We start from the raw sequence: 115,343 nt of genomic DNA, 5'->3' as shown, positions 1-115,343 counted from the left end.
TACACATTGCTCAATTAAATAGGGCCAGTCTTTAGCATGGGCTAAGCTAAATTCATTTTGAATAGACACCATGCGTGGCAAGTTGTGCTCTTTTGCCAAACTTACAAACTGGCTAATCCCCCAAGGTGTATCATCAGACAGTCCGCAATGTTTAATTTTGCCCGCTTTAACACAGTCGTTAAGGCCTTCTAAAATATCAAGCATGCCAGCTTGGTGAGCTTGTGTATCTACATCACTAAATTTAAGTATTCCTGGCCACTGCCTTGCAAAATGCGGTGTTGAACGATTAGGCCAATGTAATTGGTACAAATCAATATAATCGGTTTGCAAGCGCTTAAGGGAATTATCAACCGCCTCTATAACTGCTTGGCGGGTTATATCGCCACCTTCTCGTACCCACGATAGGCCATTACCCGCTACTTTTGTTGCCAGTACTATGTCGCTTCGTTTTTGTTGATTACGAGAAAGCCAGTCGCCAATAATTTGCTCTGTTTTACCGTAGGTTTCAGGCGAGGGAGGTACGGCATACATTTCAGCTGTATCAATAAAATTTACGCCACGCTCTAATGCATAGGCTATTTGATCGTCTGCGTCGCGTTGAGTGTTTTGAACGCCCCAAGTCATACTGCCTAGACAGACTCTTGAAACGTTAACCCCGCTGCTACCAAGTGGGCTGTATTGCATAGGAATTCCTTATGACTCGTCTTGTGCGTATTTTAGTAAGGCTGATAAAAGTGGTTCTGTAATGGGGGCTTTTGCACCCGTTTTAAAATCAAACATCACTACTTTTGATGTGCCCGTGGTGGTTATCGCACTTTGTGCGTGACTAAATACACTGTAATTCATTACAAACCGGTCGGTTTTAATATCTGAAATAGTGACCCCAACAGTTAGAGTGTCGGGAAAGGTAACGGGGCGCTTATAGCGAATAGTATTTTCACTTATAACAGGGCCAACTCCACCGGGTTTAATGGTGTCGAATAAGTTTAGTTTATTTAAAAAGTCTATTCGGGCTATTTCAAAATAACGCAGGTATACCACGTTGTTAACGTGCTGAAGGGCATCCATGTCGGCCCATGCTACAGTGATGTCGGTATGAATAGGGTGATTATCTTTGAACCTTTGCATGTACTTATAGCTCTTAACTTTAAAGCACTTAGATTATCAATATGAACTAGTGAGCTCAAGGGAATTTATAATTAGGTGGTTTTAAAAAACTTTGTAACCAATTGATTTTGGTATACAGTTAAAAAACACACACAGGAGCACACACATGCAAAATATAATTAATTGGTTATTAGCTAGTTTAGTTTTTATAGCGTCGTTTACCTGTTATGCAATGGGTAACGCCTCTGGTGCTATTATTCTTATTTTGGCGGGGTTCTTTTTTGAAGTTTTGCTTTGGCTACGAAGTATGAAAGAGCAAGAAAGCACTAAACGTCTTTTTTAATTGCCACTGAGCTTGATTATAAATAGGGATTACATAATAATGACTGTATAAATAAACAGTCTTTATTGTGGTGATGAAAAAGTTTATACACATAGATATGGACTGCTTTTATGCGGCGGTAGAAATGCGAGACAACCCAAAGCTCGCAAATTTACCGCTTGCTATTGGCGGCAACAGTCGGCGTGGCGTGTTATCTACCGCTAACTATATAGCCAGAGAGTTCGGCGTGCGCTCTGCGATGTCTAATTACCATGCTAAGCAATTATGTCCCGATTTGGTTATTGTGCCCGGACGTATGGCTGTTTATAAAGAAATATCGAGCCAAATACGCGAAGTATTTAGTCGTTACACCCACCTTGTAGAACCACTTTCTCTTGACGAAGCCTACCTTGATGTTACTGACAGCAAAGCGTGTAAAGGCAGTGCGACACTCATTGCTCAGCAAATAAGAGCTGATATATACAACGCAACAGGGCTAACCGCTTCTGCAGGTGTGGCCCCAGTTAAATTTATTGCCAAAATAGCCAGTGACGAAAATAAGCCAAATGGCCAATTTGTTGTACTGCCTGATGAGATTGACCCATTTTTAGAACAGCTGCCGCTAGGAAAAATTCCCGGTGTGGGTAAAGTCACATTAGAGAGATTAAATCTTAAAGGGCTTTATACAGGGAAAGATGTGCGTGAAAAAGGGGTGAACTGGATGCAGCAACACGTTGGTAATTTTGGTGTGTCGCTTTATCAAAAATGTGCGGGAGAATACATTGGTAGCGTTTCAACCGAGCGAATACGTAAGTCTTTAAGTGTTGAGCATACCTACGAATACAATAAAACCAGTCTGCAAGAATGCTTGGATCAGATCCCTAGCTTAATAGATGAATTAACGCGTAGGCTTGATAAGCAACAATTACAAAATCGTATTAATAAATTAAGTGTAAAAGTGAAGTTTGCTAATTTTGTGGTGACCTCAGCCGATCAGGCTTATCATCAATTAAATACCGAAATTTTTGTTCAGTTACTTACTAAAGCGTATCAACGTGGTTTGCAGCAACCTGTTAGGTTATTAGGCATTGGCGTCGGTATTAAAAGCCAGCCTGAGCATAATTTACAATTGAGTATTTTGGATTGATGCGTGACGCTTTTACAAAGCGTTTTAGATAAATTAAACGCTTATCGCATCTTACTGGTCTTCAATATACAAATCGACGATAATAAAGGTCTATGTTTTTAACAGGATCTGTATTTATGGCATACCCTAAAGCTGTGTTAGCTCAATTAACAAGCGCTAGTCTTGAATGTGCATCACATGACGCACTGATCATCATAAGTGATGACTTTTCTAAATTACCTAATAATTCTCTTCGCGATGCCGTTTTAGCTCAGTCAAAAATTGATTCGCGCATTGGCAAGCAGGTAACCTTACTTGTTATTGAAAATAAGCGTGTAATTTTAGCGCCAACGGGGCCGCTAAATAGAGACTACGACGATGTTCGTCGTTATTTTGATGCCGCTAAACTGGCAATCAATGAAGCCAAGTTATCAGGTAGTGTTAATCCAGCCTTGTTTTTACCAAGTTTGTCCGGCGATAGGCGTTATCAGCATTCATTAGAAGTTTCATTTTTAGGTATGTGCCAAGCACTTTGGCAGCCTTTAGAAGCGCGTGAGTACCACGGCGAAGAGATTGAGCCGATAGCCACTATTGGGTTAATTAATGCCAGTTCACAAACAGTTAAAGCTGTTAATGCTATTGCGGCTGGGCAGTATGCTGCTCGTGATTTATGTGGTACCGAGCCTGAGCGCATGGCGCCACCTCGCTTTGCTGATTATTGTGTTGATTTATTTAAAGGCACAAATATAGCCGTTGATGTAATAGACGATATTACGGCTATTGATAAAAATTACCCTATGTTAAGTACTGTTGCGCGTGCATCTTATGCGGTTGAGCGTCATCATCCACGAGTTGTGAAGCTTGAGTATGTGCCTGAGGGCGAAGTTACCCGCACTCTTATGTTTGTTGGTAAAGGCCTAGTTTACGATACCGGCGGTGCAGATCTAAAAGTGGGTGGTTATATGGCGGGTATGAGCCGTGACAAAGGCGGTGCTGCCTCGGTTGCAGGGTTTATGAAAGCCGTGGCTGACTACCAACCAGAAGGTGTGAAGGTTATTGCTTACCTAGCGGTTGTGCGTAATTCAATTGGGTCTGACTGTTTTGTACCTGATGAGATAATTACAAGCCGTGAAGGTGTGCGCGTACGTATTGGTAACACGGATGCTGAAGGGCGCTTGGCAATGGGTGATCTACTAAGCGAAATGAAAGATTTAGCTAAAACAGAGGTTAACCCTACATTATTTACCGTTGCAACGCTTACAGGTCATGCCGCAAGAGCAATGGGCCCTTATGGTGCCTATGTAGAAAATGGCCCAGCAAGGCTTGCTAAAGTTTCGCGCCAGATTGCTGATTGTGGCGATTTATGGGCTGATGGTGCAGAAGTATCGCGATCGCGCCGTGAAGATTACGACTTTATAAAGCCACGTACGTTGGCGGATGATGTGCTTTCAAGTAACAACGCAGCTTCTGCAGTAACGGCACGTGGTCACCAATTCCCTATGGCGTTTTTAGCTGTTGTTGGCGGGTTAGACAAGCACGGAACAGACTCTACACAGCCGTTGCCATACGTGCATATGGATATTGCCGGTAGTGGTGTTGAAGGTGGTGATTGGCAACATGGCAAACCAACAGCCGCATCTGTTGCTAGTTTATTTGCCTGTTACTGCTTATAAACAGTTAACTACTTAAATGAAAAAGCCCTGTTCAACAGGGCTTTTTTTTTACTTAGTTTAATTTGAATCGATTAACAATAGATGAAAGTTCGGTACTACTTTGTTTGAGCTTGTCACTGGCACTATTGAGCTGCTTGGTATTATCTAACGATTGCTCAGTTGATTGAGATAAATCGTTTATGCGCAGGTTCACCTCATCTGCAGCTTGAGTTTGCTGCTCTGTTGCACGTGCAATTTGGCTGTTCATTTCAGTGATAACAGATACGAGTCGTTCAATTTCATTGAGTGAGTTATTTGCAGAGGATGCCTGTTCAACGGTTGAGACAGAAAGCGTTTGGCTGGCTTTAACTGCGTCTACAGCCGCTCGGGTGCCTTCTTGTAGTTTACTGATCATTGATTGAATTTCGTCAGTGCTTTGTCCTGTTCTACTGGCAAGCGTACGTACTTCATCGGCAACGACTGCAAAGCCTCGACCATGCTCACCAGCACGTGCGGCTTCAATCGCAGCATTAAGCGCGAGTAGGTTTGTTTGTTCAGAAATACTTCTAATTACATCCAGTACAGAGCCTATGTTCTGACTTTCATTTGCTAAGTCTTCTGTTACACGACTTACTGTCTCGATGTTTGCCGAGAGTGTTTCTATGGCGGTTATTGTTTCTGCGACTACGTGTTTACCCGTTGATGCGTTATGTGCCGCATCATTAGCGGCTTGCTCTGCGGCTTCTGCGTTGCTGCTCACATCATGTATTTGATGGGTCATTTGCTCCATTGCCGCTGCAACTTGTGTCGAGCTGTCGTTTTGTAGCTCTATGAATGATTGGCTAGTTTTTGTTGAGTCATCAACGGTATGGGCGTGTTCGTTAACATCGTTTGCGCTTTGCGATACATGTACCAACGATTCACGCATTTTTGAAACAAATAAATTAAATGAATGCGATAGCTTCGAAATTTCATCGTTACCTTCTTCATTTAAAGTGCGGGTTAAGTCGCCTTCACCCTGCGAAATATCTTTCATCATGTTGGCGGCAAGTCGCGTTGGTAGTAATACACTGCGCCCTATAAAGTAACTAAACACAATAACAGCTATGATCATCACTACGGCGTTTAAAATAATAAGGTTACGTTGAGACGAAAAAGCAGCATCTATGGTATCTAAATATACACCTGAGCCAATTATCCACAGCCATTGGTTAAACCCTTTTACAAAGGCAACTTTATCAACGGGTTGTTCTTCACCGGGTTTTGGCCACTTGTAAGGAATAAAGCCTTCGCCATTTTTTTTAGTAATATTAACCATTTCAACAAACAACGCTTTACCGTCTGGATCTTTATTGTTAGTTAAATCTTTACCTTCAAGGGCGGGTTTTATTGGGTGCATTACCATTTCTGGTTGGTAGTTGTTTATCCAAAAATAATTAGTTTTATCGTAGCGAAGGGCACGTATTGCACTTATTGCCTGCGTTTGTGCCTGCTGCTGTGTGAGTGTATTGTTTTGTTCGAGTGTGTAAAAGTGTTCAATAATACTATAAGCGGTTTCCACTACATTTTGTGTTTTTAGGTATTGTTCGTATTTAAGGGCTTTATATTGGTTATTTAAGCTAGAAACACTCAACACAATTAAGCCAAAAATAACAATGCCAACCAACATAGCAAAACGCTGAAAAATACTAAAACGTCGAAGATTAAGCATGTGCGTATCCTTTATTTATTTGCACAAAAAAGTGCATCAAATAAGTTTAGTAAAAATATGCGTTTAATCTAGGGCTAGTTTATATTTCGAGGTTAAATTTAAAGCTGTATTTGAGGCATTTAACTAAGGCTGAGTTTAAGACTCTTTTTAAATAAAAAAGGCTGATTATAAAATCAGCCTTAATAAGTTAGTTACTGTTTGTTATTTAACATCAAAATGACGGTTAAAGAAATTTGTAATAGTTTGGTGTAAATGAGTTTGAACTTGCTTACCGCGCAAGCTATGTTTTGAACCTGGGTAGGTCATCATTTCAAACTGTTTTTCACTGTCTTGTAATTGTTTAAATAGTTTTGTTGCATGAGTAAACAATACATTGTCGTCTGCCATACCGTGATAAATCATTAGTGGTCCCTTAAGACCATCGGTATATGGAAATACTGCGCTAGCTTCATAACCTTTTGCATTTGTATCAGGGTGACCTAAATAACGCTCTGTGTAATGAGTGTCGTATAATGCCCAATCAGTTACCGGAGCTCCTGATACACCGGCAGTAAAGTAGTCACCAGCTTTAAACATGGTCATAAGCGCCATATAGCCACCGTAGCTATGGCCGTAAATACCAATGCGTTTAGCATCTACGTAGTCAAGTGTACGTAAAAATTCCACGCCTTTAATTTGGTCGCTTACTTCAACGTTACCTAGGTTTTTGTATATAGCGTCTTCAAACTTTTTACCACGGTTGTACGAACCACGGTTATCAAGTTGAAAAATTACATAACCTTGCTGCGCCATATATTGAAAGTATAAATTTTTGCTGCGCCAGCTGTTTGTAACGCGTTGAGCATGCGGGCCGCCGTATACGTTAACAATGACTGGGTGCTTTTTACCTGCACTCATATTAGTTGGTTTGAATAAGCGGTAATGCATTATTTGTCCATCGTCGGCTTTTAACGTGCCGTACTCAGGTGTTGCTAAATTGCTCAAATAAGGTGTAAGTGGGTGGCTGTTATCTAGCTTGTTTTCTTCAAGCCAAGTAATAAATTCGCCGTTAACTTTACGCAGTGCTGCCGACTTAGGCTTATTAACAGAAGAACTTGTGTCAATAAAGGTTTTATTATCTTTTGCTAGCACTACGTTGTGGTACTGGCCTTCTTCAGTAATTCGTTTAGAGTCACCTTTTTTAAATAAAGGTGCGCTGTATAAGTGGCTTTCAAGTGGTGTGTCTTTTCTGCCAGCAAAGTACACAATGCCTTTTTTCTCATCAATGCCTTTTAGGCTATCAACAGCCCAGTCACCCGATGTAATTTGACGAACTAATTGTCCATTTGTGCGGTAAAGATAAAGGTGTTTAAACCCATCACGCTCAGAAGCCCACACAAAGTGTTTTTTGTCTTTTAAAAAAACGAGGTCAAAATGTAGGTTGATCCATGTATCGCTGTTTTCGGTTAGGGCTACTTTTTGCTGTTTAGACTCAGAGTCATAAAAGCGAAGTTCGAGTGTTTGTTGCGAACGGTTTTGCCACTGGTAAGAAAGTGTTTTGCTGTCTTTTAACCATTTAGCGCGTGCAATGTAAATATCTTCGTCTTTACCTAAATCAATCCAATCAACATGTTGATTGTTTAATTTAACCACACCGAGTTGAATTTTAACGTTGTCGGTACCGGTAAATGGATAACGTTGATTAAATAGCTTTACTTCGTCAGCGTATATTTCGTTGCGAATAGCTTCTTTAACAGGTGACTCATCAACACGTGTATAAGCAATTTTAGTTTCATCGCCCGACCACCAGTAGCCAGTCATGCGGCTCATTTCTTCTTGCGCTACAAATTCGGCCATACCATTTTTAATAACGCCGCCACCGTCTTGGCTTAATTGAATTTCTTCACCTGAATTAAGAGCTAACGCGTATAGGTTTTGTTCGCGTATAAACGATACATAGTTTCCTTTTGGCGAAAAGCGTGCATCGGTTTCAAATGCATCTGTGTTAGTTAGCTTTTTACTTTTAGCTGAGGCTAAGTCGTAGTAGTACAGATCGCCATTAAGCGGAAATAAAAGTGCTTTGCCATCGGTTGACCATGTGTATTCTAGAATACCTTTGCCAAAAATACGTTGGCGTTCGCGGCGTGCTTTTTCTTCGTCTGATAGGTTTTCAGGGCCAGAAAATAATTCGGCTGAATCGACCAATACACGATTAGTGTTATCTTCTAAGTTGTATTCCCACAAATCGTAGCGGTTGTAGTCGTCAGTTTTACCCTGTAGGTAAGTTACACGGCTTCCATCAGGTGAGAATTTAAGTTGAACGGGAGATTTACCTGAAAGGCTTGGGTCATCAAAAATGCGTTCTAGCGATAAAGGTTTTGCTTGAACACTGATAGCGCCCACAATCAGTGGTACAGCGAGTGAGAGGTGTTTTATTTTTTTTAGCACAAGGTTACCTTAGCTCAGTATAAATATTATTTTGAATGGTAAAGCCAAGCGTGTGCAACTGCAACTAAATGCTATAAAGTAGCAATTATTAAAGATTAACAAGGAAAAACACAATGACAGATAGCGACTTTGAACTGGCCGTTGAACTTAAACGAGATTGTATAGAGTTAGCCGATTGGCCTCTGTGCAAGGTGCTTTTATTAAACGATAGCCTGTACCCATGGTTTGTATTAGTGCCAAGGCAAGCTGGTTTAAAAGAAATCATCGACTTATCTGAAGACGATCAAGTAGTGTATTTAAAAGAGTCTGCAAAACTAAGTAAGTTACTTATTGAGGTTTTTAACCCAGATAAATTAAACGTCGCGGCTTTAGGGAATATGGTGCCGCAATTACACATTCATCATATTGCACGATTTAAAACTGATAAAGCGTGGCCTGCGCCAATATGGGGTAAGTTTGCGGCAGTCCCTTACACTGAAGAACAAATAGAAAAAATAAAAGCACGTTTTTAAAAGCGAAAACATTTACACAAGTGAGGAATAATATGAAATTACTTAAAACCCTGAGTACTAGCTTATTTATTATTGCGCTATCGGGCGGTTATGTTACAGCTACTGAGCCGCTAAATAATACTGAGGTTGTAAAAAAGGCAGATATTAAGAACTTTGCTGCTCATAGCAACCTTGTGTATTCGGCTGCGCAGCCTAGTAAAGAGCAATTAAAGCAATTGTCTAAAGCAGATGTGAAGCACGTTATAAATTTACGTGGAGCAAATGAACAAGATTGGGATGAAGGCGAGTTTGTTCAGGCGCTTGGTATGGATTATCACGCATTACCTATTTCTGGCGCGCAAGATATTACAGTAGAAAATGCCCGCAACTTAGCCAGTTTACTTAAAAAGCTAAACGGTGAGCCAGTTTTGGTTCATTGTGCAAGTAGTAATCGGGTCGGTGCTTTAATCGCTATATCAGCCCATGAAGACGGATTAAGCGTTGACGAAGCACTCGATAAAGGAAGACGTTGGGGGATGAAAAGCCTTGAATCTAAAGTGCGTGATGTTATAAGCAAATAAAAATAAAGGCGTTACAAGGTTAACTGTAACGCCTTTTAGTTTTAGTTAAGACCAAGTACGTCTTTACCTTGTTTAAAGGTCACATCTACAGGGATGTTTGCTTGGCTTAGTTTTTCTAAATCTTTGGTGAGAGACCCTTTAATATCACCGTGGGTTGCAATCAGCTGGTCGACTTTTTGGTAATCGCCGTCACCTTGCAAAGTTAAAATTAGACGAGAAAGCTTCGCCATAGCAATACTCATTTTTTCCATATTAACGCGGTAAAAGCCTTCTTCATTTTTAGAAAATGCGCCTTCTTGTGCAAAAAAGTTAAAGCGAATCATATTTGCTTTACCGTGTGCACTTGACGCGCCAAAGCGCACTGAGCGGAAAATACCGGCCATAAAAGTAATGTAGTAATCTTCAATGGTTCCTTCGCTGATTTCGCCTTTATTTAATAATTGCTCAACCATGTATAAACCTAAAATGTCGGCTTTACCTTCTTCAAGTGCGCTTGCGTGCTCTTGTAATGATTGGCGAACCGTTCCTTTACCCGTAATGGTATTTTTAATACCTAAACCATGCGCTACTTCATGGAACATGGTGTTTGCAAAAAAAGCATCAAAGGTAATGTGCTTTCGTTGTTCAGGCACGATTAACTGCTCTGAAATAGGCACTAAAATTTTATCAAATTTAGCGCGCATAGCATTTTTAAGTTGTAGGCGGCGCGTGCCTTTTTCTAACTGTACCAGTTCATCGTTAGGTAAGTTGATTGCAATGGTTTTGCTGCCTGCATTTGAATGACCTGCATAATAAACAACGTCGTAGGCATTTAAGTCAGCATCTGAACCAGGTACTTCGTGTTTGTATTTGTCATCAACAGGTAAACCTTTTTGAAGTTCAGGCAAAAAGGCTGCAAACTTGGCAAGACGTTCGCTCCACTTTAAATCTTTGATTAATACATAAGATTCATAGGCAGTACGGTAGCCAAATAGTTGATCTTCGTAAGTTTCAATTGGTCCAATAACAACATCAATGGGGTTGTTTTTCATGTCCATCCACGCAAAATCAGAAACCTGAAAGTCATCTTTTTGCAGCGCGTCCGCACGAAGATTTAAGTAATTTGCAAACTCTTTATTGTCGGCAAGTTTGCTGGCTTGGCGAAGAAGATCGGCTGCCTTTGCAAGTTCTGTTGCGTACTCTTTTGAGTAAGGCACGCTGTAAAGCTTGCCTTGTTCGTCGCGTTTGATAATTGAGTATAAGCCTGTTTTGTCTTCAACGTCTGCGTTGTTAAGCTCTTCTTTAGTTATATCCGCTGGGTAAAACTGCGCACCTAGTGGCTTTTCTTTATAGCCTGAAAGAAACGTTTCATCGCCATTTAAACGATCCCACGGGCCGTAGTTTATGTCAGCAAATTTGCGAATTTGTTGATCGGTTAGCTTTGCTAAAAATGTCTCTTTATCTTCACCAAATGCTTGTTTCCAAAATAAGGCATCCATTATTTTTGACGCATCTATAAGGATGGCAATCATTGCTTTTTGATTGTCACTCAAGTGTGATAAATCGCTTTGTAAGCTAAAGTCGGTGTATATATTTAAGCGTTGTTCATCAACATTAATAAGCTCAGGCCCCATTACTTTTACGGGTGTTTGCGATGTGGTCTCGGCAGGTGACGAAGGTTTATCTGAACACGCACTCAGAAAAACAACACCAGAGAGTAAAATGGCTTGGCTAATTTTATTTAAGATCATTATTTTGCCTATTTAAAAGTTAATTTAATGATAAGTAGATGCTTGTTGGGAGGCTCGTTGACGGCACGCTACTATATTGTGCCAGCATTAAAGCAAACCTAAACAGTAAATAGCAAGTATTAGGCGGTGTATGGGCAATAGTGTCGTTGAAAATGAGAGACAGAAATAAAGTTATAAAATTTTCTTAACTTTAACGGTAAGTTAGGCAATACTGATTGTAAGTTCATTATTATAAAAATTAACTGTTGTAGCGTGTAGTAATATTACAACTAAAAAGGATGACTGCTTTATGTCTACAGAGAATGCATTATTAACAATATTAGTTGATAGAATAAATAACGATACGCTTGTATTACCTACACTCCCTGAGGTTGCGATTAAAGTTCGCCAAGCTGCAGACGATCCTGAAGTTAATTTGATGCAAATGTCGGAAGTTATTTCACAAGACCCTTCGTTATCTGCTCGTATGATCAAAGTGGCTAATAGTGCAATCATGGGACGTGCGGTTAAGGTATCTACCTTACATCAAGCAGTCACCCGTATTGGATTGCGTCAAATTAAAAATATAGCGACAGCGATGGCAATGGAACAACTATTTGTTTCTAACAACGACCTTATTAAAGGCTATATGGGTAAGGCGTGGCAAAAAACATTAACGGTGGCGAGTCATTCCATTACGTTAATGGAGTTTTATTTACAAAATAATAAACGTACCTCGTTAAACCGCGACTCAATTACCTTAGCTGCCTTAGTTTATAATATTGGTGTGCTGCCTATTTTAACTGAGGCTGAGCGTCACCCTGAAGTGTTTGCAAATCCTAGCTTTTTAGCACATGCCATTCAAAAGCTAAGTGGTAAAATTGGGTCATCAATCATGGATGCGTGGGAATTTCCCGCAGAGTTCTCAGATGTAGCTTTAAGCTGGGCAGATCCAAGCTATAAACCAGAACAAATAAGTTATGTAGATTTTATTCGAATTGGGGCTATTTTAGAGGGGACTTTACAGGTATCTGATAAATCAGCTGCTTTACAAACGTATATAGATAAAGGTGTTATTTCATCTATGCAGTTGTTCTCAAGCGATGAATACAACGAGATGCTTGTAGATGTAAAAGACATGTTTAGCTAATTAAGTCTTAAATTTAGCGCAATAAAAAAGCACGATTTAATCGTGCTTTTTTATTGCCATTAAACTTTCGGTTATGGATTGGCTAAATCATCTGCATCGCCTAAACCTTGGGTTAGCTCTTCTAACAATTGTTTAATTTCTTCTGATGCTAAAATGAAGTCAGCATCAAGTTTTACTGCCATATCTTCTTTAGGTATGTCAGCGTTTTCTTCTTTCAGTGTATCTGAATAACTTAGACGTTTAATTGAACCATCATTTTGAAGCATGAATTTAACACGTTCTTGCCAATCGAGGGCAAGCTTGGTAACGCGTTTACCACTTTCAAGATGTGATTTAACTTCATCACATGACAAGTCATGGCCTTTTAATTTAACTTGCGCGCCACTGTCATCAGCTTCTTCAAGCTCAGCGTCAGAACCAATTGCAAAGCCTTCAGGTGTACTGAAGTTAGTTAGCCAATCAGTTAAAAAGACATCAAGGTCATAATTTGCAAATGCAGGCACAACTGGAAGCGTACCTAACGATTTACGTAACAGTGCTAACAGCTCTTCAGCTTTATTAAAGCTTGCACTATTAACCACAACCCAACCGTTTTCTTGGTCAATAAATGCAAATTGTAAGCTCGACTTTTTAAATGCTTGCGGAAGTAGGGTGTGAAGAATATTTTCTTTAAGTTCGTCTTTTTCTTTCTTTTTAACGGGTCGGTTTTCTTCAGCTTCGATTTGGTCAACTTTTTCGGCAACTAATTCGTTGATGACTGATGCCGGTAATACTTTTTCTTCGCGTTTAGCACACACTAAAATACTTTTTTGAGAGAAGTGAGAAAGTGCTTCGCTATGCTTTCCAAATGCTTTCGTCCAGCCAAATGTAGAGAGCTCTTGACCTGTGCAAGGACGAAATAAATCTTGTTCTAATGCTTTATCAAAGTCTTCTTGTGTGTACGAAACATCTTGTTTAAAGCGGTAACAAATAAGGTTACTAAACCACATAGGGGAGATAATCCATCTGAAAAATTTGCTCAATCATAGCAATAAAAGTCGCTCCTCGAAATGACTGATTAACGACTATTTGAATTAGCTTTGATTGAATATAGACAGAGGCTTAGCCATATTTTTAGGAAATTGTATAAAATAGTGCAATCCTTGGCCTGGCTCGCTTGTCGCTTCAATTGAGCCGCTTAGTGTCTGTTTAACTAAATTAAACATTATGTGAGTGCCCAAACCACTACCACCTTCATCGCGTTTGGTGGTGAAAAACGGATTGAATAATTTTTCAAGCTGCTCAGCGGTGACTCCGTTGCCGTTGTCTTTGTAGTTAATGGTTAGGTTGGTTTCGTCACTTGTGATGTTAATGTCCATAACACCATTGTCTTTACCTTCAAAACCATGAATGAGTGAGTTAACAATGAGATTAGTAAATATTTGGCTTATGGCGCCGGCTGGCAAATTTAATACTAGGTCATCAGGGCACTGTAGATTAATAGTGTGCGATGTTTTTTTCAATTTAGGGTGAAGCGATCGTATTACTTCATTTACATAATCTTTAAAGTTTATGGTACGCACAGCCTCACTGGCTTGGTCTACAGCAATTTGCTTAAAACTTGCAATAAGGTCAGAGGCTCTATCTAAGTTTGTTGTAAGCAAGCTTGTGCTTTGCTTCGCTTCGTTAATAAACTCTTCCAACGCCTTAGGGGAAAGTGTTTTTTCAGCATAGGCACTTTCTAACTTATTTAAACGCTCCTCTAAAAATGATACTGCAGTAACGCCGATGCCTATAGGCGTGTTTATGTCGTGTGTAATACCTGCAACGAGGCCGCCTAGTGCCGCCATTTTTTCTGTACCAACGAGTCGCTCTTGAGCCAGTTTTAATTCATCAATATAGCGTTGAGATTCCGCTTGTTTGGTGATCAGTTCTTTTTCGGTACTGCGGCGAAGGTCTACCTCATCTGTTAATACTATTTTTTGTTTTTCTAATTCATATTTTTGCTGTTGTAATTCCATCATTGCTTGACTTAAGTTAGACGTTTTACGAGCAACATCCTGCTCTAATTGTATGTTATGTTGGTCTAACTTCTCGTTGCTAACAATTAATTTATTTTGAGTTCGTTCAAGCTCTTTTCTGTACTGAACCACCTTATCGATTAAGTTATTAAAAGAGTGTTCCATTACCTTAAGCTCATTGTGTTCTTCGGTCTCAATTTCGATGTGCTGTCCCTCTAGCTCATCGAGTTGCAGGTTTTCAATTTGTTCGGTGAGCTGATAAAGCGGGTCGGTAAGTAGCTTTCTAAAGGCCATTAAAAATAAGATAATTAAAAATGTAGTCTTAATCATGGCATTACCAATCAAAAAGTAGATTGATACCATTATTCTGCTTAATACAACTTCTCGACTTGAAAATAACGTAACATCACCGACTTGTGTGGCTCGTCCTGAAAATTCGAATATAAGTGGGAATGTATACCCAAACAAGCCTGATTTAGAGTCTTCTAGCATGGCTTCTTCTTGGACAAGTTGCTGGCTATAGAGTTTATGAATATCTAAAGAGCGACCAAGCTGCGAAATAACTTCACCACTGTCATCACGCACTATGATCCCTTCTATCATGGGGATAGCGAGTAGCCCTTCTGCGGTGGTGATTGTTTGTTTTGTATTAAGCTCCCAAATAGCTCGTGTTAAGCTACGGCTGAAGGTTTTTTGTAAGGTTGCTAATTCATCTTTTATGTAATCTTTAGTGTTTAAATACTCAGCAAGCACCTGCCCGCATGTCACTACAAAGGTAAGCAAAAAATAGACCGATAACACACTGGTCAGTAATCTTTTAGAAAGGCTTTTCTGTAGCATGAGAGGTCAACAATTCCTTGAGATATAATTAAGTATTTACACTACTATTTAAAATTTAGTCAATAAATGCTTAAAAACAAATAATAAATGATTTATTTTATGATAAATAAGGGCTGATTTTTGCTTTTATTTGCCACATACTAACTGCTTAAGAGTGTTTGTATATTATTGATTAACTGGTTTTTGTTTGTTTTTTATACTTTTAAGTAATAATAAACTATCCCTTTTGGCTTGTTAAGTTTATTCAATAATAGATTGTTACAAAATGTGGACAAAAAGCCCAGGTATTATGTTATAAAAATAGGTACTATTACCCGAGATATGAGCTTACCAACGACAGCCGCCCTTAACGACATTAATTATGCTTATTTAGTAGTTTTATAATATGAATTTTTCTATTTTAGTGTGTGATGACTCAACAGTTGCACGAAAACAAGTAATCAGATGTTTGCAACAGTGTATAGATGCAGATATTCAGCAAGCTACAAATGGCGCACAAGCTATTGAATTACTAAAAACTAACCGTTTTGATTTGCTATGTTTGGATTTAACTATGCCTGAGATTGACGGCGTTGGCGTTCTTGAATACATAAAAACAAACAAGATTGAGTGTTTTGTACTTGTGATTTCTGCTGATATACAAGAGAAAATGAAATTACGTGTAGCCCAGTTAGGTGCTATCGATTTTATTAATAAACCAATAGATAAAACAAGAATGGACAATATTTTGCATAAATTTGGCATTCATTAGGTTTTTTTATATCGAAAAAGGCTGTTTTATCTTTTAATTTGCACTTGACAGCATAGCCTTTGTTAAGGCAGTCTTACCCCATGAAAACAATTAATCGCGTACTGACCATTATTATTACAACCACCATTCTTTCTGGATAGTGGCATAGGTCGGTGCAACAAATTTAAAGGCCTGTGTTCACTTAGAGCACAGGCCTTTTTTCGTCTTATGGGATGAGGAACATAAACAATGCGCGTTTTAAAATTTGGTGGATCATCACTTGCCGACTTTGCCTGCCTTGAGCAGGTAGCTCAATTAGTTAAAGCACAATTAAAAGATGAAATGCTTTTGGTATTATCGGCGCCCGGTGGAATGACCGACTCACTAGTTGCTCTAGCGAGTTCGGCAGAACAAGGCCAAGACTTTAGCTCTTTATGGGAGGCTTTAACGAGTCGTTGTAACGAGCTAAAAGCAGCCGTAGAAAAAGGGTATGGCCCAATTGACCACTGGCCAAATTTTGAAGAACTAAAAAATAAGCTTGATGGTGTATCTTTAATTAAGTGCTGCCCCGATCAAGTGCGTGCGTTTGTTATAAGCTTTGGCGAACGAGTGAGTGTGTCGCTTATGCAGCGCTTATTAAACTCACATAAGGCGGTTTATTTAGAGGCGATAAGTTGCGTTGCATCAACAGGTGGTTTTATTGATGCTGAAGTTGATTTAGTTGCAAGTAAAACGCGTTTTCAAGCGGCATTGAAAGAAAAGCCAGCCACGATTTATATTATGCCCGGTTTTACAGCAAGCAACGATAAAGGCGAGCTTACAACACTGGGGCGCAATGGATCTGATTACTCAGCGGCTATTGCAGCGGCGTGTTTAGAGGCAGATGTTTGCCAAATTTGGACTGATGTTGATGGTGTTTACAGCGCAGATCCTCGTTATATCAAAAAAGCCACTAAAGTTGACTTTTTGTCATACAAAGAGGCAATGGAGCTTTCTTACTTTGGCGCTAAAGTACTTCACCCAAAAACTATTTTGCCTTGTGCCAAAGCGGGTGTGCCGTGTGAAATAAAAAATACGCATAACCCTGATGCCCAAGGGTCGCTAATCGGAAATGACTTTTCATCAGACGAGCCTGTAAAAGCAATTTCAAGCCTGCAAGATTTAGCTATGCTGACTGTCTCGGGTCCAGGAATGAAAGGCAAAGTAGGCATGGCCTCTAAAGTTTTTAATGCGCTTGCCCACGATAACGTATCTATAGTGTTGATCACGCAATCGTCGTGTGAATTTAGCATTAGCTTTTGTGTACATGAGAGCGACTTAGCCCTTGCTTTAACTGCTTTACAAACAGCGTTTGAGCTTGAATCTCAAGCAGGTTTAATTGAGCCTGTTCAAGTACAGCGTAATTTAGCCATAGTAACGCTTGTGGGTGATAACATGCGCGCACACCGTGGTTTAGCCGCTAAGTTTTTTGCATCCCTTTCTCAAGCACAAGTAAATATTGTGGCAATTGCACAAGATTCTACTGAAAGTGCTATTTCAGCTGTGATTGACGGTGAGTTATGTAACGACGCAGTGAAAATATGCCATGAGAACTTTTTCACGCATGTGCCTTCAATTGATGTGTTTTTACTAGGGTGTGGCTTAGTAGGGCAAGAACTGATATCTCAATTAGAGCGCCAACAAGCATGGCTTGAAAAGCGTAACATTAAACTTAATTTGTACGGCGTTGCTAACTCTCGTCAGTTACATCTTGATAGCGAGGGTATCGCCTTTAGTGATTGGCAGCAAAAATTAGCAGTATCAGAGCAGTCATTTGACCTAAAACTCGTTGAGCAATTTGTTAAGCAAAACCATTTAGTCAATCCTGTGCTGGTGGATTGTACATCGTCTGATGCACTTGCAGCGCAATATGTTGACTTTTTAAATGCGGGTTTTCATGTTGTTGCAGCCAATAAAAAAGCAACAACCAGCTCATATACGTATTATCAAGATTTAATTGCTGCTACACAAAAAAATAACCGCAAGTTTTTATACGAAACAAACGTAGGTGCAGGCCTTCCTGTTATCGATAATTTGCAGTCTTTATTTGGTGCAGGAGATGAATTATTAGAATTTAGCGGTATTTTATCGGGCTCATTGTCATACATGTTCGGTGCTTTGCAAGATGGTTTATCACTGTCAGAGGCAACCATTAAAGCAAAAGAAAGTGGTTTTACAGAGCCAGACCCTCGTGATGATTTATCGGGAACTGATGTTGCGCGTAAGTTGTTAATTATTGCACGTGAAGCCGGTATGAAATTAGAGCTAACCGACATTGAAGTAGAGTCGGTATTACCACAAGGGTTTGCCGAAGGAGACAGTATTGATGAGTTTATGGCAAAATTACCTAGCTTAGACGCTGACTTTAACGCACGTATTGAGCAAGCGGCAAGTGAAGGGAAAGTTCTTCGTTACGTTGGCACAATTAAAGAAGGCCACTGTAAAGTAGGTATTGAGGCTGTTGATTCATCACATGCGCTTAATGTTATTCGCGATGGTGAAAATGCGCTTGCAATTTTAAGTCAATACTACCAACCACGTCCTTTTGTAATTCGTGGTTACGGCGCTGGCTCTGAAGTAACTGCTGCAGGTGTATTTGCAGACGTTTTAAAAACATTATCGCGCTAGGAGTCGAAAATGATTGAAGTATATGCGCCTGCATCTATTGGTAATTTTGCAGTTGGATTTGATGCGCTAGGTGCTGCTCTTGCGCCAATTGATGGTAGTTTATTGGGGGATGTAGCACTTGTTAGCGCAGCCCCTAGTGATGAGTTTGTTTGTTCAGGCGAATATGCTCATAAATTACCAAGCGATGCGAAAGAAAACTTAGCATATCAGTGTTTAGTGCACTTTAGAGCTCATGTCGCACCAGATATGCCAACGGTAAAGCTAGAGCTTAAAAAAAACCTGCCAATTGGTTCTGGGTTAGGATCGAGCGCTTGTTCGGTGGTTGCTACATTTGCAGCGCTTGATAAGTTTGCAAAAACACAGCTAAGTCAAGTACAGCTAATTGAGTTGATGGCAGATTTTGAAGCAGTTGTAAGTGGCGGACGCCATTACGATAACATTACGCCCTGTTATTTGGGCGGTTTGCAGCTAACTGGCGATTTAATTCCTAATAAATCTATAGAACTACCTGTTGATGAAAACTGGTATTACGTTGCGGCGTTTCCAGGCTTTTCACTTAATACGGCAAAAGCGCGTTCTGTTTTGCCAAAAGATCTTAGCATGCATGCAAGCGTTGAGTTTGCGCAGCGTTTATCATCTTTTAGTAGCTTGTTATTAACAGCACGTTTTGACGATGCATTAAGTATAATGAAAGACGAAATAGCAGAACCTTACCGTGCACCGCTTATTACTGGTTTTAGCGAGGCGAAAGCAAGTTTACCCGCACTTGGAGCTGAGGTAGTTAGTATTTCAGGCGCAGGGCCTACCTTATTTACTGTATGTAAAACACTTGAAGCGGCCGAGCAATGCGCTAAATGGTTAAAAGATAATTATATAAATGAGCAAGGTTTTTGCCATATTTGTAAGTTAGATAACGACGGCACGCGTCAATTAAATGTTTTATAGGATTAGAAGTCATGCAATTACATAATTTAAAAGATAACTCACAAAAAGTGTCGTTTGTTGAAGCAGTAAAAACAGGACTTGGGCGTAACCAAGGTGTGTTTTTTCCTGAGTCGTTAGCGCCTATGGCTGATGTTGACGCATTACTTGATATGGATTTTGTTACGCGCAGTAGCAAAATTTTATCACATTTAATTGGTGATGAGTTGCCAAGTAGCACTGTTGCCGACATGGTTAAAAATGCGTTTAATTTTCCAGTTAAGTTAGTCGAGGTAGAAGAAAATACCTATTGTTTGGAGCTATTTCATGGTCCTACGCTTGCCTTTAAAGATTTTGGTGGGCGCTTTATGGCTGAATGCTTAGCGCAGTTTAACCAAGGTGAAAAAGTAACTATTTTAACAGCAACATCAGGTGATACAGGTGCAGCGGTTGCGCATGCATTTTACAATAAACCAAACATTGATGTGGTTATTCTTTATCCTAAAGGAAAAATTTCACTTGCTCAGCAAAAGCTATTTACTACATTAGGTGGCAATATTCATTGTTACGCGGTTGATGGCAGTTTTGACGATTGCCAAGAACTTGTAAAAAAGTCGTTTTTAGATGAAGAAGTTAAATCTACACTTGGCTTAAATTCAGCAAATTCGATAAACATAAGCCGCTTAGTCGCTCAGGTATGTTATTACTTTGAAGCGATTGCACAACTGCCAAAAGAAAAGCGTGCAACAGCACATATTTCTGTACCAAGCGGTAACTTTGGTAATGTATGCGCCGCAATGATTGGCGCTGTAATAGGGTTGCCAGTTGAAAAGTTAAGTGCAACAACAAACCAAAACGACACAGTTCCTCGTTTTATACTTGATAAAAATTGGTTGCCTAATGCAACGCTTGAATCGCTTTCAAATGCGATGGACGTGAGTAAGCCGAATAACTGGCCACGTGTGCAAACTATGTTGGACAACAACTGGTTTAGTTACGACCACTTTTACTCAATTAGTGTTGACGAAGAAAACACCCAAACGGTGATGAAAAATATTCATCAAACAGGGTATGTTGCAGAGCCACATACAGCAATTGCCTACCAAGGTTTAGTTAATAACCGAGCACCGGGTGCTGCGGGGATCTTTTTAGCAACTGCACATCCAGCTAAATTTAAAGAAAGTGTAGAAGGTATACTAAATATTGAACTTGATATGCCAAAGCCATTGAGCGATGCATTGGCTAAACCATGTCTTGCAAGCGACATAAACGCTGATTACGACGCTTTGCGTACAGAAATACTGGCTAAGTTAGCTTAAATATTAAGTAAACACGAAAGCGGCTATGGCCGCTTTTTTTGCACATTTTAAACCGTGAAATAGCTTTGTTAATTAACTAATTAAATGTAATAAATAAAAAACATTTAAAATAATTATGTAAGTTATTTAAAAATATCATCTTAAAAAGGGTGTGAAATAGTTTCAATCCCTGATTAAATATCCTCAACTTAAGAACGTAGGCAAAGTGCGGTTTTAAGCGTACAATATAGCCTCTAAAAAATACCATACACGTTGCCCAGGAGCCCCCAATGTTAGAACGTAGCATGAATATTTCGGACTTTGATCCAGAGTTATTTGACGCGATGAGTAAAGAAACATCACGTCAAGAAGAGCACATTGAGTTAATTGCATCTGAAAACTACTGTAGCCCACGCGTACTTGAAGCACAGGGTTCTCAACTTACTAACAAATATGCGGAAGGTTATCCTGGCAAGCGTTACTACGGTGGCTGTGAGCACGTAGACGTGGTTGAGCAATTAGCTATTGACCGTGCAAACGAATTGTTTGGTACTGACTACGCAAACGTTCAGCCGCATGCAGGTTCGCAAGCCAATGCCGCTGTTTTCCAAGCCTTATTAAGCCCGCTTGATACCGTACTTGGCATGAGCCTAGCACACGGTGGCCATTTAACTCATGGTTCACACGTAAACTTTTCAGGTAAAACATATAACGCAATTCAGTATGGCCTAAACGAAGAGACTGGCGAAATTGATTACGCACAAGTTGAAGCGTTAGCACTAGAGCACAAGCCAAAAATGATTATCGCAGGTTTTTCTGCTTATTCAGGTATTGTTGATTGGGCTAAGTTTCGCGAAATTGCAGACAAAGTAGATGCTTACTTGTTTGTTGATATGGCGCATGTTGCAGGTTTAATTGCTGCGGGTGTTTACCCAAGCCCAGTACCATTTGCACATGTTGTTACTACAACAACGCATAAAACATTAGCGGGCCCTCGTGGCGGTTTAATTATTTCTGCATGTGGCGACGAAGCAATTTACAAAAAGCTTAACAGTGCTGTATTCCCTGGTGGCCAAGGTGGTCCTTTATGTCACGTTATTGCTGCAAAAGCAGTGGCATTCAAAGAAGCTTTACAACCAGAGTTTAAAGAATACCAAACACAAGTTGTTAAAAATGCGCAAGCAATGGTTAGCGTATTACAAGAGCGTGGCTACAAAGTTGTTTCTGGTAAAACAGACAATCACTTGTTCTTACTTGATTTAATCGATAAAGATATTACGGGTAAAGATGCTGATGCAGCATTAGGTAATGCGAACATTACGGTTAACAAAAACTCAGTTCCTAATGATCCGCGTTCTCCGTTTGTAACGTCTGGCTTACGCATTGGTTCTCCTGCAATCACGCGCCGTGGTTTCAAAGAGGCTGAATCTAAAGAGCTTGCTGGCTGGATTTGTGATGTACTAGACAACATTGCTGATGAGTCTGTTCAAGCGCAAGTCAAAGAAAAAGTGAAAGCAATTTGTGCAAAACTACCTGTTTACGCTTAATAAAGTAAAACGGTAATTTAGATCACATAAGCAATCATGCTATTATAAAAGCCGCTTTTTAGCGGCTTTTTTGTTTTTAAAACGGATACCTTTAGTTATGCATTGCCCATTTTGTACAGCAAAAGACACCAAAGTTATAGATTCCCGCCTTGTTGGCGGTGGCCATCAAGTTCGCCGCCGTCGTGAATGTAACGATTGCCATGAACGTTTCACCACGTTTGAAGGGGCAGAGCTGGTTATGCCGCGTGTTGTAAAACAAGACGGCAGTCGCGAACCATTTAATGAAGATAAGTTACTAAATGGTTTAAATCGTGCGCTTGAGAAGCGCCCCGTCAGTACAGAACAAGTTGATGAAGTAGTAAATATAATAAAGTCGCAATTACGCGCAACGGGTGAGCGAGAAATTTCGAGCCATTTAGTGGGTGAATGCATTATGGAAGCGCTTAAAAAACTAGATAAAGTCGCTTATGTAAGATTTGCGTCAGTATATCGCTCGTTTGAGGATATACGAGAGTTTGGCGAAGAAATTGCCCGTTTAGGGGAATAAGCATGAGCAGCCAATCAGCATTTACCGAGCACGATAAGCTATATATGGCGCGTGCTATTGAGCTTGCTAAAAAAGGTCGATTTACCACAACGCCTAATCCTAATGTTGGCTGTGTACTTGTAAAAGATAATCAAATAATTGGTGAAGGGTTTCATCAGTTAGCAGGGCAAGGACATGCAGAGGTAAATGCACTTGCTGTAGCCGGCGAAAAAGCAAAAGGTGCAACTGCCTATGTAACACTTGAACCTTGTAGCCATTACGGGCGCACGCCCCCCTGTGCTGAAGGACTCAAGGCTGCTGGTATTAAAAAGGTGATTGCAGCCATGGTTGATACCAACCCGCAAGTGGCAGGTAAAGGCCTTAAAATACTGAGTGACGCCGGAATAGAAGTTGCTCATGGGTTGCTTGAACAAGAGGCTCGCGCATTAAACTTTGGTTTTTTTAAGCGTATGGAGCAAGGGCTTCCTTACGTAACTTGTAAATTAGCAGCCAGTATAGACGGTAAAACAGCGCTAAAAAACGGAAAAAGTAAGTGGATCACAGGCCCTGCTGCACGAAAAGATGTGCAGCTATACCGCGCTCAAAGCTGTGCCATTTTGACGGGGGCCGATACGGTTCTTGTTGATAATGCAAAACTTAATGTTCGAGCAAGTGAGTTACCGTATTCATTACCAACCAACTTACCGCTACGTCAGCCGGTGCGTGTTATAATAGACTCGCAAAACAGATTAACACCTGACCTTGCGCTATTTAAAATAGCGCACCCGGTAATTATATTTACTACCAAGGTTGATAATTCAATGCAGTGGCCGCATTTTGTTAGGCACATAGCGGTGCGCGAGCAACAGGGTAAGGTTGATTTAACCGATGTATTACAAACACTAGCAAAGCATCAGTTTAATAATATATGGCTGGAAGCTGGGGCAACCCTTGCGGGGAAAATGACCGAGCTTGATTTAATTGACGAGTATGTTTTTTATATCGCACCAAAACTGATGGGTTATGATGCTAAAAGTTTAGTAAACTTCCCTGAACTGACGAGTATGCAAGATACTATCGATTTATCTTTTAATGAGTGTGTTCGCATTGGTGACGATTTACGTATCAACGCGTTAAAAACGTACGCATTAAAATCATTTAACAAAGAAGAGTAGCGCTATGTTTACTGGGATAATAGAAGCCACAGGCAAAATTGCTTTATTACAAAAAAAACAAGGCGATTTAGCCATTCGTATTCAAAGCGCCGACCTTGATATGAGTGACGTAAAGCTGGGTGACAGTATTGCAACAAATGGCGTGTGTTTAACGGTAGTTGATAAACATGTTGATGGTTTTAGCGCTGATTTATCTAACGAAACAATTCATTTAACTGGTTTTGCACATTATTCAATAGGGCAAACAGTTAACCTTGAAAAAGCGATGCAACCGGTTTCGCGTTTAGGTGGGCATTTAGTGTCTGGCCATGTTGATGGTATTGCAACAATAACGGCGATTACAGCTAATGCAAGAGCTACTGAATATTGGCTGACAACCGATGAAAGTTTAATGAAATACATACCGTACAAAGGGTCGGTATGTATTGATGGTATAAGCCTGACAGTTAACGCTGTTGAAGGTAATAAATTTAAATTAACAATTGTGCCGCACACCAGCGGTCAAACAACGATTGCCGACTTTAAAGTAGGCACTCAAGTTAATTTAGAAGTCGATCAAATTGCACGTTATTTAGAGCGTCTTATCAAAGGCGCAGAGCAGCCAACCGGCGCAGATATATCAATGAGCTTACTCGCAAAAGCGGGCTTTATTAAATAACGAAACTGATAACTTACACGAGCGAATTTATGAATTTACACAGCGCACAAGAAATTATAGATGACATTAAAGCCGGTAAAATGGTTATTTTAATGGACGATGAAGACAGAGAAAATGAAGGTGATCTAATCATTGCTGCGGAACATATTAGCGCAGAAGCAATTAACTTTATGGCTACTCATGGCCGTGGTTTAATTTGTTTAACGATGACACAAGAGCGTTGTGAGCAACTAGACTTGCCTTTAATGGTTAAAAATAATGGCGCTGCGTTTTCAACTAACTTTACTATGTCGATAGAAGCATCAAAAGGCGTAACCACAGGTATATCAGCAGCAGATAGAGCACGCACGGTACAAGCAGCTATCGCTAAAGGTGCTGTTCCTAGCGATATTGTGCAGCCGGGTCATATTTTTCCGATTATGGCACAGCCAGGTGGTGTATTAACACGTGCAGGGCATACAGAAGCCGGTTGTGATTTAGCTCGCTTAGCAGGGCTTGAAGCGTCTTCTGTTATTGTTGAAATTTTAAATGCTGATGGCACCATGGCACGCCGTCCTGATTTAGAAGTTTTTGCTAAAGAGCACGACATTAAAATTGGCACAATTGCTGATTTAATTGAATACCGCAATTTAAACGAAACCACAATCGAAAAAGTGGCTAAGTGTAAGCTGCCAACGGAGCATGGTGAATTTGACTTAGTCACGTACAAAGACACGATTGACGGTCAGTTACACTACGTACTACTCAAGGGTGAAATTAAAGCGCAAGAACCAACCTTGGTGCGTGTGCATTTACAAAGTACATTTAACGATATTTTACTTTCGGATAGAAGCGCAGACAGAAGCTGGGGCTTATCGGATGCAATGGCATACATAGCTAAAAATGACGGTGTGCTAGTCATTTTAGGTAAACAAGAAAGTACTGAAGAGCTTGAAGCAACAGTTAAAGCATTTGCTGCTGCAGACGCTGGTGAAAATGTTACACCGCGTAAATTTCAAGGTACTTCTCGTACTGTTGGTGTAGGCTCACAAATTCTTGCAGATTTAGGAATTGAGCAAATGCGATTAATGAGTCGCCCTAAAAAATACCATGCACTTTCGGGCTTTCATTTAGAAGTTATTGATTACATTGAGCCACAATAGGCAAACGCTTAAACTAGGCTATTTTATTATTATTATGGTATGATGCGCAGCAATTTTTGCGCAATCGCAACCGCTTGAACTTATTTTTAGGGTTATCAAATGAAAATTATTGAAGGTAATAAGTACGCACCGGGCAAAAAATTTGCCATTGTCATTTCTCGTTTTAATGACTTTATTGGTAGCAGCCTACTTGAAGGTGCTGTTGATGAGCTAAAACGTACCGGTGGTGTATCTGATGACGACATTACTGTGATTTATGTACCGGGTGCAGTTGAATTACCTTTAGCGGCAAAACGCGTTGCAGCAAAAAAAGAGTATGATGCAATCATCGCTTTAGGCGTAGTGATAAGAGGTGGAACACCACACTTTGATCTAGTTGCTGGCGAGTCAAACAAAGGTCTTGCGCAAGTATCACTTGAGTATGATATACCGGTTGCATTTGGCGTATTAACCACTGAAAGCATTGAACAAGCTATTGAGCGCGCAGGTACCAAAATGGGTAACAAAGGCGGCGAAGCTGCTTTGGGTGCGCTTGAAATGGTTAATGTGTTAGATAAAATTTAAGTTTAAGGAATTTTTGTGAAACCAGCAGCAAGACGTAAAGCACGTATCTTAGCACTTCAAGCCGTTTATTCTTGGCAATTAAGCGGTAATGCAATTGCCGACATCGAGCAACAAATGTTGATCGAAAACGACGTTACTAAAATTGATGTTGAATACTTTAAAGATTTAGCCTCAGGTGTAGCTGTAAATTATAAGCTACTTGATGAATCAGTATCACCTCATTTAACGCGTCCATTTGATGACTTAGATATGGTTGAGCGAGCAATTTTACGTTTAAGCAGCTACGAACTTAAGTTCCGTGAAGATGTACCTTACAAAGTTGCTATCAACGAAGGTATTGAGCTTGCCAAAATATTTGGCGCAGAAGATAGTCATAAATTTGTAAACGGTGTACTTGATAAAGCTGTAAAGCATTTACGCAAGTAATAGTATTTTTCTCTGACTTTGCTTTCAGAGATTTACTTTATATAACCGTTAAAAGGAGAGCCGGCATAGGTCGGCTTTTTTGTGTATGAAGGAATTTGAATTAATTAACCGCTACTTTAAAGGTCGCGGTATTTCTCGTCGTGATGTTAACCTAGGTATAGGGGATGATTGCGCGCTTGTCACTGTTCCACAAAACTGCCAACTTGCAGTCACAACCGATACTTTGGTTGAAGGCGTGCACTTTTTTGAAGATATTTCTCCTCGCGCATTGGGGCATAGAGCGCTTGCTGTTAATTTAAGTGATTTAGCTGCAATGGGTGCTGAACCTACGTGGGTATCTGTTGCACTAACGTTACCGACAATAGATTCTCAGTGGATTGCAGAATTTACTGAAGGCATGCATGAAATTGCAGAATACTTCAATGTACAAATTATTGGTGGCGATACCACTCAAGGGCCACTTACCATTACTATTTGCGCTAAAGGTACCGTGCCGGAAGGTAAGGCACTACGCAGAAGTGGTGCAAAAGTAGGTGATTGGATTTATGTTACGGGTCCTTTAGGGGACGCGGGTCTTGCTATTGAAGCACGGAAGCAAGGTATTAATATAGATGCTACGCATTTAGAATACTTAAACAATCGATTTGACTACCCAACACCGCGCGTTGCTGCGGGTCAGGTCATCCGTGGGCTTGCAACGTCAGCTATTGACGTATCAGATGGATTACTTGCCGATTTAACACATATTCTTGAAATGTCCCAAGTAAATGCAGAGATTAATGTTGAGAGTATTCCTACATCAGAGGCAATGAAAGCAAGCTTAGATTTTAATAAGCAATTACCGTTTATTCTTAGCTACGGCGATGACTATGAATTAATTTTTACTGTTCCCGATAACAATAAAGGTATGCTTGATTTAAAGCTAAGCCAATATGGTGTGGATATTACCTGTATTGGGCAGATAAAAAGTGGTAACGGTAAGATTGAGCTTTTACAAAATGGTGAAATGTTTAACTTTGAGCAACAGGGCTTTGAGCATTTTACAAAGGAGCAGGTTTGAATAAGAACCGATTATTTAACTTAAAACGCCCACACCAGTTTTTTGGTTTAGGGTTTGGTACTGGCCTTGCACCAAAAGCGCCGGGTACATTTGGCACATTTGCGGCATTGCCATTTATATTTATAACAATGCATTATCCAATCTGGTTACAAATAGTATTTGCAGTTGTGATCAGTGTATTTGGTATTTGGGCATGCGGTAAAACAGCTGATGATCTGGGTGTGCATGACCATCCTGCTATTGTGTGGGATGAAGTCGCTGGCTACTATATCACCATGATAGGTGCAGCATTAAATTGGCAAACTTTATTAGTTGGCTTTTTACTTTTTCGCTTTTTTGATATTGCAAAACCAGGCCCGATTCGTATGTTAGACAAACGCGTACATGGTGGTTTTGGTATTATGGCGGATGACGTGTTAGCGGGTATTTTTTCATTGATTTGTTTGCAAGCATTAATAAAAGCAGGTTTACTACCCTTTTAGTGTTTATATTTGATTAGTTTAACTAGGTGGCAGCGTATGATGCGATTTTTACTGGTGTGTGTACTGATGTTGTGCGCAATGCCAAGTGGGGCTTCAATTACTGACTATGTTGTTAAACAATGGAATATTAAAGACGGGTTACCGTCACAATCATTAAAAAGCGTAGTGCAAGATCAGCAAGGCTACATTTGGCTAGGCACACAGTTTGGTTTGAGCCGTTTTGATGGCACTACGTTCACAAACTACAATACCCAAAATAGCGCTTTTTTACCAAGCAATGGCATTAATAAGCTTTTAATCGATTCGAATGGATTACTTTGGGTTGGTACTAGAAGTGGTTTAGTGGTTATTAATCCAGCGACCTTTGCAGCGCAGGCATTTAACATTAAAGGCCCTGTAAGGGATATTCTAGAAGACTCCAAAGGGGGCACTTGGATAGCCGCAAACGGGTTATATTACGTTGGTCGTGGTCAAGTTAACTTACGCGGTCAATCTAAAGCTATTTTACCAACGGCTAATGCAACCGTTATAACTCAAATAGTGGGTTCAGTGAGTCAAATGGCGCTTTCGCCAGAAGGTATTTGGCTTGTAAACGATCGTCACTTGTTACGCTTAACTAAAAACTCCTCCGATTTTGCCAAACTGCGTTTAGAGCTTACTGCTAAAATATCGTTACCCGAGCGCTTAGCTCAAACGATCGTACATGATCTTGCATTTTTAAATGGGAATTTATATTTAGCTTCAGAGCTAGGCGCTTACTTTTTAGATTTAGACGACGAGTTAAGGCCCTTTCCATTACCCAACGCGAATAACTCTGCTGTGTATAAATTTATGAGTGATAGCGATGGTGGTTTATGGATTTCCACTTATGGGCGCTTGTTATTCAGAGATAAATCCAGCCAATGGCAATGGGTTGAGCCGAGCCAGCTAGATCAAAGTATTTGGTTTGCTGATATTTTTAGAGATGATAAAAATAATATTTGGTTAGCAAGCTTCAGTGAAGGGTTGTGGCTTGCTCACGAAGGGCGAGTAGAAAGGCACGCTGCTGTTTCACAAATGACTGAAGCGGTTATGGCGCTGAGCCAAGCTCCAGATGGTAAATTATGGGTCGCTAATAAAAGTGGTGTTGGTTATTTTGACTTGAATAAAAGTTATATTAACTTAATTCCAAGTAGTCAGTATGGACGTGCCTCAGTACACGATTTACAGTTTGATGGAGAGCGCGTATACATCGCCACAGGGCGAGGGTTGTTCGTATACGAAGACGATAAACTCTTTAGTGTGCCTGGGCGTGCACTGCGTGATAATCCCGTTTTTGCTATAAGTCGCTCTAGTAAAGGCGGGTTTTGGATTGGCACCGGCCGTGGGCTCTACAGGCTCAACTTTGCAGGTTTAACTCCTTTTGCTTATAACGCCTTTTTAGGCAGCAAATTTATAACTTATGTACTAGACAAAGGAAACTTTGGTGTCATAGGTACTAGTAAAGGTGCCTATTACTTTACTGATCGCGGTATCGAAAAGGTCGGGGATCAAACTTCACTTGAAAGTGCTTATATTACAAGTGTTTTGCATATTGATGGCGTAGGTATTTTAATAGGCTCGCTTAATGATGGATTATTTTACCGAAGCACGCAGGGCCAATGGCGACAGCTTGATGCCGCAAATGGGTTACCGTATGGCTCTATATTTAGCTTGGAGTACGACGAAAAATTAAATAACGTGTGGGTTAGCACCATGAAAGGTGTTTACAGAATGCCAGCGGAGCAGTTCAAAACAAACATAGAAAGTTTAAAAGTAGAAGAGGTAATTTCGTCATTCGATCGCCAGCTTGACGGCAAAGCTAACCAGTGTTGTAGTGGTTTAGGCCATGATGCAGTTGTCAATATGGGCAGCTCGATGTGGTATCCGAGCCTACAAGGTGTTGTTGAGATACCTAAAAATGTAGAGCTATTTGGGGTGCTGTCGTTAAAACCAACTATTGAAACAATTACAACTCCTGAGCGTAATTTAACAACGGCTGCGCTAGGTAAAAAGCCGACTTTAGAAACTGACGAGCGAGACATAACACTAACCTATACGGCGATAGACTATTATGCGCCAAACAGTATTGAGTTTAGGTATCAGTTAAGTGGTTTGGACAATGATTGGCGTTATGCAAACACGCGCCGCGAGGCTATTTATACCAACTTACCAGCTGGGGCATTTTTATTTCAGTTAGAGGCAAAACGCCAAGGTGAAGATTGGTCAAAGGCGCAATACGTAGAGTATGAGTTTATTGTGCCAGAGCGGTTTGATGAAACGATTTACTTTAGATTACTGATCACCAGTGGCTTTATTTTACTTCTTTACTTAGTATTTTGGGTGCTTAAAGCGCAAGAGCGCAGAAAACAAGAAGTGCTTGAAGGTTTAATTACAGAGCGTACGTTAGAGCTTCGACAAGCGAATGATAAGCTTGGGCAAGTTAACTCACAACTTAAACTTGTAAGCCACTCTGATGAGCTTACAGGTTTGCGTAGCCGTCGTTTCTTGTTTGATCAATTACCCAAAGATATTGAGCATTTTCAACGTAATTCACAGTCATTACAGGCTCAAGGGAAATCACTTGTACTGGTTATTATTAATTTAGATAACTTTAGCCGTATAAATGATGCCTTTGGTCCAATTGCAGGTGACAGCTGTTTGCAGCAAATGGCTGCGCTATTAAACTCGCGTACGCAGGGCTCTGACTACGTAGCGCGCTGGAGTGGTGATGAATTTTTATTACTTTTACGTGACTTTAAGTGCAATAAAATAGACAGTTACTCTTCAGAGCTTTGTAAAGCGATTGCAGAGTATTCTTTCCAATTACCTAACGGAAATATGACAAATATAACAGCCTCAATTGGTTGGTCTTTCTACCCATTACCCTTACTTGGTGGGCAAGTAATTAGTTGGGAAACCTCTATTAATTTAGCTGACATTTCGCTTCATCAAGTTAAAAAACGCGGTGGAGACGGTGTAGCGCATATTACTTTCGACGAGCAGCTAGATGCATTTGAGTTTGAACAAAACTCTAATGTAGAGCAGCAACTGGGTATGCTACAGAGAAATGGTTTGGCCGATATAAAAGTGTGGATGCGATAATACCTGACCAAAGTGATTGGTCAGGTATGGTGAGGTTAACGCTATTGATTAAGCCAAGCTGGTAATATTGCAACTGACTCAGGTGCCGTAAATGCAGTGCTTGCATCGGCGCTAATGTCGCCTCCGGTAATGCTTAAAATATTATTAAAACGCATAACTACATTATTTGATTTTTCAGCTACGTATAAATCTGTCCCGGTATACATAATATCAACAGGGTTACCCAGTAGGGTATTTGGGCCGCTAATCGTGGTGCTGATGTTTACCAACCCCGATGCCATTGCCACGTTATTTAATACATATACTTTTCCATCGTCAGCAACCGCGGCGCTACCCACATCAGAGAGAATTAACGAGCCACTAAGCGAGTCGTAATCGATGCCATGTATATTGCTTGGCGCTTCTACCGCGGTTCCAGCATTAGCAGGTGTTATAAGCCTATCTTCAACAGCAATATTTGCATTTCCGGCCATAAGCTTGCTTTTGACTTCGTCGAATACAGCAACGGTGCCATTTGTGAGTGCGACAAAAGCACGGTCAGTGTTTGCATCGTAATCAACATCCCAAGGACGCGCACCATTAGCAAAAGTAAGGGTCATTAATGGGCTTGCATCTCCTGTGGTACACGTTGAAAATATTGAGATACTTGGCGTATCTGCGTTATTTTCTGCAACCAAAATCATACCGCTATCAGAAGCTACATCAAGACCTTTAGGAGATATAAGGCCTGTATTTGCTCCAGTAATAATACTGTCTTGGTTTGTATTATACGTTTGTCCATCTCTGTTTATTGCCACCTTATTTGAAATAGCAATACCGCCAATAGAAGTTGTACTGTTGTCGAACGTTGTATAGCTATTACCTGCTTTATCAAAAGTTACACTCTCGATAGTTTGATCCGCATTATAGTTGCCAATCTCTGTGCTAAGTTGTGAACTTAATCGACTAATTTTCCCCGTTGTTTCACCTGTAGTACCCGGATTACTGCTAACAGCAACCCCAAGTAGCGTCATATTAGCGGTATCACTATCTGAAATATCAGCCATTTCATTTTGCATACCCAGTTTGGTAATTGACTCAGGTTTAATAGTTGAAGTGATTAAGTCAGGAGTAATATCGCCGCTTTCACCTGAAAAAATATTGCTAAATACAAGAACAGCATCATTTGATTTTTCGGCTACACGCAAGTCACTCCCTTCAAGGCTAATATCAACCGGGTTACCAAGCATTGTTGCTGGGCCGGCAATACTGCGTGCAACGCTCACTAAGCCGTCTGCGGTTGATGCATTATTGATTACAAATAACGAACCATCGGTTGCATCTGAGGCACTGCCTACATCAGATAAAACAAGTTTATTAGTATTTGAGTCATAAACAATGCCATGAATATTTACAGATATTTGCGTACCATCATTATTACTAGGGGTAATTGTACGACTTGGCATAGCGGCAAATTCACCACCAACAAAATTATCGTAAACGGCTACATCACCATTTGTAAGTGCTACATAAAGACGGTCATTTGTTTCATCATAATCAACATCCCACGGTGCAGCTTCTGTTATGGTTGTGCCTAATGGCGTTGCGTTACCCGCGGCTGTAGCGCCAAAAGTCGTTACCTGCATCGCGCCAAAGTCAGCAATAAAAATAAGGCCACTTTTTTGTGCTAAGGCAATTCCTTTAGGGTTTACGAGCGTAGTATTAGCACCTGTTATTTCGCGATCAGTATTTGCATCATAGCTGCTGCCATCATCACGGTTAGCAAGCTGACAGATAGTTTTAATACTGCCACTTTCGCTGTCGCTTGCTTGTAATAAATTACCTAAGCTATCAAAAGCGACGCCTTCGTTAGCTGTTGTGTTAAAAGTTTTTAATTTAGAAGCGCTTTGGTCAATTAAATCAATGGTACCCGTGTTGGTTTCTCCATTGTTTGCCAAAATAAATGTGGCTGATGCAAAGCCTGGGTTGCCATTTGTTCCATCGGTACCATTTTGTCCGTCGGTGCCTGCAATACCATCTACGCCGTTTTTACCATCGTCTGAGCTACAGCCTGTAATGCCGATTAATACTGCAAGTGTTAACGCTGAAAAACTAAGCGTGTGTTTCAATGTGTTTTTTTGTGCTGTATGAGTTGTTAAATTAGCATTATTCATCATTTTTACCTTTTAAATATTCCATTAAATTTAGGTAAATAAAGGGCTTGCTTATAAAGCACAGACTAAGCAGCACTGATTATTTACATGTTAACCTCACAGCAATAACGGCTTAAAAGTTAAATTGGATGCAAAAAATAATGATAAAAACGAAAAAGGAGCCAACAGGCTCCTTTTTATAAACAGTTAAAATAATTAACTAAGCAGTAAATGACCTTATTGAACTTAAAATACCTTGCTCGCCTAAGTCCATTTCATCGTGCATTTCGTCTTGCGTGCCGTGCTTAATAAACTCATCAGGAATACCTAAGTTAAGTATTTTAACATTGGCCTGCTGGCTGGCTAAGTATTCGTTAACCGCAGAGCCTGCACCACCGGCAATGGCATTATCTTCAAGTGTAACAATGACATCATGATTTTTAATAATGTCGTTTAACAGTGAAGTATCAAGCGGCTTTATAAAGCGCATGTTAACAAGCGTTGCATTAAGTTCATTTGCAGCAAGTTGTGCGTTTTCAAGCAATGTACCAAATGACAAAATGGCAATCTTTGAACCTTCTTTTATTGTATTTGCTTTACCAATTTCGAAAAGTTGCATATCGCTCTGAATATCTGCCGTACCAGCGCTTCCGCGAGGGTAACGAACAGCAACCGGGCAATTAGCTTTGTAACCGGTGTACAACATTTGGCGGCATTCATTTGTATCGCTAGGTGCCATAATAACCATATTAGGTATACAACGCATAAAGCTGAGATCGTATGCGCCTTGATGTGTTTCGCCATCGGCACCAACAATACCTGCTCGGTCAATGGCAAATAATACAGGGAGGTTTTGTAATGCAACATCGTGAATGAGCTGATCGTATGCGCGCTGTAAAAAGCTTGAATAGATAGCAACAACAGGCTTTAAGCCTTCACATGCAAAACCTGCGGCTAGAGTTACGGCATGTTGTTCAGCAATCGCGACGTCAAAATACTTATCAGCATGTTCTTTTGAAAAGCGCACCATGCCCGAGCCTTCACGCATGGCAGGAGTGATAGCCATTAACTTATCATCTTGCTGCGCCATGTCGCATAGCCAGTCGCCAAATACTTTTGAAAATGTAGGGGCGCCCGGTTTTGATTTAGGCAAGCTAGATGTGTTTGGATCAAACTTAGGGACGCCGTGGTAACCAATAGGGTCGGCTTCAGCTGGCTTGTAACCCTTACCTTTTTGCGTTTTTATATGAAGAAGTTGTGGGCCTTTTAAATTACGCATATTACGTAATGTATCAACCAGCATGTTTACATCGTGCCCATCAATTGGGCCAATATAATTTAAGCCAAGTTCTTCAAAAAACGTACCAGGGATAACCATGCCTTTAAGATGCTCTTCCATTCTGCTGGCAAGCTCTTTAACAGGCGGTACGCCAGACAGTAACTTTTTACTTCCTTCGCGAATGTTGGTGTAAAAGCTACCAGATAGAATACGCGCAAAGTGGTTGGTTAATGCGCCAACGTTTTCTGAAATCGACATTTCGTTATCATTTAGAATAATAAGCATGTCTGATTTTACATCGCCTAAATGGTTCATCGCCTCAAATGCCATACCCGCAGTAATAGCGCCATCACCAATAACTGCAACCGTTTTACGCCCTGCGCCTTCTTTATGCGCAGCAATTGACATGCCCAAAGCTGCAGAAATTGAGGTGCTAGAATGGCCAACACTGAATGTGTCGTAGTCACTTTCATCTCTAAATGGGAATGGGTGCAGACCATCCTTTTGGCGAATAGTATGCATTTGGTCGCGGCGACCCGTTAAGATCTTATGCGGGTAGGCTTGATGCCCAACATCCCACACTACACGATCTTCTGGTGTGTTATATACATAATGAAGTGCAACTGTAAGCTCAACTGTGCCTAAACCAGACGCTAAATGACCGCTACTTTGCGATACAGAGTTAAGTAAATACTCACGTAGCTCATTGCTAAACTCGGGAAGTTTATCTTGCGCTAAGTCTCGTAATTGAGCTGGTTTGTCAACCAAGTTAAGTAATGGATACTTGCTACTATCAAGTGTCATGGCTTTTTTATATCCTTCGATCACATTCGCTTTCAAATGGGAGTGAACAACGAATGTTAAGTAATAATGTCAGTGCTATTTGCAATACGCTTAAACTGTGACTAGTGGTCACGTTCAATAAGGTAATTTGCTAGCGACGCAAGAAGCGTAGTATCTGCATCAATAAGTGCTAACGCTTCGTGGGCTTGTGTTATTAAATTTTGCGCCTTTTCTTTAGCGCCTAGCATACCTAATAACGCCGGGTATGTCGCTTTATTCGCTTCTATATCTGAGCCTTGTGGTTTACCTAATATAAAGGTGTCACCTTCCACGTCTAAAATATCGTCGTGTACTTGAAATGCCAGCCCTATAGCATACCCAAAAACGCTCAAGTTTTCTAAAGTTTGTTCATCTGCTTTTTCACTGCACAGTGCACCTAGTGTTATAGCACAGTTAATTAGTGCACCGGTTTTTAACTTATGGATGCGCTCAAGCTCTTGTACAGAAACAACTTTGTCAGTTGCGGCAATGTCTAAACCTTGTCCTGCCACCATTCCTTCAATACCTGATGCATGCGCAAGTGCTGCAATCATTTTTACTTGTGACTGCGCTGAGCAATTAAAGTTATGTGTGGCTATAAGTTCAAAGGCGAGAGTTTGTAATGCATCACCCGCTAAAATGGCTTGCGCTTCGCCATACACAATATGGCAAGTGGGGTAGCCGCGGCGTAAATCGTCATCATCCATAGCTGGTAGGTCGTCATGTACTAATGAATAACTATGAATGCATTCTATGGCTGCAGCCAAAACGTCTAAGTCACTTTTTTTAGCGCCTAGCATTTCACCAACAGCGTACACCAAAAAAGGGCGCAGCCTTTTTCCACCATTAAATAAGCAGTAATGAGTGGCTTCTTTTATTGTTTTATCGCTATCGAGCGGTTGTTCAAAGTAGCTATTGAGTGTAGTAGCTACATCTATTTGAGCACGTTCAATATAGTCTTTTATGCTCACAACTATTCCATATCATTATTAAAGTTTGTAAGTGCTGACTTTTCGCTATTGCCCATTAAAATAGAAACTTTTTGTTCTGCTTGCTGTAGTTTTTCAGATGACGCACCAGCGAGTGCAATACCACGCTCGAACTGCTTTAATGATTGTTCAAGCGATAAATCACCTTGTTCCATTTCACTAACAATTGTTGATAATTCTTCTAGTGCTTTTTCGAAACTTAAGTTTTCAGGTTTTTTAGTCGCCATCTTTATTTCAGCTTACATGATAAATTTAGGAGCCAATTTTAGGGGGAATGCTAAACTAGGTCAAAGGATGATATGAGTTTTTTACATTTAGCACGATTAATCGCGTGTTAATCAGTGTTATTAGTCAGGAAAACTCGATAATTAGGCAGAGCGTCTAACTTGATATAAAATAATAAATATAACTTTTATGTTTATTTTCAAAAATGACTTAAGCAATTCAGTATGTTGCCGATAAGCAGTTAATAATAAAAAGTTTATGATAAGGCATTTAAACATGAAATCTCTGGAGGAAATGTGGATTTAGCAACCATAATAGGGATCCTAGGCGCAATAGGCTTAATTGTCATGTCTATGTTTATGAGTAGTAGCGGTGAAATGGGCATGTTTGCCGATGCGCCTTCAAGTGTAATTGTATTTGGTGGCTCGCTGTTTATTGTTTTATCAAACTTTACTATGTCTCAGTTTTTAGGGATAGGTAAGGTGGTTGGTAAGGCATTCATGTTTAAAATTGAGTCGCCTGAAGAGTTAATAGAAAAAGCAGTAGAGCTTGCGGACTCTGCTCGTAAAGGTGGCTTTTTAGCGCTCGAAGAAGCTGAAATCCCAAACCCATTTATGCGTAAAGGCGTTGACATGCTTGTTGACGGTCATGACGCAGATGTTGTACGCGCCACACTTCAAAAAGATATTTCCCTAACCACCACCCGTCATGAACTAGGTGCTGGCTTATTTAAAGCACTTGCCGACATAGCTCCCGCAATGGGAATGATTGGTACATTGATAGGCCTCGTTGCCATGTTATCAAACATGGACGACCCCAAAGCTATTGGACCTGCAATGGCTGTGGCACTATTGACCACTTTGTATGGTGCATTTTTGGCGAATGTAGTAGCAATTCCGATTCAGGTAAAACTCGAGCTGCGTAAAGACGAAGAAGCGATGAATCAGCGTTTAATTCTTGATGCTATTTTAGGAATTCAAGATGGTCAAAACCCCAAAGTTATTGAAGGTATTTTGAAAAACTACTTGGCTGAGTCTAAACGTAAAGTTGATACCGAGGAGTAACCATGTCTGATGAAGAGTGCAAATGCCCACCCCCCGGTTTGCCTGCTTGGATGGGTACATTTGCTGATTTAATGTCGCTATTAATGTGCTTTTTTGTACTCTTATTGGCATTCTCAGAAATGGATGTACTTAAATTTAAACAAATTGCAGGTTCTATGAAGTTTGCTTTTGGTGTGCAAAATAAAATCGAAGTTAAAGATATCCCAAAAGGGACATCGGTTATCGCTATGGAATTTACTCCAGGTAAGCCAGAGCCTACACCAATTGAAACTATCCAACAGCAAACCGTTGAAATGACCCAGCAAATGCTAGAGTTTCAGGCTGGTGATGAAAGTTCAGCGGGCGGCAGGCAAGAACAGCGAGGCGATAAACGTGGCGGTGAATCTAGAAGTACCTCACAAGAGCAGTCATCAGAACAAGCAATATCCGCTGCAGATCAAGAGCAAACAAATGAGCTAGTTAAAAAAATAGCGCAGCAGTTAGAAAGGCAAATAATAGATGGTGCAATAGAACTTGAATCATTAGGTCAGCAAATTATTATTCGTATTAGAGAAAATGGCTCGTTTCCTTCGGGCAGTGCTTTTTTACAACCTAAGTTTAAACCGATTATTCAAGACATTGGCGAACTTTTAAAAGATGTACCAGGTGAAATTACAGTATCAGGGCATACAGATGATTTTCAGGTATCAAATGAGTTATATGTAAATAACTGGGATTTGTCGTCTAAGCGTGCAGTGGCTGTTGCTAGCGAATTGCAAACAGTTCAAGGGTTTGATAAAACACGAATGATGGTTGTAGGGCGAGCTGAAACTCGGCCGCTTGTGCCTAACGAGACAAATGAAGACCGACGCCGGAATCGCCGAGTTGAAATATCTATATTACAAGGTAAGGCAAAAGAGTCAGACCCTATTGATGTGAGGTAATGCTCAAATTATAAAGCTGGGCTTGATTAGTAGCCCAGCTTTGAGTTTACAAATTATTACCAGTCTCTATTTATTGAACCTGACAATAAATCAAAAACTCTCCCTCTTTAAAATAGTTATGCTAAACTACTGTTTATATAACCAGTTGTAGGCCGGCGCATGAAACTCTACATCGCAGAAAAACCATCACTTGGACGTGCAATTGCAGATGCGCTCCCAAAACCACATAAAAAATACGACGGTTACATTGAAGTCGCCAATGGTGATTGTGTTTCGTGGTGTATTGGCCATTTGTTAGAACAAGCTGAACCTGATGATTACGATGAACGCTATAAAAAATGGCAATTAGAACATCTCCCTATAGTACCTGAGCAATGGCGGTTAAAAGCTAAACCTAAAACTCGTAAGCAATTAACTATTTTAAAAAAGCTAATCAAACAGGCATCAACGTTAGTTCATGCTGGAGATCCCGACCGTGAAGGGCAGTTACTTGTAGATGAAGTGATAGAACAAGCCAAAATAAGCAAAGCTAAAAAGCAAGGTATTCAGCGTCTACTTATAAGCGATTTAAACTTAGCTGCAGTTAAAAAAGCGCTTAGTAGTATGCACTCTAATCGGGAATTTATTCCACTAAGTGTATCAGCACTTGCACGTTCACGAGCTGATTGGCTTTTTGGTATGAACCTCACTCGGGCTTATACTTTAGCGGGACAAAAGGCAGGGTTTGGTAATGTACTCTCAGTTGGGCGCGTACAAACGCCAATTTTGGGCTTAGTGGTAAATCGTGACACAGAAATAGCTAATTTTATATCAAAACCATTTTATGAGGTGCTAGCTAGTTTAGTTACTCCTGAGAAGCAGGTATTTAAAGCAAAGTGGGTACCGAGTAAAGCTTGCGAACCTTATCAAGATGAAGAGGGGCGAGTGCTAAATAAAGCATTGGCCGAAAACGTGGCTTCGCGTATCACTAATCAAACAGGAGAGGTGACATCGCTTGAACAAAAACAAAAAAAGCAAAGTGCACCTCTACCTTATAATCTATCAGCACTGCAAATAGATGCAGCAAAGGCATTTGGTATGGCTGCCCAACAGGTGCTTGATATTTGCCAAACACTTTATGAGCGCCATAAATTAATTACTTATCCTCGCTCAGATAATCGATATTTGCCTAAAGAACATCATTTAGATGCACCTTCAATTTTAAAAGCAATTGCAACTAATGACGGTCAAAAAGTGGAGTTAGTAAATGGTGCAAATAATAAGCAGCGCAGTAAGTGCTTTAATGACTCAAAAGTAGCTGCGCATCACGCTATAGTACCTACGGCAAAGCAATTAAAGTCAGCTAGCTTAGCCAAGGATGAAGCAAAAGTGTATCAGCTTATTTGTAGGCATTATTTGATTCAGTTTTACCCAGACTATATTTATAACGAAACTAAAGCAGAGGTGACAATTGCTGGTGGGTTATTTAAAGCCAACGCTAAACAAGAAGTCAGTTTGGGGTTTAAGGTATTAATGGGTAAATCAGAATTAAAAGAAGAGGCTACTTTACCTTACCTTGAAAAAGGGATGGACCTGGTATGTACACAAGGTGATGTAGTAGAAAAGCTTACTTCACCTCCCGCTCATTTTACTGATGCAACTTTACTAGGTGCTATGACGGGGATTAGCCGTTATGTAAAAGATCCACATATCAAAAAAATATTAAAAGATACTGATGGTTTAGGTACAGAGGCTACTCGTGCAGGCATTATAGAGTTGTTATTTAAACGGCGTTTTTTAAAGCGTGAAGGCAAAACAATCAAAGCCACCGAAACAGGCCTTGCATTAATTAGTGTTTTGCCTGAAGGTTTAGCAAGTCCTGACTTAACAGCAAAGTGGGAGGCGAGTTTAGGCAGCATTGCTCAACAAGCAATGAGCTACCAACAATTTTTACAACCGCTGCTGGTGGAGCTTGAAGGCTTTGTAATGCAAGCAGCTAATTGCGATAGCCATGTATTTTCAAAACTGCCCCAAACACCGCCTAAAAATCGTTTTGCCAAGCGCAGTAAAAAAGCACCATTTAAAAAATCTAATTATAAAAAGAGCTCAACAAAAGTTTAATGGCTGAGCCCTTAAGTGGGATTTATTTTGTATTAAATAATGCAACTGCCGCATTACTCATGGCTTTTATACCAGTAGGTAAAGCTACTTTATAATCTGGTGCAAATTTACTTGAGTGCAATGAAGGAAGTGTTTCGTTATTTTTCATCGCTTTTGCATATTGTTGTTGGTTAACTCCGCCTAACCAAAATAATGTAATTGGGATATTTTCGTCGGTACGGCCATAAAGACCAAAGTCTTCACCTGCCATTACGGCTTGGGTTTCAAGTACGTTTGTGTCGCCTATCGCATTTTTAATAGCACTTCGCACTATATTAGTCTGCGAAGGATTATTATAAGTAGATGGAATTGATTCATCCTCATGGACTATAACAGCAGGGTAATCGCTTTCATCTAGCCCTGCGCTTTGCGCAATACCTGCGGTTATGCGTTTTATTGCAGCAATTTGTGCATTGCGTACATCTGGGTTGTAACTACGCAGTGTAAGTTGCAGTTTCACTTCATCAGAAATAACATTATGTTTAGAGCCGCCATGTATAGAGCCGACTGTTATAACAGATGGTTCTAAAGGTGAAAGTTCGCGACTTGTAATCGTTTGCAAAGCAAGTACTGTGCGCGCAGAAATAACTACCGGGTCAATAGTGGTATGAGGGTACGCGCCATGGCCGCCTTTACCTTTTATATTAATATCAACAGAATCCACACTTGCCATGGTATATTCATTTTTCATAGTTACTTTACCCGCAGGTACACTGGCACTAACATGCAATGCAATAACGTGGTCGGGCTTTGCGTATTTACTAAATAAACCCTCATTTAGCATCGCTTTAGCTCCACCTCCAACCTCTTCTGCAGGTTGTGCAACCATCATTAATGTACCTTTCCATTTATTTTTATGAGTAATGAGTTGCTCGGCAGTGCCTATAAATGAGCTCATATGAATATCATGGCCACAGCCATGCATAACACCAACTTTTGCACCATGCTCGTCAATAACTTTTACAGTTGAAGCGTAGGGTTTACCTGTTTGCTCGGTAATAGGTAAGCCGTCCGTATCTGTGCGTATCATAACTGTTGGGCCATTGCCATTTTTAAAAATACCAACAACACCATACCCACCTACATTTTCTGTAACCTCGAATCCAAGCATATTAAGCTTGTTAGCTATTTTTTTACCTGTCTTTTTTTCGCTGTATGAAAGTTCTGGCGATTGATGTAAATCGAGGTAAAACTTTTCAATACTAGGCATTGTTTTGTTTAGGTCTAGGTCAAGTCCTTTAGCTTGCAAAAGCGGAGCTGCAAATAAAAATGCAGCGCTAAGGTAAGATAGTTTCATGATTTGCCTCATTAATTGATTATGTATGCCGAGTGATTTAGTTATACGACTTGTATTTATTATGTTAATCACCATATAAAACCCTAAATAGATAAGTATGGCAATCAATTCAATGAGTAATATAGTAAGTATTAATGCACAAAATCTTCAGCAGGTCCTTGGGGAAACATCACAACAAAAATTAGTATTACTTAACTTTTTCTCACCTCAAAGTCCTGATTGTATTGGGCAGGCTGCAATTTTAGATAAAATAGCGGCTGAATATACAAGCCATATAGTAATAGCAAATTTAGATTGTGATGCAGAGCAAGCATTAGCTTCACAATTAGCACAACAGGTTGGCTTACAAACGCTGCCTACGCTTGTGCTATTAAAAGACTCTGCCCCTGTCGATTTGCTTGCAGGTACCCAAACTGAGTCACAAATACGGGAAGCCCTATCTAAGCACTTACCTGCTCAACAGGATTTGCTATTAGAACAAGCTAAGCAGGCTCTACTTAAATCAGACCTCAATGCAGCGTTTAATTATGCAAAGCAAGCATACGAAATAGATAATACTAATGTACGTATTAAATTAGTGCTTGCAGATATTTGTATTCAAATTCACAAATTAGATGAAGCTCAAGCATTAATAGAAACGATTGATTCGCAAGATCAAGATGCGTACTTCAATAACATCAAAGCAAAATGCGAAGCTGCTTTAGATGCAAAAGATTCTCCAGAGATACAACAAAAGCAACAGCAAGTAGATAAGTATCCGAACGATTTAGAACTTAAAGAAGAGCTCAGTGCTTTATTAAACGAAGCAGGAAGAAAAGAAGAGGCTTTAGAAGTGCTATTCAAAGTACTACAAAAGGACCTTAACTATAACGAAGCTAAACCAAGCTTTTTAGCTATAATAGCTTCTCTACCAGATGGCGATGCGCTCGCAGCTAAATATCGTAGAAAGCTATACAGTATTTTATATTAAAAGCTGACTATAAGTTCGGCTAAATAAAAGCACCTTTATTAAAGGTGCTTTTTTATTGATAACTCTTAGATGTTAAAGCAGAGAAAATCAGCTTAAAAAGTAAAGTTATACACAGGGTTTTGTGAGTAACTTGTGTTTAGGGTGTGCGCTTGCTTTGGGTGCAATTTAAATCGCTTTTTTAGTTAAAAAAGGCTTGCGTTAAATTCGTGGCTCCCTATAATGCGACCCCACTGAGACGGCAGAGCAGGCAACGCTTAGCGAGGCAAGCAAACCACTTAGTGAGTCGAGTAAAACTTAAGTTTAGATTTTTATAAAACTTAAAATTAAGTGTTGACAAAAATACAGGAAAGCGTAAGATTCGCTTCCCTTGAGTCGCTAAGGCAACTCAAACGTTCTTTAACAATATAAAGCAATCATCTGTGTGGGCACTCGTACAGATTGAGTTCTAACAGCCAAGCTACTTAGGTAGTGAGGCAAACAAATTAGAGTCTCAATTGAAACTGAGTGACCAACAGAATAATTACTTAGGTAGTTATTCAGCACAGTCAATTCAATATCGAAAGATATTAAATAAATTCAGAATTCATTGAGCTGTCGAAAGACACAAAACTTTTTAATTGAAGAGTTTGATCATGGCTCAGATTGAACGCTGGCGGCAGGCCTAACACATGCAAGTCGAGCGGTAACAGAAAGTAGCTTGCTACTTTGCTGACGAGCGGCGGACGGGTGAGTAATGCTTGGGAACATGCCTTGAGGTGGGGGACAACAGTTGGAAACGACTGCTAATACCGCATAATGTCTACGGACCAAAGGGGGCTTCGGCTCTCGCCTTTAGATTGGCCCAAGTGGGATTAGCTAGTTGGTGAGGTAATGGCTCACCAAGGCAACGATCCCTAGCTGGTTTGAGAGGATGATCAGCCACACTGGAACTGAGACACGGTCCAGACTCCTACGGGAGGCAGCAGTGGGGAATATTGCACAATGGGCGAAAGCCTGATGCAGCCATGCCGCGTGTGTGAAGAAGGCCTTCGGGTTGTAAAGCACTTTCAGTCAGGAGGAAAGGGTGTGAGTTAATACCTCATATCTGTGACGTTACTGACAGAAGAAGCACCGGCTAACTCCGTGCCAGCAGCCGCGGTAATACGGAGGGTGCGAGCGTTAATCGGAATTACTGGGCGTAAAGCGTACGCAGGCGGTTTGTTAAGCGAGATGTGAAAGCCCCGGGCTCAACCTGGGAACTGCATTTCGAACTGGCAAACTAGAGTGTGATAGAGGGTGGTAGAATTTCAGGTGTAGCGGTGAAATGCGTAGAGATCTGAAGGAATACCGATGGCGAAGGCAGCCACCTGGGTCAACACTGACGCTCATGTACGAAAGCGTGGGGAGCAAACGGGATTAGATACCCCGGTAGTCCACGCCGTAAACGATGTCTACTAGAAGCTCGGAACCTCGGTTCTGTTTTTCAAAGCTAACGCATTAAGTAGACCGCCTGGGGAGTACGGCCGCAAGGTTAAAACTCAAATGAATTGACGGGGGCCCGCACAAGCGGTGGAGCATGTGGTTTAATTCGATGCAACGCGAAGAACCTTACCTACACTTGACATACAGAGAACTTTCTAGAGATAGATTGGTGCCTTCGGGAACTCTGATACAGGTGCTGCATGGCTGTCGTCAGCTCGTGTTGTGAGATGTTGGGTTAAGTCCCGCAACGAGCGCAACCCCTATCCTTAGTTGCTAGCAGGTAATGCTGAGAACTCTAAGGAGACTGCCGGTGATAAACCGGAGGAAGGTGGGGACGACGTCAAGTCATCATGGCCCTTACGTGTAGGGCTACACACGTGCTACAATGGCGCATACAGAGTGCTGCGAACCTGCGAAGGTAAGCGAATCACTTAAAGTGCGTCGTAGTCCGGATTGGAGTCTGCAACTCGACTCCATGAAGTCGGAATCGCTAGTAATCGCGTATCAGAATGACGCGGTGAATACGTTCCCGGGCCTTGTACACACCGCCCGTCACACCATGGGAGTGGGTTGCTCCAGAAGTAGATAGTCTAACCCTCGGGAGGACGTTTACCACGGAGTGATTCATGACTGGGGTGAAGTCGTAACAAGGTAGCCCTAGGGGAACCTGGGGCTGGATCACCTCCTTATACGATTTAGAACTTATTTGTTCGTAGTGTCCACACAGATGATTGTTAATTAGTTAAGCCACTGGCTTAGTTAATTAATATGCTCTTTAAAAATTTGGAAAAGCTGATAATAAAATTCGTATGAATAACATTGTTATTTGTACAGAGTTTTCAAAAGTAAAAAAGAATGATAGCAGTATCATTCAGTGCCATTTAATCACTCTTATGAGTTGATTGATTGGTATCTACTTTAGTATTCAATATTAACTTCTGGCGAAGTTAAACTGTCACAAAACAAAGACCCGTTTGGGTTGTATGGTTAAGTGACTAAGCGTACACGGTGGATGCCTTGGCAGTTGGAGGCGATGAAGGACGTATTAACTTGCGATAAGCCTAGTCAAGCTAGTAAAAAGCACTTGAGACTAGGATTTCCGAATGGGGAAACCCACCTGCTTGCAGGTATCGTTAACTGAATACATAGGTTAACGAGGCGAACGCGGAGAACTGAAACATCTAAGTACCCGTAGGAAAAGAAATCAACCGAGATTCCGAAAGTAGCGGCGAGCGAAATCGGAACAGCCCTTAAGCTTATTATGTGTTAATGGAAGGCTCTGGAAAGTGCCACGATACAGGGTGATAGTCCCGTACATGAAAAGACATTTTAAGTGAAATCGAGTAGGTCGGAGCACGTGAAACTTTGACTGAATATAGGTGGACCATCATCTAAGGCTAAATACTCCCAACTGACCGATAGTGAACCAGTACCGTGAGGGAAAGGCGAAAAGAACCCCTGTGAGGGGAGTGAAATAGAACCTGAAACCGTGTACGTACAAGCAGTAGGAGCAGACTTGTTCTGTGACTGCGTACCTTTTGTATAATGGGTCAGCGACTTATATTTTGTAGCGAGGTTAACCGATTAGGGTAGCCGTAGGGAAACCGAGTCTTAACTGGGCGAATAGTTGCAAGGTATAGACCCGAAACCCGGTGATCTAGCCATGGGCAGGTTGAAGGTTGAGTAACATCAACTGGAGGACCGAACCCACTAACGTTGAAAAGTTAGGGGATGACCTGTGGCTAGGAGTGAAAGGCTAATCAAACCGGGAGATAGCTGGTTCTCCCCGAAATCTATTTAGGTAGAGCCTCGGACGAATACTTACGGGGGTAGAGCACTGTTAAGGCTAGGGGGTCATCCCGACTTACCAACCCTTTGCAAACTCCGAATACCGTAAAGTAATATCCGGGAGACACACGGCGGGTGCTAACGTCCGTCGTGAAGAGGGAAACAACCCAGACCGCCAGCTAAGGTCCCAAAGTCATAGTTAAGTGGGAAACGATGTGGAAAGGCCCAGACAGCCAGGAGGTTGGCTTAGAAGCAGCCATCCTTTAAAGAAAGCGTAATAGCTCACTGGTCGAGTCGGTCTGCGCGGAAGATGTAACGGGGCTAAACTATGCACCGAAGCTGCGGATTCATCTTAGGATGAGTGGTAGGGGAGCGTTCTGTAAGCGGTTGAAGGTGTACCGGGAGGTATGCTGGACGTATCAGAAGTGCGAATGCTGACATGAGTAACGATAATGCGGGTGAAAAACCCGCACGCCGGAAGACCAAGGGTTCCTATCCCATGTTAATCAGGGTAGGGTAAGTCGACCCCTAAGGCGAGGCCGAAAGGCGTAGTCGATGGGAAACGGATTAATATTTCCGTACTTGGTATAATTGCGATGGGGGGACGGAGAAGGCTAAGCAAGCATGGCGATGGTTGTCCATGTGAAAGTGAGTAGGGCGTTTGTTTAGGTAAATCCGGACGAACACTAAACCTGAGACACGAGACGAGCTACTACGGTAGTGAAGTTGCTGATGCCATACTTCCAGGAAAAGCCTCTAAGCTTCAGATTATACCGAATCGTACCCCAAACCGACACAGGTGGTCAGGTAGAGAATACTAAGGCGCTTGAGAGAACTCGGGTGAAGGAACTAGGCAAAATCGTACCGTAACTTCGGGAGAAGGTACGCTCCTATCTGTGATGAGACTTGCTCTCTAAGCGGACGGGAGCCGCAGTGACCAGGTGGCTGGGACTGTTTATTAAAAACACAGCACTGTGCAAAATCGCAAGATGACGTATACGGTGTGACACCTGCCCGGTGCCGGAAGGTTAATTGATGGGGTTATCTTCGGAGAAGCTCTTGATCGAAGCCCCGGTAAACGGCGGCCGTAACTATAACGGTCCTAAGGTAGCGAAATTCCTTGTCGGGTAAGTTCCGACCTGCACGAATGGTGTAACCATGGCCACGCTGTCTCCACCCGAGACTCAGTGAAATTGAAATCGCAGTGAAGATGCTGTGTACCCGCGGCTAGACGGAAAGACCCCGTGAACCTTTACTACAGCTTGGCACTGAACATTGAACCTACATGTGTAGGATAGGTGGGAGACTTTGAAGATGAGACGCTAGTCTTGTTGGAGTCGTCCTTGAAATACCACCCTTGTAGTTTTGATGTTCTAACGTTGGCCCCTGAATCGGGGTTACGGACAGTGCCTGGTGGGTAGTTTGACTGGGGCGGTCTCCTCCCAAAGAGTAACGGAGGAGCACGAAGGTTGGCTAAGTACGGTCGGACATCGTACGGTTAGTGTAATGGTAGAAGCCAGCTTAACTGCGAGACAGACACGTCGAGCAGGTACGAAAGTAGGTCATAGTGATCCGGTGGTTCTGAATGGAAGGGCCATCGCTCAACGGATAAAAGGTACTCCGGGGATAACAGGCTGATACCGCCCAAGAGTTCATATCGACGGCGGTGTTTGGCACCTCGATGTCGGCTCATCACATCCTGGGGCTGAAGTCGGTCCCAAGGGTATGGCTGTTCGCCATTTAAAGTGGTACGCGAGCTGGGTTTAGAACGTCGTGAGACAGTTCGGTCCCTATCTGCCGTGGGCGTTTGAGAATTGAGAGGGGTTGCTCCTAGTACGAGAGGACCGGAGTGAACGAACCGCTGGTGTTCGGGTTGTCATGCCAATGGCATTGCCCGGTAGCTACGTTCGGAACTGATAAGCGCTGAAAGCATCTAAGCGCGAAGCAGGCCTCGAGATGAGTTCTCACTAGACTTTTAAAGTCTCTGAAGGGCCGTTGAAGACTACAACGTTGATAGGCAAGATGTGGAAGTGGTGTGAGCCATTAAGCTAACTTGTACTAATTACCCGTGAGGCTTAACCATACAACGCCAAACGCGTTTTATGTGACAGTTAAGACAGAAGTTAATGACTAAAGTAGATATTACTGACAGAAAGACTTAAAAAATATTATCAGATATTTTCCAAATTCAGTTAGTACGTAGGAATACGGATTAACAACCAAATTTGCTTGGTGACAATAGCGTTTTGGACCCACCTGACTCCATGCCGAACTCAGTAGTGAAACGAAACAGCGCCGATGATAGTGTAGCATTTGCTATGTGAAAGTAGGACATTACCAGGCTTCAAATTCAGTCGAAGGACTTTAACCTTAATAAAAATAAGAAAATTGAAAAGAATTTTCTTGGTGACAATAGCGTTTTGGACCCACCTGATTCCATGCCGAACTCAGTAGTGAAACGAAACAGCGCCGATGATAGTGTAGCATTTGCTATGTGAAAGTAGGACATTACCAGGATCTAATTAAAGAAACCCGTTACAGCAATGTAACGGGTTTTTTGTTGTCTGGGGTTTAGTAAATTGGCGTTAAGCATACCGAGCTCAGTAACAATACCAATTCTAAAGTGAGCTTATATAAGACCGACCAACACAATGAAAGTATGCTATCAGCGATGTGACTTTTTATCCCTCGGATATTCAAGTGAGTGGTGTAACGACTTTAATTAAGCGAAGCCTGTTGCAGTAAAGTGACGCTTTTTGTATTTTGAAATGAAGTAAATCAATTAAGTTACAATTACAAGGCGAGCTTTACTAATTCGTATAATTAAAGGATCTAGTCTTAAGTAAGGTAATAATATAAACAACAAGGTTATATTATTTATCTCTGTCTAATAACTGATACCTTTAACCCTATTAGCGTCAGCTTTTCTACCTGGGATTGATTAAATATTACTGCTAAAGAGTTTAAGGTTTGGTGAGTAATAGCCTTATGTTTAGGTGATATAAATAGGTTATTAAATTTGCTAATTAGTGGTATTTATTATTAATTGTTTTTTCTTGTTGTTTGACCTCGCTTTAGAATGTTTATTGCGAATATAATTCACAATACAATTAATTTCATCTAACTAAACTAGCTCGTTTAATCTGAGGCATGGTAATATTTTCATTTAGCTAAATCTATTTGAGGTGTTAATTGCCTACTACAGATTACCAACGTGTATTAAATGAAATTACTCAAGAAGTCGCCCCTTTACTGTCTAAAGGGAAAGTAGCCGATTATATCCCTGCACTTGCTGAGGTTGACCCTGAGCAGTTTTCTATTGCCATATACACTACTGAGGGTATAACCATTTGCGCAGGTGATTGTTCTCAGCGATTTACCATTCAGTCAGTATCTAAAGTGATGACATTAACCATGGCGTTACAGCGTTATGGTGATGAACTTTGGAACAGGGTAGGTAAGGAGCCCTCTGGTACAGCGTTTAACTCGCTTACGCAACTTGAATTTGAAAAAGGTGTGCCGCGTAACCCATTCATAAATGCGGGTGCTATTGTTACTTGTGATGCGCTTTATAGCCGATTGTCTGCACCTATGCACTCGATGCTCGAAACATTCAGATTACTATCAGGTAATCGCGGCATTGTGATTGATAAAAAAGTGGCTAATTCTGAGTATGAATTTAGACACCGCAATGCTGCTATGGCGCATTTGATGAAATCGTTTGGTAATTTTGAGAATGACGTTGATGATGTGCTTTGGTCGTATTTCAACTTTTGCTCTATTGAGCTTAATTGTGTTGAACTCGCTAAGGCATATAGTTTTTTGGCAAATAAAGGAGTTGATCAGCTATCTGGTGAGCAGGTTTTAAGTAGTCGTCAAAATAAACAGCTTAATTCACTATTATTTACCAGTGGTTTATATGATGCTGCGGGTGATTTTGGGTATAGGGTCGGTATGCCAGGTAAATCAGGGGTGTCAGGAACTATTCTTGCGGTATTACCTAACAAGTTTACAGTAGCCGTTTATTCCCCAGGGCTTAATTCGTTTGGTAACTCAGTAGCAGGAATAGCAGCATTAGAGCTGCTATCTAAAAAGCTTGATATTTCTATCTTTTAGAGAGATAAAGGGAGCTTATTGCTCCCAATAAACCTGTTCTAAACAATCTTCACGCTCAGGTAAACCACGCGATAAGCGGGGAGAGTGCTGAACAAGTACTTCATAACTTGCTCTGTTTGCATATTTACTAATTTGTGCAAGAGATGAGTATGTAATAGCTTGTTGATCGTGCTTTGCTGAGTTAGCGACATTAAGCTTATGATAAACATTTGCTGATAAGTCATGTAGTACAGCAGCGAGTGCACAATCGCCAGCGCCATTTGTATTTTTGATTGAGTCAGGTCCGCCCATAAAAGGAGCCGTATGGCTGTATGCTCTTATAGGGTTTTCGCAATCTGCTTTACGCATAGCGCGTGAAAATTCATAGCGATTAAAGTCTGCAATAGCACCAGGTAGTAATGGGTATTCGGTTTCACGTTTAAAGCTGTCGTCAACATGGCCTGCCATGAATAGCCCTTTTTCACCTGCAGTGCATATAACAAGATCTACCCAGTCTAGTGCTTTGTCTGCTGCTAAAAGCGGGTCTTCAAACCCTGTAATAGCAAAGCCTTCTTCTTCGTTCATAGCAAGAATATCTACATGCTTTTCAACAAAGTTTGCCCACCAAGCAGGGTCTTGCTCAATTAAGAATTTAGTGCCGAGTGTAAGAACAACAGGCACGCCAGCATCGTTAGCATATTTAACTGCTTGCATAGTCGCATCAGTCATAGTTTCGTCATCTTGTGTTCGCATAAGGTATGCACTAATGACTAAAGCCGATGAGTTTTCTATCAACGATTTATCTATTGATTCTGGACGAAGGTAATTCATTAAACCCGCACTGATTGCAAAGGTGCGTTCGCCCGTTTCGTCAATAAGAGTGAAACAACGGCCTATTGGACCATCAACAGGTTGTAAATAGTCTAAGTCTACACGGCTTGAGGTATTACATAAAAAGCGGTATGCGTAACTGCCAATTTTAATGTTTTCACTCATTACGCCTAATAAAACAGAGCGATCATCTGCAAGTACAGAATAGTTGTGCATTGTGTTACCAATGGTTCCACCTGCAAATTCATAATCAACCATGTCGTTTAATTTTAAGCGGTCGTAAAGAGCATTTGTTATGTCACTGTCTATAACTTGTGACATGCCTCTGCGTAGTTGAAACTCATCAAGGAAAGCTTGATCAACTTTTGCTTCTATATCAACAACTATTTGATCGATACCCGTAATATAGCTACGTTGTAATCTATCTGTTGCGTTAAGTTGATTAGTTAGTGGATCTTTGGCTTCCACTGGAAAATAATGTTTATGCCTGCGGCGTCCAGGAAATTTCATTCGCTACCCGTGTTGTGAGCTAAATAAAAAAAGCGAGAGATTATAACGTAAATCAGCGTCAGTGAGCCATTATTAACAGCTAAATAGTGTTTTATTTTTGCAATAAAGTAATCATTGCCGCGCTTTAGGATGTTAACTAGGTATAATTAAAGCATAAAACGTAATTTAAGAAGAAATAATGAACAAGCCATTTGACGACGCTTATTGGATGGAACAAGCGCTTTTGTATGCAAAACAAGCCGAGCAGCTTAATGAGATCCCAGTAGGTGCTGTTTTAGTAAAAGATAATCAACTTATAGCATCTGGATACAATCGTTCTATAACTGATAATGACCCTTCAGCTCATGCCGAAATGATTGCAGTACGAGAAGCTGGCAAAGCACTCAATAATTATCGCTTAATTGACTGCACGTTATATGTAACACTTGAGCCATGCTCTATGTGTGCAGGATTATTAGTGCATAGCAGAATAAAGCGTTTAGTATTTGGAGCTCCAGATGCAAAAACTGGTTCAGCTGGCTCTATTATGAATTTACTGCAGGAGCCAAGGCTTAACCATCAAGTTGAAGTTATTGGAGGGGTATTAGCCGATAAATGTGGTAACACTATATCTGAATTTTTTAAGCGAAGAAGGGAGCAAATTAAAGCAGCCAAGAAGGCTGCTCGTGGGGCTTAGAAATATTATTAATTGCCCGCTGGTATAGTGTCTTGTGCTTCCATTTGTTGCATAGCAAACATACGGCGACGCCAAATTATTTTTTTGTGTAAACCACGTAACATGATACGACGACGTGTTGCCGTTGAATAAATAACGTTTCTTTTTAATTTTTGTGTGCGTCTACGTTTTAGCATGTGTTCTCCTAATGCGTGAGAGTGAGAAAGGCACAAGATATATCTTTGAAAAAATTGAAATATACAATTACCACACATTAGTGATCATTTAATGACAAGTAAACAGATATTTTAGTTACCCACTACTTTGAAGCCGTAAACTTTCATAATTAATAAATATCGCATCAATCCATAATCCGCTATGGCGATTCATCTTGTTTTATATTGCTGCTTTCATCACGCTCTGTAGTGATATTTTCTTCGGTCATCGCATTATTTTCATCAAGCCATACCAGCGCGTCGTAGTATCTGCGAATATTATCAACATATTTTACAGCCACATCGCCACGGGCATAGCCATAACGTGTATTACGGTAATATCGCTTTTTGATTAATAGCGGTAAGCGTTTTTTTACATCGGCCCATTTATCTGGGCTTGCCCCTTGTTGTTGGGTGATAATCCGCGCGTCGTTCACATGACCCCAGCCAACATTATAAGCAGCCAAAGCAAGCCACATCCTGTCTGGTTGAGGAATTCTATCAGGAATACGGGTTATTAATTTGCTTAGATACTGAGCACCGCCACGAATATTTTGTTCAGGCTCGAGACGATTTGTTACACCAACTTGTTTAGCTGTAATGCGTGTAAGCATCATAATACCGCGAACTCCCGTTGGTGATTTAGCGCGAGGGTTCCACATCGACTCTTGGTAACTTAATGCAGCTAATAAACGCCAATCAAGATCTCCTGCGTATTGTTCAAACCATGGCTGATATGTAGGTAACGTTTCTTTTATTGCCTCTATGTAAGCTAATGTATTTACATAGTTAAACTGGCGTACATGACCAAAATATTTTTCTTCGAGTACATAAAGTTGGTTGTTTTGTTTTACTTCACCAAAAAATGGCACGAGCAGCGCATATAAAGAATCATCTTTTGACTTGCGAAGTATCCACGCAATTGGATCATTATGACTTACTGAGAAGCCAATGCTTAAATTAGGATGATACCGGCGAAATAACGAAAGAGTGTGGGAATCAGCAAGGGTGTAGTCTATTTCACCATCTATAACCGCTTGTAAAAGTTCTTCTTCGTCAAATTCTTCACTTTCATTCCAGCTGAGTGATGGGTTGTTTTTTTGAGCTTTTTGCAGGGTAAGTGAGTGGCTACTTTTTGCTATAACCGTAAAGTTTCCATCTAGATCGTCAAACTTACGAGGACGAACGCGGCCTTGTTTATATACTAATTTTTGACTGATTGTTCTGTAAGTTGGGCCATACCTATATTGCTCCGCACGCGTTTTGTTGTAAGTAAGTCCTGAGGCAATTAAGTCTAAGTCACCACTTTCAAGGCGATCAAACATATCAGATAAATTAAAAAAGGGGACTATTTCAAGTTCAACACCTAAGTAATCAGCAAAAGCCTGAGAAAGCTCATATTCAAAGCCTTGCTCGCCCTGAACTGCTTGATAATAATTGCTCGCACTTGCTAACGTGCCAACACGTATTTTGTTTTGCTCTTTGATGTGGGCAAGTTGAGTTGGCTGTTCCTGCATATTACATGCACATAACAGCATAACTAAAGTGATGATTATTATTAGCTTTTCTTTGAACATTGAGTGCCCCTTTAACACGCTAACACCCGTTATAACAAAACTTAGCCATTTCGTCACTTTCCCTTTTATTTTATTAGCTAAAACGGATTATAAATAAAGCTAAAAAGTTAATTTTATGAAAAGCGCAATTTGGAGTTAAATATGATGGCTAATTGGACTATAATGCGTGCCTAAAATATCGTTCAATCCCTAACCCCGGATGAAATTATCTATGTTGATCCTTCGTGGTGCACCAGCACTGTCAGAGTTCAGAGTTAATAAAATTTTAGCGCGTTGCAAACAATCGCAACTTCCAGTCACCAACGTATATGCCGAGTATGCTCATTTTGCCGATTTAACATCGCCTTTGAGTGTTGATGAGCAAACCAAGCTTGAAAAGCTATTAACTTACGGTCCTACTATTGCCGAGCATACCCCAGCTGGCACACTTATTTTAGTTACACCTCGCCCTGGTACCATTTCTCCTTGGGCATCTAAAGCAACCGATATAGCGCATAACTGTGGCCTTAAACAGGTTCACCGTGTAGAGCGTGGTATTGCTTATTATATAGAAGGTGAACTTAGTGCAGAGCAACTTGCACAAGTAACGGCGTTATTACACGACCGTATGACTGAAGCTACACACACTGAGCTTGAAGCGGCAGCACAGTTGTTCCGTAATGATTCTCCTCGTGAAATGTCATCAGTTGATATTTTAGGTGGTGGTCGCGAAGCGTTAGCTGCAGCAAACGTTGAGCAAGGTTTTGCCCTTGCCGATGACGAAATTGACTACTTAGTAGAAAACTTTAAAAAGCTAGGTCGTAACCCTAACGACATAGAATTGTTTATGTTTGCCCAAGCAAACTCAGAGCATTGTCGTCATAAAATATTTAATGCTGATTGGACAATTGACGGTATTGAGCAGCCAAAATCGCTGTTTAAAATGATTAAAAATACCTTTGAGCACAACCCTGAAAATGTATTGTCGGCTTACAAAGATAACGCGGCAGTAATGAAAGGCTCAAAAGCGGGTCGCTTCTTCCCGAATGCGCAAGGTGAATATGCGTATCATCAAGAAGACATAGAAATATTAATGAAAGTAGAAACGCATAACCATCCAACGGCTATTGCACCGTTTTCGGGTGCGGCTACCGGTTCAGGTGGTGAAATTCGTGACGAAGGTGCAACAGGGCGTGGTTCTAAGCCAAAAGCAGGTTTAGTTGGCTTTACGGTTTCTAACTTACGTATTCCGGGTTACGAGCAACCGTGGGAAAGCGACTTTGGTAAGCCTGGCCGTATCGTTAACGCGCTTGATATTATGATGGATGGCCCACTGGGCGGTGCTGCATTTAATAACGAGTTTGGTCGTCCTAACTTATTGGGTTACTTCCGTACGTATGAAGAAAAAGTAACAAGCCACAATGGTGAAGAGGTACGTGGTTACCACAAACCAATTATGCTTGCCGGTGGTTTAGGTAATATTCGTGCTGATCATGTTCAAAAAGGCGAGATTCCAGTAGGCGCAAAACTAATTGCGCTAGGCGGCCCTGCTATGAACATTGGTTTAGGCGGTGGTGCTGCATCAAGTATGGCGTCGGGCCAATCAAACGAAGACTTAGACTTTGCCTCTGTTCAACGTGAAAACCCAGAAATGGAACGTCGTTGCCAAGAAGTCATCGACAAATGTTGGCAGTTAGGCGATGAAAACCCAATTGCATTTATACATGATGTTGGCGCCGGTGGTTTATCAAATGCGTTTCCTGAACTGGTAAACGATGGTGGCCGTGGTGGTAAATTCCAACTACGTGATATCCCTAACGATGAGCCTGGCATGGCACCACATGAAATTTGGTGTAACGAATCGCAAGAGCGTTATGTGCTGGCTGTAGCGGTTGAAGACTTTGATCGTTTTGAATCCATTTGTAAGCGCGAACGCGCACAGTACGCAGTAATTGGTGAAGCCACAGAAGAGCGCCATTTAACCGTGGCAGACAGCCACTTTGATAACAGCCCTGTTGATTTACCGCTTGATGTTTTATTAGGTAAAGCGCCTAAAATGCACCGCAATGTAACATCTCAGCAAGTAACGGGCACTGCCATTGATGCAAACGATATTAACGTAGCTGATGCCGCGCAGCGTTTGTTACGCTTACCTACAATTGCAGAAAAAACATTCTTAATTACTATTGGTGACCGCTCGGTTACCGGTTTAGTAGCACGTGATCAAATGGTTGGCCCTTGGCAAGTACCTGTTGCTAACTGTGCGGTTACTGCGGCAACGTACGACACTTACCACGGTGAAGCTATGTCTCTGGGTGAGCGCACGCCGGCGGCACTATTAAATTATGGAGCTTCGGCGCGTTTAGCGGTGGCAGAGTCGTTAACTAATATTGCTTGTGCAAACATTGGCAGCCTTGAGAACATTAAGCTATCTGCTAACTGGATGGCTGCAGCGGGTCACCCAGGTGAAGACGCAGGCCTTTACGAAGCCGTAAAAGCGGTAGGCGAAGAGCTTTGCCCAGCACTTGGTTTAACTATACCGGTAGGTAAAGATTCTATGTCGATGAAAACGACATGGAAAAACGAAGACGATAGTGCTGAGCAATCAGTAACGTCGCCGTTATCGCTTATTATTACAGCCTTTGGCCGTGTTGACGATGTACGTAAAACAGTAACGCCACAGTTACGCACTGATAAAGGCGACACTTCGCTTGTTTTAGTTGATTTAGGTGCTGGCAAAAACCGCATGGGTGCATCAAGCCTTGCACAGGTTTATAAACAGCTTGGTGATGTTACACCAGATGTAGACAGCCCTGAGCTACTTAAAGGCTTTTACAATGCCATGCAAGCACTTGTCGCTGATAGCAAGTTACTTGCTTATCATGACCGCTCAGACGGTGGTTTATTTACTACTGTAACTGAAATGGCGTTTGCTGGGCACACCGGTGTGACTGTTGATTTAGCTGGTTTAACCGGGACAGACCTAGAAGCACTTTATAACGAAGAGCTTGGCGCGGTAATTCAAGTGGCTAACAGCGATTTAGATGCCGTAAATGCTGTATTTGAGCAACACGGTGTTGCTGCAATTAGCCACGTGATTGGCTCGCTTAATAGCGACGATAGCATTGTATTTAACCGTGGTGAGCAAACAGTACTTAATCATACTCGTACTGAATTACGTACTATTTGGGCCGAAACAACGTACCAAATGCAAGCACGTCGTGATAACCCTGATTGTGCTAAGCAAGAGTTTGATGCCAAGTTTGATGCAAAAGACCCAGGCTTAAACGTGAAACTTAACTTTGACTTAAACGAAGATATAGCTGCACCATTCATTGCAACGGGTGCTAAACCACAAATGGCTATTTTGCGTGAGCAAGGCGTTAACTCGCACCTAGAAATGGCTGCTGCGTTTAACCGCGCTGGTTTTGCCGCTGTTGATGTACACATGAGCGATATCCTCGAAGGGCGTTTAACCCTTGAGCAGTTTAAAGGCTTAGTGGCATGTGGTGGTTTCTCTTATGGTGACGTATTAGGCGCCGGTGAAGGCTGGGCTAAGTCTATATTGTTTAACGATATGGCACGCGATCAGTTCCAAAACTTCTTCCACCGTGAAGACACCTTTAGCTTAGGTGTGTGTAATGGTTGTCAAATGTTATCAACATTGAAAGAGTTAATTCCGGGTACTGAGAATTGGCCACGTTTTGTAACAAATAAGTCAGAGCGTTTTGAAGCACGCTTTAGCTTAGTTGAAATACAAGAAAACCCGTCTGTGTTTTTTAATGGAATGGCTGGTTCGCGTATGCCAATTGCTGTATCTCATGGTGAAGGCCATGCAGAATTTGCAAACGATGCCGTCATTCAAGCTGCACTTGAAAGCGGCACTGTTGCGGTTAAATTTGTAGATAACTATGGTAACCCGACAACGCAATATCCGGCTAACCCAAATGGTTCACCAGAAGGTATTACGGGTATTACCTCTACTGATGGCCGTGCCACTGTAATGATGCCGCACCCAGAGCGTGTATTCCGCGCTGTTGCTAACTCGTGGCACCCTGATGAGTGGCAAGAAGATAGCCCATGGATGCGCATGTTCCGTAATGCACGTAAAAATGTAGGTTAAAAACAACATATACAAGTTAGATTCATAATCTAGCTGTAAAATAAAAAAGGCTGCACTGTGCAGCCTTTTTTGATTGCGTAGATTTAAAATTACGATAGTTTGTAAGGTATGAATAAAAGCTTATAAGGATAGTATGTTAAAGCGCGTTGGTTTAATTATGGGTGCTGTATTGCTAGGTATAGTTTTGCTTGGCTATGTATTTCGTTTGCCACTATTACAACGGGCTGTAGCCCCCCAGCTTGAAAAAGCAGGTGTTACTTTAAGTTGCTTAGATTTTTCGCTTACGAGCAAGTTAAATGTGTATATACAAAAAGCCTGTTTAAGTTACAAAAATCAAGAGCTTGTTGTTGAAGGCGTTACCGCAAATACTCGCCATGTTGAAATTAAACATGCAGCGCTTAATGTAAATCCACTTCCTCAAAGTAATAAAGTAAGCAGCCCTGCAACAATTTTAGATTTAGCCCTGCCCGAAAAAAGACCAACAATTACAGTTGAACAACTAAGTATAAGCAGTGAGTTTTTAAATCAGCCTTTAATTATAAGCATTAACGAGCCTAAGCTTAACCAGTTTGTCGTAAATGGTGATTTAAGTGCCAGTGCTACGCTTTACAATAATAAGGTACAAGGGCAGCTTAAAGTTAGTGATGAATTGCTTAAACAGTTACTTAAAACAGATAACGAGTTATTAAATGGGCTTAGTTTTAATACAGCGCAGGCATTTAGCTTTAACGGAGTAGAGGCAAGCCTTGCTGGTGATCTACAAGCCCAGTATGACTACAAAATACAAAGCTGTGATATAACAAACAGCTCCAAAGGTTTGCTAAGTGCTACCTATAATTTAAATAGCCAAAACCTTGAGCTTGACCTAAGCAAGCTTAAAAACAATGTGAAACTTAGTAATAACTGCCAATCTCTTATTCCTGAAAGTGCCTACAAGTCATTTGCTATAAAGCAGCTTCCACTTAATTGGCAATGGGCTTTAGCTAAACCAATTAATTTTGCACATAACAACCTAACCTTACCGTTAATAACGCTCAAAAGTGCAGCGCAAGCCAAGCAAAATATAGATATGAGGTTTACAGATACGTTTATAAATACTGCTGCACCGTTACAAAGCGCACGCACGCAGCTAAAGACACAGCTACATACGGATGAAATAGACGCTATAACGCTAAGTACGCAGCTTAAAAACGCTCAACTAAGCGGTAATTACGATATTGCGCTTACCTCTTTGCCTGAATTTTTACCGGCTGAGGTTAATAATATTAAAGCTAAAGGGGACTTTGCAGTTACTCAACTTATTGACTTTAAGCCTGAAGGTAGCGCACGTATTGAGTTTAGTGTTGATAGCGCAGCTGCTTATGGCAGCGCTCTTAACGGCTACACAGGTAACCTTGAAGCAAGTATGAATGAAAAGCTCGATGCAAAAGTAACGCTTAAAAGTAAGCTTAAAAGCATGCAGTACAAAGAGTATAAACTCACCGGTATTAACAACACCCTCAGTGCAAGGGCAAACTTAGGTGTGGGAGAGTTATTTGCTCACTTAAATGCAAACACCCAAATAAATACATTGACAAGCCCAAATGTCGATTTAAATACAATAAACGTAACGTCAACCGGGCTGCAAAGTCGCGCGCTTAAAGCGTCTCATCATGTGTTTGTAAATGGTGTTGAGCTGGTGGCTAATCACCATGTTTCAAAGGTAGCGCATCCGTTTGAAGTGATTATACCGCAGCAAAGTGTGCTTTCGTTAAATTCACTCGTTAGCCAATTTGAACCGTTAGCTCAACTCACTCAAGGCGATTTTAATGGGCGTATTAGTGGCGATGTGAATTTACAAAAAGCAAATTTTACTTTAACGGTGACTGATACCAGTGCACTGTATAGCGACTACTTAGCTAATCAATTTAGTATGCAGCTAGGTGGGCAGTACGATTCAGGGCAGCTTAATGTTGCCCCTACTACCTTTAATCTTAATGAATTACGTGCAGGCGCTGTAGTTAATAATATCAACGGTAAAATAAAAGTGGTTAATAACAGCGCGCAAGCATTTGATATAAGAGGTAATGTGTTTGATGGAGTTTTTGAATTAGATAAATACACGCTTTTAAAATCGCAGCAAACAGCCAATGTTACTTTTAAAGATATTGATGCGAGTAAACTCATTACCCTTGATGATAAGTCGGGAATTACCTTAACGGGCCGATTAAAAGGGTGGCTGCCACTTCATTTTAGTGACAGTGGCGTAGAGGTTACAAACGGCAACTTATTAAACCAAGGTGAAGGTAAGCTTATTATTAGCAATAACACAGCGTTTGACTCTGTTATGCAACAGCAGCAAGAATTACAGCCTGTACTGAGCTTACTTAAAAACCTTGATATACAAAAACTTAATAGTACAGTAGCACTTAACAGTGATGGTTGGTTAAATTTAGGTGTTAATTTACAAGGCTTTAATGAGCCACAACAGCAGCAAGTTAATTTTAATTATAATCACGAAGAAAACGTGTTTACGCTACTAAGAGCGCTAAGATTAAGTGACGAAATAACACAAAAAGTTGAGCAGCAATATTCTCAAAAAGGAAACTAATGATGAAAAATTCGTTAAGCATTAAGGCAATCATAGCCCTTGCTGCTATCAGCGCATTGAGCGCATGTACACACAGAGTAGAAGTAGCAGCTAAAGAGCCAATAACTATCAACCTCAATGTAAAGGTTGATCACGAAATTCGTGTAAAGGTAGATAAAGAACTCGATACCCTGTTCAGTGACGACAGCGAATTATTTTAGGAGCTAAATGATGACTATAAAAAATAAATTAAGTATTGCCACTTTAATTGGTGCAGTGTGTATGTCGTTTTCGGCGTGGGCGATTAGTTTAGATGATGCTAAAAGCCAAGGATTAGTGGGTGAGAACAGTTCGGGTTATTTAGGCTTAGTAGTACAAAGTAGCGAAGCTAAAGCTGTTGTTGAAGAAATTAACGCAAAGCGTAAAGCTCAGTATTTAAAACTAGCTAAAAAAAACAATTTATCGCTCGCCCAAGTAGAAGCACTCGCAGCGGCTAAAACAATCGAAAAAACCCAAAGTGGTCATTATGTTGAAGTAAATGGCAGCTGGGTTAAAAAGTAACATTGAATTTGATACTTAAAAGCCGAGCCGTTATGCGCTCGGTTTTTTTATGCCTTCTAAAAGCTGCTGCCAAAAGTCGATGCCTTTTCGTCTTGCAAGTTTAATGTTGTGCTCAGGAATAGATTCTGGCTCATCGTAGCTTTCAAGCGCTTCGCTCATACTTAATTCGCGAATTAAATGCAATGTAGGGTAGGGAGCTCGGTTTGTGTAATTTGCGGCATCATCTTCATCGCTGTCGGCAAACACGTAATCGGGATGAAAATTAGCAATTTGATATTTACCTTCAAAGCCTTGTGCAACCAGTAGCGCATTGGCTAAATCAACTAAATCTAAAAAGTCTTCAAAATCGCTAAAGCCGTTATCAAACAGTATTAATGTGGTTTCGCGCTCTGGATTTTGATCAAGCTGCACACACTGCTCTAGCATGTCCATTACAGCGTCATCAATTTTTACTGCTGGGCTAAGTACATAATGAATGCAGTTGTTCTCAACTTCTTTGCGGGCAAATGGGCAAAAGTTATATTTTACAATAACAGACGATACCCACTCACGGGTTTGAGTAATAGCTAAATTGGTCATGCTTATGGCTCTAAATACTGATTAATTATGGTTAATGTTTTTTTAATGGCGCCTTGGTTTTTTAATACGCACTGCTGCGCTTTATTCCCTAAAGTTTGGCAAGCTTTAGTGTTTTGGCTTAAGTTAATTAATTGTGTAGCAAGTTCATCGGTGTTTTCAACAGCCACAGCGCCTTTTAATTTTATAAGCTCAGGGTAGATATGATCAAAATTATACGTATATGGGCCAGTTATTACGCCAACTGAAAAAGCTGCAGCTTCAAGTGGGTTATGCCCGCCGCGGCGAATTAAACTGCCGCCTACATAACTGACATTACCAGCCCCATATAAACATTGCAGCTCGCCAAGTGTATCAGCTAATAGTACGTGCTCGTTTTGATAGTTATTGTTGCTACGACGACTAAAGCTAAGCGGGCTTTGAGCTAACGTGTCGGCTACTTTATTAAACTGCTCAGGGTGTCGAGGGGCAATAACTAAAAGCGAATTAGAGTGTTTTTTTAATAGTTGCTGGTGGGCATTTAATATCATTTCGTGCTCAAGTGGGTGAGTAGAACCTGCCACCCATACAAACCGCTCTTGGGTTTTATATTGTGCTTTAAGAACTTCAACTGAGGCTAGCTGCTCATTGCTTGGGCTTATATCAAACTTAATTGAGCCTGTAACATGGCTTTTTGAGGAGGTTAAACCTAGCTCAATAAACCGCTCGGCATCTTTTTTATTGTGACTTGCAAGTACCGTGATTGAACGCATAATTATTTGCGTTAACTTGGCAACCTTTTGATACCCTTGTTGCGATTTTTCGCTCAAGCGAGCATTAAGTACCAGTACCGGAGTATTCTTTTTATGGCTTATTGCCATTAAGTTTGGCCAAAGCTCGGTTTCTAATATGCATAGCGCTTGTGGGTTTATACGTTTTAAAAATCGGGCGGTCGAAAACGGGAAGTCCATAGGTAAATAACTACACGCCACGGTATTTTTAAACTGATTAATTATTTGCTCGCGACCTGTAGGGGTATTGCAGGTAATAAGTATATTAAGCTGTGGGTGTTGTTTTTGCAGCGCTTTAATAAGTGGTGCAGCTGCAAGTACTTCACCTACAGAGGCGCAGTGTACAACTAACGGTTTGCCTTTACTTGTAAATAAGCTTTTGCTCACAAAGCCAAAACGCTCTTTAAAGTGTGCGCGGTAGCCTTTGTTTTTTCTACCTCTTAATACATATAAGTAAAATACAATCAGCGGGCTAATTAAAATTAAAGCGAATGAGTAAAAAATGCGTGCCATACTGAACTTTTATTGAGGTAAGTGCCCTTAGTTTAACGCGAAAGTGATAATTTCTGAACATGTGAAGCACTAAATTATGTTCCAGTTCAGCTATATTCCTATAAAATACACACAACTAAATAAAACTGTGGAATAATGGATTTAATTTTTTCCTGCCATTTCAGTTCCTAGAGGAATTTTTCATGTCAATTATCGATTCTGTGGCAACAAGCTACGTTGAAAGTTTAAACCGTCATCAAGCCTTATTTGAAACGATGGAGGCTTATCATCAAGAGTCTATGCAGTTATTAGAAGTATGCCATAGTGCATTACAAGCTGGTGGTAAGGTTATTTGGTTTGGTAATGGCGGAAGTGCGGCTGATGCTCAGCATTTGGCGGCCGAATTTGTAGTACGTTATAAATTAGAGCGTGGACCGCTTGCGTCTATGGCACTCACAACCGATACGTCAATTCTTACTGCGCACAGTAACGACTACCATTTTGATACCGTGTTTGAACGCCAAGTTCAGGCACTGTGTAAACCAGAAGATTTAGTGATTGGTTTAACAACCTCAGGTACCAGTGCAAATATCAATTTAGCACTTGAAGCGGCTAATAAAATTGGCGCATTTACAGTTGCATTAACAGGCCGTGATGGCGGAAAAGTAAAAGACATTGCCAAGCTGCCAATTATTATCAAAAACGATGAAACAGCACGTATTCAAGAAGCGCATATGTTTATTGGCCACTGGTTATGTGAAGCCATAGATATGGTTGTTGCGGAGCAGCAGTAATGGATTTATCGCTATTAAAAAACTTATCTAAAGCGCGTATTTTAGTGGTGGGCGATGTAATGCTTGATCGCTACTGGTACGGTGACACTGGGCGCATTTCGCCTGAAGCGCCAGTACCTGTTGTTAAGGTAAGTAAGTTTGAAGACAAAGCTGGTGGCGCTGCCAATGTTGCTAAAAACATTGCTAGGCTTGATGCCAAAGTAGGGCTACTTGGCTTAATTGGGGAAGATGAAAGCGGGCAAATTTTAGAAACAATTTTAAAAGGTGAAAAAATAAGTTCACAACTTGTGAGTGTATGTGATTTACCGACTATTTCTAAAATGCGTGTTATTAGCCGCCATCAACAACTTGTACGCCTTGATTTAGAAGAAACCTTTAGCGAGCAGCATAGCCAACTGTTATTAAATCGCTTAGAGCTTGTGCTAGATGAATACGACTTTGTGGTGTTTTCTGATTACAGTAAAGGCTCGCTCAGTTTAATTAAAGAGATGGTGAGTATTGCCAAAGCGGCGGGTAAAACCGTGCTTATAGACCCTAAATCGCCAGACTTACAATTGTACGAGGGCGCAGATTACATTACGCCTAACTTGCATGAGTTTAATTTAGCGGGTGGTAAAACAGGCTCTGAGGACATATTAGCGCAAAGTGCCCGTGAGCTTATTAGTAAAAATGGTATTAAAGCCATGCTACTTACACGCTCAGAGCAAGGTATGTCGTTAATTAATGCCGATGAAAAACACGACTTTGCAGCTCAGCAGCTAGAAGTAAGCGATGTAACTGGCGCAGGTGATACCGTTATTGCAACTTTAGCTGTAATGCTTGGTGCAGGTATGGAGCCTAAAGATGCGGTAGAAATTGCTAATTTAGCTGCGGGCATTGTAGTAAGTAAATTGGGGGCGGCAACGGTTTCACCTGAAGAGCTTAGCCAAAAGCTTGGCCAATACTTACACACTAATGGCGAGCACTACCAAACTCCATTTGACGATGTACTGCAACATATTGATTTTGCTAAGCAAAATGGCGAAACGATAGTGTTTACCAATGGTTGTTTTGATATTTTACATGCAGGGCATGTCCGCTACTTAGCACAAGCTAAAGCGCGCGGAGATAGACTCGTTGTTGGGCTAAATAATGATGATTCAATCACTCGCTTAAAAGGCCCCGAGCGCCCGATAAACCCGCTTGATGAGCGCGCAATGGTATTAAGTGCACTTGCCTCTGTAGATTGGGTTATTCCGTTTGGCAGCGCTGAGGAAAACGATACACCCGCTAAATTAATCGAGCAAATAAGCCCTGATATTTTAGTGAAAGGTGGCGATTATACCGTAGAGCAAATAGCCGGTGCCGATCATGTACTGCGCCATGGCGGCAAAGTAGAAGTGCTGACATTTTTAGATGGCTGTTCAACGTCAAAAGTGATTAGCAAAATAAAGCAATAAGTATATTTTGCGAATAAAAAAGGGATGAAAGTGTTGCTTTCATCCCTTTTTTAAAGCCTAAATATAGTGTATTCAAAATACTGGCTAAAAGTTATATTCGTATTTAGCAAAGGCAGATGTGTCATTTTCTGCATCGTCATTTTGAGATGCAAAAGCACCTAATGTCAAACGCCCACCCATAGTGATTTTTCTATAGCGAAGCTCAAGCTGTTTAGAACTGTAGCCCGTCTTGGTTATTGAATTACCAATGTCAGGATTATTAGGGTAACGGTCGCGATTATCGCTGTTGTAATCCACGCTGCGTAGCTTTACTTGCCAATCATCGCCGTTTGAAAGTTGTCCAAGTATTGTTAATACCACTGATTGCGCATCATTATCAAACGTTGAGCCTATGGTGCGGCCATGGTAACGGTAACCTGATTTATAATCTGAGTGTTCGTAATAACAGTTTTCATTGGTTGATTCTGCTGCGCACGAAACACCCGTATCTATGTATTCTACATTCACTAATACATTTTGATCGTAAATACGTTGGGTCGTTTGCACACCAAATAAGTAAGCTCGGTCAGCAGGTTTAAATTGTGAGCTGGCATCCTCACCTATGGTGCTGGCATAAATGGCGTATGGGTGGCTAAACAATGTGTCAGACCAACGAATATCGAGGCCTGCAAGTTGATTTCCAATTTTAGACTCTAGCTGACTGTCGCAATTTTCATTACCATTGATACAAGTGGTTTGCCCTGTAATGACATCAATAAAATCACCAGCAGAACTTGGCTGACCTTCACCTGCCCACTGCGCCGACCAACTTACTGCAATTTCTAATTGTTGCAGTGGACGTATATTTAAGCGGCTACTCCACAGTAATGCATCAGGAATCACTCTGGTTGATTCAAGCTTTGCCATTTGTGCTGTAAAACTCCATTGGCCTATCCAGCTTAACCAAGGTGTTTCAAAGGCGGTGCTTTGTTCACGCGTAATACTTAAAGCGGGAAGCGGCTTTGCATTGCCAGACATTATAAGGCTATTGTCGATACCAGGTCCCCAAAACTGCTCAACAGCACCGCCTCTAAATATCCAATTACCTAGTCTATAGGCTACGTAACTATCATCAAGTGAGGTATCGTCACAATCAGTTAATGCTTGCTCATCTTTTACAATGTCATCGCTAGTTTTTCCGCTAATGAAGCATTTCTTACCGTCTTTTCTGGAGCTTAGTGCAACTTTGGCGGCAAAATTATCACCTAGGTAGGCATACGCTGCTGAAAGCGCTGATTTTTGAGTGTTGGTCGCGCCAAAGCTCGTTGTACGTATTGGATCTGTGGCTGCATAGGCTGATAATTGCACACTATGTGAACTTGCGTTTTCAGATTTATAACGATGCTTTACTCGCAGTAATGCGTCTTGCAAGCTTGGAGATAATTGCTCGATGGGCATACTGTTAACATCATTAATAAAGCTCTTCCACATTAATGGGTATGTTGTTACCGGCGCTAAAATAATACCGGCGTCGGCTAGCTGTTGTATGTCAGCTTTTAGTCCATAGTCATCTGGTTTAACCCATGGTTCAGCATTAACAGATAAACTGATAGCACTAAATAATGTTGAAAGAATAAAAATTCTGTGTCGCAAAGTTCAGGTCCTTGTGATTAAGATTGCTAGCAAGTTTACCAATCTAAGTATGTTATTGCAGTAAATATTCAAATTTATAGGGTCAATTAAATGTATAAAAATGTAACGTATCTATCGTAACAAAGGCCTGATTGATATACTAAAGATCAAATAGGAAATTGAGAATGCAATGAGCAACAAACGACTTTTATTTATTCCAGTATCGTCACCAGAAGGAATTGGTGAATATATGCGCTCGTTGTTGTTGGCTAATGGGTTGCTCGCTGAGTTTGCTGGGATGCTTGATATTCATTTTATTTTAAACAAGCACACAACTTACGCCGATGTTTGCCCCTTTGATACCACTTTACTTGAGAGCTCAGCAACCAAAGAAGTTGCATTAGTGTGTGACTTTATCACTGCATACAAACCAGACGTTGTTGTTTTTGATTGTGCTGGGCGCGCAGCACATATGAAAGCGGCAAAAGAGGTGGGTGCTAAAGTTGTTTTTATTTCTCAACATGAAAAAAAGCGCGCAAAAGGGTTAAAGCTCAATCGTGCAAATTTAATTGATGCACATTGGGTTGTACAGCCAGACTATTGTATTGCGCCATTAAGTTGGGTAGAAAATACAAAGCTAGATATGTTTCCCCTTGCTCATCCACGTAATGTTGGGCCTTTTGTTGCACACGCTTCAGAGGAGCAAAAAAAGCAAGTGTTGAACAAATATGGCCTTGAAGAAAATAATTACTTATTAGTAAATGCAGGTTCTGGTGGGCATACATTTAATAATTTAAATTGTGCAGATACCTATTTCGATACCGCGCTCAAAGCGGGTAAAAAAACGGGTTTAAAAACAGTGGTCGTGTTTGGTTCTAATTATACAAAAATATTACCAAAAACAAGCGAGATTATTTGTTTAACAAGTTTAGAGGGAACTGATTTTTTAGCATTATTGAGTCAAGCAAAGTTAGCTTTATTGAGTGCTGGTGATACTTTGTTACAGGCTATTGCATTGCAAACTCCTGTTATAGCTTGTGCTATTTCAAAAGACCAACATACCCGCCTAGAAAATTGTGTTAATGCAGGCGTAGCCATCAAAGCAAGCCTTAATCCTGACGATATAGTGTCTAAAATTGAATACGCAATAGATGATAGGCACTATAAGCCTCTCTTGGCTAAATATCGTAAATTAGAAAGCCCTCAAAGCTATAGCGTAATTACGAGTGCGGTAAAAAATATGCTTGCAGGAAGCCGTGCATGAACATTGTGATTGTTATTGACTCCCTTGTTGGCGGTGGTGCAGAAAAAGTAATGCTTACTTTAGCTGAGCAACTTGTTGAACTTGAGCATCACGTTACTTTATTGTCAATTGCAAGCTCCATTGAATATGACACCCCTGAATGCATTAATGTCGATAGTTTATTTCCTGATAGGGCTTCAAAAGTCGATCGCTTTTGGAACATAAATAAAAGCGTTGCGAAGTTAGAAGCCTGGTTTAACAATAAACAAAGAGATATAGGTACTATAGATTTAGTACTTTCAAACCTTGATAGAAGTAATAATTTACTCGTTAAAAGCACGGTTAAAAATGTGCATTTTGTTGTGCATAACTCAGTAAATTCAGAGCTTGCTAGGCAAAAAAAGTTAGGTCCGTTCGCTTATCGTTATCTTAAAAAATCAAAGCAAAACTTAAATGGTAAGTCACTTGTTTGTGTATCTAAAGGTGTAGAGCAAGAAATCACTCAAGGCAATTTAATTACGCCAAGTGCAATAACCACTATTTATAACCCCTTTAATTTAGCCGAAATAAAACGCCAATCTGATGACGTTAATATAGCTATTCCGCAGTCGCCTTATTTGATTCATGTAGGGCGCTTAGCTAAGCAAAAACGCCACGATATTTTATTTTCGGCATTTGCCAAGCTTGATAAAAAATACAAATTGGTTCTTTTATGTAACAAGCCTAGTAAAGCATTTAAGCTTGCAAAAGAGTATGGCATTGAAGAGCAGCTGATTGTCCCTGGGTTTGAACAAAATCCGTATAATTGGATTAAGCAGGCTGAAGCATTGGTGTTGAGTTCTGACTTTGAAGGGTTGCCAACAGTATTAATTGAAGCATTAGCTGTTGGCACGCCGGTAGTAAGTACTAATTGTACGTTTGGGCCTAGCGAAATATTAACAGGCGAGCTGGCTAATTACTTAGTACCTATAGGAAATAGCGAAGAGCTATCGGCTAAAATAAAACACGTTTTAGCAAATAAGCCGAGTGTGGAAAGCGCCGATATTTTGCAAAAAGTGGATGCTAAGCTAGTAGCTCAGCAGTATTTGGCTCTACGCAGATAGTTTTTGGCTATAAAGGGCATTTAACGTTGCCCAATCATTGCTTTGCCAATTAAAGACGCTATTACGGCCTTGCTCTTTTGAGAATGAACGCTTTAAGCGCGCCATATTATTTTGTTGCCATTGCGGGTTAGGTACTTTTAACTCCCCGCGATCAAAGTCGATAATATATACGTCGCCGTCTTCATTAAATAAAATATTATTTATATTTAAATCGGCGTGATACACCCCTTTGTTATGAAATAGCGCAATAGTGTTAGCTATGCTTTCAAGCTCACTACTATTTAAAGGGCGCTCAATTAGAACGTCGAGCAGGCTTTTAGCGCCGCTAACCGCTTGTGTAATTATATCGCCGCGGTAAATCAAACCACTAGTGCTTACTCTGGCTGCAATTGGCTTGGGTACATTTAGACCAAGCTCAATAAGCTTTACCATTAAGCTAAATTCTTTATACACGCGGGTGTTTTTAAGGCCAGGGTAGAGGTATTGATCGCTTAATACCTTACCAACTAAACCGCCACGCCAATAATGCCTAAGTACAGCAGTTAAATCATCGTGTTTAAAAAACCATGCTGTAGCGCGGCCTTTTTTAGCGCCCACTATTTTATTTTGCTTTTGCCAATAAGTTGCATCAAACCAGTTTATATCAACAAGGTTAAAATAATCTGGGTGGCTTAAAATAGTGTGCTTGCCGTGCGTTAGTGTTTTAAACATAGCTCGTTAAAATAATTCAATAATAGGTATATATTAACGTGTTTTATGGCGCAGGATAAGTGCTTGCATTAACGCGAGTATAATTTAAGATCCCAGCATATTATTTAAAGCCTAACGGAATGCGTGACTCAAGTGCCTAACTACTCCTCTATTTGTATTTTAAGACTCTCTGCTATTGGTGATGTATGTCATGCTGTTAGTGCTGTTCAAGCAATTCAAAAAGCGCACCCTAATTCAAAAATAACCTGGGTAATGGGTAAAATAGAGGCTATGTTACTTGCTGATTTACCGGGCGTAGAGCTGGTAATATTTGATAAAAAAGAAGGTAAGGCTGCGCTTAAAAAATTAAAAAACACCTTTAGTGGTAAGCAGTTTGACGTGCTTCTTAATATGCAGGTGGCATTAAGAGCAGGCTTTGTAGCACGCTGTATACCTGCAAAAGTAAAAATAGGCTTTGATTGGGCACGCTCAAAAGAACTACACAGTTTGTTTATAAATAAACGTATAGCCCCACAAAAAGAAGCGCATGTGCTAGAGGGGTTCAAAGGGTTTGCGGGTGCAATTGGTGTAGATGATTACACGCCTACATGGCAAATGCCTTACAACGCACAAGATCAAAACAAAGCAGATGAGTTACTAGGGCAAGAGTATTTAGCCAACAAGCTATTTGTAATTTCGCCAGCGGCTAGTAAAGCTCAGCGAAACTGGTTGCCTGAACGTTATGCCGTACTTGCTGACTACGCGCACGAGCAAGGTTTTAATGTTGCTTTAACCGGCGGACCTACTGAGCTTGAAGTAAATTTAGCGAATAACATTATAAAACATAGCAATAGCCCAATTTTAAATTTAGTTGGTAAAACAAAGCTTAAAGAGCTGCTATGTGTTTTAAAAAGAGCTGATTTAGTTCTTGCCCCCGATACTGGCCCTGCTCATATGGCAGTAACCGTTGGCACACCAGTTGTTGGTTTATATGCTCACTCGAACCCTGCACGCACTGGCCCTTATTTATATCAAGATTATGTGGTAGAGGTTTATCATCAAAATTTACTTGAGCAAACCGGTAAAACTGCGCAGCAAGTCCCCTGGGGTACCCGAGTAAAAGGGGATGATTTAATGAGCCAAATAACGACAGATAGCGTAAAAACAATGTTTGACCATGTTGTGAACAAAGAGGGGCTTGAGTGAGTATGAAACTACATAAAGCGCTTTTTTTAGACCGTGACGGCGTGGTAAATGTAGACCACGGCTATGTATATCAAAATGAAAATTTTGAATTTATTAAAGGCATTTTTAGTACCTGTAAAACATTTTTCGACGCGGGCTATAAAATTATAGTAGTCACAAACCAATCAGGCATTGGGCGAGGTTATTATACTGAGGCTGAATTTAAAGTGCTTACTCAGTGGATGAAAACGCAATTTAGTCACCACGACATTAAAATTGCCGATGTTTATTTTTGCCCGCATCACCCTAAAAAAGCGTTGCCCGAATATTTAAAGCAATGTGATTGTAGAAAGCCAGCCCCAGGCATGTTGCTGCAGGGCATAAAGGAGCATAATATTGATCCTGAGCAGAGTATTATGGTTGGTGATAAGCTCAGTGACATGCAAGCTGCTCAAAAAGCCGGTATTGCAACCCGAGTATTAGTGCGCTCGGGGCAAAGCTTTGACGAAAGCGCAAAGCAACATGCTGATTTAGTGATTGATTCAATAGATGATTTAACTAAACGTTTACCGTTATGAAAACACGCTTTATTTAAGCGTGTAAACTGGCACATATTCCTTACATTGAGCGCGTTTGCGACGAACTGCAAACCGTGCATTTTTCTCGTTAAACTTTTACAATACACACCATCATAAACAGTGGCATAAACGTTGTTGTTTACCCGTTCAATTAAATGGAGACTACAGATGAGAGCATCTGCTTTTTTTAGCCAATTACAAGAGCAAATTGAAGACGTTAAAGCCCAAGGCCTTTATAAAAGCGAGCGTATAATTACCTCGCAGCAACAAGCTCAAATTGAAGTAGCATCTGGCGATAAAGTTATTAACTTTTGTGCTAACAACTACCTTGGTCTAGCAAATAGCCCTGAGTTAATTAAAGCAGCGCAAGGCGGTTTAGACGACCACGGTTTCGGTGTGGCCTCTGTGCGTTTCATCTGTGGTACGCAAGACATTCACAAAACACTTGAGCAAAAAATTAGTGCATTTTTAGAAACCGAAGACACCATTTTATACTCTTCTTGTTTTGATGCTAATACAGGCTTGTTTGAAACTATTTTAGGTGCTGAAGATGCAATTATTTCTGATTCACTTAACCATGCTTCGATTATCGATGGCGTTCGTTTATGTAAAGCTAAGCGTTTTCGCTATGCAAATAACGACATGGCTGACCTAGAAAAGCAATTAATTGCCGCAGACGAAGCTGGCACTAAAACAAAGTTAATTGCCACTGACGGCGTGTTTTCTATGGACGGGGTAATTTGTAATTTAGAAGCCGTGTGCGATTTAGCAGATAAGTACGATGCGCTTGTTATGGTTGATGACTCTCACGCTGTAGGTTTTGTTGGCGAAAACGGTAAGGGTACACCTGAATACTGTAACGTACTTGACCGTGTAGATATAATTACTGGTACATTGGGTAAAGCGCTGGGCGGCGCATCAGGTGGTTACACTTCAGGTAAAAAAGAAATTGTTGAGTGGTTACGTCAGCGTTCTCGCCCATACTTATTCTCAAATTCATTAGCGCCTTCAATTGTAACTGCATCAATTAAAGTACTAGAGATGCTTGAAAATGGTGGCGAACTTCGCGCTAAGCTTTGGTCAAATGCGAAGTACTTCCGTGAGCAAATGGAAGCAGCAGGCTTTACCTGTGCAGGTAAAGATCATGCCATCATTCCTGTAATGCTAGGTGACGCTAAAGTAGCCTCACTTATGGCTGATAAATTACTTGCAGAAGGTATTTATGTGACTGGTTTTTCATTCCCTGTTGTACCAAAAGGCCAAGCACGTATTCGTACGCAAATATCAGCAGCGCACAGTATAGAGCAGCTAGATACAGCTATTGCAGCCTTTACCCGCATTGGCAAAGAAATGGGCGTTATTTAATTTTTTAAAACTAAGAAATGACTTGGTTTTTGTGAGCGTAAATTATGAAAGCATTATCTAAATTAAAAGCAGAACCGGGTATCTGGATGACAGATGCACCTAAGCCTGAAGTGGGCCATAACGATCTGTTAATTAAAATACGTAAAACAGCGATTTGTGGCACCGACGTTCATATTTATAAATGGGACGAGTGGGCGAGTAAAACAATTCCTACACCTATGGTTGTTGGCCATGAATACGTTGGTGAAGTGGTTGATATGGGTCAAGAAGTTCGCGGCTTTTCAGTGGGTGATCGGGTATCTGGCGAAGGTCATATTACCTGTGGGCATTGTCGAAATTGTCGTGCTGGGCGTGTGCATTTATGCCGTAACACCACAGGAGTAGGTGTTAACCGCGAAGGCGCGTTTGCTGAGTACTTGGTGATCCCTGCATTTAATGCATTTAAAATTCCAGACAACATATCTGACGAATTAGCCTCTATTTTTGACCCATTTGGCAATGCTGTACACACAGCACTTTCGTTTGATCTAGTAGGAGAAGATGTACTAATTACTGGTGCCGGTCCTATAGGTATTATGGCTGCAGCTGTTGCAAAACATGTAGGCGCGCGTCATGTAGTAATTACTGATGTTAACGAGTACCGATTAGAGCTTGCCCGCAAAATGGGCGCAACTCGCGCGGTGAATGTTGCAAATGAAAAGCTTGAAGATGTTATGACCGATCTAGGCATGACAGAAGGCTTTGATATTGGTCTTGAAATGTCGGGTGTGCCAAGTGCATTTAATTCAATGCTTAATAATATGAACCATGGTGGCAAAATTGCCATGCTCGGTATTCCACCATCAGACATGGCAGTAGATTGGAACCAAGTTATTTTTAAAGGTTTAGTGATTAAAGGTATTTATGGTCGCGAAATGTTTGAAACCTGGTACAAAATGGCAAGTTTAATACAGTCAGGTCTTAATTTAAGCCCAATCATTACACATCAATATTCTGTAGATGACTTCCAAGCTGGCTTTGATATGATGATTTCAGGTCAGTCAGGAAAAGTAATTTTAAACTGGGATTAATTCCAAAAAAATTGCAAGAAGGGCGGCTATGGCCGCCTTTTTTATTTTATTTATTAAAGAGAGTTCAATGGCATTTAAACATATATCTATTGCGCAAACGCATGAGTTATTAGACAAAGAAGACGTAGTAATTGCAGATATACGCGATCCTAACTCGTATCAAGCAGGCCATATTCCGGGGTCAGAGGCACTATCGAACGCAAACATTGCCCAGTTTATGATGGAAAAAGAGTTTGATCAGCCCATTATTATTGTTTGTTACCACGGCATGAGTTCGCAAGGTGCTGCTAGTTACTTAGTTGAGCAAGGTTTTGAGGATGTATATAGCATGGATGGTGGCTTTACAGCCTGGGAAGCGGCCTACAGCGAGAAAGTTGAACGATGATAGAGCTTGGCAGTTTAAATAACCCGCGTGCCGCACAAGGCTTTATAGATTATTTAAAAAGCCAAGGTTTAGACGGGCAATTACATTCAACTGATGGTAGCCACGTTATTATTAGCGTATCCGAAGAGCATTTTCATCAGGTACAGCCGCTTTGGGCTGAGTTTACTCAAAACCCAGGCCATCCTCGTTACCAGCAAGCTTCTTGGAGTGTAGGTAGTACGCAATCACCTTTAAAATACCAAGGGCAATCGCTTAACCTTAAAGCGCGGTTCAAAGCACTGAGTTGGCTTAATCAATCGGTAAGTGTACTCAGTATTGTTATTTATATTACATTTTTACTGGGTGGTTTCGAGAGCATTTATTCTGCATTACAGTTTAACCCCTCATACCCATTGACGTGGTTTACGCCAGCCTTGGTTCACTTTAGTGCTATACATATTGTGTTTAACTTAATTTGGTGGATATCGCTTGGTGACAATATTGAAAAACAATGCGGAAAATTGAGCTTAATTGGCCTGTTTTTTATTACTGCTTTAATTAGTAGTTGGGCGCAATATTTAATTGTTGGGCCTAATTTTGGTGGGCTAAGTGGCGTGGTATACGGCTTACTGGGGTATTGCTGGATCCATAGCTTTTTAAATCCAGAAAAACCCGCATTGGTGAGTACCTCAATTATAGGTTTTATGCTTGTTTGGTTAGTACTTGGTTTTGCTGATGTGTTGTTTATTGGAATGGCTAATTGGGCACATTTAGGGGGGCTAGTGAGCGGAATGGCGTTTGCCTACACCGCTCAACTGTTTACTAAAAAGCATACAAATAGTTGAATTTAGTGGTACAAATACTTTGTAAATAGTACTTCACGTATAATTTCTTGGCCTGTTTCTTCTTTTAACAGGCTTTTTAATTTTTCTATACATTTTGCGCGAATTTCTTCTCGACCAGTCAATGACTTTATTTTTTCTTCTGGCTCTTTCGAAAAAATCTCTACAATAGCATCTCTTAATAAAGGGGTATGATGTTCAACAATAGCTATGTCTGAATTGTTACTAAGCATTAGGTCAACGGTAACGCGCACGTAACCCATTTTTTTACTTGATGCGCCAATATAATTAGTAATTATGTCAGGTTCAAAACCAAAATAACCAACCGTTGACTCTGCACGGGCACTTAGGCTCACTAAACTCATAATTAATGTAAGAAGACCTACGTATACTATTTTTTTCATATTTAAAGCGTTTCCGAAAACCTGTTGTAAATAGTTTATACTTAATAATAGGTAATAAACAGCGCCAAGCAATTATTTATATTAGTTACTTAGGTTGGTGAATAGGCACTTTTTCAAATGCTTAGGCAATGTTATCATTTGCTTGGATTATATTTTATTGAGTTATTGTGACAACTTTTCCTTTATCTTTATCAGCTAACTGGCTATCGGATATACAAACCGATGACTTAACACCTACAGAGCAAGAATGGCTTTTTGAGCCGCATTCTTTAACCGCTAAGCTAAAAAGTAAAGCAACCTCTTTTAGTGTAAAAGTACTCAGCGAACAGGCGTTTAATTTAAGTCATGAACAACAGCAATTACTAGGCTGTAAAACGTCATCGGCGTTAAACCGAGAGGTGCTTTTGTTGTGCGATAATAACCCCATGGTTTACGCTCAAAGTTGGCTGCCAAATAACCAAACGCACAACTCGCTTCATAATATGGGGGAGCGCCCTTTAGGCGATGTTATTTTTCAACAACCTGAGCTTGTTCGTCAAAATATTGAAATTGCGCGTTTTGATAGCAAACATTCATTACAGAATTTGGTTACCCAGCTAAATTTACCAACTCAAACTCTATTAGGCAGGCGTAGCGTGTTTTCGTTAAATGATTACCAATTTTTGGTGGCGGAAGTATTTTTACCTGGGGCGTACCTTTACTCATGAAATTAGCAGGTTTAAAAGCAAAACATTTTTCTTATTATTTACAGCTTATGCGTGTTGATAAGCCCATAGGTACTTTATTGCTTTTATGGCCAACCTATTGGGCTTTATGGCTCGCAAATAGTGGGATGCCGAGCTTAATTAATTTTATAGTGTTTACTTTGGGGGTTGTAGTAATGCGTAGTGCAGGCTGCGTGATAAATGATTTTGCAGATAGAAAAATAGATGGTTCTGTAAAACGCACAGCCCAACGTCCTCTTGCATCTGGTACTGTCGCAAGCGGCGAAGCGCTAAGTCTATTTTTATTACTGATCACTTTAGCATTTATTTTGGTTTTAATGCTGAGCGTTAACACTATTGTATTGTCTGTTGGTGCACTTGCGCTCGCGTTTTGCTATCCGTTTATGAAGCGATATACCCAGTTGCCACAAGTCGTGTTGGGTGCAGCATTTGGTTGGGCAATTCCTATGGCTTATATGGCATCTATTGATGCACTACCTCTACAGGCTTGGTTGCTGTTTGCTGCAAATGTATGCTGGACGGTTGCGTACGATACCATGTATGCCATGGTCGATAGAGATGATGATGTGAAAATTGGTGTTAAATCGACTGCTATTTTATTTGGTCGCTTTGACCGCCATATCATTTTTATATTAAATGCTCTATTTATCGCACTTGTTGCTTATATTGGGTTTATTAATCAGTTAAACATGGCTTTTTGGGCTGGATTACTTATAGCCACAGCATTACTCGTTTACCAACAAGTATTAATTTTAAAACGTGATAGAGACGCATGCTTTAAAGCTTTTTTAAATAATCATTATGTTGGTATGGCTATTTTTATTGGTCTATTGCTCTCGTACCCCATTAACATTTAGCTATATTAACGAGGTGGATCAACTATTCCGCTAATGGATGCGTTTTTTCTAAACCAGCCAGCAATTGAATACCGATTATCTACTGCTGGTAATACTTCGTGAACAAAGCGTTCGCTTTCAAATAAAACTAATGTCCCCGCTTCTGGCGAAATGCTCACTTCAACCACTTTGCTTTTAGGCTTATAAATAACAAGCTCACCGCCCTCATTGGGCGTGTTTAAGTATAAAACGCTAGTAAATACTCTATTAGATCGTCCTTTAAATGCATCGACATGTTTTTTATAAAAATCACCGTGAGTGTATTTTGCGTAGTGGCATTCGTAATCAAACAGCCCCATAAAAAAAGTGCGATTGAGCGTTGTGCGAATACTTTCCATAACAGCTAGGTAGGTTAATTGTGCTTGGGACGAACCATCAAACCAATAAGTTTTATCTTTTCGAATATTATCGTCAATTTGTAAATGATTTAAGCGACCAATACCTGCATGGCTAAAATGCGGATTTATGCGATAACAATCAGCCATTAAATCAGCTATTAATTCTTTGTTTAAGGCATTGGGAATAACTGTATAACCGCGGCTTTCAATATCGTTATAAAACGGGCCATCGGTTGAAAAGTTGATCATTTAGGAGGTTCTTTTTTTGAAGGTGCGCCAGTTTAGCCGAAAAAGAGTAAAAAGCTATTGTTTTATGTCGCACCTGTCTCAAAAAAGAACGCTGAATTAATTCAGGGTTGTGGCTGCTTTTTTAATAAGTGAAAGCAAATGTGCTAAGTGCTCCGTAACTGTGGTTTGTTGGTTTGTTTGAACAATTAGTTGCTCATGGCTTAAATCTTTATTTGTTTTTAACTGAACAAGGTCGGTGTGTTCTGCAACAGTGTTTGCATGTTCAATGCTGGCGATTGCAAAACTATCGGATTTAATAATGCCAGAGATAACCTGTTCAATACTGCCCATTTTGATAGTTGATGATTTATTTAAAGAATCAATGGCCTCGTTCAGCATGCTTTGAACTTGTTTTGATTGAGAGAAACAACCAAAGGCTGAATAGGAGTCTAGTTGGTGTTTGCTTATGTCATTTTTTTGGGCAAGCGGGTGATGCTTAGATACAAATAAAATAAGCTGATCAGGCAAATGAATATCACTACCAATGCTATTTACAGCTTGAGAATAAACGCTAATGTCTATTTCACCTTCCTGAAGCTTGCGTGTTAACTCATGCTGTTCTTGCAATTGCATTTCGATTTTTACATGTGGGTATTGCGCTAAAAATTGACCGCATGAAATAGGCACAATGTTACTCGCTTTATTAGTGTAACCAATAATGAGTTTTTCATCGGCATTGCCATGAACAGATTGAAACAAGCGTTTTTTGGTGTTTTCTAATTCGCTAAGTGTATTTTTGGCGTAATCTAAAAATAGTTCGCCTTCAGGAGTCAGTTTTACTGAGCGGGTTGAGCGCGTAACTAACTCATAGCCCATTTCATCTTCTAGGGTCTGAATACTGCGGGTAAGTGCAGAAGTACTAATTTTTGTTTTTTCTGCGGCTTGTCTGAAGTGGCGTAACACACCCAGTGCTACAAATTGTTCTAATTGGTCAAATCTCACTTTATAGTCCCTTTTTATAAGTAAGTTGTGATGTACTAATACATCAATTTTCTGTCTGTCTAAGCTATTAATAAATATATGTAAATTTAAAAAAGATAAACTACACAATATATTTGTTTGCACAATAATAAAAGTGTAAAGATGTTAAAAAATATTAACCTTTAGACTAAAGACTAATAATTTTTTATTTACCTAACATCCTTATCTGGCAAAGTTAATACTAAAAAGCAGGTATAAATCTATAAATAAAAATATTAGGTAAATTTATTATGCTAATTAATGAAAAAGTATGCCACAAAGTAGGGCATTGATTAAGCAATAATTAAAATATTTGCACGAATTTTAGTCTTTTAGCTTGTTTTATTATCAAAGTTTTTGTTTGCTCTGTTACTTAATGGTTTGTTTTCAATATTTTGAAGTTCAATTTCTATTGCATCACATGAAATATGAATTTCAAATAAAGACGTTAGTAAAGATAAACTTAAACAGGTTAGGCTTACGCCAAATAAAATAATTCCTGTGGTATTAAACTCAATAAAAAGAGCAAACATAGACAAGGTACATAATAAAAAAGAGCCTACACCGTAAACTTGCATGGTTCTTATGAGCTTTATGCGCTTTCTTAAATTGGTAATTTGCGCAACCACCACAGGGCGAATTGACTCGCCTTCTCTTGCATTTAACTCTCTTATTAATTGCGCAAGTACTAAAAATCGGTTTGTATAAGCAAGAAGTAACAAAGATATAGCTGGAAAAAGTAGACCCGGAGTTGTAAGTGTCATGCTTGCGCCTTTTTGAATATTGTTTAATAAATTTCTCAATACCTTAAGGTATTGTACACACAAAATAATCGAGGTCGATATTGCAAACTTATAAAAACACAACAGATAGTGCTTTTAATTGGATAACAATTTATAAGGCAGCCAACACGTTAGAGGCTAATATTGTTAAGGGGTTAATTCAAGCGGGTGGAATAGAGTGTAAAGTTGTAGGAGAAATGCTTCAAGGTGCACTTGGGGAAATTCCTTTCGATCAGGCGCAAGTGAGTATACAGGTTTATGCGATAAAAGAGCGCCATGCGCGACAAATATTGGTAAACTATCAGCAAGTAAAACAATCCGCTCCAGATTGGGTTTGTCCTAACTGTAATGAGCATAATGGATCAACATTTGATTTTTGTTGGTCATGTGAGACGTTAAAGAATGACTAAAGCAAATAATTTTCAGCGTATTAGAGAGCTAAACTATTTACAAAAAGCGGTATTAGCAAGTGCGCTAATTGAACGTATGTTGCCAAATTATGGCTTGTTTAGTGAGGCTACGGGGTTTGGTGATGAAACGTTACTTCGTAATGCGCTTAATGTTTGTTGGGAAAAAATCTTACTGCCAAAAAGTAAGATTGACTTAGAAAAGCAAGTTGAAAAAGTGGAACCTAATGTTCCAGAACTCGCTGATTTTGATATGTTTGGTACATACCCAGCTATTGATGCGGCAACGTCATTACTGAGCTTGATGCATGGTTTAATGGCACAAGACGATAAAGAGTTTGTAAGTGTTAGTAAAATTTCGCAAGCAACCGTTGCGCGCTTTATTGAATACCAGATGACAGTTGAAGGTGAAATTGCAGACAACACGGCTGTTAGGGAGCACCCTTTAATGCAGTACGAAATTGAAGTGCTAGCCGAGCTTATTGACTTTGTTGAAAGTATGGGGCGTATTACTTCAGAAAGTGTAAAGGCGCTGAAAAAATTTGCTGTTGTTGATGGTCAAACAAATATTGGTTTGGCGTTATAAACAAATTAAGTAACTTGAACTTTGGTTAAGTAGTGATAAAAAAGCAGGAGAAGTACAGTGCGAATTTTAGGCATTGAATCGTCATGTGATGAAACAGGTATAGCAATATATGATGACGAGAAAGGCTTATTAGCTCATCAGTTATATAGCCAAGTAAAAGTACATGCTGACTACGGTGGCGTGGTTCCCGAGCTGGCGTCACGCGATCATGTTCGTAAAACACTTCCGCTTATTGATGCTGCTTTTGCTCAAGCGGGTTGTGGTCCTGAAGACTTAGACGGTATTGCTTATACAGCCGGCCCTGGTTTAGTTGGGGCGCTATTAGTGGGTACTTCAATTGGTCGCTCATTGGCTTACGGATGGGATATCCCTGCTGTTGCGGTTCATCATATGGAGGGGCATCTACTTGCTCCCATGCTTGAAGACAAGGTGCCAGAGTTTCCGTTTATTGCTTTACTCGTTTCTGGTGGCCACACCATGATGGTAAAAGTTGAAGGAATTGGCCAATACGAAGTATTGGGCGAGTCTGTTGATGACGCTGCAGGTGAAGCCTTTGACAAAACAGCTAAATTATTAGGTCTTGATTACCCGGGTGGTCCCCGCTTAGCAAAATTAGCAGAGCAAGGTATTCCAAAGCGATTTATCTTTCCTCGCCCAATGACTGATAAACCCGGGCTTGATTTTAGTTTTAGTGGATTAAAAACCGCGGCGTCGATTACCATACGTGAAAATGACGATGACGAGCAAACTAAAGCAGACATCGCGCATGCATTTCAAACAGCCGTTATTGATACCTTGGTTATTAAATGTAAGCGAGCGCTAAAGCAAACAGGTATCAAGCGTTTAGTGATTGCAGGTGGTGTAAGTGCAAATACCCAGCTTAGGCTTCAGCTTGAAAGAGTCATGCAGGGTATGAAGGGCGAAGTGTATTATCCGCGTACGGAGTTTTGTACTGATAACGGTGCGATGATTGCTTATGCTGGTATGCAACGTTTAAAAGCAGGGCAGTTTGCAACCCTTGATATGAAAACTAAGCCTCGGTGGCCGATAGATAGCCTCGAGCCTATTTAAGTACTTGGTTATGTTGGTTTGTTTTCATCAGTGGGGGCTTTTTTAGCTCCCACTTTTGGTTCTTCACCAGCAAATAGTCTCACTATATTTGTTCGATGGCGAAAAATAATAAGCACCGTAATAAAAACCACTGGCAGCGTATAGAGTGGCTTAATTAACCACGTATAAAGCGGTGCGAGTAAAACGGTGACCAGGGCGGCAAGAGAAGAATAGCGACTCACTGCGACTATAATTAGCCAAGTAGTAATTAATAACCCAGCTAGGGATAAACCTATTGGGAGTAAAGCCCCAAATGCTGTTGCAACGGCTTTACCTCCTTTAAAATTAAAAAATACAGGGTACATGTGGCCTAAACAGGCGCCAACGGCAACTAAGCCAAGTACCAAAGGCTCAAGTTGTAAAAAATAAGCCCCCCACACGGGTATCGTGCCTTTTAAAATATCAAAAACAAGAACTAAAACAGCAGGAAAAGCGCCACCTAAGCGGTAAACATTAGTTGCGCCTGGATTATTTGAGCCATGTGTGCGGGGATCTTGAAGTTTAAATAGACGCGACACTAAGATAGCCGATGAAATCGACCCAAGTAGGTACGCTAAAACAAACATCAAAATAGCTAACACATAGTTCCTTATATTTTTATCGTTATACCCATTACATTTAATGCAATTAACATCGTTTTTGGGCTATTATTGGCGGCAAAATTTATCGTGAAAATTAATATACTTCTACCAAATTTAGCCAAACGCGTTATTTTGCTATTGTAGAAGGAATTTTTACATATTTAAACACTGATTAAAGCATATACAATATTAATTTATAATTAGTTTATGTGGTTAGAACAGTTGTTGGTCTTTTGGAGTATCAATGGATAAGGTATTTATATCTCAATTGCACGTCGACACTATTATTGGAGTGTACGACTTTGAAAAAGAAAGTAAACAGAGCCTTTATTTTGATATTGAAATGCTAAGTGATATTAAACCAGCCGCCGCAAATGATGACATTAATTTAGCACTTGATTACGCAAAAGTAAGCGAGCGTGTTATTGCGCATAGCACAGCTAAACCTGTTGAGTTACTTGAAACACTTGTTGAACAATTGGCAGACATTATTTTAACTGAGTTTAATACAACACAAGTTAAAATAAGAGTGAGTAAACCTGCTGCAGTTGCGCAAGCGCAAACTGTTGGAGTAGAAATAACACGTAATAAGGCAAGCGTTTAAATGGCGCAAATATTTATTAGCCTTGGGTCAAATATCAACAAAGAGCACTATATACAAAGTGCCTTAAAAGCACTTAAAACGCATTTTAAAAATATAGAGCACTCGTCTGTTTTTGAAAGCGAAGCTGTCGGTTTCGTAGGTAATAACTTTTATAATTCGGTCGTTGGGGCAAAAACAGACAAGCCGTTAGCTGAAGTGTGTGCATTACTAAAAAAAATAGAGCGTGATAATGGTCGCACACCGAACGATAAAAAGTTCAGCCCAAGAACCCTTGATTTAGATTTATTGTTTTACGATGATGTTATTTGCGATAGCCCCGCGCAATTACCACGTGACGAAATAACTAAGAATGCATTTGTATTACAACCTCTCAGTGAGGTTGCCCCCGGTTTTTATCACCCTGTAGCTAAGCAAACAATTGCTCAATTATGGAATGCATATAATAACCCTCAACAAAAACTATGGAAGGTGGAGTTTTCTAACCCATGAGTATTTTAGAAATAATAATTTTAGCTTTAATTCAAGGGTTTACTGAGTTTTTACCCATATCTAGTTCGGCACATTTAATTTTACCCTCACAAATATTAGGGTGGGAAGACCAAGGGCTTGCTTTTGATGTTGCAGTGCATGTAGGGACATTAATAGCGGTTGTTATTTATTTTCGTAAAGAGGTGGCTGACATTCTCAGTGCGTGGTTCAAATCGTTTGGCACACAAGGTAAAACAGACGACAGTAAACTCGGCTGGTGGATTATTTTAGGGACAATACCTGCTGCTGTATTTGGTTTGTTACTTAAGGATTTTGTTGAGTTATACCTTCGAAGTGCATGGGTCATTGCAGCTACGACGATTATTTTTGGCCTATTGCTTTGGTACGCTGATGCTAAAGGGAAACAAGTTAAAACAATTTATCAACTTAATTGGAAGTCGGCTTTAATGATTGGCTTAGCGCAAGCCGTTGCTATGATCCCGGGTACCTCTCGTTCAGGTATTACAATGACAGCGGGTTTAATGCTAGGCATGAATAAGGAAAGTGCAGCGCGCTTTTCGTTTTTACTCGCTATTCCTGTAATTTCAATGATGGGGCTTTATTACACAATAGAACTTGCATTGGGTGACCACGTTGTTGATTGGGGTACATTGCTACTAGGTGTGGTACTGTCTTTTTTATCTGCTTATGCGTGTATTTATTTATTTTTAAAAGTGATTGAACGAATGGGAATGTTACCTTTTGTAATTTACCGGTTAGTTTTAGGCTTGGGTTTAATTGTTTTTTTAAGTATGTAGATTAATTTACTTTGCAAAAAGCCTTCTAATTTAGAAGGCTTTTTTGTTTGTAATAATGATTTTAAGCATTAGTAAAATACCTACATATAATGGCAAGTAAGCGCGAAATTTGGCATTATAGCGCCATTAAACTTTGCACAGCTGCAAAGTGAGCAGACGGTTTAAGGAAAGTATATGCATATTCATATTTTGGGCATTTGCGGTACGTTTATGGGCGGTATTGCAGCCATTGCTAAGTCGCTTGGCCATAAAGTAACAGGTTCAGACCAAAACGTTTACCCACCTATGAGCACCCAGCTTGAAGATCTTGGTATTGAGCTCACTCAAGGTTACGACGTATCTCAATTAGAGCCAAAACCCGATATGGTAGTGATTGGTAATGCGATGAGCCGAGGTAATCCTTGTGTTGAATATGTGTTAGACAACAGCTTACCTTATACCTCAGGTCCAGAGTGGTTAAAGCATAACTTATTGCAAAACTCGTGGGTGCTTGCGGTAGCTGGTACGCATGGTAAAACAACCACAGCGAGTATGCTTGCCTGGATATTAGAATATGCTGGTTTAAAACCGGGGTTTTTAATTGGCGGCATAGTGCAAAATTTTGGTGTGTCGGCAAAGGTAGGTGAAACCCCTTTTTTTGTTATTGAGGCAGATGAATACGATACCGCTTTTTTTGATAAGCGCAGCAAGTTTGTCCATTACTTACCGCGTACATTAATTTTGAATAATTTAGAGTTTGATCACGCCGATATTTTTGATGATTTAAACGCAATTAAAAAACAATTTCACCACTTAATGCGTACACTACCTCACAGCGGTAAAGTAATTTGGCCAAAACAAGACAAAGCACTTGAAGACGTTATATCGCAAGGGTTATGGAGTGAAAGTGAAACGGTAGGCATTGATTGGGTTTACGAACTAATTAAACCCGATGGCAGTGAGTTTAAAGTACTTTTGAATAATGAACGGCAAGGTACGGTTAGTTGGGGCGCAATTGGCGAACATAATGTTAAAAATGCGATTATGGCAATTGCTGCAGCGCGCCATGTAGGGATTGCGGTTAGCCACAGTATTGAGGCACTTGCCGAGTTTATAAGTCCGAAAAGGCGAATGGAACTCAAGGCCGACATAAACAGTATTAAGGTTTATGACGATTTTGCTCATCACCCAACAGCGATTAAAACAACCTTGGCGGGTTTACGCGCTAAAGTTGGCGATGAAAAAATTATTGCTATTTTAGAGCCTCGCTCAAACACCATGAAAATGGGTGTACATCAGCATACGCTACTCGCTTCATTAGCTGATGCTGATGACGTACTTTTGTTTGAACCAGATAACTTAGGCTGGTCGCTTAACGAGCAAGCTCAAAAAGCGGGCATGCAGTGCTTTAATAGTACGCAAGCTATTATAAATACGGTGCTTGAAAATGTGCAGCCTGATCAACATATTTTAATTATGAGTAATGGCGGTTTTAACGGCCTTCATCAGCAACTAGTAGATGGTTTGGCTGATAAATTCAGCGGAGAATAATTTGCAATTTAAAGATAAAATCACCTTAGCGTTTAGTGGTGCCTCTGGCGCACCATATGGTTTAAAGCTGCTTGAAGTGTTACTAGAGCAGCAATACCAAGTGTATGTACTTATTTCTAGCGCAGCCCGAGTTGTGCTTGATACTGAGTCAAACATAAAGCTCTCGGCAAATGAAGACAAAGCCACTGAGCAGTTAAATACGCTATTTGATGCACAGCCACAACAATTACAAGTATTTGGTAAAGATAACTGGTTTAGTCCTGTAGCCTCTGGCTCTGCAGCGCCTAAAAAAATGGTTGTGTGTCCATGCAGTGCGGGGTCAGTATCGGCGATTGCTGTAGGCGCATCTGATAATTTACTAGAGCGTGCGGCCGATGTAGTGATTAAAGAACGTGGCCAGCTTATTTTAGTACCGCGTGAAACGCCTTTTAGCGAGATTCATCTAGAGAACATGTTAAAGCTATCGCGTTTGGGCGTTACCATTATGCCTGCAGCGCCGGGCTTTTATCATAAGCCGCAAAGCATAGAAGATTTAGTCGATTTTATGGTGGCTCGCATTTTAGATCATTTAAACATTGAGCATACACTAACAAAACGTTGGGGTTATGGTGAGGGTAAGTAATGAGTAAGCAAAGTATTGCATTAAATATTGAAGGCCTTACCAAGGTATACAAAAACGGCGTAGAGGCTGTTAAAGGTGTTGATTTACAAGTAGACGAGGGCGATTTTTTTGCATTACTTGGGCCAAATGGCGCAGGTAAATCAACAACGATTGGTGTTATTTCGTCTTTGGTCAATAAAACTGAAGGTAAAGTAGAGGTATTTGGTTACGATATAGATACCCATCTTGAAGCTGCCAAGGCGCATTTAGGCTTAGTACCACAAGAATTCAACTTCAGCCAATTTGAAACGTTGACCCAAATATTAGTAAACCAAGCCGGTTATTACGGTGTACCGCGTAGCGAGGCACATAAGCGTGCTGATAAATATTTAGTTCAGCTTGGTTTGCTTGAGAAAAAAGATAAACAAGCGCGTACTTTATCAGGCGGTATGAAGCGTCGTTTAATGATTGCACGCGCACTGATGCACGAGCCAAAGCTACTTATACTTGATGAACCAACAGCGGGTGTAGATATAGAGTTACGACGCTCTATGTGGGAGTTTTTACGCAAAATTAATGAACAAGGCGTAACGATTATTTTAACTACCCATTACTTAGAAGAAGCAGAACTGTTGTGTAAAAACATTGCCATTATCGATACCGGTCGCATTGTTGAAAACACGACGATAAAAGCACTGCTTGCGAAGCTTGATAAAGAAACGTTTGTACTTGATTTAAAAATGCCAGCTAAGCCAGTCACGTTGCAAGGTTATAAATTTACCATGACGGACGATCACACTATTGAGGTTGAAGTGGCTAAATCACAGGGCTTAAATGCAGTGTTTAGTGCGCTTACAGAGCAAGGCAATACTGTATTAAGTATGCGTAACAAGGCCAATCGATTAGAAGAGCTATTTGTAGGATTACTAGAGCAAGGGCGGGGCGAATAAATGTTTAAATATGGCGTAGCGCTAAAAAGTATATGGATTAAAGAGTGTATTCGTTTTCTGCGTATTTGGGTGCAAACTCTAGTACCACCTGCCATAACAATGAGTTTGTATTTTGTTATTTTTGGTAACCTCATAGGTTCGCGCATTGGTGAAATGGGCGGATTTAGTTATATGGAGTTTATTGTACCGGGCTTAATAATGATGTCGGTTATTACAAACTCATATTCTAATGTGGCTTCTAGTTTTTACTCAACTAAATTTCAAAAAAGTATAGAAGAGCTGCTTGTTGCGCCAGTGCCTAATTACATAATTGTACTTGGTTATATGGGCGGTGGTATGACGCGTGGCATGATGGTGGGCTTTATTGTTACCTGTGTATCGCTGTTGTTTGTTGATATTCAAATACACAATATATTTGTAATTATGGCAACGGTAATTTTAACCTCGGCGGTGTTTGCGCTAGGTGGTTTAATTAACGCTATTTATGCTAATAGCTTTGATGACATTAGTATTATTCCTACATTTATACTTACTCCGCTAACGTACTTGGGTGGCGTATTTTATTCAATTACTTTGCTACCTGAGTTTTGGCAAAATGTATCGCAAATAAACCCCATCATCTATATGGTTAACGCATTTAGGTACGGGTTTTTAGGTGTATCGGATGTTGATTTAACCGTCGCATTAGGTGTGATTTTAGTGTTTATTACCGTGCTATTTACTGTTGCGCTTACATTAATCAAAAAAGGTGTGGGGCTAAGACACTAATGAGTGATGCAAATTCTCGAAGTATTGTATCTAATCAGACCGGTATTCACGAAAAGCTTGATGAAATAGTAAATAAGCATTTAAGCGCCGAGTTTAAAAAGCCCATTGCAGCACACACGCAAGCGGCATTTGATGAGGTTAATGAAAAAGTTAAGGCATTCAATGGCCCTCTTATTTTAGACTCTTGCTGTGGTGTAGGTGAAAGTACAGCTAACTTAGCTAAGCTTCATCCTGATGCTCTTGTGGTCGGGATTGATAAGTCGTCGCATAGGCTTGATAAACACGACGTTCAATATAAGCAAAGCGACAGTGGTCAGTATATTTTGGTACAGGCTGATTTAAATGATTTTTGGCGCTTAGCAGTTGCAGCAAATTGGCAGCCTAGCCACCACTATTTGTTGTATCCAAATCCATGGCCTAAATCTAAACATATTCAACGCAGATGGCACGGTGCAGCTATATTTCCTTATATTGTTAAGTTAGGTGGCTTATTAGAAGTACGCAGTAACTGGGACATATATGTTAAAGAATTTGCAAGGGCGCTTGAACTAACCAGCCATATTTGCGAAGTACAGCCTTATCACAGCGACGATGCAATCACCCCGTTTGAGCGAAAGTATTGGGCCAGTGGTCAGCAAAGTCACCGGCTTATTATTGATTTAACCTAAGTTATTTTTAAGCGTTTTTCTATCGACTCAAAATAGCTTTATCACTAATGTTTGGTTGATTAACAGACTAAGTCAGCATTTTCTGGTGTAGCAAATTGTGGCGCAGGTTGGGCAAAATGGTTACCCTGCATGAGCGTCACATTTGCTTTTTCTAACGCATTTACAATGGCTGCATTTTCGACAGATTCAGCTATAAGCAGTAAATCTAATTGGTTAGCAAATGCCGCTATATGCTCAATAAATAAGTAAATGTCGTTATCGTGTATTATCTGTTTTATCAATCCGCCATCTAACTTAATACCGTCAACTTCAAGTTTTAGAACATTTGAAATATTTGAATAACCGCTACCAAAGTCATCAATTATTACCTTAACGCCTTTACTTTTAACCATAGAAATAAATGCTTTAACTTCAGAATAATTTGCAATCGCTTGGGTTTCTATTAACTCTAAAGTGATATTGCTTGGGTGCGGATAGCGCTTAAGCTCGTTTGTGATGAATTCATTCAAGCTTGGGTCTAACATGTCTTGCGCTGTTATATTTAAGCTCCAACAAATGTTCGTTTTTCTAAAGCGGCTAATACACTGAGAAAATATAGTGCGGGTTAATAACCCGTCCATTCTGGAGCGTGTAACTACATTTAAAAACGCATCGGGTTTTAAAATTTCTCCGCTTGCGGTAACCATTCGCGCCAAACATTCGTACTGAACTATCTGATTTGTTTTGGTATCTATTATTGGCTGAAAGTAAGGCACAATACGGTTGTTATCAAATGCATCATGCACTTCTTTGGCCATTTCTACATTATATTGATATTGAGTTTTAACATCGTGAAGTGCTTTAGAATAATTAATAACTGTGTGCCTACCTTGCTTTGCTTGTAGTGCAGCAATATGAGCATTTTCAAGTAATAGCGATTTATTACCCGTCGCAATACCAGCACACAATGTAATGTATATAAATGGATCAGTTAATAAAGGCGTATTGGCATTATAGGTTTCGATTAAATCGCTCAGCTCTTCATAAGGTGTTTCTTTAGGTGATAGCAGCACCAATTTATTGGTGGCTAAGCGGTATAAATGACAGTTGGCAGAGCAGCGGCTCTTAAAATGCATAAGCAAGTTTTTCATTACTTTATCGCCGATTTCGGTGCCGTAAAAGCTATTTATATCTTCAATTTCATTAACCCAGACAACAGCTAACTGCATATGATGACTGTTACTTTTTTTAAGTAAGTACTCCAACGCAATGTGGTTTTCAAACCCAGTACTGGAGTCGGTTGCTAATGAGCGCTTAAGTAAGTAAACATAAATAGCGGCAACGAGTACAGCTATAAAAAAGAAGAAGCTTGCCATAGCTGCTGCTTTAGAGACGCTTTCGCTTAGCTTTTGGTTAAGATCAAGAATCGTAATATCAGCGCCAGTAAGGTAAGTTTTACCTGTTTTATCGTCAACAAAAGGGATAAATATAGTTTTAAAGTGCCCCCATTGATCGGCCGACACTTCAAATACCGGCTCAGTGGAGTAAAAAGCGCTTATGTTGAGATCGGTTGCTTCTGGGTATATATCTAAATATTGGGTTATTTTGCCATTGTTCATATCGTCTTGCGTATAGCTTGATGCAGTAAAGTATACGCGGTTGTTTTTTAATATCATTGCATATACATATGCCACATCAAGCGCTTGTGCAAACTCGGAAAGTTGCCTGCTTTTGACTTCATAGTCAAAAAAATTAATTTGACCGTTTTGATTCATGGTATTTAGGTAGTCATCACCGAGTATATGCTTAACACTGGCTGCGGCATTAAGAAGGCGTGCATCAACAGATTCCATAATTTCAGCGCGGGTTGTGTGGTAGGTGTAGTAAATATAGACCACTAAGCTGACTAAAAATAAAGCAAAACCAGCCACTAACCAGCTCACTTTCACTCTTCCCTTAAGCATTGCCTGTCCCTTTTTTGTAGTTTTAATGATTATACTTAAAATACAAAATTGCCCAATAAATAATTAGTATTTATTAGATTAAATAAAATTTTAATTAAATTAACACTTTTTTGTCATGCGTGGTGTTGCTTTTAAGGCTTTTAACGAGACATTTTACTTATATTGCAGTACAGTTAGCGCAATTATTTAGAAACACTATTGCTTAACTTACCTCCATATTTGGGCGTTTTTACTAGTTAAACAGGTGTTTTAGCAACACACACACTAGGTATTAAGATGGATCAAAAGCGTTGTGCCGTCGCCTCTAAAGAAAGCCTCAAGCGTATATTTACTGTACCTGAAGCGCCTGACTCAACTTTAAGCAAAATTGAGCTTGAAATATCGAGTAATTTAGCAGGTTTTTTAAACGAAAATATAGCGGCAATCGAAAAACCATTACATGAAATTGAAAAAGACTTTCAAGCTGCGGTGATCCCAGAAAACCCAACGTTTGTATCTGCTTATGCTCAAGACATAATGGAGCAACTTGTTGCTCATTCTGTGCATACAGCTGCACCAAGTTTTATTGGTCATATGACATCAGCTTTGCCGCATTTTTTACTGCCACTTTCAAAGTTGATGGTGGGACTAAATCAAAATCTAGTAAAAATTGAGACATCTAAGGCATTTACTCCCCTTGAGCGTCAGGTGTTAGGTATGATGCATCATTTAGCCTATGGCCAAAACGATGCGTTTTACTCTAAATGGATGCACAGCGCTAAAACGTCATTAGGTGCATTTTGCTCTGGTGGTACGGTTGCAAACATTACTGCGCTTTGGATTGCTCGAAATCGTTTGTTAAAAGCCGATGGTGAATTTACCGGTATTGCATCGCAAGGGATTGTGGCAGGAATGCTGCATTATGGATACAGAGGTTTAGCAGTATTAATTTCAGAACGTGGTCATTATTCATTAGGTAAATCGGTTGATTTATTAGGGATAGGGCGCGACAACTTAGTTGGTATTAAAACAACTGATGACAACAAGGTCGATGTAAATGCCATGCGAGACAAAGCCCGCGAGCTTGAGTCTAAAGGCATTAAAGTAATGGCAATTATTGGTGTTGCAGGTACAACCGAAACCGGCAATATTGATCCCCTCAACGAAATGGCTGATTTAGCGCAAGAGATTAACTGTCATTTTCATGTTGATGCTGCTTGGGGTGGGGCAACGTTATTATCTAATACTTATCGTCCTTTGCTCAATGGTATTGAGCGAGCAGACTCAATAACAATTGATGCCCACAAACAAATGTATGTCCCGATGGGCGCAGGTTTAGTGTTGTTTAAAGATCCCGCTGCAACCGATGCAATAGAGCATCATGCTGAGTATATATTGCGTAAGGGCTCTAAAGATTTAGGTAGCCACACACTTGAGGGTAGCCGCCCTGGTATGGCTATGTTAGTGCATGCTTGCTTACGTGTTATAGGCCGTAAAGGCTATGAAATGCTAATCGATCGAAGCATAAAAAAGGCAAGGTATTTTGCTGATTTAATCAAGGCAGATGAAGATTTTGAACTTATTTCAGAGCCTGAGCTATGTTTGCTTACTTATCGCTATGTGCCTAAGCAAATAAAACAAGCGATTGCTGAGGCTGATGAAAAAACACGGATTGATATTTTTGCTTCACTAAATCGTTTTACAGCCAGTATGCAAAAACGCCAGCGTGAATCTGGACGCTCGTTTGTATCGCGTACTCGTTTGACTCCAGCTCAATACGATAATCAACCTACGGTTGTGTTTAGGGTTGTACTGGCTAATCCGCTTACCTCGGGTATGATTTTAAAAGAGATATTAGCTGAGCAAAAAGAGCTTGCTAAAACAGACCCAGTATTTAAAAAGTATTTAAGCAAATACATGAAATAGTAAATTTAGCATTTATAAAAAAAGACGCTGTTAAGCGTCTTTTTTTATTGCTTAGCTAAAAGCAACAGGCTTTTATAATATTGCTAATGATGTGCTGTGAAGGCTTTATTTTTTCCATTGCTAAAAATTCGTCAGGCTGATGCGCCTGATTAATAGAACCTGGTCCCATAACTATGGTTTCACAACCCAGTTGCTGAATAAAAGGTGCTTCTGTGCAGTAATTAACAGCAATGGCTTTTTGGCCCGCTACCTTTTCAGCTAGTTGAACTAGCGCGCTGTCGGTTCTGCCAGTAAATGCGGGTATTGGGTCATGTAGGTCAATAACACTTACTGAGTTTGGGTATTGCTCGTTTATGTCTTTTGTTGCATCTAGCAGCAGTGCTTGGAGCTCTTGTACACTCAACCCTGGCAATGGGCGCATATCAATATGCATTTCACAACACCCACATATTCTATTTGCGTTGTCACCACCATGAATATTACCCAAATTTAAAGTAGGATAAGGTATTTCAAAGTGATTTAGTGAATACTTATTCTTTAATTGCTCTTTTAAGATCAGTAATTTTGAAGTCACTTTATGCATAACTTCAATGGCGTTTAGACCACGTTCGGGATCTGAGCTGTGCCCTGAGCGTCCTACGACCCTTATAGCTGTACTCATATGGCCCTTGTGTGTAAATACTGGAGTCATATCAGTGGGTTCACCAATAATACAGCGTGCTGGCTTTAAGTTAGGATGTTTGCAAATTTGCTGTGCGCCTGCCATGGTGGTTTCTTCATCTGCAGTGGCAAGTATTAAAATTGGCTGTGTTTGTTGTTTTTCATCTATCTCGCTTATAGCTTGTAATACGAAAGCAAAAAATCCTTTCATATCAATACTGCCTAGCCCATACAGTTTGTTGTCGAGCTCTGTTAATTTAAACGGATCATGATTCCAGCGGCTGTCATCAAACGGCACTGTGTCGGTATGCCCAGCAAGCATTAAACCACCATCCCCGGCTCCTCGTTTTGCTAATAAGTTATAACGCCCTTTTTTACCTTCCAGTTCTATTATTTCACAGGTAAAACCGAGCGTTTCACACCAGTGGGCAAGTAACTCGATAACGTTTTTATTACTCATGCATTCGCTGTCTTCAATTGCACTGATAGACGGGGCTGCAATTAATTGCTGGTACATAGAAATAAACGAAGGCAAAGACATAAAAAAATTCCAAAATAACTATTCAATTTAATTGCATAACAATATAAAAGTATTTATGATGAATATCAATTCACTTTTTAAGCATAAATATATTAAGTAACGCAATGAAGATAATGCGACGATAATCAAAATTCATTAACAAAAAAGACTTACTTAGCACCTAAGCTAGTGTAAGCGAACACATAAATAAGTAGTAATAGATTTTAAGATAATGAGCAAATAATGAATGTAGCGATTATTGGCGCAAGTGGATACAGCGGCGCAGAACTAGCAAGCCTTGTGGCTAAACACCCAAATTTAAAACTGTCAGGTAGCTATGTATCTGAAGGAAGCTTAGATAAACACAAATTACTGAGTGATTTATATCCAGAGCACTTAGGTTTACTTGATACTCCTTTACTTCCTCTTACAAAGTCAGCGTTCGACGACATTAATGCGAATGCAGATTACGTATGCCTGTGTACCGACCATAAAGTAAGTGTAGATTTAGCCCCGCAATTTTTAGCGATGGGCAAAAAGGTGTTTGACCTATCGGGTGGTTATCGCCTTGCAAGCAATGATGATTACGTTACTTATTACGGCTTTGAACATAAGCACCCTGAGTTATTAAATGAATCGGCCTATGGTTTAGCTGAATGGAATAGCAACGACATTGCAAATGCAAATTTAGTGGCTGTTGCAGGTTGTTACCCTACTGCGGCGCTGAATGCGTTAAAGCCACTACAGCAAGCAGGTTTGTTAAGCGACGACAAAATTATTATTAATGCAGTGTCGGGTGTAACAGGCGCAGGGCGTAAAGCCAGTGTAGGTACTCATTTTTGTGAAGTGTCGCTAGCGCCATATGGTTTATTTAATCATCGCCACGGACCAGAAATAGAGCAACACCTTGGTCACCAGGTTTTATTTACACCTCATTTAGGTAACTTTGCTCGCGGTATTTTAGAAACCATTTACGTGCAACTAAAACCTAATGTTACAAGTGAGCAAGTGGCTAAGGCCTACAGCGTGCTTGAAAACGAGCCTTTAATCCGCTTGTTAGGTAGTAAGATCCCGTCAATTAAGGGAGTTGCAAAGCAGCCTTATGTTGATATTGGTTGGCAGCAGCAAGGCTCTCAGCTCATTGTTATGGCAGCCATTGATAATTTACTAAAAGGTGCTGCAGGGCAAGCTCTGCAGTGTATTAATTTATCAATGAATTTAGACCACACTACAGGCTTAAAAGGAGCGTTTTAATGGCTAAAAAAACGTGGGTTATTAAGCTTGGCGGCGCTGTACTTAATACTGAAAATGCTGCTCGTGCGTTATTTGATGTGTTGTCTAATCAGCTAAGTCATAACTTTGTAATTGTCCATGGTGGCGGGACATTAGTCGATACATGGTTAAAAGAAGCCGGTTTTGTTAGCGCTAAGCATCAAGGTTTACGTATTAGCCCAGCAGAACAAATGCCCCATATAGTTGGTGCACTTGCAGGCTGTGCAAACAAGCAGCTAATGGCTCAAGCTATTGCTGCTGGCCACAAACCTGTGGGTTTAAGCCTTTACGAAGCAGGCGTAACCGCATCGCAAAAGCTCAAAGCATTGTGCCTAGTAGGAAAATGCGAAAGCAACAACGACTCTATTATTAACGATTTACTAAACGTCGGGCGCTTACCAATTGTTAGCTCTATAGGTTTTGACGAGCAAGGGCTTTGGTACAACGTTAATGCAGACGAGGCAGCGGCAGCTATCGCCAATAATTTAAATGCAGAACTTATTTTTATGACTGATGTAGAGGCCGTGCTTGACGCTAATAAGCAGCCATTACATCAATTAGATACAAAACACATTGAGACTTTAATTGCAGAGGGAGTAATTGTGGGCGGGATGGAGGTCAAAGTTAAGACCAGTCTTCACGCTGCCCTACACTTACGACGCGGTGTGTATATTTCCAGCTGGCAAAAGCCAGAAAATTTAACTGCTTTGCTGCAAGGCGAGCATGTCGGAACAAAGATTACACCATAGGGTTACCATGTTAGAGAATTTTTTAACGGGTCTAGAATTAGACCAACAAGGCGCACTTAATTTATTAAACCTCGCGCGTGATTTAAAGGCAAAGCCAGAAAAATACAGCCAAGTACTTGCGGGCAAGTCAGTTGTTACGCTATTTGAAAAACAGAGCTTACGTACACGTTTATCGTTTGATATTGGCATTAATCGTTTAGGTGGTCATGCGGTTTATTTAGATCAGCAAAATGGCGCAATGGGCGCACGTGAATCTGTAAAAGATTTTGCACTAAATATTTCAACGTGGGCTGACGGTATTGTAGCGCGTGTAAACCAGCACAGCACGTTAACCACATTAGGTGAGTACTCTTCTGTTCCTGTGGTTAATAGCTTGTGTGACTTGTATCACCCGTGCCAAGCATTGGCAGACTTTTTAACGCTTCAAGAAGTACATGGCGATGTGAGCGAGCTTAAAGTAGCTTACCTAGGCGAGGGCAATAATGTAACTCATTCACTTATGTTACTTGCTGCAACACTGGGTACTGATTTTGTGGCAGTAACGCCTAAAGGCAGCTCGCCTGATTCGCAAATTCTTAAAAAGGCCGAGCAAATAGCAGCTATGAATGGCGCATCAGTAATGGTGAGTGACCGTGTAGAAGCGGCGGTTGGCGCAAACGTTGTTTATGCTGATACATGGGTGTCTATGGGCGATGTTACGCCTCTTGAGCAAGTTAAAGAAAAATATATGCCATATCAGCTAAACCAAGCATTGCTAGATCAAACAGGGGCGACTACGGTATTACATTGCCAACCGGCACACCGTGAGTTTGAAATTACCTCTGAGGTAATGGATGGCCCAGCATCAAAAATTATTCAACAAGCAGAAAATCGCATGCATGCGCAAAATGCTCTGCTAGTTACATTACTAAATCCAAATTTTGTTAAGGAACACCTATGAGTTCAATTAAAAAAGTCGTTTTAGCCTATTCAGGTGGTCTAGATACATCGGCTATAGTGCCATGGTTAAAAGAAAATTACGGCTGTGAAGTAATCGCGTTTGTTGCCGATGTAGGTCAAGGCGCAGAAGAGCTTGAAGGCGTTGAAGAAAAAGCCATCGCATCAGGCGCATCAGAGTGTTACGTAGTTGACTTAAAAGATGAAATGGTAAGTGAATACATTTACCCAACGCTTAAAACGGGCTCTATTTACGAAGGTACTTACTTACTAGGTACTTCAATGGCGCGTCCAATCATTGCTAAAGCGCAAGTTGAAATTGCACGTAAAGTAGGTGCCGATGCGCTGTCGCATGGTTGTACGGGTAAGGGTAACGACCAAGTTCGTTTTGAATCGTGCTTTGCAGCGCTTGCACCCGATTTAAAAGTCATTGCTCCATGGCGAGAGTGGGACTTATCAAGCCGTGAATCACTACTCGATTACTTAGCCGAGCGTGATATTCCGTGTTCTGCTTCAGCAACAAAAATTTACAGCCGTGATGCTAACGCATGGCACATTTCCCACGAAGGCGGCGAGCTTGAAGACCCATGGTGTGAGCCTAGCGATCAAGTATGGACTTGGACTAACTCTCCTGAGCAAGCACCCGATAAAGCCGAGCTAGTAACATTAAAAGTTGTTGAAGGTGAAGTGGTTGCCGTCAATGGCGAAGAGCTTAAACCTTATGATTGTTTAGTTAAATTAAACGACATTGCATCACCGCATGGCGTTGGCCGTGTTGATATAGTAGAAAACCGTTTAGTCGGCATGAAATCGCGCGGCTGTTACGAAACCCCAGGTGGTACCGTGATCATGGCGGCCCTTCAAGCAATAGACGAGCTAGTACTTGATAAATCAAGCCGTAAGTGGAAAGAAGTATTAGGCGGCGAATTTTCGCATTTAGTCTATGACGGTCGTTGGTTCACACCACTAAAAGACTCTATTTTAGCGGGCGCTGAGGCGTTATCTACATTAGCAACCGGTGAAGTGGTACTTAAGCTTTATAAAGGCCAAGTGACTGCGGTTCAGAAAAAATCACCTAACAGCCTATACAGCGAAGACTTTGCGACCTTTGGCGAAGATGATGTGTATGACCAATCACATGCTGAAGGTTTTATTCGTTTATTCTCGCTTTCAAGCAGAATTTCGGCGTTGTCTAAAAAGTAAATTTTACGCCCCTTGTAAAAGGGGCATTTCAGGGTTTGGAGATATTTCATGGCATTATGGGGCGGACGTTTTTCTACGGGTCCAGACGAGGCGTTTAAGCAATTTAACGACTCTCTTCCATTTGACTACCAACTAGCAGAGCAAGATATTATTGGCTCTGTTGCATGGGCTGGCGCACTTGAACAAGTTAACGTGTTATCAAACGATGAGCACAAAGAATTAGTATCGGCATTATACGAGCTACTCGAAGAGGTAAAAGCTGACCCAATGGCTGTAGCTACATCCGGTGCTGAAGATATCCATTCGCATGTTGAAGCGGCTCTAATTGAGAAAGTGGGTGACCTAGCTAAAAAGTTACACACAGGTCGCAGTCGAAATGACCAAGTAGCCACCGATTTCAGATTATGGTGCCGTGATACTGCCGATCATATTTTAAAAGCCATTGCGCAATTAAAAGCTGAATTTGTTGCGTTGGCTGAACGCGAACTAGGTACTATTTTACCTGGTTATACCCATTTGCAACGTGCACAACCCGTACTATTTAGCCACTGGTGTATGGCGTATGTTGAAATGCTAGAACGCGACGAAAGCCGTTTGCAGGACGCTAAAGCCCGTATGAACTATTGCCCGCTAGGCAGTGGCGCATTGGCTGGCACTGCTTACCCAATTGACCGCCAAACACTTGCACAAGGCTTAGGCTTTACAGGGGCGACAAAAAATAGCCTTGATGGCGTTTCAGACCGTGACTTTGTTGTTGAGCTATTAAGTTGTGCTTCAATTTCAATGATTCACTTATCGCGTATGTCTGAAGATTTAATTTTTTATAACTCAGGTGAAGCGGGCTTTATTGAACTTGCCGACAATGTTACATCTGGCTCGTCTTTAATGCCGCAAAAAAAGAACCCAGATGCACTTGAGCTTATTCGTGGTAAAACAGGCCGTGTATTTGGTGCCTTTAGCGCCATGATGATGACCCTTAAAGCACTACCACTTGCTTACAATAAAGATATGCAAGAAGACAAAGAAGGCATTTTTGATGCAATGCCCACATGGCTTGCGTGTATTCATATGGCACAAGCGTGTATTAAAGGCGTAAAAGTTAAAGGTGAGCGTACATTGGCTGCGGCAAAAGGCGGCCATGCAAATGCAACCGAGCTGGCTGATTACTTAGTTGCTAAGGGGGTACCTTTCAGAGAGGGGCATCATATTGTAGGTGTGTTGGTACAGCTTGCAATAAGTGAAGATAAAACCCTTGAGGAGCTCTCACTTGAACAATATAAATCAGTAAATGATGTGTTTGAAGACGATGTTTATCCGGTACTTGAAATAGACGCCTGTATTAAAGCGCGTCAAGCAGTTGGCGGCACCTCCATTGAGCAAGTCACTAGCGCAATTAAAGCAGCCAAAAAAAAACAGCAGATAACGGTTCGTGATGCCAACCTAGACGACGTTGAATCAATTGCAAAACTTATTCAACATTGGGCAACGGTCGGCGAAAACTTGCCGCGTGCTAAAAGCGACATGGTGCATTCGATTAATGAATTTGCTGTAACCGAAATAGACGGCAAAGTGTCGGGCTGTGCATCGCTGTATATATACGATACCGGCCTTGCAGAGATACGCTCTTTGGGTATTGACCCGCAAAGTGCAGTAACTGGGCAAGGGCGGCAATTAGTTGACCATTTACTAATAAAAGCCAAAAAATTGGCACTTAATCGCGTAATTGTACTTACTCGCGTGCCAGACTTTTTTGAAAAACAAGATTTTGCTTTTTGCAGCAAAGACAGCTTGCCAGAAAAAGTAATGAAAGATTGTGAATTGTGCCTTCGCAAAGAAAACTGCGACGAAGTAGCAATGGAATACATTTTAAAGCCAAGTAACAAAGCGGCGATCCCGTGTAAATTCGTGGCTTAAACTCCCTGGATACAAAAAACGTACGGTTACCCCTGTGCGTTTTTTTATGCCTGAACTTATCTGGTCGGAGGTGTTTTGGTTGTCTCAACTTCTAGTAATTTACTTAAAAATAAAATTCAAATAAAAGTTGGTACATAGCTTGCTAATAGCTATGTAGTTATAAATAGCAACTACCACCATGAGTAGTGCATATACCTACACAATGGTGTGATTTAGTTTTACGCCAATTAAATTTAAACTTTTATAAGGATCAATTACATGCAAATTTCAGCTAATAGCCAAGTGCAAATGCAAGCATACAACAAAACACAACAATTACAGCCTGCGGCTGAACAAACTACTAGCACTAAAACCCTACAATCTGATACAGTAAGCTTCTCGCAAGAAGGTTTAAGTGCGGCCAGTGCTGATTTAAGTCGTTCGGCAATAATAGTAAACCCGCCAGCTAGGCCAAAGTAATAATTTAAGGCGTTAGATGCTCTTACAAAATTTATTTGGGTTATTTTCTCTCTCTGCATTTTTTATGTGGGGATTTTTAATGGCCTTTTTTTTTAATATATTTATTTATGCAATAGGTTTAAAAAAAGGCACCACCCTTTTATTCAGCTCTTTTGTAATGATGTGTTCATACACTTTATCAGATTATTTTTTTACATGGCTTTCAATTAAAAATTCACTCTATCTGCAATTTGCCTTGTATGACATTGCGACTATTTTCGCACTTATTTGTGTATACAAAATAGTAAAAAAAACCACGCCATCTTTTTTATATTTAGTATTAGGCCTTAGCATAAATACCATTTTCTTTTTGTTAATGTACATAGACGGTAATGTTTTGGAAAACAACAAACATTGGTGGTTTTGGGAGGTGTTTATTTACACTGTCAACCTAATTGATATTACAATGATAGTAGCTTTAATAGTTGATAGAGATATTTTAGGGCTTCATAAACTTAAAAATGCAATCCGCACTTTACTAAATCCAAGCGCTAATTCAAAAATGCCCTAGCTTAAAATTATTTTTTATTTTTGCGATGAAAAAACGTCAAAGCATAAATTTAAGAGCGGTCACTCTACAACTAATGACTATATTTTGACATCTATACTTTATAAAGTATAAGCCACATGTCACTCAGCTTTAGAATGTAAAATAGAAGCATACTCCTAAAACTTGGTAAACAACTAAATCATGAAACGCTTTAAAACTAGCCCCAATTATCTATGTAAATTAGTGCATTTTTATAATGGGTATTTTTAATGACTTTTTTATTCAGCTTGCTTTCAAACATATACAAACCCATCAAATTAAATATGTATTTACCTGTCAGAATGACCTGCTCTTATTACATTATCGATTGTTATGTTAGATGATCTGATGTTAAGTCCTGATGTAAGTTTTTATATTGGGGCATTGGTGCAGTGGGGGTTTTTAATGGCCTTTTTGTACTCATTTGTTTCTAGCATTAATACACCTTACAAAAAGCGTGTTTGGTTATCTTTAGTGATGACTGTTTCATATCTATCAAGCCTTTTTATAGATACTTCTGCAATGCTGTACCTCGATTTTTTTTATTTTGATATAGCCACTATTTTTGCCCTTGTGATACTTAATTTATTTATTAAAGAAAGGCTTATATCCGTTTATTTACTAGCGGGGCTCTCAGTGAATGCCATCCTATTTTTAGGAATGCATTTAGATACCGTGGTTTATAAAAACTACGAACCGTGGCTTTTTACAGTACTTTACTCTTGGCTAGTTAACTTTAACGACTTTGCCATGGTTGCTGTTTTCTTCATTAAAAAAGACTTTTTGGGTTTGGTTAAATTGAAAAATGCTGTGTTGAATCGTAAAACACCGGTGGCTAGGTAATGGGTAGTTTTTTGGAGGACTTATTTTGGAGCCTCGCTGCAATTAGCAATCTCTTAGGTATACCTATTACATGTTTATTTGTCTTTGCATTTTTATATAATCTGTCTACGGCCATCAATAAATCAGACAATAGCCGTACTCAACTGTCATTAATTATGATGGTTTCTTATACGTTGAGTTTGTGCATTGACATGTATACATCATTCCTGTTCCTAAAGTTATTTGCCTTTGATGTGGTCACTATTGCCGTTATTTTTATCTGGCGGTTGTGCTTAGGTAAAGTTATTCCTATTGGTTTTTATTATTTAATAGTAGGGCTGTGTATTAACGCATCGCTTTTTATGGCCATGCATATTGATATGATAGTAAATCCAACACATGAATTTTGGTGGTTGTGGATGCTTTATAGCTTCTCAGCACCTATTGTTGATTTCATAATGGCTCTAGTACTTATTACAAATAAAGATATTTTAGGGTTGGTTAAGTTAAAAAATACTGTACTAAATCATAAAACAAAGCTGGTGAAATAAGGAAAGTGTAGTTTGGTAGACTTTATGTGGAGTCTCGCTGCAATAAGCGAGCTCATAGGTATAATTATTACGTGGTTATTTGTTTTTACTTTTTTATATAACCTTTCTGCAGCGATTAATAAACCTGATAATAGCCGAACTCAACTGTCATTAATTATGATGGTCTCTTATACGTTGAGTTTATACATAGACGCTTATACTCCAGCGCCTTATCTTCAATTATTTGCCTTTGATGTCGTCACCATTGCCGTTATTTTTATTTGGCGGCTGTGCTTAGGTAAATTTATCCCTGTTAGCTTTTATTATTTAATAGTAGGGCTCTGTATTAACGCATCGCTTTTTATGGCCATGCATATAGATAGTATTATAAATCCAAATTGCGGGTATTGGTGGTTGTGGATGGTTTACGGTATCTCAACACTTATTGTTGACTTCATTATGGCTTTAGTACTTATTATCAATAAAGATATTTTAGGCTTGGTTAAATTGAAAAATGTTGTGTTGAATCGAAAAGCACCGGTGGCTAAGTAATGGGTAGTTTTTTGGAAAATGTTTTTTTTAGTCTTGCTGAAATTGGTGAACCGCTTGGTATTTTTATTACGTGGTTATTTGTTTTTACTTTTTTATATAACCTTTCTGCAGCTATAAATAAACCTGATAATAGCCGCACTCAACTGTCATTCATTATGATGATTTCGTATTCGTTGAGTTTGTATATATATGCATATACGCCATCGGTGTATTTGCAATTATTTGCCTTTGATGTCGCTACCGTTATCGTTATTTTTATTTGGCGGAAGTGCTTTGGTAAAATAATTCCGATTAGTTTTTATTATTTAATAGCAGGGCTCACTATAAATGCGACACTTTTTATGGCACTACATATTGAATTAATTGTAAAGCTATATGATGGATATTGGTGGTTATGGGGCGTATACGGGTTAGTGGTACCACTTGTTGATTTAACGATGGCTGTAGTACTTATTACAAATAAAGATATTTTAGGCCTTGTTAAATTTAAAAACAGTGTACTAAATCGTAAAAAACAAGCTGCTGTTTAATGGGGCGCTTTTTGGAAGATTACTTTTGGATGATGGTTTCAATAGCTGAACCTTTTGGTATTTTTATAACGTGGCTATTTGTTTTCACCTTTTTATATAACTTGTCTGCGGCTATTAATAAAATCGATAATAGCCGAACTCAACTCTCATTCATTATGATGGTTTCGTACACTTTGTGTTTATACATAGATATGTATACACCACTTAGGCATTTACAGTTATTTATTTTTGATGCGGTTACAATTGCGGCCATTATTATTTGGCGCTATAGCCTAGGGAGAGTGATCCCTGTTAGCTTTTACTATTTGGTAGGGGGGTTATCTGTTAACGCAACCCTTTTTTTGGCAATGCATGTTGATTTTATAGTAAACCCATATTGCGGTTATTGGTGGCTATGGGGAGTATACGGGTCAGTAATGCCGCTTGTAGATATAACAATGGCTGTCGTACTTGTTACAAATAAAGATTTATTAAAACTGGTGTGGTTAACTAAAAAACTAACCACACGTGCTTAATGTATTATTAGAGGCTCAATACCTCTATATTTTTTGCTTTGGTAAAGCACTCACTAGGCTTAATTAGTATTGCAACCTACTTTTTCTTTGAGTGCTTTTACAATAATAGGGTCTACAAACTCGCTTACATCGCCATGATGACGCGCCACTTCTTTAACTAAAGTAGATGAAATAAAAGAATTTTTTTCAGCCGGTGTTAAAAATACACTTTCAAGATCGGGGTTTAGGCGGCGATTCATGTTTGCTAATTGAAATTCATAATCAAAGTCAGACACCGCTCTTATACCGCGAATCAGTACGTGTGCATTGTGATCGCGCGCTAAATCGGCCAGTAATCCAGAAAAACCAATGACCTTTACGTTATCTAAGTGGCTTAATATTGTGTTTGCTAGCGCCACACGTTCTTCAAGGTTAAAACATGGCTGTTTACTTGGGTTATTAGCAACAGCAACCAAAACAGTGTCAAACATTTTGGCAGCACGTTGTATTAGGTCTGTATGCCCATTAGTAAGTGGATCAAAAGTGCCGGGGTAAATTGCAGTAACGTTCATAAGGTTCACAAATTATAATTTTGTAGCAGTTTAACAGTGTTTACAGAACAAATCAGCCCAGTTGCTAGTGCAGCCATTAGCGGTAATTTTAAGCATTGTTTAGGGCGTGTTTTAATTGTTAATTTTGTTTATACTGCCTATCCAAATTTGAGTGTAATGTAGCCAATAGACTATTTGAGTATTAGCATATGAATACCAAGGAAAAAATAATACACACCAGTATTTCGTTGTTTAATGAAAATGGTGAGCGTGCAATCACAACGAACCATATTGCATCGAGTTTAGGGATGAGTCCGGGTAATCTTTATTATCACTTTAAAAATAAAGAAGACATTATTCGCCATATTTTTGCGCTTTACCGTGATCACTTAAGTACACACTTTAAGCCTATTGATAAAGATGACGATGCATTTAGTCATTTAACTGCTTATCTCGACTCGCTATTTGAACTTATGTGGCGTTTTCACTTTTTTTACGACAACCTTGGCGATATCCTCTCTAGAGATACCGACTTAAAACAAGCGTATATTGATTTTCAGCTTGAGTTATTAGAGCAAGTTCGTAACGTTATTTTGGGATTGCGTGATAAAGGCATGATTGCCATTGACGAACAAGACGTGACCGAATTAGCACACACACTTAAACTCACTGTTAGCTTTTGGACACCTTATATAAAAGCACGAAGACCCAGTGGTTCGTTGGCTGAGCAAGATATTTATTATGGTATTTTAAAAGTATTGGCTTTATTTAGGGCCTACAGCACAGAAAAAAGCAGTGTACAGATGAACCAACTTCGCGAAAAGTACACGGCACTTGCACAGCAAGCACCGGCAGTAGCATAACGCCTAATTTATTGGCTGTTTCCTAGACGTTAAAATTTTTGCTATAATCGCGCGCCAAATGCCTGGGAGCGCGAATTCCCGCAGTCTAAGAGTGAACTATGCTTAAATTTATCGTCAAACTACACCCCGAAATAGCTATTAAAAGCCGCTCGGTTCGTAAACGCTTTACTAAAGTGTTAGAAAATAACATTAAAATTGTATTGCGTCGTATTGACGAAAAAGTACAAGTAAGAAACAACTGGGATAACATTTCAGTTGTCACCAAATTAACTGACGCGCAAACTCGGTTAGACTTTATTGATGGTTTGCAACGCATTCCAGGTATAGTGCAATTTATTGAAGTGACCGAAGTCGAATTTAGTACGTTGGACGAAATTTATCAAAAAACCTTTGAGTTAATTGGCCACACAATTGCGGGTAAAACATTTTGTGTACGTGCAAAACGTATAGGCCAACACGACTTTACCTCAACTGATTTAGAGCGTTACGTTGGTGGTGGTTTAAACCAACACGTTGAAGGTGCCCGCGTAAAACTTAGCCGCCCAGAGGTGACTATTCGTCTAGAAGTAAAAGATGACAAAGCCTACATTGTAACTCAAACACATTTGGGTATGGCGGGTTTCCCTTTGCCAACTCAAGAAGATGTGCTGTCGTTAATGTCGGGTGGGTTTGACTCAGGTGTTGCTAGCTACCAAATGATACGAAAAGGCGCGCGTACGCACTTTTTGTTCTTTAATTTAGGTGGCGCTGCCCACGAAATTGGCGTTAAACAAGCGAGTTACTTTTTATGGAAAAAATACAGCTCTACTCATAAAGTAAAATTTATTACGGTCGACTTTGAACCTGTTGTTGCCGAAATTTTAGAAAACGTTGAGAACAGCCAAATGGGCGTTGTACTCAAGCGTATGATGATGCGTGCCGGTAGCGCAGTGGCCGAAAAGCTAAATATTCAAGCGCTTGTAACGGGTGAAAGTATTGGGCAGGTGTCTAGCCAAACGTTGGCTAATTTAAGTGTGATTGACCGCGTAACCGAAACCCTTATTTTACGCCCGCTAATTCAGCATGATAAGCAAGAGATTATAAACATTGCGCGCCAAATCGGTACCGCTGAAATGGCCGAAACGATGCCAGAATACTGTGGTGTTATATCTAAAAAGCCAACGGTAAAAGCAAAAATAGACGTGATTAAAGGCGAAGAAGAAAAGTTCGACTTTGATGTACTTGATACCGTTATAGATAACGCGCGTGTTATGGATGTTCGTGATATCGACGTAGAAGCTAAGCAAGAGCTTAAAGAGGCAGAATCGGTTGCCGATTTACCGCCAGGTTCAGTTGTTGTTGATATTCGCTCTCCAGAAGAAGAAGACGCGGCGCCGCTTGAGATTGAAGGTATTGAAGTAATCCACCTACCGTTTTTCCGCTTAGCTACAAAGTTTGGCGACCTACCAAAAGATAAAGACTACTACCTATATTGTGATAGAGGTGTAATGAGCCAGTTACAAGCGCTTATTTTACACGAGCAAGGCTTTACAACTGTAAAAGTGTATCGTCCTTAAAGGGTAAGTAAATACGTTAATAGTTTATAAAGCGTGGTTTAAAACACGCTTTTTTTTGCCTGAATTTTAGCAAGTAACTCATTATTAGTTGGGGTTTTGATGTTGTAACGTTTGCCTTGCTCGCTAATATACCCACAAATAGCCATTATTTCTGTTGGCCTGTTATTAGCAATATCTTGCTGCATTGAAGAATAATTTTCAGCGGTATGCGACATTACGGTGTAAGCGTTATTTAACGCATCAGCTAAAGCAATATTCAACCCTTTTGCGTTAGCAACCCTGCAGCCCTCATAGAGTAAACTCATTATCGTTGCGCTAAATACAGGGGCACGCAATTGGCCGTTTTTTATATTGTGAAGTGCAGTTAGTGGGTTAATAGCCACATTGACCAACAGCTTTTCAAAGCGAAGTTGCTCAATGTTATTGACCATTTTTAAATTAGGAATTGCTTGAAGTAGTGGTGATATAAATTGTGGATTTTTAGCTGCAAGTTTATTACAGCCACCAATCACGCTTTGCCCTTCACCTGTATGTTGCACAATGTACTGGGTAGACTTAAATCCGGCCATGCTGGTGGTTAAAAAGTATAGTGCTTGCTGAGTGTTCAGCTGAGGAATAAGCTCTTCAATATTTCCCATTCCATTATGAGAAACGACTAATATTGAATTTGCAGCAAGATAAGGTTTTACTTGTGAAAATGCATCTTGAACCTGAAAAGCTTTAACTGTAAAAATAACAACATCATAACTAGGTTGTTGCGCCAGATCGCTTAAATTAATAAAGCGTGCATTAATGTTATCTGACGGAGCGTTTTTACGGCTATAAAAACGCGTATTGCAGGTTGGTTTGCGTGTTAAAACATGAACATTATTTTTGTGACTTAAAAAGTGGCTTAGTAACAAGCCAATAGCGCCATCGCCTACAATTAAAATATTAGTCATAGGGATTCTTTTTTCGAGGTGTAAAAATAACTCTTAGTAAAAAGTAACTAGCAGCACCAGCAAAATCAGCTATAAAATCGCCAATAGAGGCCTGCCTGTAGGGGAGTGCGTCTTGCATTATTTCAATTGATGCGCCGTAACCGGCCAATAACAAAATTTGTGCGTACAAAGGAAGCTTAAACGCTTTATCCATAATAATAGCAAGCACAAAAAAAATCCCAAAATGGGCTACTTTATCAATGTGTGGAAATAGGTTAGCTGCGCCTTTTATTTCTTTGGCAAATAAAAAAGTAAACGCTACGATGCTGAGCAAAAAAACAGCTTGGTAAACACGCCTTGTCACGTAAAATCCTAGAGTCGCTTAAAAAAGAAGCTTAAGTATATCAAACTAAATTAGTATCGCACCTGAACAAGATGCAGAAAAATGTAAAGATTTATAATTTTAGCGTTATAATTGCGCCATAAAATTAAGATTGAATAGTTAGGAGAAAACCAATGCCTTCATTTGATATTGTATCTGAAGTAGAAATGAACGAAGCACAAAATGCGGTAGATAATGCAAACCGTGAACTTGAGACTCGCTTTGACTTTAGAGGTGTTGATGCATCTATTGAGCTAAACGACAAAACAATTAAGCTAAAAGCTGAAGCTGATTCACAGGTTATGCAATTGTTTGATATTTTAGCGGGTAAAGTTTCTAAGCGTGGTATGGATGTAGCGAGCTTAGAGTTGCAAGATATTAGCCGTGCAGGTAAAAATGTTTTTCGTAACGTTGCGCTAAAGCAAGGTATTGAAAAAGATGTGGCTAAAAAAGTAGTAAAAGCCATTAAAGATTCTAAAGTAAAAGTGCAAGCGGCTATTCAAGGCGAGGAAGTACGCGTAACGGGTAAAAAGCGTGATGACTTACAAGCTGCTATGCAAGTGGTGCGTACTGCCGATTTAGGTCAGCCATTTCAGTTTAAAAACTTCCGCGATTAATTATAAAAGCCTTTTTGGGCGCTTTATAAATAAAAAGCCAAATAGCCGCGCAGGTTATTTGGCTTTTTTTATAAACGCTACATAGTTTTTGTTTTTAATTGATTCGCTTTTTAGCTGTATAGACGTCCGTTGACATTTTTTATTAAACTCCTCACAATAGCGGCCTATTTTCAAGGTGCTTATTAATCTTTTCAACGGTTTGATTTTTTTAATAAGATAATCGGGAAGTTGGTGCGTTTTCATGATGACTACAATCCCAACACTGCCCCCGCAACGGTAAAGTAATGCATAAAGCTATGTACTTACTGAGTCCGGAGACCGGCCTTGATGTAATCTTACTTAGTTCTTTGCGGTGGGCAAAGAAGGGGAACTTCATGTTAAAAAAAACAACTCTTGGCGTTGCAATTACTGCTGCGCTGTCACTATCTGTATCTGCTGAAGAGCAATCAATCGAAACCATTACGGTAACCGCTAATAAGTTTGAACAATCAATTACTGATGTATTAGCGAGTGTAAATGTTATAACTCGTAATGACATTGAAACCAGTAATGTTCGCGACTTACCAACGCTACTAACCACTCAAGTTGGGTTTCAGGTCAACCCTAACGGCGGTTTTGGTCAAAATGCCGGTGTTTCATTGCGCGGTACAGGGTCAGGTGATACGCTCATTTTAATAGACGGTGTACGCACCGGTTCGGCAACGCTTGGTCAAAAAGCATTAAGTAATGTGCCATTAAATAGTATTGAACGCATAGAAATAATTAAAGGTTCACGTGCAGCTATTTATGGCTCTGATGCGTTAGCAGGTGTTATTAATATTATTACTCGGGAGTCAGATAACCTTTCGGTCAGTGCTACGTTTGGATCTGACGCGTACCAAGACTACCAGATTGCTGGCTCTGTAAAAGCAGGCGATGTAACAACGGCTTTTAATGCAGGGTTTGAAAAGACGGACAACTTTGATGTACTTCAAGGTGCAGCACCCGATGAAGACGGTTTTGAAAACAAAAACCTTGGCTTTAAAGTAAACTATACCGACACACATTTCGGTAACTTTAAGTTACTAGGGCAATACAGCGAAGGCTTTGCTGATTACGACAGCCGCTTTAGTCCTGCCGATAGCACGATTGAGCGAGGGGATTTTAAAAATTACCAGCTTTCGGCTGGTTGGAATAAAGACTATAAAAATCAAAATCACAGCCTTGATATAGCATTTGCAACGGATGACTCAGACAATCGTTATGTTGATTTTTCTCAAGGGCCAACAACAAGTACGTTTGTTACTAAGCGCTCACAAATTGACTACAACGGCCAATACCGCTTAAACGACACGTTAAACATTAGTGGTGGTATTAATTGGTACAATGATGACGTATCACAAAGCTCAACCACGTTTGAAGTGCAAGAGCGCGATGTATTAGCTGTATTTGTTGGCGCATATTACGATGCGGATGAGTTGCTTGCCAATTTAACTGTTCGTCAAGATGACGATGAGCAATTTGGTAATGAAACAACGTACACAGCGGCAGCTGGCTATCACTTATCTGAAGACGCAACATTTAGAATAAGCCAAAGCACGGGCTTTAAAGCGCCAACATTTAATGATTTGTACTTTCCTCTTTACGGCAATGCCAATCTTCAACCTGAAACGTCAGTGAATCGTGAGCTTGGCTTAAACGTCGACTTTGATACTGTACGTGTCGATGTCGCCATTTTTAGAAATGAAATTGAAGATAAAATTGATTATGACGCTAATTTTGCACTCACCAATATTAATGAGGCTCAATATGAAGGTGTTGAATTTAGTTTAGCCAATCAAATTTTTGGTTTTGATAGTAATGTGAATTTTGCTTACCTAAGTGCCGAAGATAAAGAAACAGGCGAAGCGCTTAGAAACGTTGCCAAACGAACCTTTAATTGGGAGCTTGCAAAACAGTTTGGTGCATTTGATACAAGCATAGAAATGCAATATCGCGGTGAGCGAGCAGGGGCGGTTTCGCAATTGGGTTCGTATACGCTTTGGAATTTAGCAGGCAATTACCAAGTAAATGATGAGGTTACGGTGTCGCTTCGTATAGAAAACGTATTCGATAAGGAATACAACGCAGTTGATTCTAACGCTGATTTTACAACAGCGCAGGTGTATTACTACAACACGCCAGAGCGCCGCTTTTTTGCTGGCATAGATTACCAGTTTTAAATAATCTAAATAAAAAGCCCGGTTTTACCGGGCTTTTTTGTGTTTTTACTCAGCTAAAAACTCTTTAAATACGGTTTCAAACTTATGTAATTTTGGTGCGATTAACATACTGCAATAACCCTGTTGTGGGTTTTCGTTGTAGTAATCTTGATGATAGTGCTCAGCAGGGTAGTAAGTTGTCACCGGGCTGACTTCGGTAACAATAGGCTCACTAACATGGGTTTGTAGCTGTTCAATCATAGTGTTAGTAAGCGCAAGTTGTTCCTCATTATGGTAATAAACAACACTTCGGTATTGTGTGCCAATATCGTTACCTTGGCGATTTAATTGCGTAGCATCGTGCAGTGTAAAAAACATCGCGAGCAATGTTTCAAAGCTTACAATAGTGCTATCAAATTCAACTTTTACTACTTCGGCATGGCCCGTTGTACCACTGCATACTGATTTGTATGTTGGATTGTCAGTATTGCCACCGGTATAACCCGAGCTTACATCAGACACGCCATTTACACGCCTAAATGCTGCGTCAATACACCAAAAACAGCCACCACCAAAGGTTGCTACTTGCGTTGTTGAACTCATAATTATTCCTAATATTTGACAAAGGTCACGCAAAGCATAAAGCTTAGCGCCATAACAACAAGGTTACGACGCGTTAGCTTGCTTAGATCTCTTCAAGCGGTTTTTCGGCTGCTTGTTTATTAAGTTTTTGTTGTAAATATTCAGGCGATTGTGTGTTACGAGCAAGCGCATAATACGCAGCTGGCACAACAAATAAAGTAAGTAGCGTTGAAACAATAACCCCGGTAAATACCACAACACCAATTACCATACGGCTTTCAGCGCCAGGGCCTGATGCTAATACCAATGGCACTGAGCTCATAACCGTTGTTAGCGATGTCATTATTATTGGGCGTAAACGTTGTGTAGCCGCTTGTAATATTGCTTCGCTAAATTCTACACCTTTGTCGCGTAATTGGTTGGTAAATTCAACAATGAGTATCCCGTTTTTAGCGCTTAACCCTATGAGCATAACAATACCAATTTGGCTGTAAATATTAAGCGTCAGTCCGGTAGACCAAAGACCAAACATCGCGCCCATTAAACCAAGCGGTACTGTTAGCATAATTACAAATGGGTGCATAAAGCTTTCAAATTGTGCTGCCAATACCAAAAAGGTAACTGTTAGCGCTAATACAAATACGTAGGTCATTGCTGATGCGCCTTCGTAATAAAGCTGAGATTCACCTTTGTAGTCTATTGCGCCGTCAATATCATTTTCTTCTGCGGCAACATTGTTTAAAAAGTTAAGTGCTTGTTCGAGTGTGTAACCATCGGCTAAGTTTGCGCTTAAGGTTATTGAGCGCATACGGTTGTAACGGTTTAAGCGTGAGGCCGTTGCCTCTTCTTTTAAGCTAATTAGGCTGTCTAGCGGAACAAGCTCACCACTGCGTGATTTAAGGTATATATTTGAAATATCGGTCGGGTTATTAAAGTCTTCTTTTGTACCTTTCAAAATGACATCGTATTCTTCACCTCTATCTATAAAGGTTGTCACACGACGCTGACCCAGCATGGTTTCGAGTGTACGACCAACGTCAGACACAGACACCCCTAAATCGGCCGCTTTATTTTTATCAATGCTTACTAAAAACTGTGGGAATGTTTCTTTGTAATCATGATCGATTCTAACAAGGCCTGGGTTTTGTTCTGCACGTTTAATAATGCGGTCACGCCAATCGGCAAGCTGAGCATAATCATTACCTTGTAGAACAAATTCAATAGGGCGAGATGAACCGCCACCGCCAATACCTCGGCGCATAATAGCAAACGCACGTACATCGGTGACTTCGCGCATTTTGCCACTAATTTCATCCATTACCTCCCATGTAGAGCGCTTGCGTTTGTCCCAATCAGCCATACCAACAATAGCAACACCGCCGCTACCGCCCCAGCCAGGAACACGAACAAGCACACGGCTTAGCTCGCCAGACTCAGAGTAAGGCATAAGGCGTTCTTCAATTTTTGCCATATTGGCGGCATTATTTTCGTAGCTAGCACCCTCAGGTCCGCTCATCATAATAAAAAAGGTGCCGCGGTCTTCTTTAGGTGTTAGCTCTGATGGCACTTGCAGTAACAGTGAATAACTCACAAAACCCGCTAAAACTAAGCTGACTAACAAGCCCCATTTTTTGGTCATATTTGTTGAAAGTGAATTACGGTAACTGCGCTCTAATTTAGTAAACTGGCGGTCCATCCATTGGCTGATTTTATTAGGCTTGTCGGCGCTTTTTAGAACTTTTGAACACAATGCTGGTGCAAGCGTAAGCGCGGTCACACTTGAGAAAAAAACCGCTGCGCTTACAGCCATTGCAAATTCGGTGAATAACGCGCCTATTCGGCCATCCATAAATACTAAAGGAACAAATACCGAAATAAGCACAAGTGTAGTTGCTACAATTGCAAAGCCAACTTCTCGTGCGCCTCTATATGCAGCAAGTAATGGTGGTTCGCCAAGCTCTATGCGGCGGTGAATGTTTTCAAGCATTACAATAGCGTCATCAACAACCAAACCAATGGCAAGTACTAACGCAAGTAGTGTTAGCAAGTTGATTGAATACCCCATAGCGAGCAAAAACATAAAGCTACCTACCAAAGCTACCGGTACGGTAACAGCTGGAATAAGCGTTGCACGAATGTTGCCTAAAAACAAAAATATCACTAAAACAACTAAGCCCATTGAAATGGCAAGCGTGCTATATACTTCGCTAATCGATTCTTTAATGAATACAGACGAGTCGTAACTGTCTTGAATTGTTGTGCCTTCAGGTAGGTTTCGTTTGATTTTTTCAAGCTCACTACGTGCGTTGTCTACCACGGTTAATGTGTTTGCTTTAGCTTGTTTTACAATACCCAGGCCAATCATGTTGCGGCCGTTACCACGGAATAAACTTTCGTCGTCGGCGGCCTCTAGTTGAACATCGGCTACTTCGCCAAGGCGAACTAAATAGCCATCTTCACCGCGTTTAATAACTAAATTTTTAAAGTCGCGCTGATCTTTGTAGCTTCGGGCCGTACGAACCGTAAAGTCGCGATCAATTGATTCAATTTCACCAGCAGGTAACTCAACATTTTCTGTGCGCAGAGTGTTTTCTATGTCGCTTGAAGTTATGCCGCGCGCAGCCATTGCTTGGCGGTTTAGCCAAATTTTCATAGCGTATTGACGCTCGCCGCCAATTCGCACATTAGATACGCCATCCACAACGGCTAAGCGGTCAACAATAAAGCGCTGTGCATAATCAGAAAGCTGTAATGAGTCCATGGTTTCACTATTAAGTACAAACCATGCAATAGGGCTTTCATCACTGTTTGATTTAGATACCTCAGGCGGACGAACTTGCTCAGGTAGGCTGTCGAGTGCACGTGCAACACGTTCACGTACATCGTTAGATGCTGCATCTATATCGCGGCTAATATTAAATTCAATAGTAATGTTTGAGCGACCATTACGGCTCGACGAATTAATACTTTTAATACCCTCAATACCCGATATACGGTTTTCGATAACTTGGGTTATTTTAGTTTCGATTATCTCCGCTGATGCCCCGGTATATGAGGTGCTAATATTTACAATCGGAGTTTCAATGTCAGGGTATTCGCGTAGCGGTAACATGCTAAATGCTACTAAACCAAAGGTTAGTAGCAATAAGTTAATTACAATCGCAAAAACGGGGCGTTTAACGCTAGTGTCGGTAATTTTCACGTATTACCCCTTAACGCTAACTTTACTGCCCGAGCGAATTTTAATCAGCCCTTCAGTAATAATTTGCTGGCCATCGGTTAAGCCTTCATCAATAGCTACCCAACCGTTATTTCTGCTTGCAACATGTACTTCTATTTTGTTGGCTACGCCATCTGTAATTTTAAACACGTAGTGTTTATCTTGCAGTG

102 protein-coding genes, 4 rRNA genes and 1 riboswitch (2 of these 107 running past the window's edge) are annotated in these 115,343 nt (G+C 40.3%); of the genes, 74 read left to right on the top strand and 32 right to left on the bottom strand.

Going from position 1 to position 115,343, the window contains the following annotated elements; all coding sequences use genetic code 11:
- Window positions 1–684: the 5' portion of an aldo/keto reductase gene (locus ATS72_RS08240; RefSeq protein ID WP_039038417.1), read on the bottom strand. 369 nt of this gene lie to the left of the window's left edge; the window shows 684 of its 1,053 coding nt (coding positions 1–684); it begins with the start codon at window positions 682–684; its stop codon lies beyond the left edge, outside the window.
- A 9-nt stretch (window positions 685–693) separates the two neighbouring features.
- On the bottom strand, window positions 694–1,128 hold the full coding sequence (locus tag ATS72_RS08235) for an acyl-CoA thioesterase (RefSeq protein WP_006793666.1): 435 nt from the start codon (window positions 1,126–1,128) through the stop codon (window positions 694–696).
- Window positions 1,129–1,273: 145 nt separating this feature from the next.
- Here ATS72_RS08235 and ATS72_RS18840 point away from each other — a divergent pair, with 145 nt between their 5' ends.
- From ATS72_RS18840 to ATS72_RS08225, 3 genes are all read left to right on the top strand, one after another.
- Window positions 1,274–1,450 (top strand): hypothetical protein, encoded by a 177-nt coding sequence (locus tag ATS72_RS18840; RefSeq protein ID WP_006793665.1) that lies wholly within the window; start codon window positions 1,274–1,276, stop codon window positions 1,448–1,450.
- Between the two features lie 73 nt (window positions 1,451–1,523).
- The gene (gene dinB, locus ATS72_RS08230; RefSeq protein ID WP_058430253.1) at window positions 1,524–2,576 is read left to right on the top strand and encodes a DNA polymerase IV; all 1,053 of its coding nucleotides are present in this window, start codon (window positions 1,524–1,526) and stop codon (window positions 2,574–2,576) included.
- A gap of 116 nt (window positions 2,577–2,692) precedes the next feature.
- Complete coding sequence (locus tag ATS72_RS08225) at window positions 2,693–4,228, top strand: M17 family metallopeptidase (RefSeq protein WP_058430254.1); 1,536 nt, start codon at window positions 2,693–2,695, stop codon at window positions 4,226–4,228.
- 52 nt (window positions 4,229–4,280) lie between these two features.
- Here ATS72_RS08225 and ATS72_RS08220 read toward each other — a convergent pair whose 3' ends face one another.
- Window positions 4,281–5,918, bottom strand: coding sequence for a methyl-accepting chemotaxis protein (locus ATS72_RS08220; RefSeq protein ID WP_058430255.1), 1,638 nt, complete (start codon window positions 5,916–5,918; stop codon window positions 4,281–4,283).
- A 201-nt stretch (window positions 5,919–6,119) separates the two neighbouring features.
- A complete protein-coding gene (locus tag ATS72_RS08215; protein ID WP_058430256.1) occupies window positions 6,120–8,345 on the bottom strand; it encodes a S9 family peptidase in 2,226 nt (741 codons plus the stop codon).
- Between the two features lie 113 nt (window positions 8,346–8,458).
- Here ATS72_RS08215 and ATS72_RS08210 point away from each other — a divergent pair, with 113 nt between their 5' ends.
- On the top strand, window positions 8,459–8,857 hold the full coding sequence (locus tag ATS72_RS08210; RefSeq protein WP_008126549.1) for an HIT domain-containing protein: 399 nt from the start codon (window positions 8,459–8,461) through the stop codon (window positions 8,855–8,857).
- A gap of 32 nt (window positions 8,858–8,889) precedes the next feature.
- Complete coding sequence (locus ATS72_RS08205) at window positions 8,890–9,417, top strand: fused DSP-PTPase phosphatase/NAD kinase-like protein (RefSeq protein ID WP_058430257.1); 528 nt, start codon at window positions 8,890–8,892, stop codon at window positions 9,415–9,417.
- 41 nt (window positions 9,418–9,458) lie between these two features.
- Here ATS72_RS08205 and ATS72_RS08200 read toward each other — a convergent pair whose 3' ends face one another.
- Entirely contained in the window at window positions 9,459–11,147 is a 1,689-nt protein-coding gene (locus ATS72_RS08200) for a dipeptidyl-peptidase 3 family protein (protein WP_058430258.1), read from the bottom strand.
- A 289-nt stretch (window positions 11,148–11,436) separates the two neighbouring features.
- On the opposite strand from ATS72_RS08200, the gene ATS72_RS08195 reads away from it, so the two are divergent.
- Window positions 11,437–12,276 (top strand): HDOD domain-containing protein, encoded by an 840-nt coding sequence (locus ATS72_RS08195; protein WP_008126555.1) that lies wholly within the window; start codon window positions 11,437–11,439, stop codon window positions 12,274–12,276.
- A gap of 71 nt (window positions 12,277–12,347) precedes the next feature.
- Here ATS72_RS08195 and rdgC read toward each other — a convergent pair whose 3' ends face one another.
- Complete coding sequence (gene rdgC / locus ATS72_RS08190) at window positions 12,348–13,265, bottom strand: recombination-associated protein RdgC (RefSeq protein ID WP_006794279.1); 918 nt, start codon at window positions 13,263–13,265, stop codon at window positions 12,348–12,350.
- 84 nt (window positions 13,266–13,349) lie between these two features.
- Window positions 13,350–15,116 carry an ATP-binding protein gene (locus tag ATS72_RS08185; protein ID WP_010557802.1) on the bottom strand — a complete coding sequence of 589 codons (1,767 nt, stop codon included), beginning with the start codon at window positions 15,114–15,116 and terminating at the stop codon, window positions 13,350–13,352.
- Between the two features lie 385 nt (window positions 15,117–15,501).
- On the opposite strand from ATS72_RS08185, the gene ATS72_RS08180 reads away from it, so the two are divergent.
- From ATS72_RS08180 to ATS72_RS08115, 14 genes are all read left to right on the top strand, one after another.
- On the top strand, window positions 15,502–15,867 hold the full coding sequence (locus ATS72_RS08180) for a response regulator (protein ID WP_006794277.1): 366 nt from the start codon (window positions 15,502–15,504) through the stop codon (window positions 15,865–15,867).
- 228 nt (window positions 15,868–16,095) lie between these two features.
- Window positions 16,096–18,513 (top strand): bifunctional aspartate kinase/homoserine dehydrogenase I, encoded by a 2,418-nt coding sequence (gene thrA, locus ATS72_RS08175; protein ID WP_058430259.1) that lies wholly within the window; start codon window positions 16,096–16,098, stop codon window positions 18,511–18,513.
- A gap of 9 nt (window positions 18,514–18,522) precedes the next feature.
- Complete coding sequence (gene thrB, locus ATS72_RS08170; protein WP_058430260.1) at window positions 18,523–19,458, top strand: homoserine kinase; 936 nt, start codon at window positions 18,523–18,525, stop codon at window positions 19,456–19,458.
- 11 nt (window positions 19,459–19,469) lie between these two features.
- The gene (thrC, locus tag ATS72_RS08165; RefSeq protein ID WP_058430261.1) at window positions 19,470–20,753 is read left to right on the top strand and encodes a threonine synthase; all 1,284 of its coding nucleotides are present in this window, start codon (window positions 19,470–19,472) and stop codon (window positions 20,751–20,753) included.
- A 269-nt stretch (window positions 20,754–21,022) separates the two neighbouring features.
- Window positions 21,023–22,279 (top strand): serine hydroxymethyltransferase, encoded by a 1,257-nt coding sequence (glyA, locus tag ATS72_RS08160; RefSeq protein ID WP_006794273.1) that lies wholly within the window; start codon window positions 21,023–21,025, stop codon window positions 22,277–22,279.
- Window positions 22,280–22,376: 97 nt separating this feature from the next.
- The gene (gene nrdR, locus ATS72_RS08155; protein ID WP_006794272.1) at window positions 22,377–22,826 is read left to right on the top strand and encodes a transcriptional regulator NrdR; all 450 of its coding nucleotides are present in this window, start codon (window positions 22,377–22,379) and stop codon (window positions 22,824–22,826) included.
- Window positions 22,827–22,828: 2 nt separating this feature from the next.
- A complete protein-coding gene (gene ribD / locus ATS72_RS08150) occupies window positions 22,829–23,980 on the top strand; it encodes a bifunctional diaminohydroxyphosphoribosylaminopyrimidine deaminase/5-amino-6-(5-phosphoribosylamino)uracil reductase RibD (protein WP_058430262.1) in 1,152 nt (383 codons plus the stop codon).
- A 4-nt stretch (window positions 23,981–23,984) separates the two neighbouring features.
- Complete coding sequence (locus tag ATS72_RS08145) at window positions 23,985–24,638, top strand: riboflavin synthase (protein WP_006794270.1); 654 nt, start codon at window positions 23,985–23,987, stop codon at window positions 24,636–24,638.
- A 29-nt stretch (window positions 24,639–24,667) separates the two neighbouring features.
- Window positions 24,668–25,780 (top strand): bifunctional 3,4-dihydroxy-2-butanone-4-phosphate synthase/GTP cyclohydrolase II, encoded by a 1,113-nt coding sequence (gene ribBA / locus ATS72_RS08140; protein WP_006794269.1) that lies wholly within the window; start codon window positions 24,668–24,670, stop codon window positions 25,778–25,780.
- A 99-nt stretch (window positions 25,781–25,879) separates the two neighbouring features.
- Complete coding sequence (gene ribH, locus ATS72_RS08135; RefSeq protein ID WP_006794268.1) at window positions 25,880–26,344, top strand: 6,7-dimethyl-8-ribityllumazine synthase; 465 nt, start codon at window positions 25,880–25,882, stop codon at window positions 26,342–26,344.
- 15 nt (window positions 26,345–26,359) lie between these two features.
- Window positions 26,360–26,770 carry a transcription antitermination factor NusB gene (nusB, locus tag ATS72_RS08130; protein WP_006794267.1) on the top strand — a complete coding sequence of 137 codons (411 nt, stop codon included), beginning with the start codon at window positions 26,360–26,362 and terminating at the stop codon, window positions 26,768–26,770.
- 85 nt (window positions 26,771–26,855) lie between these two features.
- Window positions 26,856–27,830 carry a thiamine-phosphate kinase gene (gene thiL / locus ATS72_RS08125; RefSeq protein WP_058430263.1) on the top strand — a complete coding sequence of 325 codons (975 nt, stop codon included), beginning with the start codon at window positions 26,856–26,858 and terminating at the stop codon, window positions 27,828–27,830.
- A complete protein-coding gene (locus ATS72_RS08120) occupies window positions 27,827–28,312 on the top strand; it encodes a phosphatidylglycerophosphatase A family protein (RefSeq protein ID WP_006794265.1) in 486 nt (161 codons plus the stop codon). Before thiL ends, ATS72_RS08120 begins: the two co-directional genes overlap by 4 nt.
- Window positions 28,313–28,348: 36 nt before the next feature.
- Window positions 28,349–31,435: a ligand-binding sensor domain-containing diguanylate cyclase gene (locus tag ATS72_RS08115; protein ID WP_006794264.1), complete on the top strand. Its 3,087-nt coding sequence runs from the start codon at window positions 28,349–28,351 to the stop codon at window positions 31,433–31,435.
- 41 nt (window positions 31,436–31,476) lie between these two features.
- On the opposite strand, the gene ATS72_RS08110 is transcribed toward ATS72_RS08115, so the two are convergent.
- The 4 genes from ATS72_RS08110 to ATS72_RS08095 all read right to left on the bottom strand — a co-directional run bounded on the left by ATS72_RS08110 (window position 31,477) and on the right by ATS72_RS08095 (window position 36,884).
- Window positions 31,477–33,588, bottom strand: a complete 2,112-nt coding sequence (locus ATS72_RS08110) for a hypothetical protein (RefSeq protein WP_082650893.1) — start codon at window positions 33,586–33,588, stop codon at window positions 31,477–31,479.
- A 199-nt stretch (window positions 33,589–33,787) separates the two neighbouring features.
- Window positions 33,788–35,650, bottom strand: coding sequence for a 1-deoxy-D-xylulose-5-phosphate synthase (gene dxs, locus ATS72_RS08105; RefSeq protein WP_058430264.1), 1,863 nt, complete (start codon window positions 35,648–35,650; stop codon window positions 33,788–33,790).
- 101 nt (window positions 35,651–35,751) lie between these two features.
- Entirely contained in the window at window positions 35,752–36,639 is an 888-nt protein-coding gene (gene ispA / locus ATS72_RS08100; protein ID WP_058430265.1) for a (2E,6E)-farnesyl diphosphate synthase, read from the bottom strand.
- 2 nt (window positions 36,640–36,641) lie between these two features.
- Window positions 36,642–36,884: an exodeoxyribonuclease VII small subunit gene (locus ATS72_RS08095; RefSeq protein WP_006794260.1), complete on the bottom strand. Its 243-nt coding sequence runs from the start codon at window positions 36,882–36,884 to the stop codon at window positions 36,642–36,644.
- 294 nt (window positions 36,885–37,178) lie between these two features.
- Between ATS72_RS08095 and pomA the strand changes: the two genes are divergently transcribed.
- The 3 genes from pomA (at window position 37,179) to ATS72_RS08080 (ending at window position 40,969) form a co-directional block, all read left to right on the top strand.
- Complete coding sequence (gene pomA / locus ATS72_RS08090) at window positions 37,179–37,946, top strand: flagellar motor protein PomA (RefSeq protein ID WP_008132143.1); 768 nt, start codon at window positions 37,179–37,181, stop codon at window positions 37,944–37,946.
- Between the two features lie 2 nt (window positions 37,947–37,948).
- Window positions 37,949–38,869, top strand: coding sequence for a flagellar motor protein MotB (locus ATS72_RS08085; protein ID WP_006794258.1), 921 nt, complete (start codon window positions 37,949–37,951; stop codon window positions 38,867–38,869).
- 159 nt (window positions 38,870–39,028) lie between these two features.
- Window positions 39,029–40,969 carry a DNA topoisomerase III gene (locus ATS72_RS08080; RefSeq protein WP_058430266.1) on the top strand — a complete coding sequence of 647 codons (1,941 nt, stop codon included), beginning with the start codon at window positions 39,029–39,031 and terminating at the stop codon, window positions 40,967–40,969.
- A 22-nt stretch (window positions 40,970–40,991) separates the two neighbouring features.
- On the opposite strand, the gene ATS72_RS08075 is transcribed toward ATS72_RS08080, so the two are convergent.
- The gene (locus ATS72_RS08075; protein WP_058430267.1) at window positions 40,992–42,305 is read right to left on the bottom strand and encodes a M20 metallopeptidase family protein; all 1,314 of its coding nucleotides are present in this window, start codon (window positions 42,303–42,305) and stop codon (window positions 40,992–40,994) included.
- Between the two features lie 112 nt (window positions 42,306–42,417).
- On the opposite strand from ATS72_RS08075, the gene ATS72_RS08070 reads away from it, so the two are divergent.
- From ATS72_RS08070 to glsB, 6 genes are all read left to right on the top strand, one after another.
- Window positions 42,418–43,275, top strand: coding sequence for a tetratricopeptide repeat protein (locus ATS72_RS08070; protein WP_006794254.1), 858 nt, complete (start codon window positions 42,418–42,420; stop codon window positions 43,273–43,275).
- A gap of 614 nt (window positions 43,276–43,889) precedes the next feature.
- Window positions 43,890–45,425, top strand: a 16S ribosomal RNA gene (locus ATS72_RS08065).
- Window positions 45,426–45,721: 296 nt separating this feature from the next.
- Window positions 45,722–48,607, top strand: a 23S ribosomal RNA gene (locus tag ATS72_RS08060).
- 145 nt (window positions 48,608–48,752) lie between these two features.
- Window positions 48,753–48,867, top strand: a 5S ribosomal RNA gene (rrf, locus tag ATS72_RS08055).
- A 59-nt stretch (window positions 48,868–48,926) separates the two neighbouring features.
- Window positions 48,927–49,041, top strand: a 5S ribosomal RNA gene (gene rrf, locus ATS72_RS08050).
- The 16S, 23S and 5S rRNA genes sit together here, the layout of an rRNA operon.
- Window positions 49,042–49,716: 675 nt before the next feature.
- Window positions 49,717–50,640, top strand: a complete 924-nt coding sequence (gene glsB, locus ATS72_RS08045; protein WP_058430210.1) for a glutaminase B — start codon at window positions 49,717–49,719, stop codon at window positions 50,638–50,640.
- Window positions 50,641–50,655: 15 nt separating this feature from the next.
- On the opposite strand, the gene ATS72_RS08040 is transcribed toward glsB, so the two are convergent.
- Window positions 50,656–51,960, bottom strand: a complete 1,305-nt coding sequence (locus ATS72_RS08040) for an inosine/guanosine kinase (RefSeq protein ID WP_010556927.1) — start codon at window positions 51,958–51,960, stop codon at window positions 50,656–50,658.
- A gap of 178 nt (window positions 51,961–52,138) precedes the next feature.
- On the opposite strand from ATS72_RS08040, the gene tadA reads away from it, so the two are divergent.
- On the top strand, window positions 52,139–52,636 hold the full coding sequence (gene tadA, locus ATS72_RS08035) for a tRNA adenosine(34) deaminase TadA (RefSeq protein WP_058430209.1): 498 nt from the start codon (window positions 52,139–52,141) through the stop codon (window positions 52,634–52,636).
- A gap of 8 nt (window positions 52,637–52,644) precedes the next feature.
- Here the strand turns inward: tadA and ATS72_RS18835 are convergent, their stop codons facing one another.
- Both ATS72_RS18835 and mltF read right to left on the bottom strand, forming a co-directional pair.
- Window positions 52,645–52,812 (bottom strand): hypothetical protein, encoded by a 168-nt coding sequence (locus ATS72_RS18835; protein ID WP_006791597.1) that lies wholly within the window; start codon window positions 52,810–52,812, stop codon window positions 52,645–52,647.
- Between the two features lie 179 nt (window positions 52,813–52,991).
- Complete coding sequence (gene mltF / locus ATS72_RS08030; RefSeq protein ID WP_058430208.1) at window positions 52,992–54,407, bottom strand: membrane-bound lytic murein transglycosylase MltF; 1,416 nt, start codon at window positions 54,405–54,407, stop codon at window positions 52,992–52,994.
- Window positions 54,408–54,618: 211 nt separating this feature from the next.
- On the opposite strand from mltF, the gene purL reads away from it, so the two are divergent.
- The 4 genes from purL (at window position 54,619) to ATS72_RS08010 (ending at window position 61,639) form a co-directional block, all read left to right on the top strand.
- Complete coding sequence (gene purL / locus ATS72_RS08025; protein ID WP_058430212.1) at window positions 54,619–58,509, top strand: phosphoribosylformylglycinamidine synthase; 3,891 nt, start codon at window positions 54,619–54,621, stop codon at window positions 58,507–58,509.
- A gap of 133 nt (window positions 58,510–58,642) precedes the next feature.
- A complete protein-coding gene (locus ATS72_RS08020; protein WP_058430207.1) occupies window positions 58,643–61,099 on the top strand; it encodes a YdbH domain-containing protein in 2,457 nt (818 codons plus the stop codon).
- Between the two features lie 2 nt (window positions 61,100–61,101).
- Entirely contained in the window at window positions 61,102–61,299 is a 198-nt protein-coding gene (locus tag ATS72_RS08015) for a YnbE family lipoprotein (RefSeq protein WP_010556932.1), read from the top strand.
- Window positions 61,300–61,309: 10 nt separating this feature from the next.
- Entirely contained in the window at window positions 61,310–61,639 is a 330-nt protein-coding gene (locus ATS72_RS08010; RefSeq protein WP_058430206.1) for a YdbL family protein, read from the top strand.
- A gap of 30 nt (window positions 61,640–61,669) precedes the next feature.
- Here ATS72_RS08010 and ATS72_RS08005 read toward each other — a convergent pair whose 3' ends face one another.
- On the bottom strand, window positions 61,670–62,218 hold the full coding sequence (locus ATS72_RS08005) for a DUF1415 domain-containing protein (RefSeq protein ID WP_058430205.1): 549 nt from the start codon (window positions 62,216–62,218) through the stop codon (window positions 61,670–61,672).
- Window positions 62,219–62,220: 2 nt separating this feature from the next.
- Window positions 62,221–63,498 carry a lipid IV(A) 3-deoxy-D-manno-octulosonic acid transferase gene (gene waaA, locus ATS72_RS08000; RefSeq protein ID WP_058430204.1) on the bottom strand — a complete coding sequence of 426 codons (1,278 nt, stop codon included), beginning with the start codon at window positions 63,496–63,498 and terminating at the stop codon, window positions 62,221–62,223.
- A 182-nt stretch (window positions 63,499–63,680) separates the two neighbouring features.
- Between waaA and ATS72_RS07995 the strand changes: the two genes are divergently transcribed.
- The gene (locus ATS72_RS07995) at window positions 63,681–64,271 is read left to right on the top strand and encodes a D-sedoheptulose-7-phosphate isomerase (RefSeq protein ID WP_006791589.1); all 591 of its coding nucleotides are present in this window, start codon (window positions 63,681–63,683) and stop codon (window positions 64,269–64,271) included.
- Complete coding sequence (gene hldE / locus ATS72_RS07990; RefSeq protein WP_058430203.1) at window positions 64,271–65,710, top strand: bifunctional D-glycero-beta-D-manno-heptose-7-phosphate kinase/D-glycero-beta-D-manno-heptose 1-phosphate adenylyltransferase HldE; 1,440 nt, start codon at window positions 64,271–64,273, stop codon at window positions 65,708–65,710. The genes ATS72_RS07995 and hldE overlap by 1 nt, the downstream gene beginning before the upstream one ends.
- An 84-nt stretch (window positions 65,711–65,794) precedes the next feature.
- On the opposite strand, the gene ATS72_RS07985 is transcribed toward hldE, so the two are convergent.
- Window positions 65,795–67,342: a capsule assembly Wzi family protein gene (locus tag ATS72_RS07985; protein WP_058430202.1), complete on the bottom strand. Its 1,548-nt coding sequence runs from the start codon at window positions 67,340–67,342 to the stop codon at window positions 65,795–65,797.
- A gap of 169 nt (window positions 67,343–67,511) precedes the next feature.
- Here ATS72_RS07985 and ATS72_RS07980 point away from each other — a divergent pair, with 169 nt between their 5' ends.
- Window positions 67,512–68,585 (top strand): hypothetical protein, encoded by a 1,074-nt coding sequence (locus ATS72_RS07980; RefSeq protein WP_058430201.1) that lies wholly within the window; start codon window positions 67,512–67,514, stop codon window positions 68,583–68,585.
- Window positions 68,582–69,667, top strand: a complete 1,086-nt coding sequence (locus ATS72_RS07975) for a glycosyltransferase (RefSeq protein WP_058430200.1) — start codon at window positions 68,582–68,584, stop codon at window positions 69,665–69,667. Before ATS72_RS07980 ends, ATS72_RS07975 begins: the two co-directional genes overlap by 4 nt.
- Here ATS72_RS07975 and ATS72_RS07970 read toward each other — a convergent pair.
- A complete protein-coding gene (locus ATS72_RS07970; protein WP_058430199.1) occupies window positions 69,656–70,378 on the bottom strand; it encodes a 3-deoxy-D-manno-octulosonic acid kinase in 723 nt (240 codons plus the stop codon). The genes ATS72_RS07975 and ATS72_RS07970 overlap by 12 nt on opposite strands.
- A 123-nt stretch (window positions 70,379–70,501) precedes the next feature.
- Between ATS72_RS07970 and ATS72_RS07965 the strand changes: the two genes are divergently transcribed.
- The 6 genes from ATS72_RS07965 to glpG all read left to right on the top strand — a co-directional run bounded on the left by ATS72_RS07965 (window position 70,502) and on the right by glpG (window position 75,764).
- Window positions 70,502–71,563, top strand: a complete 1,062-nt coding sequence (locus tag ATS72_RS07965; RefSeq protein WP_058430198.1) for a glycosyltransferase family 9 protein — start codon at window positions 70,502–70,504, stop codon at window positions 71,561–71,563.
- Window positions 71,564–71,565: 2 nt separating this feature from the next.
- A complete protein-coding gene (gene gmhB, locus ATS72_RS07960; protein ID WP_058430197.1) occupies window positions 71,566–72,120 on the top strand; it encodes a D-glycero-beta-D-manno-heptose 1,7-bisphosphate 7-phosphatase in 555 nt (184 codons plus the stop codon).
- 168 nt (window positions 72,121–72,288) lie between these two features.
- Window positions 72,289–73,485, top strand: a complete 1,197-nt coding sequence (locus ATS72_RS07955; RefSeq protein WP_058430196.1) for a glycine C-acetyltransferase — start codon at window positions 72,289–72,291, stop codon at window positions 73,483–73,485.
- A gap of 44 nt (window positions 73,486–73,529) precedes the next feature.
- Window positions 73,530–74,555 (top strand): L-threonine 3-dehydrogenase, encoded by a 1,026-nt coding sequence (gene tdh / locus ATS72_RS07950; RefSeq protein WP_006791580.1) that lies wholly within the window; start codon window positions 73,530–73,532, stop codon window positions 74,553–74,555.
- A gap of 67 nt (window positions 74,556–74,622) precedes the next feature.
- A complete protein-coding gene (glpE, locus tag ATS72_RS07945) occupies window positions 74,623–74,940 on the top strand; it encodes a thiosulfate sulfurtransferase GlpE (RefSeq protein WP_004588558.1) in 318 nt (105 codons plus the stop codon).
- Window positions 74,937–75,764, top strand: a complete 828-nt coding sequence (glpG, locus tag ATS72_RS07940; protein WP_058430195.1) for a rhomboid family intramembrane serine protease GlpG — start codon at window positions 74,937–74,939, stop codon at window positions 75,762–75,764. The genes glpE and glpG overlap by 4 nt, the downstream gene beginning before the upstream one ends.
- Before the next feature lie 2 nt (window positions 75,765–75,766).
- Here glpG and ATS72_RS07935 read toward each other — a convergent pair whose 3' ends face one another.
- Complete coding sequence (locus ATS72_RS07935; RefSeq protein WP_006791577.1) at window positions 75,767–76,165, bottom strand: flagellar basal body-associated protein FliL; 399 nt, start codon at window positions 76,163–76,165, stop codon at window positions 75,767–75,769.
- Between the two features lie 167 nt (window positions 76,166–76,332).
- Here ATS72_RS07935 and ATS72_RS07930 point away from each other — a divergent pair, with 167 nt between their 5' ends.
- Together ATS72_RS07930 and ubiA are read left to right on the top strand one after the other, a co-directional pair.
- Window positions 76,333–76,872 (top strand): chorismate--pyruvate lyase family protein, encoded by a 540-nt coding sequence (locus tag ATS72_RS07930; RefSeq protein WP_006791576.1) that lies wholly within the window; start codon window positions 76,333–76,335, stop codon window positions 76,870–76,872.
- Window positions 76,869–77,747 (top strand): 4-hydroxybenzoate octaprenyltransferase, encoded by an 879-nt coding sequence (gene ubiA, locus ATS72_RS07925; RefSeq protein WP_058430194.1) that lies wholly within the window; start codon window positions 76,869–76,871, stop codon window positions 77,745–77,747. The genes ATS72_RS07930 and ubiA overlap by 4 nt, the downstream gene beginning before the upstream one ends.
- Before the next feature lie 5 nt (window positions 77,748–77,752).
- Here the strand turns inward: ubiA and ATS72_RS07920 are convergent, their stop codons facing one another.
- From ATS72_RS07920 to ATS72_RS07910, 3 genes are all read right to left on the bottom strand, one after another.
- Entirely contained in the window at window positions 77,753–78,373 is a 621-nt protein-coding gene (locus ATS72_RS07920; protein ID WP_058430193.1) for a 2OG-Fe(II) oxygenase, read from the bottom strand.
- Between the two features lie 96 nt (window positions 78,374–78,469).
- On the bottom strand, window positions 78,470–79,354 hold the full coding sequence (locus ATS72_RS07915; protein WP_010556947.1) for a LysR family transcriptional regulator: 885 nt from the start codon (window positions 79,352–79,354) through the stop codon (window positions 78,470–78,472).
- A 350-nt stretch (window positions 79,355–79,704) separates the two neighbouring features.
- A complete protein-coding gene (locus tag ATS72_RS07910; protein WP_006791572.1) occupies window positions 79,705–80,136 on the bottom strand; it encodes a DUF2721 domain-containing protein in 432 nt (143 codons plus the stop codon).
- A gap of 80 nt (window positions 80,137–80,216) precedes the next feature.
- Here ATS72_RS07910 and ATS72_RS07905 point away from each other — a divergent pair, with 80 nt between their 5' ends.
- The 3 genes from ATS72_RS07905 to tsaD are packed head-to-tail and all read left to right on the top strand — an operon-like array spanning window position 80,217 to window position 82,218.
- Window positions 80,217–80,564, top strand: coding sequence for a putative signal transducing protein (locus tag ATS72_RS07905; protein WP_006791571.1), 348 nt, complete (start codon window positions 80,217–80,219; stop codon window positions 80,562–80,564).
- Window positions 80,557–81,147 carry a YjaG family protein gene (locus ATS72_RS07900; protein WP_008130596.1) on the top strand — a complete coding sequence of 197 codons (591 nt, stop codon included), beginning with the start codon at window positions 80,557–80,559 and terminating at the stop codon, window positions 81,145–81,147. Before ATS72_RS07905 ends, ATS72_RS07900 begins: the two co-directional genes overlap by 8 nt.
- 57 nt (window positions 81,148–81,204) lie before the next feature.
- A complete protein-coding gene (gene tsaD, locus ATS72_RS07895; RefSeq protein WP_008130598.1) occupies window positions 81,205–82,218 on the top strand; it encodes a tRNA (adenosine(37)-N6)-threonylcarbamoyltransferase complex transferase subunit TsaD in 1,014 nt (337 codons plus the stop codon).
- A gap of 8 nt (window positions 82,219–82,226) precedes the next feature.
- Here the strand turns inward: tsaD and plsY are convergent, their stop codons facing one another.
- On the bottom strand, window positions 82,227–82,838 hold the full coding sequence (gene plsY, locus ATS72_RS07890) for a glycerol-3-phosphate 1-O-acyltransferase PlsY (RefSeq protein WP_006791568.1): 612 nt from the start codon (window positions 82,836–82,838) through the stop codon (window positions 82,227–82,229).
- Between the two features lie 244 nt (window positions 82,839–83,082).
- On the opposite strand from plsY, the gene folB reads away from it, so the two are divergent.
- The 8 genes from folB (at window position 83,083) to trmB (ending at window position 89,245) form a co-directional block, all read left to right on the top strand.
- On the top strand, window positions 83,083–83,442 hold the full coding sequence (folB, locus tag ATS72_RS07885) for a dihydroneopterin aldolase (protein ID WP_006791567.1): 360 nt from the start codon (window positions 83,083–83,085) through the stop codon (window positions 83,440–83,442).
- Window positions 83,443–83,931, top strand: coding sequence for a 2-amino-4-hydroxy-6-hydroxymethyldihydropteridine diphosphokinase (gene folK / locus ATS72_RS07880; protein ID WP_058430192.1), 489 nt, complete (start codon window positions 83,443–83,445; stop codon window positions 83,929–83,931).
- Window positions 83,928–84,728: an undecaprenyl-diphosphate phosphatase gene (locus ATS72_RS07875; RefSeq protein ID WP_058430191.1), complete on the top strand. Its 801-nt coding sequence runs from the start codon at window positions 83,928–83,930 to the stop codon at window positions 84,726–84,728. Before folK ends, ATS72_RS07875 begins: the two co-directional genes overlap by 4 nt.
- Window positions 84,729–84,902: 174 nt before the next feature.
- The gene (mpl, locus tag ATS72_RS07870) at window positions 84,903–86,258 is read left to right on the top strand and encodes a UDP-N-acetylmuramate:L-alanyl-gamma-D-glutamyl-meso-diaminopimelate ligase (RefSeq protein WP_058430190.1); all 1,356 of its coding nucleotides are present in this window, start codon (window positions 84,903–84,905) and stop codon (window positions 86,256–86,258) included.
- Window position 86,259: 1 nt separating this feature from the next.
- Entirely contained in the window at window positions 86,260–86,880 is a 621-nt protein-coding gene (locus ATS72_RS07865; RefSeq protein WP_006791563.1) for a flavin prenyltransferase UbiX, read from the top strand.
- The gene (locus tag ATS72_RS07860) at window positions 86,880–87,809 is read left to right on the top strand and encodes an ABC transporter ATP-binding protein (RefSeq protein WP_058430189.1); all 930 of its coding nucleotides are present in this window, start codon (window positions 86,880–86,882) and stop codon (window positions 87,807–87,809) included. Before ATS72_RS07865 ends, ATS72_RS07860 begins: the two co-directional genes overlap by 1 nt.
- Complete coding sequence (locus ATS72_RS07855) at window positions 87,810–88,577, top strand: ABC transporter permease (RefSeq protein ID WP_006791561.1); 768 nt, start codon at window positions 87,810–87,812, stop codon at window positions 88,575–88,577. It abuts the gene before it with no gap.
- Window positions 88,577–89,245: a tRNA (guanine(46)-N(7))-methyltransferase TrmB gene (gene trmB, locus ATS72_RS07850; RefSeq protein WP_058430188.1), complete on the top strand. Its 669-nt coding sequence runs from the start codon at window positions 88,577–88,579 to the stop codon at window positions 89,243–89,245. The genes ATS72_RS07855 and trmB overlap by 1 nt, the downstream gene beginning before the upstream one ends.
- Before the next feature lie 59 nt (window positions 89,246–89,304).
- Here trmB and ATS72_RS07845 read toward each other — a convergent pair whose 3' ends face one another.
- On the bottom strand, window positions 89,305–91,188 hold the full coding sequence (locus ATS72_RS07845; RefSeq protein ID WP_058430187.1) for an EAL domain-containing protein: 1,884 nt from the start codon (window positions 91,186–91,188) through the stop codon (window positions 89,305–89,307).
- A gap of 276 nt (window positions 91,189–91,464) precedes the next feature.
- Here ATS72_RS07845 and panP point away from each other — a divergent pair, with 276 nt between their 5' ends.
- A complete protein-coding gene (gene panP, locus ATS72_RS07840; RefSeq protein ID WP_058430186.1) occupies window positions 91,465–93,093 on the top strand; it encodes a pyridoxal-dependent aspartate 1-decarboxylase PanP in 1,629 nt (542 codons plus the stop codon).
- A gap of 55 nt (window positions 93,094–93,148) precedes the next feature.
- On the opposite strand, the gene argE is transcribed toward panP, so the two are convergent.
- Window positions 93,149–94,294: an acetylornithine deacetylase gene (gene argE, locus ATS72_RS07835; RefSeq protein ID WP_058430185.1), complete on the bottom strand. Its 1,146-nt coding sequence runs from the start codon at window positions 94,292–94,294 to the stop codon at window positions 93,149–93,151.
- 222 nt (window positions 94,295–94,516) lie between these two features.
- On the opposite strand from argE, the gene argC reads away from it, so the two are divergent.
- The 12 genes from argC to ATS72_RS07775 all read left to right on the top strand — a co-directional run bounded on the left by argC (window position 94,517) and on the right by ATS72_RS07775 (window position 104,323).
- The gene (gene argC, locus ATS72_RS07830) at window positions 94,517–95,527 is read left to right on the top strand and encodes an N-acetyl-gamma-glutamyl-phosphate reductase (protein WP_008130610.1); all 1,011 of its coding nucleotides are present in this window, start codon (window positions 94,517–94,519) and stop codon (window positions 95,525–95,527) included.
- The gene (gene argB / locus ATS72_RS07825) at window positions 95,527–96,294 is read left to right on the top strand and encodes an acetylglutamate kinase (RefSeq protein ID WP_058430184.1); all 768 of its coding nucleotides are present in this window, start codon (window positions 95,527–95,529) and stop codon (window positions 96,292–96,294) included. The genes argC and argB overlap by 1 nt, the downstream gene beginning before the upstream one ends.
- A 7-nt stretch (window positions 96,295–96,301) precedes the next feature.
- Window positions 96,302–97,234 (top strand): ornithine carbamoyltransferase, encoded by a 933-nt coding sequence (locus tag ATS72_RS07820; protein WP_058430183.1) that lies wholly within the window; start codon window positions 96,302–96,304, stop codon window positions 97,232–97,234.
- Window positions 97,231–98,433 (top strand): argininosuccinate synthase, encoded by a 1,203-nt coding sequence (locus ATS72_RS07815; protein ID WP_008130621.1) that lies wholly within the window; start codon window positions 97,231–97,233, stop codon window positions 98,431–98,433. The genes ATS72_RS07820 and ATS72_RS07815 overlap by 4 nt, the downstream gene beginning before the upstream one ends.
- Before the next feature lie 48 nt (window positions 98,434–98,481).
- Window positions 98,482–100,347 carry an argininosuccinate lyase gene (gene argH, locus ATS72_RS07810; RefSeq protein WP_058430182.1) on the top strand — a complete coding sequence of 622 codons (1,866 nt, stop codon included), beginning with the start codon at window positions 98,482–98,484 and terminating at the stop codon, window positions 100,345–100,347.
- Window positions 100,348–100,605: 258 nt separating this feature from the next.
- The gene (locus ATS72_RS07805; RefSeq protein ID WP_058430181.1) at window positions 100,606–100,806 is read left to right on the top strand and encodes a hypothetical protein; all 201 of its coding nucleotides are present in this window, start codon (window positions 100,606–100,608) and stop codon (window positions 100,804–100,806) included.
- 16 nt (window positions 100,807–100,822) lie between these two features.
- Complete coding sequence (locus tag ATS72_RS07800) at window positions 100,823–101,356, top strand: hypothetical protein (RefSeq protein ID WP_058430180.1); 534 nt, start codon at window positions 100,823–100,825, stop codon at window positions 101,354–101,356.
- 351 nt (window positions 101,357–101,707) lie between these two features.
- Complete coding sequence (locus ATS72_RS07795; RefSeq protein WP_058430179.1) at window positions 101,708–102,217, top strand: hypothetical protein; 510 nt, start codon at window positions 101,708–101,710, stop codon at window positions 102,215–102,217.
- On the top strand, window positions 102,217–102,747 hold the full coding sequence (locus tag ATS72_RS07790; RefSeq protein ID WP_058430178.1) for a hypothetical protein: 531 nt from the start codon (window positions 102,217–102,219) through the stop codon (window positions 102,745–102,747). Before ATS72_RS07795 ends, ATS72_RS07790 begins: the two co-directional genes overlap by 1 nt.
- A 12-nt stretch (window positions 102,748–102,759) precedes the next feature.
- A complete protein-coding gene (locus ATS72_RS07785; RefSeq protein WP_425320027.1) occupies window positions 102,760–103,278 on the top strand; it encodes a hypothetical protein in 519 nt (172 codons plus the stop codon).
- A complete protein-coding gene (locus ATS72_RS07780; protein ID WP_058430177.1) occupies window positions 103,278–103,808 on the top strand; it encodes a hypothetical protein in 531 nt (176 codons plus the stop codon). The genes ATS72_RS07785 and ATS72_RS07780 overlap by 1 nt, the downstream gene beginning before the upstream one ends.
- Window positions 103,808–104,323, top strand: a complete 516-nt coding sequence (locus ATS72_RS07775) for a hypothetical protein (protein WP_058430176.1) — start codon at window positions 103,808–103,810, stop codon at window positions 104,321–104,323. Before ATS72_RS07780 ends, ATS72_RS07775 begins: the two co-directional genes overlap by 1 nt.
- A 59-nt stretch (window positions 104,324–104,382) precedes the next feature.
- On the opposite strand, the gene coaD is transcribed toward ATS72_RS07775, so the two are convergent.
- Complete coding sequence (gene coaD / locus ATS72_RS07770) at window positions 104,383–104,874, bottom strand: pantetheine-phosphate adenylyltransferase (RefSeq protein WP_006791542.1); 492 nt, start codon at window positions 104,872–104,874, stop codon at window positions 104,383–104,385.
- Window positions 104,875–105,062: 188 nt separating this feature from the next.
- Here coaD and ATS72_RS07765 point away from each other — a divergent pair, with 188 nt between their 5' ends.
- Window positions 105,063–105,716 (top strand): TetR/AcrR family transcriptional regulator, encoded by a 654-nt coding sequence (locus ATS72_RS07765; protein WP_006791540.1) that lies wholly within the window; start codon window positions 105,063–105,065, stop codon window positions 105,714–105,716.
- A 98-nt stretch (window positions 105,717–105,814) separates the two neighbouring features.
- Window positions 105,815–107,272 (top strand): tRNA uracil 4-sulfurtransferase ThiI, encoded by a 1,458-nt coding sequence (gene thiI / locus ATS72_RS07760; RefSeq protein ID WP_008129371.1) that lies wholly within the window; start codon window positions 105,815–105,817, stop codon window positions 107,270–107,272.
- 38 nt (window positions 107,273–107,310) lie between these two features.
- Here thiI and ATS72_RS07755 read toward each other — a convergent pair whose 3' ends face one another.
- Together ATS72_RS07755 and ATS72_RS07750 are read right to left on the bottom strand one after the other, a co-directional pair.
- Window positions 107,311–108,213 carry a ketopantoate reductase family protein gene (locus tag ATS72_RS07755; RefSeq protein ID WP_058430175.1) on the bottom strand — a complete coding sequence of 301 codons (903 nt, stop codon included), beginning with the start codon at window positions 108,211–108,213 and terminating at the stop codon, window positions 107,311–107,313.
- Window positions 108,206–108,556 carry a VanZ family protein gene (locus ATS72_RS07750; protein WP_006791537.1) on the bottom strand — a complete coding sequence of 117 codons (351 nt, stop codon included), beginning with the start codon at window positions 108,554–108,556 and terminating at the stop codon, window positions 108,206–108,208. The genes ATS72_RS07755 and ATS72_RS07750 overlap by 8 nt, the downstream gene beginning before the upstream one ends.
- 152 nt (window positions 108,557–108,708) lie before the next feature.
- Here ATS72_RS07750 and ATS72_RS07745 point away from each other — a divergent pair, with 152 nt between their 5' ends.
- Both ATS72_RS07745 and ATS72_RS07740 read left to right on the top strand, forming a co-directional pair.
- The gene (locus tag ATS72_RS07745; RefSeq protein WP_006791536.1) at window positions 108,709–109,191 is read left to right on the top strand and encodes a YajQ family cyclic di-GMP-binding protein; all 483 of its coding nucleotides are present in this window, start codon (window positions 108,709–108,711) and stop codon (window positions 109,189–109,191) included.
- A gap of 177 nt (window positions 109,192–109,368) precedes the next feature.
- A riboswitch (cobalamin riboswitch) is annotated at window positions 109,369–109,532 on the top strand.
- Between the two features lie 33 nt (window positions 109,533–109,565).
- Entirely contained in the window at window positions 109,566–111,392 is a 1,827-nt protein-coding gene (locus ATS72_RS07740) for a TonB-dependent receptor domain-containing protein (protein WP_058430174.1), read from the top strand.
- Window positions 111,393–111,437: 45 nt separating this feature from the next.
- Here the strand turns inward: ATS72_RS07740 and msrA are convergent, their stop codons facing one another.
- The 3 genes from msrA to ATS72_RS07725 form a co-directional block, all read right to left on the bottom strand.
- The gene (gene msrA, locus ATS72_RS07735; RefSeq protein WP_058430173.1) at window positions 111,438–111,974 is read right to left on the bottom strand and encodes a peptide-methionine (S)-S-oxide reductase MsrA; all 537 of its coding nucleotides are present in this window, start codon (window positions 111,972–111,974) and stop codon (window positions 111,438–111,440) included.
- 82 nt (window positions 111,975–112,056) lie between these two features.
- A complete protein-coding gene (locus tag ATS72_RS07730; protein WP_058430172.1) occupies window positions 112,057–115,155 on the bottom strand; it encodes an efflux RND transporter permease subunit in 3,099 nt (1,032 codons plus the stop codon).
- Between the two features lie 3 nt (window positions 115,156–115,158).
- A protein-coding gene (locus ATS72_RS07725; RefSeq protein WP_058430171.1) for an efflux RND transporter periplasmic adaptor subunit crosses the window boundary here: on the bottom strand, window positions 115,159–115,343 show its end. Its footprint extends 868 nt past the window's final position; 185 of the gene's 1,053 nt are visible here — the last part of the coding sequence; the start codon falls outside the window, past its right edge; it ends in the stop codon at window positions 115,159–115,161.

Origin of the sequence: Pseudoalteromonas sp. 13-15, from assembly GCF_001468205.2 — a bacterium.
GTDB classification, from domain to species: Bacteria; Pseudomonadota; Gammaproteobacteria; order Enterobacterales; family Alteromonadaceae; genus Pseudoalteromonas; species Pseudoalteromonas marina.
The sequence above is the reverse complement of the archived record's forward strand: the minus strand, read 5'-3'. Positions and strand labels throughout refer to the sequence as shown.

Excerpts from the sequence above, each read along its gene's own strand:
- panP (WP_058430186.1), top strand. The coding sequence starts at position 91,465 with ATGGATCAAAAGCGTTGTGCCGTCGCCTCTAAAGAAAGCCTCAAGCGT.
- ATS72_RS07755 (WP_058430175.1), bottom strand. The coding sequence starts at position 108,213 with ATGACTAATATTTTAATTGTAGGCGATGGCGCTATTGGCTTGTTACTA.
- ATS72_RS07995 (WP_006791589.1), top strand. The coding sequence starts at position 63,681 with ATGTCAATTATCGATTCTGTGGCAACAAGCTACGTTGAAAGTTTAAAC.
- ATS72_RS08075 (WP_058430267.1), bottom strand. The coding sequence starts at position 42,305 with ATGAAACTATCTTACCTTAGCGCTGCATTTTTATTTGCAGCTCCGCTT.
- ribBA (WP_006794269.1), top strand. The coding sequence starts at position 24,668 with ATGAATTTACACAGCGCACAAGAAATTATAGATGACATTAAAGCCGGT.
- ATS72_RS08080 (WP_058430266.1), top strand. The coding sequence starts at position 39,029 with ATGAAACTCTACATCGCAGAAAAACCATCACTTGGACGTGCAATTGCA.
- mpl (WP_058430190.1), top strand. The coding sequence starts at position 84,903 with ATGCATATTCATATTTTGGGCATTTGCGGTACGTTTATGGGCGGTATT.
- ATS72_RS18840 (WP_006793665.1), top strand. The coding sequence starts at position 1,274 with ATGCAAAATATAATTAATTGGTTATTAGCTAGTTTAGTTTTTATAGCG.
- ATS72_RS07780 (WP_058430177.1), top strand. The coding sequence starts at position 103,278 with ATGGGTAGTTTTTTGGAAAATGTTTTTTTTAGTCTTGCTGAAATTGGT.
- mltF (WP_058430208.1), bottom strand. The coding sequence starts at position 54,407 with ATGTTCAAAGAAAAGCTAATAATAATCATCACTTTAGTTATGCTGTTA.
- argH (WP_058430182.1), top strand. The coding sequence starts at position 98,482 with ATGGCATTATGGGGCGGACGTTTTTCTACGGGTCCAGACGAGGCGTTT.
- argC (WP_008130610.1), top strand. The coding sequence starts at position 94,517 with ATGAATGTAGCGATTATTGGCGCAAGTGGATACAGCGGCGCAGAACTA.
- ATS72_RS08015 (WP_010556932.1), top strand. The coding sequence starts at position 61,102 with ATGAAAAATTCGTTAAGCATTAAGGCAATCATAGCCCTTGCTGCTATC.
- ATS72_RS07935 (WP_006791577.1), bottom strand. The coding sequence starts at position 76,165 with ATGAAAAAAATAGTATACGTAGGTCTTCTTACATTAATTATGAGTTTA.
- ATS72_RS08145 (WP_006794270.1), top strand. The coding sequence starts at position 23,985 with ATGTTTACTGGGATAATAGAAGCCACAGGCAAAATTGCTTTATTACAA.
- ATS72_RS07860 (WP_058430189.1), top strand. The coding sequence starts at position 86,880 with ATGAGTAAGCAAAGTATTGCATTAAATATTGAAGGCCTTACCAAGGTA.
- ATS72_RS08115 (WP_006794264.1), top strand. The coding sequence starts at position 28,349 with ATGATGCGATTTTTACTGGTGTGTGTACTGATGTTGTGCGCAATGCCA.
- ATS72_RS07795 (WP_058430179.1), top strand. The coding sequence starts at position 101,708 with ATGTTAGATGATCTGATGTTAAGTCCTGATGTAAGTTTTTATATTGGG.
- ATS72_RS07805 (WP_058430181.1), top strand. The coding sequence starts at position 100,606 with ATGCAAATTTCAGCTAATAGCCAAGTGCAAATGCAAGCATACAACAAA.
- nrdR (WP_006794272.1), top strand. The coding sequence starts at position 22,377 with ATGCATTGCCCATTTTGTACAGCAAAAGACACCAAAGTTATAGATTCC.
- coaD (WP_006791542.1), bottom strand. The coding sequence starts at position 104,874 with ATGAACGTTACTGCAATTTACCCCGGCACTTTTGATCCACTTACTAAT.
- ATS72_RS07800 (WP_058430180.1), top strand. The coding sequence starts at position 100,823 with ATGCTCTTACAAAATTTATTTGGGTTATTTTCTCTCTCTGCATTTTTT.
- trmB (WP_058430188.1), top strand. The coding sequence starts at position 88,577 with ATGAGTGATGCAAATTCTCGAAGTATTGTATCTAATCAGACCGGTATT.
- thiL (WP_058430263.1), top strand. The coding sequence starts at position 26,856 with ATGAAGGAATTTGAATTAATTAACCGCTACTTTAAAGGTCGCGGTATT.
- ATS72_RS07765 (WP_006791540.1), top strand. The coding sequence starts at position 105,063 with ATGAATACCAAGGAAAAAATAATACACACCAGTATTTCGTTGTTTAAT.
- ATS72_RS07775 (WP_058430176.1), top strand. The coding sequence starts at position 103,808 with ATGGGGCGCTTTTTGGAAGATTACTTTTGGATGATGGTTTCAATAGCT.
- ribH (WP_006794268.1), top strand. The coding sequence starts at position 25,880 with ATGAAAATTATTGAAGGTAATAAGTACGCACCGGGCAAAAAATTTGCC.
- thiI (WP_008129371.1), top strand. The coding sequence starts at position 105,815 with ATGCTTAAATTTATCGTCAAACTACACCCCGAAATAGCTATTAAAAGC.
- ATS72_RS07820 (WP_058430183.1), top strand. The coding sequence starts at position 96,302 with ATGTTAGAGAATTTTTTAACGGGTCTAGAATTAGACCAACAAGGCGCA.
- ATS72_RS08095 (WP_006794260.1), bottom strand. The coding sequence starts at position 36,884 with ATGGCGACTAAAAAACCTGAAAACTTAAGTTTCGAAAAAGCACTAGAA.
- ATS72_RS08110 (WP_082650893.1), bottom strand. The coding sequence starts at position 33,588 with ATGAATAATGCTAATTTAACAACTCATACAGCACAAAAAAACACATTG.
- glpG (WP_058430195.1), top strand. The coding sequence starts at position 74,937 with ATGATAGAGCTTGGCAGTTTAAATAACCCGCGTGCCGCACAAGGCTTT.
- thrB (WP_058430260.1), top strand. The coding sequence starts at position 18,523 with ATGATTGAAGTATATGCGCCTGCATCTATTGGTAATTTTGCAGTTGGA.
- ATS72_RS07740 (WP_058430174.1), top strand. The coding sequence starts at position 109,566 with ATGTTAAAAAAAACAACTCTTGGCGTTGCAATTACTGCTGCGCTGTCA.
- ATS72_RS07970 (WP_058430199.1), bottom strand. The coding sequence starts at position 70,378 with ATGTTTAAAACACTAACGCACGGCAAGCACACTATTTTAAGCCACCCA.
- ATS72_RS08085 (WP_006794258.1), top strand. The coding sequence starts at position 37,949 with ATGTCTGATGAAGAGTGCAAATGCCCACCCCCCGGTTTGCCTGCTTGG.
- tadA (WP_058430209.1), top strand. The coding sequence starts at position 52,139 with ATGAACAAGCCATTTGACGACGCTTATTGGATGGAACAAGCGCTTTTG.
- msrA (WP_058430173.1), bottom strand. The coding sequence starts at position 111,974 with ATGAGTTCAACAACGCAAGTAGCAACCTTTGGTGGTGGCTGTTTTTGG.
- thrC (WP_058430261.1), top strand. The coding sequence starts at position 19,470 with ATGCAATTACATAATTTAAAAGATAACTCACAAAAAGTGTCGTTTGTT.
- ATS72_RS08070 (WP_006794254.1), top strand. The coding sequence starts at position 42,418 with ATGAGTAATATAGTAAGTATTAATGCACAAAATCTTCAGCAGGTCCTT.
- ATS72_RS08225 (WP_058430254.1), top strand. The coding sequence starts at position 2,693 with ATGGCATACCCTAAAGCTGTGTTAGCTCAATTAACAAGCGCTAGTCTT.
- ATS72_RS07845 (WP_058430187.1), bottom strand. The coding sequence starts at position 91,188 with ATGCTTAAGGGAAGAGTGAAAGTGAGCTGGTTAGTGGCTGGTTTTGCT.
- ATS72_RS07920 (WP_058430193.1), bottom strand. The coding sequence starts at position 78,373 with ATGATCAACTTTTCAACCGATGGCCCGTTTTATAACGATATTGAAAGC.
- ribD (WP_058430262.1), top strand. The coding sequence starts at position 22,829 with ATGAGCAGCCAATCAGCATTTACCGAGCACGATAAGCTATATATGGCG.
- argB (WP_058430184.1), top strand. The coding sequence starts at position 95,527 with ATGGCTAAAAAAACGTGGGTTATTAAGCTTGGCGGCGCTGTACTTAAT.
- thrA (WP_058430259.1), top strand. The coding sequence starts at position 16,096 with ATGCGCGTTTTAAAATTTGGTGGATCATCACTTGCCGACTTTGCCTGC.
- ATS72_RS08195 (WP_008126555.1), top strand. The coding sequence starts at position 11,437 with ATGTCTACAGAGAATGCATTATTAACAATATTAGTTGATAGAATAAAT.
- ATS72_RS08210 (WP_008126549.1), top strand. The coding sequence starts at position 8,459 with ATGACAGATAGCGACTTTGAACTGGCCGTTGAACTTAAACGAGATTGT.
- ATS72_RS07910 (WP_006791572.1), bottom strand. The coding sequence starts at position 80,136 with ATGACACTTACAACTCCGGGTCTACTTTTTCCAGCTATATCTTTGTTA.
- ATS72_RS08180 (WP_006794277.1), top strand. The coding sequence starts at position 15,502 with ATGAATTTTTCTATTTTAGTGTGTGATGACTCAACAGTTGCACGAAAA.
- ATS72_RS07855 (WP_006791561.1), top strand. The coding sequence starts at position 87,810 with ATGTTTAAATATGGCGTAGCGCTAAAAAGTATATGGATTAAAGAGTGT.
- ATS72_RS18835 (WP_006791597.1), bottom strand. The coding sequence starts at position 52,812 with ATGCTAAAACGTAGACGCACACAAAAATTAAAAAGAAACGTTATTTAT.
- ATS72_RS08010 (WP_058430206.1), top strand. The coding sequence starts at position 61,310 with ATGACTATAAAAAATAAATTAAGTATTGCCACTTTAATTGGTGCAGTG.
- ATS72_RS08205 (WP_058430257.1), top strand. The coding sequence starts at position 8,890 with ATGAAATTACTTAAAACCCTGAGTACTAGCTTATTTATTATTGCGCTA.
- ATS72_RS07975 (WP_058430200.1), top strand. The coding sequence starts at position 68,582 with ATGAACATTGTGATTGTTATTGACTCCCTTGTTGGCGGTGGTGCAGAA.
- ATS72_RS07955 (WP_058430196.1), top strand. The coding sequence starts at position 72,289 with ATGAGAGCATCTGCTTTTTTTAGCCAATTACAAGAGCAAATTGAAGAC.
- ATS72_RS08005 (WP_058430205.1), bottom strand. The coding sequence starts at position 62,218 with ATGACCAATTTAGCTATTACTCAAACCCGTGAGTGGGTATCGTCTGTT.
- ATS72_RS07980 (WP_058430201.1), top strand. The coding sequence starts at position 67,512 with ATGAGCAACAAACGACTTTTATTTATTCCAGTATCGTCACCAGAAGGA.
- ATS72_RS08220 (WP_058430255.1), bottom strand. The coding sequence starts at position 5,918 with ATGCTTAATCTTCGACGTTTTAGTATTTTTCAGCGTTTTGCTATGTTG.
- gmhB (WP_058430197.1), top strand. The coding sequence starts at position 71,566 with ATGAAACTACATAAAGCGCTTTTTTTAGACCGTGACGGCGTGGTAAAT.
- argE (WP_058430185.1), bottom strand. The coding sequence starts at position 94,294 with ATGTCTTTGCCTTCGTTTATTTCTATGTACCAGCAATTAATTGCAGCC.
- folK (WP_058430192.1), top strand. The coding sequence starts at position 83,443 with ATGGCGCAAATATTTATTAGCCTTGGGTCAAATATCAACAAAGAGCAC.
- ATS72_RS08040 (WP_010556927.1), bottom strand. The coding sequence starts at position 51,960 with ATGAAATTTCCTGGACGCCGCAGGCATAAACATTATTTTCCAGTGGAA.
- dxs (WP_058430264.1), bottom strand. The coding sequence starts at position 35,650 with ATGACACTTGATAGTAGCAAGTATCCATTACTTAACTTGGTTGACAAA.
- hldE (WP_058430203.1), top strand. The coding sequence starts at position 64,271 with ATGGATTTATCGCTATTAAAAAACTTATCTAAAGCGCGTATTTTAGTG.
- ATS72_RS08200 (WP_058430258.1), bottom strand. The coding sequence starts at position 11,147 with ATGATCTTAAATAAAATTAGCCAAGCCATTTTACTCTCTGGTGTTGTT.
- ubiA (WP_058430194.1), top strand. The coding sequence starts at position 76,869 with ATGAAATTAGCAGGTTTAAAAGCAAAACATTTTTCTTATTATTTACAG.
- ATS72_RS08185 (WP_010557802.1), bottom strand. The coding sequence starts at position 15,116 with ATGCTACAGAAAAGCCTTTCTAAAAGATTACTGACCAGTGTGTTATCG.
- ATS72_RS07790 (WP_058430178.1), top strand. The coding sequence starts at position 102,217 with ATGGGTAGTTTTTTGGAGGACTTATTTTGGAGCCTCGCTGCAATTAGC.
- glpE (WP_004588558.1), top strand. The coding sequence starts at position 74,623 with ATGGCATTTAAACATATATCTATTGCGCAAACGCATGAGTTATTAGAC.
- rdgC (WP_006794279.1), bottom strand. The coding sequence starts at position 13,265 with ATGTGGTTTAGTAACCTTATTTGTTACCGCTTTAAACAAGATGTTTCG.
- ATS72_RS07745 (WP_006791536.1), top strand. The coding sequence starts at position 108,709 with ATGCCTTCATTTGATATTGTATCTGAAGTAGAAATGAACGAAGCACAA.
- purL (WP_058430212.1), top strand. The coding sequence starts at position 54,619 with ATGTTGATCCTTCGTGGTGCACCAGCACTGTCAGAGTTCAGAGTTAAT.
- tdh (WP_006791580.1), top strand. The coding sequence starts at position 73,530 with ATGAAAGCATTATCTAAATTAAAAGCAGAACCGGGTATCTGGATGACA.
- dinB (WP_058430253.1), top strand. The coding sequence starts at position 1,524 with ATGAAAAAGTTTATACACATAGATATGGACTGCTTTTATGCGGCGGTA.
- ATS72_RS08020 (WP_058430207.1), top strand. The coding sequence starts at position 58,643 with ATGTTAAAGCGCGTTGGTTTAATTATGGGTGCTGTATTGCTAGGTATA.
- glyA (WP_006794273.1), top strand. The coding sequence starts at position 21,023 with ATGTTAGAACGTAGCATGAATATTTCGGACTTTGATCCAGAGTTATTT.
- ATS72_RS07900 (WP_008130596.1), top strand. The coding sequence starts at position 80,557 with ATGACTAAAGCAAATAATTTTCAGCGTATTAGAGAGCTAAACTATTTA.
- ATS72_RS07815 (WP_008130621.1), top strand. The coding sequence starts at position 97,231 with ATGAGTTCAATTAAAAAAGTCGTTTTAGCCTATTCAGGTGGTCTAGAT.
- waaA (WP_058430204.1), bottom strand. The coding sequence starts at position 63,498 with ATGGCACGCATTTTTTACTCATTCGCTTTAATTTTAATTAGCCCGCTG.
- ATS72_RS07875 (WP_058430191.1), top strand. The coding sequence starts at position 83,928 with ATGAGTATTTTAGAAATAATAATTTTAGCTTTAATTCAAGGGTTTACT.
- folB (WP_006791567.1), top strand. The coding sequence starts at position 83,083 with ATGGATAAGGTATTTATATCTCAATTGCACGTCGACACTATTATTGGA.
- ATS72_RS08235 (WP_006793666.1), bottom strand. The coding sequence starts at position 1,128 with ATGCAAAGGTTCAAAGATAATCACCCTATTCATACCGACATCACTGTA.